100 protein-coding genes and 1 pseudogene (2 of these 101 running past the window's edge) are annotated in these 115048 nt (G+C 66.8%); 53 read left to right on the forward strand and 48 right to left on the reverse strand.

Features of this window, described 5'->3' with window-relative positions; translation table 11 throughout:
• Window positions 1-42, forward strand: partial view of a DUF4149 domain-containing protein gene (locus tag U4Y88_RS10475; protein WP_065063706.1) — the end only. The gene continues 417 nt to the left of window position 1, outside the view; the window shows 42 of its 459 coding nt (coding positions 418-459); its start codon lies beyond the left edge, outside the window; it ends in the stop codon at window positions 40-42.
• A 57-nt stretch (window positions 43-99) separates the two neighbouring features.
• Here the strand turns inward: U4Y88_RS10475 and U4Y88_RS10480 are convergent, their stop codons facing one another.
• Window positions 100-1050: a LysR family transcriptional regulator gene (locus U4Y88_RS10480; RefSeq protein WP_224011933.1), complete on the reverse strand. Its 951-nt coding sequence runs from the start codon at window positions 1048-1050 to the stop codon at window positions 100-102.
• 184 nt (window positions 1051-1234) lie between these two features.
• Between U4Y88_RS10480 and U4Y88_RS10485 the strand changes: the two genes are divergently transcribed.
• The 3 genes from U4Y88_RS10485 to U4Y88_RS10495 all read left to right on the forward strand — a co-directional run bounded on the left by U4Y88_RS10485 (window position 1235) and on the right by U4Y88_RS10495 (window position 4939).
• Window positions 1235-2554 (forward strand): MFS transporter, encoded by a 1320-nt coding sequence (locus U4Y88_RS10485; protein ID WP_321783769.1) that lies wholly within the window; start codon window positions 1235-1237, stop codon window positions 2552-2554.
• Window positions 2555-2622: 68 nt separating this feature from the next.
• Window positions 2623-3897, forward strand: a complete 1275-nt coding sequence (locus U4Y88_RS10490; RefSeq protein WP_321783771.1) for a Zn-dependent hydrolase — start codon at window positions 2623-2625, stop codon at window positions 3895-3897.
• Window positions 3898-3910: 13 nt separating this feature from the next.
• Entirely contained in the window at window positions 3911-4939 is a 1029-nt protein-coding gene (locus U4Y88_RS10495; protein ID WP_321783772.1) for a histone deacetylase family protein, read from the forward strand.
• Window positions 4940-5057: 118 nt separating this feature from the next.
• On the opposite strand, the gene U4Y88_RS10500 is transcribed toward U4Y88_RS10495, so the two are convergent.
• From U4Y88_RS10500 to U4Y88_RS10525, 6 genes are all read right to left on the reverse strand, one after another.
• Window positions 5058-7424 (reverse strand): EAL domain-containing protein, encoded by a 2367-nt coding sequence (locus tag U4Y88_RS10500; RefSeq protein ID WP_321783774.1) that lies wholly within the window; start codon window positions 7422-7424, stop codon window positions 5058-5060.
• A gap of 403 nt (window positions 7425-7827) precedes the next feature.
• Entirely contained in the window at window positions 7828-8751 is a 924-nt protein-coding gene (locus U4Y88_RS10505; RefSeq protein WP_321783776.1) for a PhzF family phenazine biosynthesis protein, read from the reverse strand.
• Window positions 8752-8872: 121 nt separating this feature from the next.
• Window positions 8873-9337: a RidA family protein gene (locus U4Y88_RS10510; protein ID WP_224011939.1), complete on the reverse strand. Its 465-nt coding sequence runs from the start codon at window positions 9335-9337 to the stop codon at window positions 8873-8875.
• A 44-nt stretch (window positions 9338-9381) separates the two neighbouring features.
• A complete protein-coding gene (locus U4Y88_RS10515) occupies window positions 9382-10581 on the reverse strand; it encodes a PLP-dependent aminotransferase family protein (protein WP_224011940.1) in 1200 nt (399 codons plus the stop codon).
• A gap of 155 nt (window positions 10582-10736) precedes the next feature.
• Window positions 10737-11642, reverse strand: a complete 906-nt coding sequence (locus U4Y88_RS10520; RefSeq protein WP_224011941.1) for a DMT family transporter — start codon at window positions 11640-11642, stop codon at window positions 10737-10739.
• Window positions 11642-12355, reverse strand: a complete 714-nt coding sequence (locus tag U4Y88_RS10525; protein ID WP_321783778.1) for a VOC family protein — start codon at window positions 12353-12355, stop codon at window positions 11642-11644. The genes U4Y88_RS10520 and U4Y88_RS10525 overlap by 1 nt, the downstream gene beginning before the upstream one ends.
• 200 nt (window positions 12356-12555) lie before the next feature.
• Between U4Y88_RS10525 and U4Y88_RS10530 the strand changes: the two genes are divergently transcribed.
• From U4Y88_RS10530 to U4Y88_RS10575, 10 genes and pseudogenes are all read left to right on the forward strand, one after another.
• Complete coding sequence (locus tag U4Y88_RS10530; protein ID WP_224011943.1) at window positions 12556-14040, forward strand: PLP-dependent aminotransferase family protein; 1485 nt, start codon at window positions 12556-12558, stop codon at window positions 14038-14040.
• A gap of 117 nt (window positions 14041-14157) precedes the next feature.
• Entirely contained in the window at window positions 14158-16065 is a 1908-nt protein-coding gene (gene htpG / locus U4Y88_RS10535) for a molecular chaperone HtpG (protein ID WP_321783780.1), read from the forward strand.
• A gap of 59 nt (window positions 16066-16124) precedes the next feature.
• Entirely contained in the window at window positions 16125-16685 is a 561-nt protein-coding gene (locus U4Y88_RS10540; RefSeq protein WP_321783782.1) for a hypothetical protein, read from the forward strand.
• 69 nt (window positions 16686-16754) lie between these two features.
• Window positions 16755-17450, forward strand: coding sequence for a chorismate--pyruvate lyase family protein (locus U4Y88_RS10545; protein ID WP_321783784.1), 696 nt, complete (start codon window positions 16755-16757; stop codon window positions 17448-17450).
• A gap of 18 nt (window positions 17451-17468) precedes the next feature.
• Window positions 17469-18020, forward strand: coding sequence for a DNA-deoxyinosine glycosylase (locus tag U4Y88_RS10550; RefSeq protein ID WP_224011946.1), 552 nt, complete (start codon window positions 17469-17471; stop codon window positions 18018-18020).
• A 132-nt stretch (window positions 18021-18152) separates the two neighbouring features.
• On the forward strand, window positions 18153-18734 hold the full coding sequence (locus U4Y88_RS10555) for an energy transducer TonB (protein ID WP_321783786.1): 582 nt from the start codon (window positions 18153-18155) through the stop codon (window positions 18732-18734).
• A 1096-nt stretch (window positions 18735-19830) separates the two neighbouring features.
• Window positions 19831-20631 (forward strand): annotated as a pseudogene (locus U4Y88_RS10560) (spermidine synthase); the annotation flags it as partial.
• Between the two features lie 324 nt (window positions 20632-20955).
• Window positions 20956-21195: a DUF3311 domain-containing protein gene (locus tag U4Y88_RS10565; RefSeq protein ID WP_224011948.1), complete on the forward strand. Its 240-nt coding sequence runs from the start codon at window positions 20956-20958 to the stop codon at window positions 21193-21195.
• A complete protein-coding gene (gene mctP / locus U4Y88_RS10570) occupies window positions 21192-22742 on the forward strand; it encodes a monocarboxylate uptake permease MctP (protein ID WP_224011949.1) in 1551 nt (516 codons plus the stop codon). The genes U4Y88_RS10565 and mctP overlap by 4 nt, the downstream gene beginning before the upstream one ends.
• Window positions 22743-22901: 159 nt before the next feature.
• Window positions 22902-24062, forward strand: a complete 1161-nt coding sequence (locus U4Y88_RS10575; RefSeq protein ID WP_321783788.1) for an FUSC family protein — start codon at window positions 22902-22904, stop codon at window positions 24060-24062.
• 66 nt (window positions 24063-24128) lie between these two features.
• On the opposite strand, the gene yjdN is transcribed toward U4Y88_RS10575, so the two are convergent.
• From yjdN to U4Y88_RS10600, 5 genes are all read right to left on the reverse strand, one after another.
• On the reverse strand, window positions 24129-24560 hold the full coding sequence (yjdN, locus tag U4Y88_RS10580) for a VOC family metalloprotein YjdN (protein ID WP_310629823.1): 432 nt from the start codon (window positions 24558-24560) through the stop codon (window positions 24129-24131).
• A gap of 358 nt (window positions 24561-24918) precedes the next feature.
• Entirely contained in the window at window positions 24919-25878 is a 960-nt protein-coding gene (tal, locus tag U4Y88_RS10585) for a transaldolase (RefSeq protein WP_224011952.1), read from the reverse strand.
• 164 nt (window positions 25879-26042) lie between these two features.
• Window positions 26043-27260 carry a benzoate/H(+) symporter BenE family transporter gene (locus U4Y88_RS10590; protein WP_065063665.1) on the reverse strand — a complete coding sequence of 406 codons (1218 nt, stop codon included), beginning with the start codon at window positions 27258-27260 and terminating at the stop codon, window positions 26043-26045.
• Between the two features lie 43 nt (window positions 27261-27303).
• The gene (locus U4Y88_RS10595) at window positions 27304-28476 is read right to left on the reverse strand and encodes a vWA domain-containing protein (protein WP_224011953.1); all 1173 of its coding nucleotides are present in this window, start codon (window positions 28474-28476) and stop codon (window positions 27304-27306) included.
• Window positions 28477-28525: 49 nt separating this feature from the next.
• The gene (locus U4Y88_RS10600; protein WP_224011954.1) at window positions 28526-29377 is read right to left on the reverse strand and encodes an AAA family ATPase; all 852 of its coding nucleotides are present in this window, start codon (window positions 29375-29377) and stop codon (window positions 28526-28528) included.
• Between the two features lie 370 nt (window positions 29378-29747).
• Here U4Y88_RS10600 and U4Y88_RS10605 point away from each other — a divergent pair, with 370 nt between their 5' ends.
• Entirely contained in the window at window positions 29748-30113 is a 366-nt protein-coding gene (locus U4Y88_RS10605) for a c-type cytochrome (RefSeq protein ID WP_224011955.1), read from the forward strand.
• Window positions 30114-30154: 41 nt separating this feature from the next.
• Window positions 30155-30550, forward strand: a complete 396-nt coding sequence (locus tag U4Y88_RS10610; protein WP_224011967.1) for a c-type cytochrome — start codon at window positions 30155-30157, stop codon at window positions 30548-30550.
• A gap of 110 nt (window positions 30551-30660) precedes the next feature.
• Here the strand turns inward: U4Y88_RS10610 and U4Y88_RS10615 are convergent, their stop codons facing one another.
• The 3 genes from U4Y88_RS10615 to rsxB all read right to left on the reverse strand — a co-directional run bounded on the left by U4Y88_RS10615 (window position 30661) and on the right by rsxB (window position 32843).
• A complete protein-coding gene (locus U4Y88_RS10615) occupies window positions 30661-31095 on the reverse strand; it encodes a DUF1841 family protein (protein WP_065063655.1) in 435 nt (144 codons plus the stop codon).
• Window positions 31096-31260: 165 nt separating this feature from the next.
• On the reverse strand, window positions 31261-31905 hold the full coding sequence (gene nth, locus U4Y88_RS10620) for an endonuclease III (protein WP_321783790.1): 645 nt from the start codon (window positions 31903-31905) through the stop codon (window positions 31261-31263).
• A 23-nt stretch (window positions 31906-31928) separates the two neighbouring features.
• A complete protein-coding gene (gene rsxB, locus U4Y88_RS10625; RefSeq protein WP_415774420.1) occupies window positions 31929-32843 on the reverse strand; it encodes an electron transport complex subunit RsxB in 915 nt (304 codons plus the stop codon).
• A 455-nt stretch (window positions 32844-33298) separates the two neighbouring features.
• On the opposite strand from rsxB, the gene U4Y88_RS10630 reads away from it, so the two are divergent.
• The gene (locus tag U4Y88_RS10630) at window positions 33299-33931 is read left to right on the forward strand and encodes a TetR family transcriptional regulator (RefSeq protein ID WP_224011957.1); all 633 of its coding nucleotides are present in this window, start codon (window positions 33299-33301) and stop codon (window positions 33929-33931) included.
• Between the two features lie 82 nt (window positions 33932-34013).
• On the opposite strand, the gene U4Y88_RS10635 is transcribed toward U4Y88_RS10630, so the two are convergent.
• From U4Y88_RS10635 to U4Y88_RS10645, 3 genes are all read right to left on the reverse strand, one after another.
• The gene (locus U4Y88_RS10635; protein ID WP_310630507.1) at window positions 34014-35291 is read right to left on the reverse strand and encodes a polyhydroxyalkanoate depolymerase; all 1278 of its coding nucleotides are present in this window, start codon (window positions 35289-35291) and stop codon (window positions 34014-34016) included.
• 343 nt (window positions 35292-35634) lie between these two features.
• Entirely contained in the window at window positions 35635-37512 is a 1878-nt protein-coding gene (locus tag U4Y88_RS10640; protein WP_321783792.1) for a glycoside hydrolase family 15 protein, read from the reverse strand.
• Between the two features lie 211 nt (window positions 37513-37723).
• Window positions 37724-37873, reverse strand: a complete 150-nt coding sequence (locus U4Y88_RS10645) for a DUF3096 domain-containing protein (RefSeq protein WP_224011960.1) — start codon at window positions 37871-37873, stop codon at window positions 37724-37726.
• A 190-nt stretch (window positions 37874-38063) separates the two neighbouring features.
• Here U4Y88_RS10645 and U4Y88_RS10650 point away from each other — a divergent pair, with 190 nt between their 5' ends.
• Window positions 38064-39341, forward strand: coding sequence for a lactonase family protein (locus tag U4Y88_RS10650; protein WP_321783794.1), 1278 nt, complete (start codon window positions 38064-38066; stop codon window positions 39339-39341).
• Window positions 39342-39470: 129 nt separating this feature from the next.
• Here the strand turns inward: U4Y88_RS10650 and U4Y88_RS10655 are convergent, their stop codons facing one another.
• Together U4Y88_RS10655 and U4Y88_RS10660 are read right to left on the reverse strand one after the other, a co-directional pair.
• Window positions 39471-44414: a DNA translocase FtsK gene (locus tag U4Y88_RS10655; protein WP_321783796.1), complete on the reverse strand. Its 4944-nt coding sequence runs from the start codon at window positions 44412-44414 to the stop codon at window positions 39471-39473.
• Window positions 44415-44685: 271 nt separating this feature from the next.
• Window positions 44686-45288 (reverse strand): META domain-containing protein, encoded by a 603-nt coding sequence (locus U4Y88_RS10660; protein WP_321783901.1) that lies wholly within the window; start codon window positions 45286-45288, stop codon window positions 44686-44688.
• Window positions 45289-45659: 371 nt separating this feature from the next.
• Here U4Y88_RS10660 and purT point away from each other — a divergent pair, with 371 nt between their 5' ends.
• From purT to U4Y88_RS10690, 6 genes are all read left to right on the forward strand, one after another.
• Window positions 45660-46871 carry a formate-dependent phosphoribosylglycinamide formyltransferase gene (purT, locus tag U4Y88_RS10665; RefSeq protein ID WP_321783798.1) on the forward strand — a complete coding sequence of 404 codons (1212 nt, stop codon included), beginning with the start codon at window positions 45660-45662 and terminating at the stop codon, window positions 46869-46871.
• A gap of 183 nt (window positions 46872-47054) precedes the next feature.
• On the forward strand, window positions 47055-47243 hold the full coding sequence (locus U4Y88_RS10670; protein WP_310634521.1) for a DUF6726 family protein: 189 nt from the start codon (window positions 47055-47057) through the stop codon (window positions 47241-47243).
• A 65-nt stretch (window positions 47244-47308) separates the two neighbouring features.
• Entirely contained in the window at window positions 47309-47731 is a 423-nt protein-coding gene (locus tag U4Y88_RS10675) for an MliC family protein (RefSeq protein WP_321783799.1), read from the forward strand.
• 217 nt (window positions 47732-47948) lie between these two features.
• Complete coding sequence (locus tag U4Y88_RS10680) at window positions 47949-49595, forward strand: acetolactate synthase large subunit (RefSeq protein WP_224016887.1); 1647 nt, start codon at window positions 47949-47951, stop codon at window positions 49593-49595.
• A gap of 163 nt (window positions 49596-49758) precedes the next feature.
• On the forward strand, window positions 49759-51201 hold the full coding sequence (locus tag U4Y88_RS10685; protein WP_224016889.1) for an aldehyde dehydrogenase family protein: 1443 nt from the start codon (window positions 49759-49761) through the stop codon (window positions 51199-51201).
• A gap of 585 nt (window positions 51202-51786) precedes the next feature.
• Window positions 51787-53304, forward strand: coding sequence for a DEAD/DEAH box helicase (locus U4Y88_RS10690; RefSeq protein ID WP_321783801.1), 1518 nt, complete (start codon window positions 51787-51789; stop codon window positions 53302-53304).
• Window positions 53305-53405: 101 nt separating this feature from the next.
• On the opposite strand, the gene gluQRS is transcribed toward U4Y88_RS10690, so the two are convergent.
• Entirely contained in the window at window positions 53406-54365 is a 960-nt protein-coding gene (gluQRS, locus tag U4Y88_RS10695) for a tRNA glutamyl-Q(34) synthetase GluQRS (protein ID WP_321783803.1), read from the reverse strand.
• A gap of 1 nt (window position 54366) precedes the next feature.
• Complete coding sequence (locus U4Y88_RS10700; protein ID WP_321783805.1) at window positions 54367-55233, reverse strand: sulfurtransferase; 867 nt, start codon at window positions 55231-55233, stop codon at window positions 54367-54369.
• A 363-nt stretch (window positions 55234-55596) separates the two neighbouring features.
• On the opposite strand from U4Y88_RS10700, the gene dnaE reads away from it, so the two are divergent.
• Entirely contained in the window at window positions 55597-59172 is a 3576-nt protein-coding gene (dnaE, locus tag U4Y88_RS10705; protein WP_321783903.1) for a DNA polymerase III subunit alpha, read from the forward strand.
• 91 nt (window positions 59173-59263) lie between these two features.
• On the opposite strand, the gene U4Y88_RS10710 is transcribed toward dnaE, so the two are convergent.
• Window positions 59264-60097 carry a glycosyltransferase family 2 protein gene (locus tag U4Y88_RS10710; RefSeq protein ID WP_321783807.1) on the reverse strand — a complete coding sequence of 278 codons (834 nt, stop codon included), beginning with the start codon at window positions 60095-60097 and terminating at the stop codon, window positions 59264-59266.
• A gap of 289 nt (window positions 60098-60386) precedes the next feature.
• Between U4Y88_RS10710 and msbA the strand changes: the two genes are divergently transcribed.
• The 3 genes from msbA (at window position 60387) to U4Y88_RS10725 (ending at window position 63958) form a co-directional block, all read left to right on the forward strand.
• Complete coding sequence (msbA, locus tag U4Y88_RS10715) at window positions 60387-62180, forward strand: lipid A export permease/ATP-binding protein MsbA (protein WP_224016899.1); 1794 nt, start codon at window positions 60387-60389, stop codon at window positions 62178-62180.
• 205 nt (window positions 62181-62385) lie between these two features.
• Window positions 62386-63447, forward strand: coding sequence for a glycosyltransferase family 4 protein (locus tag U4Y88_RS10720; protein WP_224016901.1), 1062 nt, complete (start codon window positions 62386-62388; stop codon window positions 63445-63447).
• Window positions 63448-63652: 205 nt separating this feature from the next.
• The gene (locus U4Y88_RS10725; protein WP_224016904.1) at window positions 63653-63958 is read left to right on the forward strand and encodes a DUF4148 domain-containing protein; all 306 of its coding nucleotides are present in this window, start codon (window positions 63653-63655) and stop codon (window positions 63956-63958) included.
• A gap of 275 nt (window positions 63959-64233) precedes the next feature.
• Here the strand turns inward: U4Y88_RS10725 and mnmH are convergent, their stop codons facing one another.
• From mnmH to upp, 10 genes are all read right to left on the reverse strand, one after another.
• On the reverse strand, window positions 64234-65310 hold the full coding sequence (gene mnmH, locus U4Y88_RS10730; protein WP_321783809.1) for a tRNA 2-selenouridine(34) synthase MnmH: 1077 nt from the start codon (window positions 65308-65310) through the stop codon (window positions 64234-64236).
• A gap of 43 nt (window positions 65311-65353) precedes the next feature.
• The gene (gene rng, locus U4Y88_RS10735; protein WP_065064480.1) at window positions 65354-66823 is read right to left on the reverse strand and encodes a ribonuclease G; all 1470 of its coding nucleotides are present in this window, start codon (window positions 66821-66823) and stop codon (window positions 65354-65356) included.
• A 9-nt stretch (window positions 66824-66832) separates the two neighbouring features.
• Window positions 66833-67456 (reverse strand): Maf family protein, encoded by a 624-nt coding sequence (locus U4Y88_RS10740; protein WP_224016909.1) that lies wholly within the window; start codon window positions 67454-67456, stop codon window positions 66833-66835.
• Between the two features lie 304 nt (window positions 67457-67760).
• Window positions 67761-68231: a 23S rRNA (pseudouridine(1915)-N(3))-methyltransferase RlmH gene (rlmH, locus tag U4Y88_RS10745; protein ID WP_103701478.1), complete on the reverse strand. Its 471-nt coding sequence runs from the start codon at window positions 68229-68231 to the stop codon at window positions 67761-67763.
• A gap of 24 nt (window positions 68232-68255) precedes the next feature.
• On the reverse strand, window positions 68256-68726 hold the full coding sequence (gene rsfS, locus U4Y88_RS10750; RefSeq protein ID WP_310631982.1) for a ribosome silencing factor: 471 nt from the start codon (window positions 68724-68726) through the stop codon (window positions 68256-68258).
• A gap of 2 nt (window positions 68727-68728) precedes the next feature.
• Entirely contained in the window at window positions 68729-69457 is a 729-nt protein-coding gene (locus U4Y88_RS10755; RefSeq protein ID WP_224016913.1) for a nicotinate-nucleotide adenylyltransferase, read from the reverse strand.
• 4 nt (window positions 69458-69461) lie between these two features.
• Window positions 69462-70409 (reverse strand): oxygen-dependent coproporphyrinogen oxidase, encoded by a 948-nt coding sequence (hemF, locus tag U4Y88_RS10760; RefSeq protein WP_310631983.1) that lies wholly within the window; start codon window positions 70407-70409, stop codon window positions 69462-69464.
• A 312-nt stretch (window positions 70410-70721) separates the two neighbouring features.
• Entirely contained in the window at window positions 70722-71996 is a 1275-nt protein-coding gene (purD, locus tag U4Y88_RS10765; RefSeq protein WP_224016917.1) for a phosphoribosylamine--glycine ligase, read from the reverse strand.
• A gap of 108 nt (window positions 71997-72104) precedes the next feature.
• On the reverse strand, window positions 72105-72833 hold the full coding sequence (locus U4Y88_RS10770) for a YebC/PmpR family DNA-binding transcriptional regulator (protein ID WP_224016919.1): 729 nt from the start codon (window positions 72831-72833) through the stop codon (window positions 72105-72107).
• Between the two features lie 599 nt (window positions 72834-73432).
• On the reverse strand, window positions 73433-74083 hold the full coding sequence (upp, locus tag U4Y88_RS10775) for a uracil phosphoribosyltransferase (RefSeq protein ID WP_224016921.1): 651 nt from the start codon (window positions 74081-74083) through the stop codon (window positions 73433-73435).
• Between the two features lie 354 nt (window positions 74084-74437).
• Here upp and U4Y88_RS10780 point away from each other — a divergent pair, with 354 nt between their 5' ends.
• From U4Y88_RS10780 to U4Y88_RS10845, 14 genes are all read left to right on the forward strand, one after another.
• Window positions 74438-75217 (forward strand): SDR family oxidoreductase, encoded by a 780-nt coding sequence (locus U4Y88_RS10780; RefSeq protein ID WP_224016924.1) that lies wholly within the window; start codon window positions 74438-74440, stop codon window positions 75215-75217.
• A gap of 102 nt (window positions 75218-75319) precedes the next feature.
• Complete coding sequence (locus U4Y88_RS10785) at window positions 75320-75709, forward strand: methylglyoxal synthase (RefSeq protein WP_224016926.1); 390 nt, start codon at window positions 75320-75322, stop codon at window positions 75707-75709.
• 67 nt (window positions 75710-75776) lie between these two features.
• Entirely contained in the window at window positions 75777-76751 is a 975-nt protein-coding gene (locus U4Y88_RS10790; protein WP_310634080.1) for a quinone oxidoreductase, read from the forward strand.
• A gap of 258 nt (window positions 76752-77009) precedes the next feature.
• Window positions 77010-77135, forward strand: coding sequence for a potassium ABC transporter ATPase (locus U4Y88_RS10795; RefSeq protein WP_224016931.1), 126 nt, complete (start codon window positions 77010-77012; stop codon window positions 77133-77135).
• Window positions 77132-77224 (forward strand): K(+)-transporting ATPase subunit F, encoded by a 93-nt coding sequence (gene kdpF / locus U4Y88_RS10800; protein WP_224016933.1) that lies wholly within the window; start codon window positions 77132-77134, stop codon window positions 77222-77224. Before U4Y88_RS10795 ends, kdpF begins: the two co-directional genes overlap by 4 nt.
• Complete coding sequence (gene kdpA, locus U4Y88_RS10805) at window positions 77221-79026, forward strand: potassium-transporting ATPase subunit KdpA (protein ID WP_224016936.1); 1806 nt, start codon at window positions 77221-77223, stop codon at window positions 79024-79026. The genes kdpF and kdpA overlap by 4 nt, the downstream gene beginning before the upstream one ends.
• Window positions 79027-79042: 16 nt before the next feature.
• The gene (gene kdpB / locus U4Y88_RS10810) at window positions 79043-81127 is read left to right on the forward strand and encodes a potassium-transporting ATPase subunit KdpB (RefSeq protein WP_224016938.1); all 2085 of its coding nucleotides are present in this window, start codon (window positions 79043-79045) and stop codon (window positions 81125-81127) included.
• A gap of 65 nt (window positions 81128-81192) precedes the next feature.
• Entirely contained in the window at window positions 81193-81771 is a 579-nt protein-coding gene (kdpC, locus tag U4Y88_RS10815; RefSeq protein ID WP_224016940.1) for a potassium-transporting ATPase subunit KdpC, read from the forward strand.
• A 166-nt stretch (window positions 81772-81937) separates the two neighbouring features.
• Window positions 81938-84880 carry a sensor histidine kinase KdpD gene (locus tag U4Y88_RS10820; protein WP_321783811.1) on the forward strand — a complete coding sequence of 981 codons (2943 nt, stop codon included), beginning with the start codon at window positions 81938-81940 and terminating at the stop codon, window positions 84878-84880.
• Window positions 84873-85571, forward strand: a complete 699-nt coding sequence (gene kdpE, locus U4Y88_RS10825) for a two-component system response regulator KdpE (RefSeq protein ID WP_224016950.1) — start codon at window positions 84873-84875, stop codon at window positions 85569-85571. Before U4Y88_RS10820 ends, kdpE begins: the two co-directional genes overlap by 8 nt.
• 130 nt (window positions 85572-85701) lie before the next feature.
• A complete protein-coding gene (gene sugE / locus U4Y88_RS10830) occupies window positions 85702-86022 on the forward strand; it encodes a quaternary ammonium compound efflux SMR transporter SugE (protein WP_224016952.1) in 321 nt (106 codons plus the stop codon).
• Between the two features lie 373 nt (window positions 86023-86395).
• Entirely contained in the window at window positions 86396-87010 is a 615-nt protein-coding gene (locus U4Y88_RS10835) for a DUF4126 domain-containing protein (RefSeq protein ID WP_110327613.1), read from the forward strand.
• 101 nt (window positions 87011-87111) lie between these two features.
• Window positions 87112-89655, forward strand: coding sequence for an ABC transporter permease (locus U4Y88_RS10840; RefSeq protein WP_321783905.1), 2544 nt, complete (start codon window positions 87112-87114; stop codon window positions 89653-89655).
• Window positions 89656-89750: 95 nt separating this feature from the next.
• The gene (locus U4Y88_RS10845) at window positions 89751-90221 is read left to right on the forward strand and encodes a MarR family winged helix-turn-helix transcriptional regulator (RefSeq protein ID WP_321783813.1); all 471 of its coding nucleotides are present in this window, start codon (window positions 89751-89753) and stop codon (window positions 90219-90221) included.
• A gap of 54 nt (window positions 90222-90275) precedes the next feature.
• On the opposite strand, the gene U4Y88_RS10850 is transcribed toward U4Y88_RS10845, so the two are convergent.
• The 5 genes from U4Y88_RS10850 to U4Y88_RS10870 all read right to left on the reverse strand — a co-directional run bounded on the left by U4Y88_RS10850 (window position 90276) and on the right by U4Y88_RS10870 (window position 95593).
• On the reverse strand, window positions 90276-91016 hold the full coding sequence (locus U4Y88_RS10850) for an SDR family NAD(P)-dependent oxidoreductase (RefSeq protein ID WP_321783815.1): 741 nt from the start codon (window positions 91014-91016) through the stop codon (window positions 90276-90278).
• A gap of 13 nt (window positions 91017-91029) precedes the next feature.
• Window positions 91030-92670 carry an AMP-binding protein gene (locus U4Y88_RS10855; protein WP_321783817.1) on the reverse strand — a complete coding sequence of 547 codons (1641 nt, stop codon included), beginning with the start codon at window positions 92668-92670 and terminating at the stop codon, window positions 91030-91032.
• Between the two features lie 8 nt (window positions 92671-92678).
• Window positions 92679-93167, reverse strand: coding sequence for an aromatic-ring-hydroxylating dioxygenase subunit beta (locus tag U4Y88_RS10860; RefSeq protein ID WP_321783819.1), 489 nt, complete (start codon window positions 93165-93167; stop codon window positions 92679-92681).
• Entirely contained in the window at window positions 93164-94516 is a 1353-nt protein-coding gene (locus U4Y88_RS10865) for an aromatic ring-hydroxylating dioxygenase subunit alpha (RefSeq protein ID WP_321783821.1), read from the reverse strand. Before U4Y88_RS10865 ends, U4Y88_RS10860 begins: the two co-directional genes overlap by 4 nt.
• Before the next feature lie 66 nt (window positions 94517-94582).
• Entirely contained in the window at window positions 94583-95593 is a 1011-nt protein-coding gene (locus U4Y88_RS10870; protein WP_321783822.1) for a PDR/VanB family oxidoreductase, read from the reverse strand.
• Between the two features lie 245 nt (window positions 95594-95838).
• Between U4Y88_RS10870 and U4Y88_RS10875 the strand changes: the two genes are divergently transcribed.
• From U4Y88_RS10875 to U4Y88_RS10895, 5 genes are all read left to right on the forward strand, one after another.
• Window positions 95839-97011 carry a thiolase family protein gene (locus U4Y88_RS10875; RefSeq protein WP_321783824.1) on the forward strand — a complete coding sequence of 391 codons (1173 nt, stop codon included), beginning with the start codon at window positions 95839-95841 and terminating at the stop codon, window positions 97009-97011.
• On the forward strand, window positions 97008-97328 hold the full coding sequence (locus tag U4Y88_RS10880) for a zinc ribbon domain-containing protein (RefSeq protein WP_321783826.1): 321 nt from the start codon (window positions 97008-97010) through the stop codon (window positions 97326-97328). Before U4Y88_RS10875 ends, U4Y88_RS10880 begins: the two co-directional genes overlap by 4 nt.
• Window positions 97329-97448: 120 nt before the next feature.
• On the forward strand, window positions 97449-97859 hold the full coding sequence (locus U4Y88_RS10885) for a group II truncated hemoglobin (protein ID WP_224016973.1): 411 nt from the start codon (window positions 97449-97451) through the stop codon (window positions 97857-97859).
• A gap of 176 nt (window positions 97860-98035) precedes the next feature.
• A complete protein-coding gene (locus U4Y88_RS10890) occupies window positions 98036-98782 on the forward strand; it encodes an alanyl-tRNA editing protein (protein ID WP_321783828.1) in 747 nt (248 codons plus the stop codon).
• Window positions 98779-99369, forward strand: coding sequence for a DUF924 family protein (locus U4Y88_RS10895; protein ID WP_321783830.1), 591 nt, complete (start codon window positions 98779-98781; stop codon window positions 99367-99369). The genes U4Y88_RS10890 and U4Y88_RS10895 overlap by 4 nt, the downstream gene beginning before the upstream one ends.
• A 19-nt stretch (window positions 99370-99388) precedes the next feature.
• Here the strand turns inward: U4Y88_RS10895 and U4Y88_RS10900 are convergent, their stop codons facing one another.
• The 10 genes from U4Y88_RS10900 to U4Y88_RS10945 all read right to left on the reverse strand — a co-directional run bounded on the left by U4Y88_RS10900 (window position 99389) and on the right by U4Y88_RS10945 (window position 107723).
• A complete protein-coding gene (locus U4Y88_RS10900) occupies window positions 99389-100135 on the reverse strand; it encodes an SDR family oxidoreductase (protein WP_321783832.1) in 747 nt (248 codons plus the stop codon).
• Between the two features lie 106 nt (window positions 100136-100241).
• On the reverse strand, window positions 100242-100826 hold the full coding sequence (locus U4Y88_RS10905; protein ID WP_310633846.1) for a TIGR00730 family Rossman fold protein: 585 nt from the start codon (window positions 100824-100826) through the stop codon (window positions 100242-100244).
• On the reverse strand, window positions 100823-101554 hold the full coding sequence (locus U4Y88_RS10910; protein WP_224016984.1) for a TetR/AcrR family transcriptional regulator: 732 nt from the start codon (window positions 101552-101554) through the stop codon (window positions 100823-100825). Before U4Y88_RS10910 ends, U4Y88_RS10905 begins: the two co-directional genes overlap by 4 nt.
• Window positions 101555-101838: 284 nt before the next feature.
• A complete protein-coding gene (locus U4Y88_RS10915; RefSeq protein WP_310634165.1) occupies window positions 101839-102426 on the reverse strand; it encodes a diacylglycerol kinase in 588 nt (195 codons plus the stop codon).
• A gap of 253 nt (window positions 102427-102679) precedes the next feature.
• Window positions 102680-103711 carry a glycosyltransferase family 4 protein gene (locus tag U4Y88_RS10920; RefSeq protein WP_224016999.1) on the reverse strand — a complete coding sequence of 344 codons (1032 nt, stop codon included), beginning with the start codon at window positions 103709-103711 and terminating at the stop codon, window positions 102680-102682.
• A 249-nt stretch (window positions 103712-103960) separates the two neighbouring features.
• Entirely contained in the window at window positions 103961-104911 is a 951-nt protein-coding gene (locus U4Y88_RS10925; RefSeq protein WP_310634163.1) for a UDP-2,3-diacylglucosamine diphosphatase, read from the reverse strand.
• A gap of 268 nt (window positions 104912-105179) precedes the next feature.
• Window positions 105180-105725, reverse strand: a complete 546-nt coding sequence (locus tag U4Y88_RS10930) for an RDD family protein (protein ID WP_321783834.1) — start codon at window positions 105723-105725, stop codon at window positions 105180-105182.
• Window positions 105726-105896: 171 nt separating this feature from the next.
• Complete coding sequence (locus U4Y88_RS10935) at window positions 105897-106706, reverse strand: DUF3106 domain-containing protein (RefSeq protein WP_321783836.1); 810 nt, start codon at window positions 106704-106706, stop codon at window positions 105897-105899.
• A 25-nt stretch (window positions 106707-106731) separates the two neighbouring features.
• Entirely contained in the window at window positions 106732-107163 is a 432-nt protein-coding gene (locus tag U4Y88_RS10940; protein WP_321783838.1) for a DUF3619 family protein, read from the reverse strand.
• Window positions 107160-107723 (reverse strand): RNA polymerase sigma factor, encoded by a 564-nt coding sequence (locus tag U4Y88_RS10945; protein ID WP_224017009.1) that lies wholly within the window; start codon window positions 107721-107723, stop codon window positions 107160-107162. The genes U4Y88_RS10940 and U4Y88_RS10945 overlap by 4 nt, the downstream gene beginning before the upstream one ends.
• 470 nt (window positions 107724-108193) lie before the next feature.
• Here U4Y88_RS10945 and U4Y88_RS10950 point away from each other — a divergent pair, with 470 nt between their 5' ends.
• The 6 genes from U4Y88_RS10950 to U4Y88_RS10975 form a co-directional block, all read left to right on the forward strand.
• On the forward strand, window positions 108194-109969 hold the full coding sequence (locus U4Y88_RS10950; protein WP_224017012.1) for an acetolactate synthase 3 catalytic subunit: 1776 nt from the start codon (window positions 108194-108196) through the stop codon (window positions 109967-109969).
• Between the two features lie 115 nt (window positions 109970-110084).
• Window positions 110085-110576 (forward strand): acetolactate synthase small subunit, encoded by a 492-nt coding sequence (gene ilvN / locus U4Y88_RS10955; RefSeq protein WP_091998307.1) that lies wholly within the window; start codon window positions 110085-110087, stop codon window positions 110574-110576.
• Between the two features lie 114 nt (window positions 110577-110690).
• Window positions 110691-111707 carry a ketol-acid reductoisomerase gene (gene ilvC, locus U4Y88_RS10960; protein ID WP_028218528.1) on the forward strand — a complete coding sequence of 339 codons (1017 nt, stop codon included), beginning with the start codon at window positions 110691-110693 and terminating at the stop codon, window positions 111705-111707.
• Between the two features lie 138 nt (window positions 111708-111845).
• Complete coding sequence (locus U4Y88_RS10965) at window positions 111846-112499, forward strand: phosphatidylserine decarboxylase (protein WP_035534386.1); 654 nt, start codon at window positions 111846-111848, stop codon at window positions 112497-112499.
• 11 nt (window positions 112500-112510) lie between these two features.
• Entirely contained in the window at window positions 112511-113386 is an 876-nt protein-coding gene (gene pssA / locus U4Y88_RS10970) for a CDP-diacylglycerol--serine O-phosphatidyltransferase (RefSeq protein WP_224017015.1), read from the forward strand.
• 347 nt (window positions 113387-113733) lie between these two features.
• Window positions 113734-115048, forward strand: the 5' portion of a protein-coding gene (locus U4Y88_RS10975) for a 2-isopropylmalate synthase (protein ID WP_310633579.1). It continues 236 nt past the right edge of the window; only the first 1315 of its 1551 coding nucleotides appear in the window; it begins with the start codon at window positions 113734-113736; the stop codon falls past the right edge of the window.

A 115048-nucleotide genomic window follows, 5' to 3' on the forward strand; every position in this document is an offset into this window, starting at 1 on the left:
GTCGTGACGATCGGCGTGGCTGCGCTGGCGCGCGGGTTCTGATTTGTCCTTGCCTTAACGCGTTCGCGGCGCGTCGCCGGGTCAAGTCTCCAGGACGGCTCAAAGACGCTCCGCGAGCGCGTAACGCTGCATGCAGCGCTCCATCGCGCCGAAGAACGCTTCTTCGGCCGCATTCATCTTGCGGTCCCGATGCCACAACAAGTGGATATCGACGTCCGCGAGACCTTCCTCCGGCGGCAGCCGCCATAAGCGCTGCTGCGCCAGATCGTCCTTCACCGCGTGCTCGGGCAGGCAGCCGATGCCGTAGCCTGCGAAGATCAGCCGCCGCACTTCGTCCAGACTCGGCGACGACGCCACGATCCGCCCCGTAAAGCCGCGCTGATCGCGAAACACCGTGAGCGGCGAGAGGCTGTCGCCGATCTGGTCGCTCGTGAACGACACGAAATTCTCCGCGAGCAGATCTTCCATCGTCAGTTGCGAGAGGCCGAACAGCCGGTGATGGCGGCCGCAGAAAATCGCGTAGCGCTGGCGCAGGAAGCAGCGCATCTCCAGCTTGTCGACCGGGGTGCGGCACAGGCTCAGGCCCGCGGTCGCGGTCTTCTGCAACACCGACGAAATGATGTCCGACGAGCGCATCACCTCGATCTGCAGATCGATACGCGGATACGCGACGTGGAATTCCGCGAGGAATTCGTCGTAGACGCGCGACTCGATGCGGCTCACCGTGAGCAGGCGGATCGAACCGGTGATGTCGGCGGTGCGCTCGTCGAGTTCGGTTTCGAGCCGCGAGATGTTGCCGTAGATGTCGCTCGCGATCCGATAGACCTCTTCGCCGGCCTGGGTCGGCACGAACTGCGCGCCGCGCCGCTCGATGAGCTTGCGGCCGAGCGCGTCTTCGAGGCGCTTGAGCGCCTGGCTCACGGCGGGCTGGGTGACGTAGAGGCGCGCGGCGGCGCGGCTCAGGCTGCGCTCCTGCATGATCGCGAGGTAGGTGCGTAGCAGGTTCCAGTCGAGTCGGTCGTTCAGAAAGCGGGTGGTGTCGGCGCGCATGGCGTCTCCGAAAGGCGGCGCGGCGGGGTTTTCCGCCGTAGGTATTAGCCAGATTTATGCGCTGAATAATAACGCGAAATTTGACTAATGATTTGTGGCCAGCGATAAAGCTTGCATGCGCGTTGCGTGCTGTCCGGACTGGGAGCGACGCGCAAGACGATTAGCGCCTGAGGAGACTGACCAGATGACCACCCCGCAAACCACCGCCCGGCAACCGGTGCGCGCCGCCGCCGCGGCGTTCATCGGCACCATGATCGAGTGGTACGACTTCTACATCTACGCCACGGCCGCCGCGCTGGTGTTCGGCGAACTGTATTTCCCGTCCGAAGACCGCTTCGTGAGCACGATGGCCTCGTTCGCCACGTTTGCCGTGGGCTTCTTCGCGCGTCCGCTCGGCGGCCTGATCTTCGGCCACCTCGGCGACCGCATCGGCCGCAAGAGAGCGCTCATGACCACGCTGATGATGATGGGCGTGGCGACCGTCTGCGTCGGCCTGCTGCCGTCGTATGCGAAGGTCGGCGCGCTCGCGCCCGTGCTGCTCGTGCTGCTGCGCGTGGTGCAGGGCATCGCCGTGGGCGGCGAGTGGGGCGGCGCGGTGCTGATGGCGGGCGAACACGCGCCCGAAGGCCGCCGCACGTTCTTCGCGTCGTTCGCGCAACTCGGCTCGCCTGCGGGCCTGATTCTCTCGCTGCTCGCGTTCCGCTCGGTCACGTCGCTCGACAAGGCCGACTTCCTCTCGTGGGGCTGGCGTCTGCCGTTCCTCGTCTCGGCCGTGCTGCTCGTGGTGGGCATCATGATCCGTCTGGGCGTGAACGAATCGCCCGAATTCGAGAAGCTCAAGAAGCAGCAACGCACCGTGAAGCTGCCGGTCGCCGAGGTGTTCAAGTCGGCGTGGGGCCTCGTGCTGCTGTGCATCGGCGCGAACACGATCGGCATCGCGGGCGTGTACTTCACGAACACCTTCATGATCGCGTACACGACGCAGTACGTCGGCATCACGCGTTCGCTGATTCTCGACTGTCTGTTCATCGTCGCCTTCATCCAGTTCCTTTCGCAGCCGCTCGCCGCATGGCTCGCCGAGCGCATGGGCGGCGCGCGCTTCCTCAAGTGCGCGGCGGTCGCGGCGATGGTTTCGCCGTATCCGATGTTCGTGCTCGTGCAGACGGGCCGGGTCGTGCCGATGGTGATCGGCATCGCCATCGCGGTGGTCTGCATGGCGAGCTTCTATTCGGTGATCGCGGGCTTCGTCTCGGGCGTGTTCCCGACGCGCGTGCGCTACTCGGCGATCTCGCTGTCGTATCAGGTCTGCGGCGCGATCGCGGGCGGCCTGACGCCGCTCGTCGGCACCTGGCTCGCGCATCGCTACACCGGGCAGTGGTGGCCGCTGGCGGTGTTCTACACCTGCCTCGCGGGCGTCTCGCTGCTGTGCATCGTCGGGCTCGACGCGCGCCGCAGCCAGCACGCGCACGACGAGTCCGCCGCGAAGGCCGTGGGCTCGCATTGATGCGTGCGCATCAATGTTTGCTGGACCGGAAATCGACGTACCAGGCAGTCAATCGAGGAAATGAAGCGATGAAAGACAACCTCCTGCATATCGACGGCCCGCGCCTGTGGGCGAGCCTCACGGAGATGGCGAAAATCGGCGCGACGGCGGGCGGCGGCGTGCGCCGTCTCGCGCTCACGGAAGAAGACCGGCGCGGCCGCGAGCGGTTCGCGACGTGGTGCCGCGAAGCCGGCATGAGCGTGTGGACCGACGAAGTCGGCAACCTTTTCGCGCGCCGCGCGGGCACCGACGCGAACGCCGCGCCCGTGATGATGGGCAGCCACCTCGACACGCAGCCCGAAGGCGGGCGCTTCGACGGCGTGTACGGCGTGCTGGCCGCGCTCGAAGTGGTGCGCGCGCTCAACGACGCCGATATCGTCACCGACAAGCCCATCGAGATCTGCTCGTGGACCAACGAGGAAGGCGCGCGCTTCACGCCCGCGATGCTCGGCTCGGCGGTGTTCGCGGGCGCGATGACGCTCGACGACGCGCTCGCGCGCACCGACGCCGACGGCGTGACGCTCGGCGCGGCGCTCGACGCGTGCGGCGCGCGCGGCACGCACCCCGTGCAGGGTGTGGCCGTCGACAGCTACTTCGAGGCGCATATCGAACAAGGTCCGATTCTGGAGGCGAACGGTACGACCATCGGCGTGGTGACGGGCGGCCAGGCGATCCGCTGGTTCGACGTGACGGTGACGGGCGTGGCCGCGCACGCGGGCACGACGCCGATGCGCTATCGCAAGGACGCCTTCTTCGGCGCGGCGCAGATGGCGCTGGAAATCGAGCGCGTGATGGCGCGCTACGCGCCGCTCGGCCTCGTGACGATCGGCCAGATCCAGGTCGCGAATTCGTCGCGCAACACCATCGCCGCGAATCTCACGTTCACCGTCGATCTGCGCCATCCCGACGATGCGCAGATCGATGCGATGGAGCGCGATCTGCGCGCCGTCTGCGCCTCGGTGGCGGCGGCGCGCGGGCTCGGCGCGCAGATCCAGCATTGCTGGACCAGCCCGGCGACGCCGTTCGACGCCGCGTGCGTGGGTCTCGTCGCCGAGGCCGTGGAGGCGCTTGGCTATCCTAACGAACGCATCGTGAGCGGCGCGGGCCACGACGCCATCCACCTCGCACGCTATTGCCCGACGGCGATGGTGTTCATTCCCTGCGTGGACGGCCTCTCGCACAACGAAGCCGAAGACGCGCTGCCCGAGGACGTGACCGCGGGCACCAACGTATTGCTCAACGCCGTGGCGGCGCGCGCCGGCGCGCGCGTACCGCAGGCCGCGAACGCCGAAGCCGACGCATGACGGAGAACGAACGATGAAGACCTGGTTTCACCCCGAACAGTTGCTGCACCATCCGCGTACCTATCTGTCGCGCGGCCAGATGCGCGAGCCGCAGGAAGTGCCCGAGCGCGCCGCGCGTCTCGTCGCCGCCGCGCATTCGCTCGGCTTCAGCGTGAGCGAGCCCGCCGACTTCGGCACCGCGCCGATCGCCGCCGTGCACGACATGAACTATCTGCGCTTCCTCGAAGAAGCGCACGCCGAATGGAAGCGCATGCCCGACGACTGGGGCGACGAAGTGATGTCGAACATCTACGTGCGCGATCCGAATCCGCTGCGCGGCGTGCTCGCGCAAGCGGCGCGTTATCTCGCCGACGGCAGTTGCCCGGTCGGCGCGAACACGTGGCGCGCGGCCTACTGGTCGGCGCAGAGCGCGCTCGCGGCGGCCGCGACGGTCAACGAAGGCGCGGGCGCGTCGTACGCGCTGTGCCGCCCGCCTGGCCATCACGCGCGCGCGGATGCGGCGGGCGGCTTCTGCTATCTGAACAACGCGGCGATCGCGGCGCAGTCGCTCAAGAGCCGCTTCAAGCGCGTGGCGATCCTCGACACCGACATGCACCACGGCCAGGGCGTGCAGGAAATTTTCTATGGCCGCGACGATGTGCTGTACATCTCGATTCATGGCGATCCGACCAACTTCTATCCGGTGGTCGCGGGCTATGAAGACGAGCGCGGTGCGGGCGAGGGCGAGGGCTACAACGTCAATCTGCCGATGCCGCATGGCGCGAGTGAAGAGGTGTTCTTCGAGCGCTTGGAGTCGGCGTTGCGTGTGCTGCGTCGTTTCCAGCCCGACGCGCTGGTGCTCGCGCTCGGCTTCGATATCTACAAGGACGATCCGCAGTCGAAGGTGGCGGTGAGCACCGCGGGCTTCGGCAAGCTCGGTGAAGCGATCGGCGCGCTCGGGTTGCCATCGGTGATCGTGCAGGAAGGTGGTTACCACCTTGAGAGTCTGGAGGACAACGCGCGGGCGTTCTTTGGCGGGTTTGGCGCGGCGCGTGCGCGCTGACGCAGACAGCACAGCTGAATGACTCGCGGCGCGCATGTTGAGCGTGCCGCGCGGAAAAACAAAAGGCGCACCCATCGAGGTGCGCCTTTTGCATTGATGGCGGTGCGCTACCGTTTGATCAACGCGACTCCGAAGCGTCGCTCAGCCGCTCGTTGCGCTGCTCGTGCGCGCCCGAACCCGGCTGCGGAGCACCGCACACGCCGAAGCGCTCGATCAGCGCCGGCACGCCTTCCACGGGCACCGGCCGCGAGAACAGGAAGCCTTGCGCCTCGATCGGACCGAGCGCCGCGAGCCACGCGATCTGCTCCTCGGTTTCGGTGCCTTCCACGACCACCGTGAGCCCCAGCGAGCGCGCGAGATTGACGATGGCCGACACCATCACGCAGACGCTGCGGTCGGCGGGAATCGCCTGCACGAACGAGCGGTCGACCTTGAGCGTGTCGACCGCGAAACGGTTCAGATACGACAGCGACGAATAACCCGTGCCGAAGTCGTCGAGCGCGACGCGCACGCCCAGACGCTTGAGCGCGAAGATCTTCTCGGAGACGAGTTCCGGGTACTCCATCATCGCCGTCTCGGTGATTTCGAGTTCGAGCTTGTGCGCGGCGATGCCGGTCTCTTCGATCGCGTGCGAGATGGTCTCGTAGAGGTCGCCGCGCCAGAACTGCACGGCCGAAATATTGACGGCGAGCGACAGCGTTTCGTAGCCCTGTTGCTGCCACAGCGCGAGTTGCGCGCACGCGGTGCGGATCACGAAGTCGCCGACCGGCACGATCAGGCCCGTCGATTCGGCCACCGGAATGAATTCGCTCGCGGGAATCAGCCCGTATTGCGGATGGTTCCAGCGCACCAGCGCCTCGAAGCCCGTGATGCAGCGGCGGCGCAAATCGATCTTCGGCTGATAGGCGAGGAACAACTGGCCTTCGGAGAGCGCCACGCGCAGTTGCTGCTCCCACTTCATCAGATGGTCGGCGCGATGCGCGAGTTGTGGCGAGTAGAAGCGGAAGCAGTTGCGGCCCGCTTCCTTGGCCGCGTACATCGCGAGGTCGGCCTTCTTGAGCAGGTCGATCTCGCTCTCGTGCGCGACCGCGTAGAGCGCGATGCCCGTGCTCGCGTGCAGCACGAACGCGCTGCCGCGCACGTCGAACGGATGCGTGAAGGCGGCGTTGGTGGTTTCGGCAAGCGTGCTCGCGCGCTTCTCGATGTCGTCGCCCTTGATGATGACGACGAACTCGTCGCCGCCGATGCGCGCGAGCGTGCCCGAGCCGCCCACGGCGTCGGCCAGACGCGCCGCGCTCATCTGCAGCACGATGTCGCCGGCGTTGTGGCCGAGCGTGTCGTTGACCGTCTTGAAGTTGTCGAGGTCGATGAACAGGATCGCGAGACGCCCGAGGTTGCCCGGCTGCGAGACTTCGTGGCGCAGCCGCTGCAGGGTGGCGTAGCGGTTGGGCAGGCCGGTCAGCAGGTCGTACTGCACGAGTTGCGACATCTCGCGCTCGCGGCCCAGCAGCTTGCCGATCAGCCCCGTGGCCACGGCGAAGAACGACAGCATGGCGAGCGAGATGAACGTCGCCATCATCAGATAGACGTCGCGCGTGTGGTTGTAGTCGGCGAACTCCTCGGCTTGCGAGAGGCCCACCAGCACGCCGAGCGGATAGCCGTCGATATGGCGGTACGACACGATGCGCGTCACGTGGTCGATCGGATCGACGTAGGTGCCCGAGACGTGTTCGGAAATCGGATAGACGCCGCTCGCCGAGAACGTGCCGTTCGCGCGTTCGGCGCTGCCGGTGCGGCGCGCGAGCACGGCGCCCGTGTCGGAGATCACGGCGATCACGCCTTCGCGGCCGATCGCGGCGTTGTTATAGAAGTCGCTCGTGAAATAGCTCGGGTCTTCGGAGACCACCACCACGCCCGCGAACGAGCCGTCGGGATGATTGAGACGGCGCGTCATCTGCAAGGTCCAGTGACCCGAGACGCGCCCGAGCACCGGCTTGCTGATGAAAAGCTGATCGTCGTTCTCGTGCTCATGCACCTTGAAGTGCTCGCGGTCCGAGAGATCGATGGGCTTGGGATTCGGATCGGCGGTGTTGGCGACCAGCTTGCCGTGCTCGTCGATGATCGACACCTGCACGAGCGAGTCGCTCTGCACGACGCCTTTCTCGACCGTCGTCGCGAGATTGAAGCGATCGGGCGTTTTCTCGAACTCGTACTTCACGAAGCGCGTGATCTGGTCGACCTGATGGATCGCCTTCACGGTGTGCTGTTCGAGCGCCGCTGAGAGAATCGCTGCGGAGGCGGCGGCCTCGCGCATAGTGGCGTCCTTCTCGACCGAAAGACGCGTGAAGATGACGGCCCACAACAGGATGAGCACCAGCACGCCGAGCAGGGGAATCGCGAGCAGCGTGCGCGGGCGTGTGTATGCCGGGCCGGTCGTGCCGCGCAGGCCCGGGTCGCGCGAGAACGGACGCCAGTTCGTGCTCATCGTGTGCGCCGCGGACGCGAGGGTGCCCGCCGCTGATGCGACGGCCGGGACGACGACAAGGCGCTCGGTTGAATCGGCGGCATCTATGCGGAACGGCGTGGAAGGAGCGCGGGACGCGCGGACATGGGCCAGCGGACGCAGCGATGCGTCCAATGTCTGGATCTTAATGGTTGGGGAATGATTAAGGAAGCGGTGCCCCCCCGGGTATACGCCAGTCGCTCGCACGAGACCGAAGCGCGTCATGTGCCGCGCATAGTTCACGCATGGCGCATAAGCTTGCGGGGCGCGGCTTGCCTATGCGCAGTGCGCGTGCCTGGTGCACGGGCCGAGTAAGTATTCGAAAGGCATGCCGGGGCGTTGCGCCCCGGCGGATTTGCGTCGAGTTTCGTGCGTGCGTGCGGCGTCAGGGCAGGGCGATCGTGCCGTCGATCACCGTGACCGACGCGCCGCCGATCCATATCTTGCCCGCCGCATCGTCGTAGTCGATCGACACGCGGCCGTCACGCCCCATCACGGTGCCTTGACGCACGGTGTAGCGGCTGCCCGGACGACGCTGCTGCTGCGCGAGCAACAACGCGATGGCGGCATTGGCACTGCCCGTGACAGGGTCTTCGCCCTTGCCGAGACCGGTCATCAGGCAGCGCACCTCGAAGGTCGCGGGGCCGTCCGGCGCATGCGGCCCATAGGCCGCGAGGCCCTGCGCGCCGACGCCGGCCGCGACCTCCGCGAGCGCGGCGTAGTCGACGTCGAGCGCGAGCACATCGTCCGCCGACGCGCAGCGCACCACGAGCCACGGCGCGCCGTTATTCACGCCACACGGTTGTGCGGAGAAGTCGATGGCGGTGCTGTCGCGCGCGATGCGCAGTGCGTCGCGCAACGCGTCGTACTGCGACTCGGGCAGCGGCGCGACGCTCGCGGGCGGCGCGGCGAAAGCCCAGGCGGGCGCGGCCTGCGTGTCCGGGGTGTTATTCGTGCGATCGGCGCGATCGGCCAGCTCGATCAGACCCGCCGTGCATTCCTGCACGAGCCGGCCCGGCGTCTTCGCTGCGCGGCCGCTGTCGAGAAACGCGTGCGCGCTGCCGAGCGTCGGATGGCCAGCGAAGGGCAGTTCGCCCTGCGTCGTGAAGATGCGCACGCGATAGTCGGCGCGTGCGTCGGTGGGCGCGAGCAGGAAGGCGGTTTCGGACAGATTGGTCCAGCGCGCGATGGCCTGCATCTGCGCGGTGTCGAGCGCATCGGCGTCGAACACGACGGCGAGCGGATTGCCCTTGAAGGGCTGCGACGTGAAGACGTCGACCTGTTTGAAGCGGACGCTGCGAAGAGTCATGGTCGGCAATATCGGGATGAAAACTCACGGCGAAAAAAAACCGCACCTTGCGGCGCGGCGGCTTATCGCGGCTGAATATCGCGGATGCGAACCGGCGCAACCGGCTCGCGAAACACAGCGCTTACGCGACTTCGGCGATCAGCTCGATCTCGACGCACGCGCCGAGCGGAATCTGCGCGACGCCGAACGCCGAGCGCGCATGCTTGCCCTTCTCGCCGAACACATCGGCGACCAGTTCCGAAGCACCGTTCGTCACGATGTGCTGTTCCGTGAAGTCGAGCGTGGAGTTCACGAGGCTCATCAGCTTGACGATGCGCGTGACCTTGTTGAGGTCGCCCACGTGCGCGTGCAGCGTCGCCAGCAGGTCGATCGCGATCGAACGCGCGGCGGCCTTGCCTTCTTCGGTCGAGAGCGTGTCGCCGAGCTTGCCGGCCCAGACCTTGCCGTCCTTCTTCGCGATGTGGCCCGAGAGGTACACCGTGTTGCCGCTTTGCGCGCTCATCACGTAGGCCGCGGCGGGGGCGCCGGCGGTCGGCAGTTCGATGCCGAGTTCTTTGAGACGGTCGTAGACGTTGATGTCAGCCATGATCAGGAGTCCTTTTACGTTGAACGGGTGATGTGCGGTTCGGTTCAGATGCGTGCGCGGATCAGCGCGGCCAGCTTCGCCACGCCTTCTTCGATCTTCGCGGGCGGCACGGTCACGAACGACAGACGCAGCTTGTTACGCTGCGGTTCGCTCGCGAAAAACGGCGCGCCGGGCACGAAGGCCACATTCTGCGCGACCGCTTCTTCCAGCAACTTCATACTGTCGATCTGTTGCGGCAGCGTGACCCAGATGAACATGCCGCCTTCGGGGCGGTTCCAGCTCACGCCTTCCGGCATGTTGCGCGTGAGCGAATCGAGCATCGCTTCGCACTGGTCGCGATAGAGCGCGCGCACCTTCGGGATGTGCGTATCGAGGAAGCCGTTCTTCACGACTTCGTGGACGATGCGCTGCGTGAAGCTCGGCGTGTGCAGGTCGGTGGCCTGCTTGGCCTGCACCAGTTTGAAGTGCAGATCCTCGGGCGCGATGATGTAGCCCACGCGCAGGCCCGGGGCCAGCACCTTCGAGAACGAACCGAGATGCACGATGTGCTCGGGCGCCATCGAGTGGACCGTCGGCAGCGGCTCGCCCGCGTAGAGCAGCGCGCCGTAGGGATCGTCCTCGATGACCGGGAACGGCGCGCGCTGCGCGAAGGCGGCCAGTGCCTGGCGGCGTTCGAGCGGCAGACGACGGCCGGTCGGATTCTGGAAGTTCGGGATCGCGTAGAGCAGACGCGCGCCGGCCGTCATCTCGGGCGTGAGACCGTCGATCACGAGACCCTTTTCGTCGGTCGGCACCTGCACGTAGTTGGGCTCGTAGAGCGAGAACGATTGCAGCGCGCCGAGGTAAGTCGGCGTTTCCACCAGCACCGGGCTGTCCGGCGAGATCAGCACCTTGCCGATCAGGTCGAGCGCCTGCTGCGAACCCGTGGTGATCAGCACCTGCGACGGACGCACTTTGACGCCGCCCACCGAGTGACGTTCGGCGACCCACTCGCGCAGCGGCATATAGCCTTCGGTCGCGCTGTACTGAAGCGCGCCCGACGGATCGTCGCGCAGGATGCGGTCGGCGGCGGCGCGCATCTCCTCGGCCGGGAAGCTGGCCGGCGCGGGCAGACCGCCGGCGAACGAAATGACTTCGGGCCGTTCGGTGACCTTGAGGATTTCGCGAATCGCCGAGCTGGTCAGCTTGATTGCACGCTCGGACAGTTGCCACGCGGGGGCGGCTTTGATATCGCTCTGGTCCATGGGGTCTCCTTATTGGGGTCGGGCGAGTGGATGCGGCTAGATGCCAGTCGATGCGGGGCGACGCAAGTTCACGACGCAACGTCACGACGCAACTTCAGGGCGGCGCGCCAGACCGCTGCGCCGCCGGAAACCTTCGATTATGACGCGAATCCCGCTCAAGCGCGCGCGGGCGCGGGTGCGGTGCGGATGGCGGCGCGCCGGCCCAGCACGACGGTGGCGATCACGGCCGCCGCGTAGAGCCACGCCGACGCCGCGACCTGCTCGCCGAACACGAGCGCCGAGAACGCCATCGTGAAGAAAATCTGCAGCAGCTGGACCTGGCCGACGCGCGCCGTGCCGCCCATCGCGAGCCCCGCGTACCACGCAAAAAAGCCGAGGAACTGCGAGAACAGCGTGACGTAGCCGAACGCGAGCCAGGTCTTGAGCGCGACCGGTTCCGGGTGCGCGACATGGTGCGCCCACGCGAGCCAGCCGACCGGAATCGCCAGAAACGGCGCGGACAGCACCAGCGCCCAGCAGATCACCTGCCAGCCGCCGAGCTGCCGCGCGAGGCGCGCGCCTTCGGCGTAACCGAGCGCGCCGATGCCGACCGCGACCAGCATCCACGCGTCGCCGGCATGCAGCGCGCCGCCGCCCGCCTGGAGCGCGAACGCCACGACCAGCGCGCTGCCGATCAGCGCGCTGAGCCAGAACGCCTTCGACGGGCGTTCGTGCGAGAGCCACGCGGCGTAGATCGCCACCGCGAGCGGTTGCAGGCCGTTGACGATCGCGCCGTGCGAGGCGGGCACGCTTTTCATGGCCCACGCGGAAAACACCGGATACGCGACGATTACGCCCAACGACACCACGGCGAGACTCTTGACCTGCGCCCAGTTCGGCCGCTTTTCGCGACGCGCCCAGAGCAGCAGGGCGGCGGGGACGGCGGCGGCGAGCGCGCGGCCGAGCCCGTTGAGCAGGGGATGGAATTCGGCGACGACGATGCGCGTCATCGGCAGCGTCAGACTGAAGATCATGACGCCGACGAGGCCGAGCAGCATGCCCTGGGTTTCACGTGCTTTCATTATGCGGATTCGCGCTCGACAGATCGACGTGCGGGCGCGCCGAGCGATCGCGGTCCCGACGGGGTTTCGAAGTGCGCGACGAGCGCGGGGGAATCGGCTTCTTCGACCGTCATCAGCGCCGAGGCGCCGAGCCAGTCGAGTTGCGCGCGGATCGTGTCCGCCTGCGGGTGATAGCCGGTGAGCGAGGTGAGCGCGAGGCCGGTTTCGTCGAGCGATTGCGACGGATGGCGCGGCGTGTCCCACTGAATCAGCGAGGGCAGCACGCCGTCGCCGACGCCTTGCCACGCGGGAAACGCGCCGTCGAGCGGCACGCTCAATTGCCAGCTGAGGTTGCCGCGCGTCATCGGCACGAGATCGGCGATGCGCTGCGGATACTGGGCGCGCCAGCGTTCGAGGCTGCGCGGCGGTTCCACGCGCGCGACCCAGTGCGAGAGGTACGGTCCCGCTTCGAGGCGTGCCTGCACGGCCGGATCGTCGAGCGCGAAGAGGCGCGCGCGGCCCTGGCCCGAAGCGCTGGCCGCCGGATCGACCGCGATCACTTCCAGATAGACGCCGCCCCACAGCCCGAGCAGGCGGTTGTGGGTGCGCATCAGCGGATGCGCGCCGCCGCCCGTGGGCGCGATGCCGAGCGTGTCCGCCACGTATTGCGTGCCTTCTTCCAGCGTGCGGGCGGAAACGACGAGATGATCGAGACGAAGCGGCGTGGCGGTCATGTGAATACAGTCGGATACAGCCTGACGGACAGAAAAGTACAGCGGCGAGAACGGCGGGCAGTACGGATGAGTACAGTGAAACGGCGTGGGTGCCGTTCTACCGGATCCTTACCGGTACGCATGTGAATAAATGTACCGGTATGGCTGCAGACAGTAACGGTACAATCGCTCCGATAGTGTTCGGTACAGTTGGAGATCCCATGTCGTCCGTCCCCCTCGATCAGATTCCGGCGCCGCACGACGCGGCCACCCTCACGCTCGTCGACCAGCTCGTGCAGTGGGGCCGCCGCCGCATCGAGGAGCGCGTGTTCCGCCCCGGCATGCGCATGCCGTCGATCCGCAAGCTCGCGCTCGACAAGGGCGTGTCGCGCTTCACCGTGGTCGAGGCCTACGAGCGTCTCGTCGCGCAGGGTTATCTGGATTCGCGGCGCGGTTCGGGCTTCTACGTGCGCGAGCGCGTCGCCAGCCTCGCCGCCGTCACGCCGCTCGAACGGCGCGCGGGCGCAGAGGCGTCGCCGATGCCCACTGAGCCGCCCGCGCCGCCGACGCTCGACGTGGTCTGGCTGCTGCGCAACATGCTCCAGCAATCGACGCATCCAGAAAAAGGGCCGGGTCTGGGCTATTTCCCCGCGCGCTGGCTCGACGGCGAACTGATCGCGGGCGCGATGCGCTCGCTTGGCCGCAGCAGCGGCACGCAACTGCTCGGATTCGGCTCGCCGCAAGGCTTCCTGCCGCTGCGCCAGCAGTTGCAGACGCGCATGGCCGAACTCGAAATCGGCGCCACGCCCGAGCAGATCGTGCTGGTCTCCGGCATCACCCAGGCGATCGACCTGCTCGCGCGCATCTACGTGCAGCCCGGCGACACCGTCGTGGTCGGCGACCCGGCCTGGTTCCAGATGTTCGGCCGCTTCGCCTCGCAGGGCGCGCGGCTCGTCGGCATGCCGTACACGCCCGAAGGCCCGGATCTCGACGCGCTCGAAGCGCTGGTCGAAACCTGGCGGCCCAGGATGCTCGTCATCAATTCGGTGCTGCAGAATCCCACCGGCACCTCGCTGACGGCGGCCCAGGCGTTCCGCATTCTGCGGCTCGCGGAGCAGTACGATTTCATCGTCGTCGAGGACGATGTCTACGGCGATCTGTGTCCCACCGGCTATCCGGCCACGCGGCTCGCGAGCCTTGACCAGCTACGCCGCGTGATCTATCTCGGCAGCTTTTCGAAGACGCTCGCGCCGAATCTGCGCGTGGGTTTCGTCGCGGCATCGCCCGAGGTGACACAGGCCGTCGCGGACCAGAAAATGCTGGTCGGCATGACGAGCCCCGAAATCAACGAGCGCGTGCTGTACCGCGTGCTCACTGAAGGCCACTACCGCCGCCACGTGGAGCGCCTGCGCGCGCGGCTCGACACCGTCCGCGACAAGGCCGCGCGCATGCTGGAGCGCACCGGTTGCAGGCTGTTCACCGCGCCCGGCGCGGGCATGTTCCTGTGGGCCGACACCGGCGTGGACGCCGACGCGCTCACGGCCGCGGGCCACGAGGCGGGCTTCCTGCTGACGCCGGGCAGCCTGTTCTCGCCCCATCAGTCGCCGACCACGTGGATGCGCTTCAACATCGCGAACTGCGGCGACCCCGACTTGCCCGTGTTCCTCTCCAGGTATCTGGACGGCGTGGCGCGGCGGGGGGCTTGAAACGCGGGCCGCGCGCCCCCACTTATGCGCGCATTACGCCGCGAGCCGCCCGTTTGCGCTCGCGGCTTTGAAATCAACGCATTGCAACGCAATTACAACGAACGAGGACTCTCGAACATGGCACAAGAAACCATGAGCTTCCAGGCGGAAGTGAAACAGCTTCTGCACCTGATGATCCATTCGCTGTACAGCAACAAGGAAATCTTCCTGCGCGAGCTGATCTCGAACGCCTCGGACGCCGCCGACAAGCTGCGCTTCGAAGCGATCGAAAACAGCGCGCTCTATGAAAGCGATCCGAACCTGCGCATCCGCGTGGGTTACGACAAGGCCGCGCGCACCGTCACGCTCGAAGACAACGGCATCGGCATGAGCCACGACGAAGCCGTCGCGAACCTCGGCACGATCGCGCGCTCGGGCACCAAGGAATTCTTCGGCAAGCTCTCGGGCGACCAGAAGAAGGACGCGGCGCTGATCGGCCAGTTCGGCGTGGGCTTCTACTCGGGCTTCATCGTCGCCGACAAGATCACCGTGGAAAGCCGCCGCGCGGGCCTGCCCGCGAGCGAAGGCGTGCGCTGGGAAAGCGCGGGCGAGGGCGAGTTCTCGGTCGACAAGATCGAGCGCGCGCAACGCGGCACCACGATCACGCTGCATCTGCGCGAAGGCGAGGACGAACTGCTCTCGTCGCACAAGCTCAAGAGCATCATCCAGAAGTACTCGGACCACGTCGGCCTGCCGATCGAAATGAAGGCCGAGGAATGGGACGCCGAAAAGAGCGAGATGGTCACGAAGGACGAGTTCGAGACCATCAACCAGGCGAGCGCGCTGTGGACGCGTTCCAAGAGCGAGATCAGCGACGAGCAGTATCAGCAGTTCTATCAGCATCTCGCGCACGATCACGAGAATCCGCTCGCGTGGACGCATAACCGTGTCGAAGGCCGCAGCGAATACACGCAGCTGCTCTACGTGCCCGCGCGCGCGCCGTTCGACATGTGGAACCGCGATCACAAGAGCGGCCTGAAGCTCTACGTGAAGCGCGTCTTCATCATGGACGACGCCGAGCAGCTGCTGCCGAACTATCTGCGCTTCGTGAAGGGCGTGGTCGATTCGGCGGATCTGCCGCTGAACGTCTCGCGCGAAATCCTCCAGGAAAGCCGCGACGTGAAGGCGATTCGCGACGGCGTGACCAAGCGCGTGCTGTCGATGCTCGAAGAACTCGCGAACGCGCAAACCGACGCCGAAGCGAAGGACGAGGACAAAGCGAAGTACGCCGGTTTCTGGAGCGAATTCGGCCAGGTGCTCAAGGAAGGCGTGGGCGAAGATCACGCGAACAAGGACCGCATCGCGAAGCTGCTGCGTTTTGCGTCGACGCACAACGACACGGCCGAGCAGAGCGTCTCGCTCGCCGACTACGTCGCGCGCATGAAGCCCGAGCAGTCGAAGATCTACTACGTGACCGCCGATACGTGGCAGGCCGCGAAGAACAGCCCGCACCTCGAAGTGTTCCGCAAGAAGGGCGTGGAAGTGCTGCTGCTGACGGAGCGCGTCGACGAATGGATGCTGTCGTTCCTGAACGACTTCGACGGCAAGCCGCTCGCGAGCGTGGCGCGCGGCGACCTCGACCTGGGCACGCTCAACGACGAGGAAAAGCAGCAGCAGGAGAAGGTGAGCGAGGAGCTCAAGCCGCTCGTCGAGCAGATGAAGGAAGCGCTCAAGGACAAGGCCAAGGACGTGCGTCTGACGTTCCGCCTGACCGATTCGCCGTCGTGCCTCGTGGCCGACGACAACGACATGAGCGGTTACCTCCAGCGCATGCTGAAGGCCGCGGGCCAGCAGGCGCCGCTGATGCAGCCGATTCTCGAAGTGAATCCCGAGCATCCGCTCGTCAAGGCGCTGCGTGCCGATAACGCGAATTTCGCGGACTGGTGCCATCTGCTTTTCGATCAGGCGATGCTGGCCGAAGGCGGCGCGCTGGAAGATCCGGCGAGTTTCGTGAAGCGCACGAATGCGCTATTGCTGGCGCGTTAAGATGCACAGCGGCCCGTGGTTTCCACGGGCCTTTTTTGTTTTGAGATGAGACGTTTGGAATGCTAACTAAAAATAGAGTGACTGGATCCACGCTGACTGCGCTGGCGCTGTCGTTGGTTGTGTCGCTGGCCATGCATCCGGCGCGGGCCGCCGGTCCCGCCGTGGCGAGCGTCAATGAAAGCTGCAAGAAAGAAGCGTTCAAGCAGCTCGAGGGCGCGCAAAGCTGGGTGGTGCGGGTCTGCGACGGGACGGCCGGTGAAACGGAGTCGAACGTGAGCGTATTCGTTGATTATGGAAACACGCGCACCCGGGTTGCCCAGCACGCCCACTTCACTGAAGCGAACGCGGATGGAATCGTGCAGACCAGTTATCGCGCGATCGCACCGGACACGCTGCTCATTGACATGCAGGCCGAGCGAGGCGGGGTGGCGTATCTGGTTCATCCCGTCAGTGATCAGTCGCGTGCGAGCTACGCACGTTTCGAATACGACGGAGGTGACGACGAGAGCCTTAAGGTCAAGCAGCGCGGCGAGCGGATTGTCGCCACGACGCGGGCCAGCCACGTCGAATATGTGATCGACGCGAAGGGCCGCTTGACCCGCGTGAAGCCGGTTCGCTAAGGAAGCCGGCGAGAAGTCGGAGATGCAGCGCCGATCACGCGTTGGCGCGCGTCCTCCTATAATCGCCCCATGCCCATCCGATTCGATGCCGCCGACGCGCACTGGCGCGTCGCGCCCCTCGCGGCCTTCAGCGCCGCCCAGAAAGACTGGCTCACGCGCGGCGGTTCGCTGACCGCGCATTTGCGCACGCTCGGTCAGGTTCAGGTGCGCGTGACGCGCGAAGCCGTCGATAGGCCCTGGTCCGACGAATGCGCCGCGCTCGGCCTCGCGCCGCGCGAGCGCGCGTGGGTGCGCGAGATCGTGCTCGAAGTCGATGGCGTGCCGTTCGTGGCCGCGCATAGCGCGACGCCGCTCGATGCGAGTCACGGCGTCTGGCAGGCGATGCGCCGCTTGCGCACGCGGCCGCTCGCCGAACTGCTTTACAGCGACAGCGGCGTGGCGCGCTCGGCGCTCGTGAGCCGCCGCGTGAGCGCGCGGCATCCGCTGCATGCGCTTGCCGCGCGAGAGATCCGTGCGATTGACGCGGCGCGCGCGCACGCGCCGCATGGGTTCGTCGCGCGGCGGTCGGTGTTCGAGCGTCACGGCAAGCCGCTGCTCGTCACCGAATGCATGCTGCCCGCGCTGTGGGCGTATCTTGCCGATTCGGCTGGCGAGGCGCAGCGGGCGCAACCCGCGCACTCGGCCCGCGAGCGCGGCCCGCTCGGGCATACGGCGTCGCGTGCGCATCAAGCCGCAAATCACGCGACAAACCCCGCGTCGCGCTAAACCGCGTCCGCATCGCCCATGTCCTTCAAACGCTGCTTTCCGCCCGTCGTCGATGCGCACACGCGCGTGCTGATTCTCGGCAGCCTGCCGGGCGAGGCGTCGCTCGCGCATCAGCAGTATTACGCGCACAAGCAGAACAAATTCTGGGCGCTGGTGGGCGAGGTGATCGGCGCGGACCTCGTCGCGATGGATTACGACGCGCGTTTGCAGGCGCTGCGCGCGCATCGTGTCGGACTGTGGGACGTGGTCGCCGAGGCGCGCCGCGAAGGCAGTCTCGACGCGGCGATCCGCGACCACGCCAGCAACGATCTCATCACGCTGATCGGGAGCCTGCCCGCGCTCGAAGCGATCGCGTTCAATGGCGGCACGGCGGCGCGTATCGGCGAGCGCATTCTGGGCGCGCACGCGCCGCGCCTCGCGATTCTGCATTTGCCGTCGAGCAGCCCTGCATATGCGTCGATGAACTTCGCCGCGAAACTCGTGGCGTGGCGCGCGATCGGCGCGTTCGCGGGCGAGCCGGACGACGCGCCGCGTCGCGGGGCGTCCGTGCGGGCGAAGGGGCTCGCGTAAGGGGCATGCGTAACGGGCAGGCGTAACGGGCACGCGTCCAGGCGCGCGTAAGCGCGCCGCAATCTCGCCGCGTTAGCATGCTCTCGCGCACGCCGAAGTGCGCCATCGTCATCGACGGGACACGAGACCACAATGAACAAGAAACGCCTGCTCCTGATCGCTTTTCCCTGCATGCTCGCGCTGGCCGCCTGCGCCTCCGACGACCCGGATGTTGCCGGTCCGCAGGTGCATCCGTCGCCCGAAGCCGTCATGAACCGCTGTCTCGCGTCGGTCGCCGAAACCGGCGCGCCCGTGCCCACCGAAGCCACGCTGGACGCGCGGCAATGGGAGCGCTACGTGAACTGCAAGCTCGGCGGCAATATGTTTGCGAATCCGAAGAAAGTGCCGGTGGAAACCGAAGCCGTGGTGTCGATCCGCGCCACGCCCGATGGCCGCATTCTCTCCGTGAAGCTGCTGCATTCGAGCGGCAATGCCGATTACGACGCGGTCGTCGAGCGCGCCATCGACGTGGCTTCGCCTTTGCCGCCGGTGCCGCCCGCGCTGCGCATCGCGCGCATCGACCTGCATTTTCATCCGGTGCGCGTGAATCCGCTCGCGTTGCAGACGGGCTCGCCCGCGATCGGCGGGATGAACGTGGGCGTCGGCATCAGCGATCAGAGTCATTGGCGCGCCGAGCACTGCAATATCGTGAACGGTGTGAGCGCGTGCGACTGAGTGTTGACTGAGCTTTTTGCGCCGCTTTTTCAGGTGTTTTTTGTGGCGTGAAGGCCGCGTCGTTGCCGTCTAATTGCAGTGCGATGCGCGGCGAATGCTATGCTCTCGATCGCCCGCGCAGTCGCGCTGCAAATGTGTTGTAGCCGCGACTGCTTTTGCTCCTTCCAAGCATCGCATTTTCCACATGACGACTCTGATCAAGCGCGCTTCGGCCGAGGCCCGCGCATTCAACAAGACCGACGCCGCCGAGACCGCGCCGACGACCGGCACGACCCCGGAAACCGAAGCGCCGAAGCAGATCGACGCAGCGCCGCAAGCCGAAGCGCCGGTGCAGGCAGCGGCACCGGCCGCAGCCGAAACCGCAGCGGAGGTCGTGGCGGAAGCGGCAGCGCCGGCAGCCCCGGCAGCTCCGGCAGCGGTTGAAGCCGCGCCGGCAGCCGTGGTGGCTGAGGCAGCGCCCGCGGAAGTCGAAGCGCCGAAGCAGGCCGCAGCGAAGCCGGCTGCCAAGCCTGCCGCGAAGCGCGCAGCAAAGCCGGCCGCGAAGCCGGTCGCCAAGTCGGAAGCGAAGCCCGCCGCAGAAGCTGCGGCGAAACCGGCTGTGAAGGCGGAAGCGAAGCCTGTCGCGAAGGCGGAAGCGAAGCCTGTCGCGAAGGCGGAAGCGAAGCCTGCCGCGAAGGCGGAAGCGAAGCCTGCCGCGAAGAAAGAAGCGAAGCCCGCAGTGAAGGCGGAAGCGAAGCCCGCAGCGAAGAAGGCCGAAGCCCAGCCGGCAGCAAAGGCAGCAGCCAAGCCCGCAGCGAAGAAGGCAGAAGCGAAGCCCGCAGCAAAGGCAGAAGCGAAGCCCGCAGCAAAGGCAGAAGTTAAGCCCGCAGCCAAGCCCGCCGCACGCGTGAAGCGCGCGCCGGCCGCTGCCGCAGCGGTGGTTGAAGCAACGGCAGCGACCACGACGACCGAAAAGCCGACGAAGGCCGCGAAGCCGACGAAGGCCGCCAAGCCCGCCCCGGCAGCCAAGCCGACGAAGCCCGCCAAGCCGCTCAAGGCAGCCAAAGCCGCCAAGTCCACCAAGCTCGCGCGCCGCGCCGCGCTGGCCGCGGAAGAACTCGAACACGCACCGGTCATCGAAAAGCCGCGCAAGCCGCGCTTCGCGCCGGTCACGTTCTCGGAAGAGAGCGGCGTGCGCTACCTGCATTTCGGCACCGAATGGGTGCAGGGCGCGATGCGTCTGTCGAAGCCGCAGCACATCGAACTCGAATACGCGCAGCAGATGATGTCCTGGCTGCTGTTCATCGCCACGCCCGCGCGCATCGTGCAACTCGGTCTGGGCGCCGCGGCGCTGACCAAGTTCGCGCATCGCTATCTGCGTCCCGCGAAGGTCGAGGCGATCGAGCTGAATCCGGCGGTCGTGGTCGCCGCGCGCACGATGTTCGATCTGCCGATGGACGACGCGCGTCTCGCCGTGCGCGAACTCGACGCCTGGGATTTCGTGCAGGACCGCGCGAACCACGGCACGATCGGCGCGCTGCAAATCGACATTTACGATGCGACCGCACGCGGTCCGGTGCTCGACAGCGTGGCGTTCTACCGCGCCGCGCGCGCCTGCCTCGCGGATGCGGGCGTTGCCACGATCAACCTGTTCGGCGATCACCCGAGCTACGTGCGCAACATGAAGCGCCTGAAGGAAGCCTTCGACGGCCGCGTGATCGCGCTGCCCGAAGTGCACGACGGCAACCGCGTCGCGCTGGCGTTCTCGGGTCCGGCGCTCGACGTGAGCTGGGCGGCGCTCGACAAGCGCGCGCGTCTGCTCGAAAGCAAGCTCGGCCTGCCCGCGCACCAGTGGGTCAAGTCGCTGCGTGCGGCCTGCAAGGAAATCGGCAAGGAAGGCGAAACGTTCGCCATCTGAGTCTGACTTCCCGTCGCGCCTGCGTGGCGCGCCGCGAAACGAACCGGCCTTCGGGCCGGTTTTTTTTCGTCCGTCGTTTTTACCGGCTTTCGGATAGCTGACGATTTCGAATCCGAAACGATTCGAAGCGCATGCGCAGCGCGCCGTGACAGCATGGCCGGGGTTGGGGTCCGCCCCGGCTTGACCCGCTATCGGGGCCTCGCTACTCTTTTCAGCGCTTTCGGGGACCTTGCGAGGCACGAGCTCGCGGGCCATCGGCCGTCTCGGCGGCCGTACAGGCGGCGCACCGACGCCGCATAACAACATAAGTGAGGAGGAGACGTCATGGCTCACGACGCCGACGCCGCAAAAGCCAGCAAGCACTGGCTCTGGCTGTTGCTCTTGCCCTGGATCGCGATGATCTGGGTGCCGTCGTACAACAAGGTCGAACCCACGTTGTGGGACTTCCCGTTCTTCTACTGGTATCAGCTCCTCTGGGTGCTGATCAGCGCGGTCATCACCGCGCTCGTCTATCACAAGACCAAGGACCGCTCGAAGCGCGGCAACGCGGGAGGCGCGCAATGAACGTCACCGCAACCTTCGTCTTCGTGCTGTTTTTCATCGGCGTGACGATCATCGGCTTCCTGGCCGCGCACTGGCGCAAGGGCGATCTCGCGCATCTCGACGAATGGGGTCTCGGCGGCCGCCGCTTCGGCACCATCGTCACGTGGTTCCTGCTCGGCGGCGACCTCTACACGGCGTACACCTTCGTGGCCGTGCCCGCACTCGTGTTCGGCGCGGGCGCAACGGGTTTCTTCGCGCTGCCGTACACGATCCTGATCTATCCGTTCGCGTTCGTGGTGTTCCCGAAGCTCTGGGCCATCGCCAAGCGCCATCACTACGTGACGTCCGCCGACTTCGTGAGCGCGCGCTACGGCAGCCGCATGCTCGCGCTCGCCATCGCGGTCACGGGCATCGTCGCGACCATGCCGTACATCGCGCTGCAACTGGTGGGCATCGAAGTGGTGATCGGCGCGCTCGGTTTCGACACGACGGGCTTCGTCGGCGACCTGCCGCTCATCATCGCGTTCGCGATTCTCGCGGCCTACACCTACACCTCGGGGCTGCGCGCGCCGGCGATGATCGCGGTCGTGAAGGACATCCTGATCTACGTGACCATCGCGGTGGCGATCATCGTGATTCCGGCGCAGATGGGCGGCTTCGGCCATATCTTCGCCTCGGTGCCGCCGGCCAAGCTGCTGCTCAAGGCGCCGGACGCGTCGAGCCTGAACGGCTATAGCGCCTACGCGACGCTCGCGGTGGGATCGGCGCTCGCGCTGTTCCTCTATCCGCACTCGATCACGGCGGTGCTGTCGTCGTCGTCGGGCAACACCATCCGCCGCAACATGGCGATGCTGCCCGCGTACTCGCTTGTGCTCGGCCTGCTCGCGCTGCTCGGCTACATGGCGCTCGCCTCGGGCGTGAAGGACATGCCGGAATTCGCGCCGTACTTCAAGGCCTTCGGTCCGAACTTCGCGGTGCCGGCGCTGTTCCTGCACTTCTTCCCCTCGTGGTTCGTGGGCGTGGCGTTCGCGGCGATCGGCATCGGCGCGCTGGTGCCCGCGGCGATCATGTCGATCGCGGCCGCCAACCTCTACACGCGCAACATCCACAAGGAGTTCATCAACCGCAACATGAGCAACGAGCAGGAAACCAACATCGCCAAGCTGGTTTCGCTGATCGTGAAAGTGGGCGCGGTGGCGTTCATTCTCGGGCTGCCGCTCACGTACGCGATCCAGCTGCAACTGCTCGGCGGCATCTGGATCATCCAGACGCTGCCCGCGATCGTGCTCGGTCTCTACACGCGCATGCTCGACTGGCGCGGCCTGCTGATCGGCTGGGCGGTCGGCATCGGCACCGGCACGTGGATGGCGATTTCGCTGCACCTCAAGGGCTCGATCTTCGTCGTGCATCTGTTCGGCATGGACGTGCCGGGCTACGCGGCGGTGTGGTCGCTGATCGTGAACCTCGTGGTGGCGGTGGTGGTGTCGGTGCTCGTGCATCTGTTCGGGATGCAGAAGGGCGAGGACCGTACGCGCCCCGAAGACTATCTCGACGTGGTCGAAAGCTGATTCGAACGCTGACCCGCGCGGCGCGTTCAGGCGCGCCCGCCAGTCGAATAACACGCATGCCCGCGCCGGCGACGGTTGCGGGCATGTGTTTTTCTGGTGCACGATGTTCGCTGCGAGATGTCATACCGACGGCTCTCATCCGAATATCCTGTGCGCACCATGAACTCGTCCGAACACCGATCCGCTCATTCTGCTCACCCCGCCGCCGTGCCGCGCCGACGCGCCCGCTCGCGCGTCGCGCGCGTCTGGCGTGCGCTCACGTCACCGTTCTATCGCTATCGCAATGCGGCGCTCATTCACGCCGTGCGTGTGGGGCTTGCGATGCTCACGTCGATTCTCGCCACCACGGGCATCAACATTCCGCACGGCATCTGGGCCTCGGTCACGCTGCTGGTGGTGATCGGCGGGCTCCAGCATCACGGCAACATCCGCAAGAAGGCTGCGGAACGCGCGCTGGGCACGCTGCTCGGCGCGCTTATCGGGCTCACGCTGATCGTCGTGCAGGCGGTTACGGGCTCGTCGTGGCTCACGTATTCGCTGATGTCGATCGTCGCGGCCGTGTGCAGCTATTACGCGATCGGCAAGCCCGGCTATGTGGCGCTGCTCACGGCGATCACGATGTGCATCGTCGCGGGCCACGGCGACAATCTGATCGACACCGGCCTCTGGCGCACGCTCAACGTGATGATCGGCATCGTGATCGCGCTGGCGTTTTCGTTCGCGCTGCCGCTGCACGCGACCTATTCGTGGCGCTACCGGCTCGCCGATAGCCTGCGCGAATGCGCGCGCGTCTACACGCAGATCGTGAGCGGCGTGCACGTGGACAGCGACGAGCAGATCGAAATCTTCCGCCGCCTCAACCAGCGTCTCGTGCAGCTGCGGTCGCTGATGCCTTCGGTGGCGAAGGAGATCGATGTGCCGGCGGCGCGGCTCGAACAGATCCAGCGTCAGCATCGCGCGATCCTCAGTTCGCTGGAGATGATGGCGACGGGGCTCGGGCGCTACGAACAGCAGCTCGTGCGCGTGGCGTTCGCGCAGCGCAGCGCGCAAGTGCGCGAGGCCTTGCTGGCGACGGCGCGGGCGCTGCGTTTCGGCGGCGCGCGGCATCCCGAGGCGGCTGCGCGGGCCTTGCGCGTGCCGTCGCTCGAAAGCGCGCAGGCGCTGGCGGCGGAGCCGGCCGCGCCGCTCGCGCCGGACATGCAGGGGCCGTACTGGCTGGGTTTGCGTTTCGAGGAACAGGTCGCGCAGCTACGGTCCCTGTTGCTGGAGACCGAGCCGCGCTGGAACATCGAGCGCGCGCACCTGCACCGGATGGTGTGAGGCGCGCGGCGGGGTGGGAAGCCGCTTTGCGGCGATTCAAGCGGGCTTGAGCGGGCTTAAGCGGGCCTAAGCGGCGGGACTTTCGAGCGGCGGCGCGGTGACCATCCACGGCACGCCGAACTTGTCGGTCAGCATGCCGAAGCCTGGCGACCAGAACGTTTTCTGGAACGGCATCGTCACCTGTGCGCCCTTGGCGAGCGCGTCGAAATACCGTTGCGCGGTGGCGGCGTCGGCGGCCGTGAGCGACACGCTGAAGCCGGTGAACTTGTCGTTGCCGGTCATGCAGCCGCCATCGGACATCATGATCTGCGCGTCGCCGACCTGAAGCGTGGCGTGCATGATCTTGTCGGCGAATTCGGCGGGCATGGGACGCGCCGGATCGGGCGGCGCTTCCTTGAAGCGCATCTTGAACAGTTCCTGCGCGCCGAGCGCTTCGCGATAGAACGCGATCGCCTCTTCGCAGTTGCCGGGGTAGAACAGGTAGGGCTGGATCTGCATCGTCGTTTTCCTTGCGGACCAAACCGGGACCAGGCAGGGCGGTCCGCGCGCGCGAATGCGCAACGGTTGTGGGGAGCTTGCGGGGATGAAACGCGCGGCTGAGTGCGCCGCTGTCCTGATTCTAGGCGCAGGCCCGCGCGCCGCCGCACGGTGCGTCGCCAGGGTTTGCGAGAGCGCAGAGATGGAATGGAGGTTGCAGGGCGGCGCGCGCTGAGCCGTGCATCGCGCGCGCATCGGTGCAAGCCACGGTACAAATGAAAAGGGCCGCACGTTTTGCACGTGCGGCCCTGCATATTGTCGAGCGATCAGTAAGCGTTTAACACGCGCTCACCGATGGTTCGGCGTTTCACTTCGCGCCTTACTTCGCGCGCAGTTCCTCGACCATCTTGTCGAGCTTGACCGCGTCGGCGGCGAAGGCGCGGATGCCTTCCGCGAGCTTCTCGGTGGCCATCGCGTCTTCGTTGAGCAGGAAGCGGAACGACGCTTCGTCCACGGCCACGCGTTCGATCTGCGTGTCCTTGAACGCTTCCGGCGAGAGCTTGCGCTCGACCTTGTCGTTGCTGTCGTGCAGCTTCTGCAGCAGGTCCGGGCTGATCGTCAGCAGGTCGCAGCCCGCCAGTTCGACGATCTGGCTCGTGTTGCGGAAGCTCGCGCCCATCACCTCGGTCTTGTAGCCGAACTTCTTGTAGTACGCATAGATCTTGCGCACCGACTGCACGCCCGGATCGTTCGCGCCGCCGTCCTTCGCGTCGTCCCAGTCCGCGCCCTTGGCCTTCTTGTACCAGTCGTAGATGCGGCCGACGAACGGCGAGATCAGCTGCGCGCCCGCTTCGGCGCACGCCGCGGCCTGCGCGAGCGAGAACAGCAGCGTCATGTTGCAGCGGATGCCTTCCTTCTGCAGCACTTCGGCCGCGCGGATGCCTTCCCACGTCGACGCGAGCTTGATCAGCACGCGCTCTTTCTCGATGCCTGCCTTCTTGTACAGGTCGATGATGTGGTGAGCCTTGTCGATCGACTTCTTCGTGTCGAACGAGAGACGCGCGTCGACTTCGGTCGAGACGCGGCCCGGAATGATCTTGAGGATTTCAGTGCCGAAGGCGATCAGCAGATGGTCGATGATCGCCTCGACCGATTCGCCCGCGTGATCGCGCACGGTTTTTTCGAGCAGCGGCCGGTACTCGGCTTTCTGCACGGCCTTGAGGATCAGCGACGGATTGGTGGTCGCGTCCTGCGGCTTGTACTGCACGAATTGCTGGAAGTCGCCCGTGTCGGCGACGACGGTGGTGTACTGCTTGAGCTGATCGAGTGCGGTAGTCATGTCAGGCCTTGTGGGCGCATGCGCGCCAGCGACGGTGAAAGTGGACGGCTGCCGCGCGGCCCGTTGGGACCGGCGCGGCGCACACCGTCATTTTATGGCGGATCGGGAGGCGGTGCGATGTCGCGTACGCGCTCGCCGTGCCGTCATGTTTGCGATGCGGTTTTTCAGGCGCGGCGCGCGTTCAGGATCACCTGCGTGAGCACGCCCGCGACCAGGCCCCAGAACGCCGCGCCGATCGACAGCAGCGTGAGCCCGGAGGCCGTCACCATGAAGGTGACGAGGGCCGCTTCGCGCTCGCTCGGGTTTTGCATCGCGTTGGTCAGGCCGCTCATGATCGAGCCGAACAGCGCGAGCGCCGCGATCGAGACCACGAGCGCCTGCGGAAACGCCGCGAACAGCGCCGCGATGGTCGCGCCGAAGGTGCCCGCGATCAGATAGAAGATGCCGCACCAGACCGCCGCCATATAGCGCTTGTTGCGGTCCTCGTGCGCGTGCGGGCCGGTGCAGATCGCCGCCGTGATCGCCGCAAGATTGATGCCGTGCGAGCCGAACGGCGCGAGCACGAGCGAGGCGAGGCCCGTGGTGGCGATCAGCGGCGAGGAGGGCGTGTTGTAGCCGTCGGCGCGCAGCACGGCGATGCCGGGCACGTTCTGCGAGGCCATCGCCACCACGAACAGCGGAATGCCGATGCTCACGATCGCCTGCACCGAGAACGCGGGCATCGTGAACACGGGCTTGGCGACCGCCACGCGGAAGTGGCTGAAGTCGAGCAGGCCGAGCGTCGCTGCGGCCGCCACGCCCACCACCAGCGTGCCGACGATCGCATAGCGCGGCACTGCGCGCTTGAGCAGCAGATACGCGAAGAACATCGTCAGCACGAGCGGCGTCTGCACCTGCGCCGCGTGGAAGATTTCGATGCCGATCTCGAACAGGATGCCCGCGAGCAGCGCCGCGGCGATGCCGCCGGGAATGCGCTTCATCAGCGTGTCGAACCAGCCGGTGAGGCCCACGGCGGTCAGCAGCAGCGCACAGACGATGTACGCGCCGATCGCTTCCGCGTAGGGCACGTGCGGCAGCGAGCTGATCAGCAGCGCTGCGCCGGGCGTCGACCACGCGATCACGGTGGGCGCGCGGAACCACAGTGAAAGGCCGATGGTGGTCACGCCCATGCCGATCGAGAGCGACCAGATCCACGAGGAAATCTGCTCGGGCGTCAGGTGCGCGGCCTGGCCCGCCTGGAACATCAGCACGAGCGAACTCGTGTAGCCCGTCATCATCGCGACGAAACCGGCCACGATCGTGGCGACCGACGTGTCGGCGAGCGGCCGCAGCGGTCCCGGCCGGACGCTCGCCGGCAGGTCGGGGGATGAAGGCGCGGTCATGCTGGAACTCTCCTCGTTTTACCTGTAAATGTCGGATGTGGCGTTATTTGCTCAGCACGCGCATGGCGGTTTCGAGCCCCGCGACGGTGAGCGGATACATGCGATGCCCAAGAATTTCGCGGATCACCGACACCGATTGCCGGTATTCCCAAAGCCGCTCGGGTTCGGGATTGAGCCACGCGAAATGCGGGAACTGGTCGGCGAGACGGCGCAGCCAGACGGCGCCCGCTTCCGGGTTGTTGTACTCGACCGAGCCGCCCGGTTGCAGCACTTCGTAGGGGCTCATGGTCGCGTCGCCGACGAAGATCAGCTTGTAGTCGGGCGTGAACTTGTGCAGCAGGTCCCACGTGGACGTGCGCTCCGCGTGGCGGCGGCGGTTGTTCTTCCACAGGTAGTCGTAGACGCAGTTGTGGAAGTAGTAGAACTCCAGATGCTTGAACTCGGCTTTCGCGGCAGAGAAGAGTTCTTCGGTGCGCTTGATGTGATCGTCCATCGAGCCGCCTACGTCGAGCAGCATCAGCACCTTCACCTTGTTGTGGCGCTCCGGCACCATCTTGAGGTCGAGCCAGCCCGCGTTGGCGGCGGTGCTGCGGATCGTGTCGCCGAGATCGAGTTCCTCGGCCGCGCCTTCGCGCGCGAAGCGGCGCAGACGGCGCAGCGCGACCTTGATGTTGCGCGTGCCGATTTCCACCTGATCGTCGTAGTCGCGATACGCGCGCGCGTCCCACACCTTCACGGCGCTGCGCTGGCCGCCTTCGCCGCCGATGCGAATGCCCTCGGGGTTATAGCCGCCGTTGCCGAACGGCGAGGTGCCGCCCGTGCCGATCCACTTGCTGCCGCCTTCGTGGCGCTCCTTCTGTTCGTCGAACAGTTGCTTGAGGCGCTCCAGGAGCTTGTCGAGTCCGCCCATCGCCTCGATCTGCGCGCGCTGCTCGGGCGTGAAGTCGCGTTCGAGCCGCTTCTTGAGCCAGTCCTCGGGAATCTCGAACGCCTGCGCCGACTTCTTCTCGATGCCGCGGAAATACGCGCCGAAGGCCTGATCGAAGCGGTCGAAATACTGTTCGTCCTTCACGAGCGTCATGCGCGCGAGAAAGTAGAAGTCGTCGAGCGACGGCGCGATCACGCGCTCCTTGAGCGCTTCCACGAGCGTGAGGTACTCCTTGACGGAGACCGGCAGCTTCGCGTCGCGCAGCGTGTAGAAGAAGTCGATCAGCATGCGGATTCTCCGTGCTTCGTGCGTGCTTTTTTTGCGTGCTCGCCGCGCCTTAGCGGTTGTGGCGGTTCATGTAGATGAGCCGCTCGAACAGCGTCATGTCCTGTTCGTTCTTGAGCAGCGCGCCCGCGAGCGGCGGCATCGTCTTCGAGCCGTCGGCGGCGCGCAGCGCGGCGGGCGGGACTTCTTCGGCGAGCAGCAGCTTGAGCCAGTCGAGCAGTTCCGACGTGGACGGCTTCTTCTTCAGGCCCGCGACGTTGCGCAGTTCGAAGAAGCTTTCCATCGCCGCGTTCAGCAGTTCCTTGCGGATGCCCGGATAGTGCACTTCGACGATGCGCTGCATCGTGGCCGGATCGGGAAAGCTGATGTAGTGGAAGAAGCAGCGGCGCAGGAAAGCGTCGGGCAGTTCCTTCTCGTTGTTCGACGTGATGATGACGAGCGGGCGCTGCTTCGCCTTGATCAGTTCGCGCGTCTCGTAGACATAGAACTCCATGCGGTCGAGTTCGCGCAGCAGGTCGTTCGGGAATTCGATGTCGGCCTTGTCGATCTCGTCGATCAGCAGCACGCTCGGCTGCTCCGACTCGAACGCCTGCCAGAGCACGCCCTTGACGATGTAGTTGCGGATGTCCTTCACGCGCTCGTCGCCGAGCTGCGAATCGCGCAGGCGCGAGACCGCGTCGTATTCGTAGAGGCCTTGCTGCGCTTTCGTGGTGGACTTGATGTGCCACTGCATGAGCGGCATGTCGAGCGCGGCCGCGACTTCTTCGGCCAGCATCGTCTTGCCGGTGCCCGGCTCGCCCTTGATGAGCAGCGGACGCTTCAGGGTGATCGCGGCATTGACCGCGAGCTTGAGGTCGTCGGTGGCGACGTACTGCGAAGAGCCTTCGAAACGCGTGGCGCGCATGATGAACCGCTCGCTAAAAAAATCCCAGTATAAGTCAGAAGGGGTGTTGGCCCTTAAGGGGCTCGCGTATCGTTGGCACCGCCCGATGCGGCACCTGTTTGTGGCCGGAACTGTCGTTCCCGGCGCATCAGGGTTCCCCCGCACGACCCGCCCGAAGGCCCCTCGTACAACGCCCGAGCCCCGTCTGGCGGGCCTGAGCGGGCGCCGGGCGGGTGGACTCCCGGTGGACGTGCGGCGCGGCGTCGCGGTATACTCGGACCGATTTTTTTCGGCCTGCACGGCGACCCCCAAAAGTAAAACAGCAGTAATGCGGCGCAGGCCGTGGCCTGCGGTTCGGGCGTTCGAATCCCCTCAAGCCAGGTTGGATGCTATGAAAAAAATTGTCGGCAAGCACGTCATGTTCGGAGCATTGACCGTGCTGGCGGGCTTCGCGGCCACGGCACACGCGGATGTCGTGGGCAACGCGAAGGCAGGGCAGGACAAGGTGGCGATGTGTATCGGCTGTCATGGTATTCCCGACTATCGCACGGCCTATCCCGAGGTCTACCACGTGCCCATCCTGGGCGGCCAGAACGCCCAGTACATCGCCAACGCCCTGCACGGCTACAAGAAAGGCGACCGTCACTTCGAGACCATGCACGCCATTGCGGTGTCGCTCAGCGATCAGGATATTGCGGATATCGCGGCGTATTACTCGTCGCAGACGCCCGCCTCGAAGAACAATCCCGAGAAGTAACCGGCACGCGACTGAGAGGAAAAACCATGAACATGTCCCGCATGGCCGCGCCCGCGCATGCCCGCCGCCGCGCGTATGCGCCGGCCGCCGCGATCGTTGCAGCCGCATCGGCACTGGCCTTCACGCTCGTCGCGCTGCCCGCGCAGGCCGCCGACGCCGCCAAAGGCAAGGTGCTCTCCGAGAGCCACAACTGCGCCGCCTGCCACGGCGAAAACCTCAACAAGCCGGTGAGCCCGGAGTATCCGAAGCTCGCGGGCCAGCATGCCGATTACATCTACTGGGCGCTGCGCCAGTACCAGATGGGCGGCAACAACCCGCATCTGGGCCGCAACAATCCGATCATGCAGGCGCAGGTGCAGAGCCTGTCGCAGAGCGACATGAAGGATCTGGCCGCGTATATCGAATCGCTGAAGGGCGATCTGGTCGAGAAGAAGTAAGCGCCGGCGAACGCGCGATCAAAGCAAAAACACCCCGTTCGGGCCGCGTTGGCGGTTCGAACGGGGTGTTTTTGTTCGTGGATGCTTCGCGTATCGACGTCTGGTGGCGCTCAGTCGCGCGTGGCGCGGCGTTCGATGCGTTGCAGATAGGCGTCGGTGTCGGGCGGCGTGTTGGTGCGCTGCGCTTCCCAGATGGTCTCGCCGAGACATTCCATGATCGCGTGCTGCGCGTCGTGCGTGGAGCCCATGCGCGCCGCGAGCCGGTCGTGCGCCGCGCGGATGCCGGGCGGCTGGTCGATCGACAACTGCTCGCTGATCGCCAGATGCATCGACAGATGCAGGAAGGGATTGCTCTGCCCGCGTTCGGGCGAATAGTCCTGGGCGGCGGCCTGATCGGCGTCGGCGAGTTCCGCGTGATACTCGGGATGCTCGACGATCCAGTCGGCGGCGATCGCTTCGAGCGGCGTGAGGATTTCGCCCGCGCGCTGCTTGCGCCAGGTCTCGGTGAAAAAGCGGCGGACTTCGTCGCGGCTGGGATTGAACATCGTGAGTGGTGCCGGGTGGGGAGGCCGGTTCAGTGCGAACCGGCTTCGTCGTTGGAGTCTATCGAGCGATTTTACGCCGCCAGGCGTGGGCCTGCCGGAGGCGCCACGGGCGCTCGGGCGCGAATCAAGGGCCGGAACTGGGGCGAAAAACGCAGGCGCTAAAGCTCAAAGATCGGGCGGCGGCGTCTTCTGCCTGAACTCGCAGACCGGCTCGATCACGCAATGCCAGCATTCCGGCCGGCGCGCCTTGCAGACGTAGCGGCCATGCAGGATCAGCCAGTGATGCGCGTTCACGAGGAATTCCTTCGGCGTGAACTTCTCCAGCGCAAGCTCGACGGCCTTCACGTCCTTGCCGGGCGCGAGGCCGGTACGGTTCGCAACCCGAAAGATATGCGTATCGACGGCGATGGTCGGCTGGCCGAACGCCACGTTGAGCACCACGTTCGCGGTCTTGCGGCCCACGCCGGGCAGACCTTCGAGCGCCTCGCGCGTCTGCGGCACCTCGCCGCCAAACTGCTCGATCAGCTTCTCGCAGGTGGCGATCACGTTCTTCGCCTTGGTGCGGTAGAGGCCGATCGTCTTGATGTAATCGGCCACGCCTTCCTCGCCGAGCGCGAGCATGGTCTGCGGCGTGTTCGCGACGGGAAACATCCGCCGCATGGCCTTGTTCACCGACACGTCGGTGGCCTGCGCGGACAGCAGCACGGCGATCAGGAGTTCGAACGGCGTCGAGTACTCCAGCTCGGTTTCGGGATGCGGATTGATGCTCTGCAGCGTTTCGAAGATGGCGCGGCGCTTGGTGGCGTTCATGCGGATAGGCGTGGGCGCGAGGATCAGGCGGGCTTGTCGCCGCCGGACGGTTGATCGGACGTGTTGCCGTTCGTGCCATCGCTCGCGTCACCGGTCTTGCCGTCCGGCGACGCGGCGATGCCCAGACGCTTGCGGCGCGCCTCGGCGGCGTCGATCTGCGCCTGCACGTCGGCGCTGACCTGCTCGGTGTTGCGCGGGCCTTCGCCGCGCGCCGACAGTTCCGCTTTCTTCTGACGAGCGCGTTCAAGCGCAGCCTGGATGATGGCTTTCTTCTTCGCTTCGGCGTCGTCGGCGGGCGCGGATTGCGGCGCGGCAGCGGCGGGCGTGGCGGCGGCGTCGGGCTGCGCGCCTTGTGCCTCCTGCGCGCGTGGCGCGGGTGCGGCGGCGGCAGCCGCGCGGCGGGCCGCGGCGCGCGCTTCGGCGGCGTCGCGCTCGGCGGCGAGGCGCGCCTGGCGGCGGTCGTGGCGCAGACGCGCGTCATCGGCCTGCTGTTGCGTCCAGGCGTCCCAGCCGGTGGCGTCGCCCGTCACCGGAATCATCGCGATGCAATCGACCGGGCAGGGCGGCACGCACAGGTCGCAACCCGTGCAGAGATCCTTGACGATGGTGTGCATCTGCTTGGGCCCGCCGACGATCGCATCGACCGGACACGCCTGCATGCACAGCGTGCAACCGATGCAGACCTGTTCGTCGATGAACGCGACAGGCCGTGCGCGCTCGACGCCATTGACCGGATTGATCGGAATAACGGGCTTGCCTAGCAGCGTCGCGAGGCGTTCGACGCCCTCGGCGCCGCCGGGGGGGCACTGGTTGTAATTGGCGGTGCCGGCCGCGACGGCTTCGGCGTAGGGCCGGCAGCCGTCGTAGCCGCACTTCGTGCATTGCGTCTGGGGCAGCAGATCTTCGATGCGATCTGCGAGTGTTTTCGGTTCGTTCACGGTCGCGACTTCTGGGCGGGCCCGGGGGGGATCGGGGGGGCCGGGCGGCGGCGCGATGTTGGCCAGCGAGACGGCAAGGCCGTCTGGCGAGGCACGCGCGCGCGGCGCCAAAGCCCGCATTATCGCCGATTTCCCGCATTGCCATCGGCAGGGCATGTGCCATAATCAAAGTGCTTAATTCGAATCGTCAGCGGCCGCGCGGGTGTTGCGCCGGTATCCGGCAAGGTCCGGCCAGGCGGGCGCGCGCGATTCGAGGCAGGCATAGAGGAGTGCTTCACGACGCATCGTCAGGCGAGGGTCCGGGCGATGTCGCATAACGAGAGCAAGACCGAAAAACGAAGGGTGTCAGTCCATTAACCTGGCGCGCCCCGCAGTCACGTTGCTGCTACATGGGTTTGGAGAGGCCCGGCAGCGTGAAGTGGGAACCCGCGCGCCTATCGAGCGATCCTGCCACCATGAATCAGCCGAAAATCAAAAGAGATCCCGAAGGCACGCGCCGCCGCATCCTGCTCGCCGCAGCAGAAGAATTCGCGAACGGCGGCCTGTTCGGCGCACGCGTTGACCAGATCGCGAGGCGCGCGGAAACCAATGAGCGCATGCTCTATTACTACTTCGGAAGCAAGGAGCAATTGTTCACCGCCGTGCTCGAACACGCGTTCGGCGCACTGAACGAAGCCGAGCGCGCGCTCGATCTCGCCGGACTCGCGCCGGTCGAGGCCATCACGCGGCTCGCGCATTTCGTCTGGGATTACTACCGCGATCATCCCGAACTCCTGCGGCTCGTGAACAACGAGAACCTGCACGAGGCGCGCTACATGCAGAAGTCCACGCGCATCCACGAGATGGTGTCGCCGATCGTCGCCACGCTCGGCGCGATCCTCGCGCGCGGCGAGGCCGCAGGCCTGTTCCGCTCCGACATCGATCCGCTGCGTCTGTACGTGACGCTCTCGGGCATGGGCTACTACATCGTCTCGAACCGCTACACCATCAGCGCGACGATGGGCCGCGACTTCAGCACGCCCAGCGAGCGCGCCGAGGTCATCAAGCTCAACACCGAGATGCTGCTCGCGTTCCTGATGCGCAAATGACGCCGACGTAAAAAAACGCCGCGCCGGTTGAAGAACCGGCGCGGCGTTTTCGCATGCGCGTGAGGCGGGCTTAGACGCGGACTCAGACGACCGCGCTTTCCTTGCTGCGCTGTTTCGTCTGCTGATACTGGCGGAAGAATTCGCGCAACTGCGGATAGATGATGGTGCGCCAGCGGCGGCCCGAGAAAATGCCGTAGTGGCCGCACTTTTCCGCCGTCAGGCGATGCCGGTTCGGCTCGGGGATGTTCGTGCAGAGATCGTGCGCGGCATGCGTCTGGCCGGAACCCGAAATGTCGTCGAGTTCGCCTTCGATCGTGAAAAGCGCCGTGTCGCGGATATCCTGCGGCCGCACGCGCTCGCCCGCGACGTCCCACGTGCCTTCAGCGAGGCGGAAGTCCTGGAACACCGTCTGGATGGTCTCGAGGTAATACTCGGCGGCCATGTCGAGCACCGCGTTGTATTCGTCGTAGAAACGGCGATGTGCTTCGGCATCCTCTTCGTCGCCGCGCAGCAGGCTCTTGTAGAAGTCCCAGTGCGCGGTGGTGTGGCGGCCCGGATTCATCGCCACGAAGCCCGCGTGCTGCAGGAAGCCCGGATAGACCTCGCGCCCTTCGCCTGGATAGTTGGCCGGCACCGTATGGATGACGTTGTTCGCAAACCAGTCCAGCGAGTGTTCGGTTGCGAGCGAATTGACCGCCGTGGGGCTGCGGCGCGCGTCGATCGGGCCGCCCATCATCGTCATGGTGAGCGGCGTGTCCTCGCCGCGCGACGCCATCAGCGAGATGGCCGCGAGCACCGGCACGGTAGGCTGGCACACCGACATCACGTGCAGGTTCTTCGCGCCGATATGGCGGATGAATTCCTGGATGTACGCGACGTAGTCGTCGAGATGGAACGGACCGGCTTCGAGCGGCACCATGCGCGCGTCGACCCAGTCGGTGATGTAGACCTTGTGGTCCTGCAGCAGCGTGCGCACCGTGTCGCGCAGCAGCGTGGCGTGGTGGCCCGAGAGCGGCGCGCACACCAGCACCGAAGGCTCGTCCTTGAGCGCGGACACGGCGCCGGGGTCGTCGGCGTAGCGCTTGAAGCGCAGCAGACGGCAGAACGGCTTTTCGACGATGGTCTGCTCGACGATCGGAATGTGAAAACCGTCTTTCTCGATCTGGCGGATGTCGAATTCGGGCTTCTCGTAATCCTTGCCGAGGCGGTACAGCAGCTCGTAGCCGGCCGCGAGGCGCGTGGCGCCCGGGATCAGCGAGAACGGGCTCGACGGGTTCGAAAACGACTTGGACGCCGCCTGGGCCCACGCGGTAAGCGGGCTCAGCAGGGCACGCTGGTATTCACGAATTTGGTAGAGCATGGATGCTCCAGCATCAGGGGTGGTTCGCCTCCGCGCCGCGCCGCTGCGCGGGTGGGCGGCGGCGGGCTGGGAGAGTGGGTCGGTCAGGCTGTTTATCGGCCTGGGATGGCGCCGCTTGAGGCGCATGCGTGGCTTCGGCGCCGCTTGCGCACGCACGCCGCCTCCATGGCCCGCGCGGCGCAGGCGCGCCTGGCCGGCCTTTCAGGACCGCAAAGCACGCGCCCGATGGAGCAGAAAACCGGGCTAAAAAACCGTGGTCGATCATATCGGACCCCAGAACGTTGTGCAATGCAGCATCCCAGTGTAACTTACCTCGCGCAAACTCATAGGCGCTTTCGAACAATTACGAAGCGGTTGTCGCCGATTTGTCAGCGAGGTCCGATTCCATGGCCGTTTCCGGTGTGGCTGGATGGCCCGTTTCGCTGGCCATTTGCTGCTCGTGCCGCATCAGGTTCAGGCCCGTGTGCACGAGCGCCACATGCGAGAAGGCTTGTGGGAAATTTCCCACAAGTCGGCCGGCAATCGGATCGTATTCCTCGGCGAGCAGGCCGACGTCGTTGGCGAGCGCGAGCAGTCTTTCGTACATCTTGCGGGCGTCGTCCATGCGGCCCTGGAGCGCGAGGTTGTCGACCATCCAGAAGCTGCACGCGAGGAAGGTGCCTTCGCCGGGCGGCAGGCCGTCGTTGAACTCGGTGGTGCGGTAGCGCATCACGAAGCCTTCGCACATCAGATCGCGCTCGATCGCCTTGACGGTGCCCGCGATGCGCGGATCTTTCGCGGGCAGGAAGCCGACCAGCGGCATCAGCAGAAGGCTCGCGTCGAGGTCGGTGCCGCCGTAGATCTGGGTGAAGGAGTTCAGCTCCGTGTTGAAGCTGCGCTCGCAGATGGTCGCGTGGATCGTGTCGCGCAACTCGCGCCAGTGATCGACCGGGCCGGGCAGATCGAATTGCTCCGCCGAGCGCACGCAGCGATCGAACGCCACCCACGCCATGACCTTCGAGAACGTGAAATGCTGGCGGCCGCCGCGCGTTTCCCAGATGCCTTCGTCGGGCTCGGTCCAGATCGTTTCCAGATGTTCGAGCATCGCGCACTGGATCGACCACGCGGTTTCGTCGGCTTGCAGGCCGCCCACGCGCGCGAGATGCAGCGCATTCATCACTTCGCCGTAGACGTCGAGCTGCAATTGCCCGACCGCGTTGTTGCCCACGCGCACGGGCTTCGCGCCTTCATAGCCGGGCAGCCAGTCGAGTTCGAACTCGGGCAGGCGGCGCTCGCCCGCGAGGCCGTACATGATCTGCAATTGCGAAGGCGAGCCGGCCATCACGCGGCCGAGCCAGGCGCGCCAGGCGCGCGCTTCGTCGTAGTAGCCGCCGCGCATCATGGCGAGCAGCGTGATGGTGGCGTCGCGCAGCCAGCAGTAGCGATAGTCCCAGTTGCGCGTGCCGCCGAGCTGCTCGGGCAGCGAGGTCGTGGGCGCGGCGACGATGCCGCCCGTGGGCTCGTAAGCGAGCGCCTTGAGCGTGATGAGCGAGCGGCGGATCGGCGCGGCCCAGCGGCCTTCGACGGTGCTGCGCGCGGCCCATTCGGCCCAGAAGTTTTCGGTGCGCGCGAGCGCCGTGAACGGATCGCGCGGCGGCGGCAGACGCAGATGCGAGGCCGCGTAGGCCATCGAGAACGGCACGCGCTCGCCTTCCTTGACCTCGAAGTCCGCGACCGTGTGCATGTTTTCGCCCTGCAGATCGACGGGCGTGCGCAGCACGATGGTGTCCGGGCCGACCGTGGCCTTGATGCCGCTCTCGTAGGTGAGCCGGCTCACCCACGGCACCGAAAAGCCGTAGTCGAAGCGCATCACCAGTTCGCAGCGCATGCGCACGGTGCCGCGCCGGCCCACGACGATGCGCACGAGCTCGCTCCAGCCGTTGCCGGGCGGCATGAAGTCGATCAGCGTAACGGCGCCTTCGGGCGTTTCGAAATCGGTTTCGAGGATCAGCGTGTCGCCGCGATAACGGCGCGTGATCTTGATGTCGGCGCGCGAGCCGTCGGCGGCGGGCGCGGGCGAGAGCAGCCAGCGGCCGTTGGCTTCGGTGCCCAGCAGCGCGGCGAAGCACGCGCCGGAGTCGAAGCGCGGCCAGCACAGCCAGTCGATGGAACCCTCGCGGGACACGAGCGCGGCCGTGTGGCCGTCGCCGATCAATGCATAGTCTTCGATGAGTGCGGGCATGGTAAGCAGATTGACAGCGTTACGCGAATCAACACGTGAAAAACACGCGAACAAACGAGCGAAACAAACGGGCGAAACAATCGATACGGCGCATGCACGCACAAGATTAGTGGGTGCAGGGCCGCTCGCGCAACGCGTTTCGACGCGCATGGGGCGCAACAAGCTGATGCGGGAAGTGCCCGGGAGCGTCGGGTGGACGCCGGGCCGGGCGTCAGAAATGCCCGTTCGTGCCGAACAGCCCGATGATCCCGATGATGATGAGGTAGAGCGCAACGATGTAGTTGAGCAGGCGCGGCACGGCGAGAATCAGGATGCCGGCGATGAGCGCGACGAGCGGGCCGATGGCGACATGGATGTTCATATTCACTCCTGGGTGGGCGCGAACGGGCGTCTGGGTGGGCTTCTGGCCATCAGGCGCGCGCATCCTCACTTATACTGGTCTAACCCTCATAACATTCGTGCTCGCGCGCCGCTTCACGGGTCATGGCCGTTACGCGCCGCGCGCTGCCGATTTGCATCATCCAGGTTCGACAAGAAGAAAGGAGGTCGACATGTTTCAGGACCACGCAGCCGCAATCGGCGTGCCCGCGCGTGCGCAATCCCGTGCGCAATCGCGTAACCCGTCGCGCGGCGTCATTCGTCAGATCATCAAGGGCATCGCCATCATGGCCGGTGTCGCTGCCGCCACGACCGCGTTCGCGCAGGGCAGCGCGGGCGCCCAGGCCGCCGGCAACGGCGTCTACGATCTGATCGTCGGCACCTATACGGGCGGCAAGAGCGAAGGTCTCTACGTCTATCGCTTCGATTCGAAGACCGGCGACGCGCAGCAGGTCAGCGTCGCGAAGACGGTGAACCCGTCGTATCTCGTGGTCAGCAAGGACAAGCGCTACGTCTACGCCGTCAACGAACTGCCCGGCGACAACGGCCCGGCCACCACGCGCGGCGACGTCAGCGCGTTCGGCTTCGACGCCGCGAGCGGCCAGCTCACGTTCCTCGACAAGGTCTCGGCGCAGGGCAACGACCCGTGCTATCTGAGCCTCTCGCCGGACGGCAAGTATCTGTTCGTCGCCAACTATTCGGTGGCCGCCGATCCGGGCGGCAGCTTCGCCGTGCTGCCGGTCGAGCAGGACGGCAAGCTCGGCCAGTCGGTGCTGACCGTGCATCACGAAGGCGGCGGTCCGGTGAAGGGCCGCCAGGACAACGCGCACGTCCACTCGACCGTGTTCTCGCCGGACGGCCACTATCTGTTCACGCAGGATCTCGGCACCGACAAGCTCTGGACCTACCGCTACACGCCGGACGGCTCGCGCGGTCTCGTGAGCCCGGCCGAATGGCGCTACACCGGCGTGAAGGCCGGCACCGGCCCGCGTCACCTCGTGTTCGGCAACGACGGCCGCCACGCGTACCTGACGAGCGAACTCGCGGGCACCGTCAGCGTGTTCAACTACGAAGACGGCCGCCTGAAGCTCGAACAGGTCGAGAAGCTCGCCGAACCGGGCTTCAAGGGCGCGGTGGGCGCGGCGGCGCTGCATCTGTCGCCGGACGGCAAGTTCCTCTACGTGTCGAATCGCGGCGACGCCAACGACATCTCGATCTTCGCCGTCGATCAGACGAGCGGCAAGCTCAAGCGCGTCGGCCGTCAGGCGAGCCTCGGCAAGTCGCCGCGCGAGTTCGCGATCGATCCGAGCGGCCAGTGGCTGATCGTCGGCAACCAGAACAGCGACACGGCCTACGTGTTCCGCCGCGATCAGGAAACGGGTCTGCTCGAAGCGAACCCGAAGAAGATCGAGATCGGTTCGCCGGTCGACTTCAAGTTCGTGACGCCTTGACGCTTTGACGTCATGAGCCGGCTTCGGCCGGCTCGCGAAATAAAAACGCCGCGTGGAGCTGATCCACGCGGCGTTTTTGTTTGGCGTCGACGATGACGGCTTCGCGCTTACCTCGCGCTTACCTCGCGCTCATTCGGCCTGTCCCGGCACGAGCACTTCGCGGCTGCCGTTGATGCCCATCGGCGAGACGAGACCGGCGGCTTCCATCTGCTCGACGAGGCGCGCGGCGCGGTTGTAGCCGATGCGCAATTGACGCTGCACCGACGAGATCGACGCGCGCCGCGTGCGCACGACGAACGAGACGGCTTCGTCGTAGAGCGGATCGGCTTCCGCCTCGGGCGACTCGCCGAACAGGTCCTGCGGCGCGCCTTCGCTGGTCGGGCCGTCGAGAATGCCCTCGACGTACTCGGGTTCGCCGAACTGCTTCAGATACTCGACCACCGCATGCACTTCCTCGTCGGCGACGAACGCGCCGTGCACGCGCTGCGGATAGCCGGTGCCGGGCGGCAGGAACAGCATGTCGCCCTGGCCGAGCAGCGATTCCGCGCCCATCTGGTCGAGAATCGTGCGCGAGTCGATCTTCGACGACACCTGGAACGCCACGCGCGTCGGAATGTTCGCCTTGATGAGACCCGTGATGACGTCCACCGAAGGACGCTGCGTCGCGAGAATCAAATGGATGCCCGCCGCGCGCGCCTTTTGCGCGAGACGCGCGATCAGTTCTTCGATCTTCTTGCCCGCGACCATCATGAGGTCGGCAAGCTCGTCGATCACCACGACGATCATCGGCAGCGGCGAAAGCGGCTCGGGCGCTTCGGGCGTGAGCGAGAACGGATTGCCGATCTTCTTCTCGTGCGCCGCGGCGTCGCGGATCTTCTGGTTGAAGCCCGCGAGATTGCGCACGCCCACGGCCGACATCAGGCGATAGCGCTTCTCCATCTCGCCGACACACCAGTTCAGCGCGTTGGCCGCGAGCTTCATGTCGGTCACGACCGGCGCGAGCAGGTGCGGAATGCCTTCGTAGACCGACAGCTCCAGCATCTTCGGGTCGATCATGATGAGCCGCACGTCCTCGGGCGTCGCCTTGTAGAGCAGCGAGAGGATCATCGCGTTGATCGCGACCGACTTGCCCGAACCGGTCGTGCCCGCGACGAGCATGTGCGGCGCCTTGGCGAGATCGGTGACGACCGGCAGGCCGATGATGTCCTTGCCCAGCGCGATCGTGAGCTTCGACTGCGAGCGCTGATAAGGCGTCGATTCGAGGATCTCCGAGAGGCGGATCATCTGGCGCTTCGCGTTCGGCAGTTCGAGGCCCATGCAGGTCTTGCCGGGAATCGTCTCGACCACGCGGATCGACGTGAGGCCGAGGCCGCGCGACAGATCCTTCATCAGCCCGACGATCTGGCTGCCGCGCACGCCGAGCGCGGGCTCGACTTCGAAGCGCGTGATGACCGGGCCCGCCGATGCGCCGACCACGGTCACCGGCACCTTGAATTCCTGCAGGCGCTGCTCGATGAGCTGGCTGGTTTCGGCGAGCTTTTCTTCTGAGACGTATTCGATTTCGGTCGACGAGCGTTCGAGCAGGTCGAAGCCGGGCAAGTCGACCGACGACGCGGACAGCGGCTGGAATTCGAACGCCGTCGCCGCGTGGCCGCGCACGGGCTGGCGCGCGGCCGGTTCCTGGGCCACAGGCGTTGCGGCTGCGGCGGCGGCGGGCGGGGCGGCAGCTGGCACTGGCGCTGGTGCGGGCGCAGGCGTCGATGCGGCGGGCGACCACGGCGCAGGCGGCGCGACGTCGAGCGTCGGCATGAACGGCGCAGGCGGCTCCGGCGCGAACATCAGCGGCGCGGCTTCCCACGGCGGGATTTCGGCGAACGGGGCGGGTGCTGCCGCGAACTCCGGGATCGGCGCGGGCGCGGGTGCAGGTGCCGGTTCGGGCAGATGGATCGGCTCGACCAGCGGCGCGAATGCAGCCGGTTCGGCCACGGCTTCGCTTGCGGCGACGATCGGCGTCAGTGCCTCAACCTCGGGTGCGGCTTCGGATGTGGCTTCAGACGCGACTTCAGACGCGACTTCGGCTACGACTTCAGAAGCGGGCTCGTCGCTCACGTGCGAGACGGGCTCGGCGTCCGGGATTGCCGCGGCTGGCGTCTCGGGAACCGGTTCAGCGACTTGATCGATGGGTTGATCGACGGCGTTCGCTTCTTCGTCCGCCGGTTCCACGAAACGCGCCAATGCTGCCGCGAACGATTGCGCGAACGCGTCGGCGGGCGCAAGCGTGTTGGTTGCGTGCGCAACGTCATGAGCCGCTTGCAGCGCGATGGGTTCTTCCGTCGCGATGTCATGCGTTGCCGCGTAAACGTCGTCGTCGGCGGGCTGTGCTTCGACCGTTTGCGCGACCACCGGCGTTTGCGTGGCTACTTGCACGGCTTCCGGCGCGAGGCGCGGGAAGTGCATGACGCTGTCGGTTTCGCTGTCGAACGGCCCGCTTGCCGATTCGGATGCGGCGGGCGTCTCGGTCGGCGTCGCGGTTTCGTGAGACCCAGCTTCGTGAGACACGGTTTCGTGAATCACGGCTTCGGGCTGCGCTTCGGCTTCCGGTTCGTCGTCGAGCATGACCCAGGGCATGCCGTTGTCGAACGTCGGCCAGACCGTCGATGCGGATGCGTGCGTCGCGCTTTCGGCGACCGTTTCGGCGGCGACGGCAGGAACCGTTGCGTCCGCCTGCGGTTCCGCTACGGCGGTGTCCGCGTGCCCGGCTTCGACGTACTGAGTATGGAAGGCGTCGCTGCTGACTTCGGTGTGCGACGCGGGCGCGACGAAGGTCGGCAACGCGATCGCTTCGTCGTCGTGGGCGTAGTCGTCATCGACGAGGAACGACGGCAGGGTGTCGTCGCCTGCGGACCCGGCGTGGTGCGCCTCGTCAGCGGCTTCGTCCACCGGCGTTGCCCCGGCGACTGCGATTTGCGGCGCGGCGAGCGGGAACTGCGCGCGCGCTTCGTCTTCGGCGGCGTGGTGCGATTCGGCTTCGACGGTTTCGACGGCTTCGAGCGGATCTTCGATCGAATCGATCGCAACCGGCGCGGTGGCAGGTTCGACCTCCCGCTCGACCGTCTCGACCGTCTCGACCGTCTCGATCATCTCAGCCGGCTCGGGGGTTCGATCGACCATCAGCGCCTGAGGCGCGGGCTCAACCGCTTCAACGGCGGGGTAGGGCGCGACCTGCATCGCGTCAGCAACGCCCGCCGTTTCATCGTCGGACTGATTGCGTCGCGCGAGGCTTGCGCCCGCGAGCGAGGTCCAGCGCGCGGCGTTTTCCTCGATCGAGCGCAGCGTCTCCAGCACGCTCGTCGAGAGCGGCGCTTGCGGCGCGGGCTGCGTCGGCGTGACGGGGCGCGAGTAGGCGGGCGTGACGGCGTTGCCATCGGCGATCGGCGTGCTCACGGGCGCGCCGATGCGCGCGCCGCCTTGCGTCACGCTCGTGACGCTCTGGCTCGTCGCGAGCGGGCGCGCGGCGGCGGGCGTGGTGCGCGTCGGCCAGACGAACGGGCGCGCGGGCTTGGCCGGACGCGGCTGCGTGGCCGCGGCGGCCGCCGAGGCGCGCGCGGCCGTGCTGCCCGCGACGGGCGGCGGCGCGCTGCGGCGCACGGGGGCGGGCTGGGCGAACGGCGAGGTGAGCGGATCGGCCACGGCGGCGCGCGCGGCAGCTGCGGCGGCGGCCGTCGCCGCGAGCGGAACGGTGTGCGTGGCGGCCACCGCTGCGCGAGCGGCTTGCGCGGCCTGCGCGCTGGCAGCGGCCGCCGACGCGGACGACGCAACGCCGAACGCGGTGCCCGCTTGCGCGGCGGTCTGTGCCTGCGAGGCGGGACGCGGCGCGGGTGCGCGCCACGGTGTCGGATTCGCGGCGGCGCTGGGAGTCGGCGCGCTGGCGGGCGCGCGCGGCGCGGCCATCGCGGGCGACGCGCCGTTCATCGGCGCTGCGGCCAGCGTGTTCGCGTATTGCGGCTGACGGCGCGGATCGTTGGCGAAACCTGCCGCGCCTGCGGGCTGCGGTGCGCCATTCGGCGCCCCGGCCGCTGCGGCGCTCGCGCCGAGTGCCGCGCCAGCCGCTGCGGCGCGGCGTGCGTCGGCCGGCATCGGCGGGGTGTTTTGTGCTTGCGGCGCGCGGGCCGCGTTTTGGCCGTCACGCAGCCAGCCGGTCGGCACGGTCGGTTCCGTGCGCGCCCATGCGGCGGCGGGCGACGGTTCCGGCGAGGCGAAGTCCGGCTCGACGCGCCACGGATTCGCGGCGCTCGCGCGCGCGACTTCGGCAGCCGCAGCCGCCGCCGAAGCGTGCGCGGCGCGCTTGCCCGGCATCGGCGGACGCCAGATCGTCGGACGCTTGCGGCGCGTGCCGTCGAGCGGCGCGGCGTCGCCGGTGCCCGAGCCGATGTTCGGTCCCGTGCCTGCGGCGAGGCCGCCGCCCAGTCCCTGGCCGATTCCCGGGCCGATTCCCGAGCCGACACCAGCGCCGACGCTTGAGCCGACGCCTGAGCCCATTCCTGCGCCGAGTCCTTGACCCAGTCCCTGGCTCAAGCCCGCGCCGAGTCCGCCGCCGCCGAGGCTTGCGGGCATGCCGGTCGTTGGCGCGATGTCCGGGCTCGATTCGCGGCGGCTGCGGCGCGAGCGGCGTTCGCCGTTGTCATCGTCGTCGCGCGAGGGGCGGATGTTCAGGCCGAGGCCGAGCGAGATGTCGGCCCAGACGAGGAAATCGCGCCAGCGGAAATCGATGAGCCAGGGCAGGCTCACGATAAACAGCGCCGTCATGGCGAGCGGTGCGGCGACGTGGCCGATCAGCTTGCCGAGTCCGTCGGCGAGCGCGTGGCCGAGCGCATCGAAACCCACGATGTGCAGCAGCGACGCTTCGAGCGCGCAACTCGAGAGAAGCACGCAGAAAAAGCCGAGCCAGAGCCGGATCGTGCCGGGACCGCGCAGTCCCGCGCCGCCGGGCAGCACCGACTTCACGAGACGCCAGATCAGGGGGATGAACCAGACGGCCGACAAGCCGAACCAGCCAGGAACTACCGTGTGCATGCCAGAGATCAGTGATTAAAAGAGGTGCAACGTGTCGAGTGTTCGAGTGTAACCGCAAGGACCCCGCGCGCCGCAACGCGCGTTGTCGCCGCGCCGCAGTGGGCTTCGCGGCGGGCGTCTCGGCGAGCTTCACAGCGAGCTTCGCGGTGCGCTTCGTCGTGCGCTTCGTACTGCGCTTCCCGGTGCGCTTCGCAGCGTGCCTGACGGCCAGCCGCGCCGCAAAAAAAGAGCCGCGCCGGGCGAGGGCGCGGCTGCCAGTCGATGCGGTCCGTCACTCGCCCTGCTTGGCGGGCTGCGCGCCCGAGGCCGGCGCGGCTGCCGCGCTGGCCGTGCTCGCGAAGGTCAGGCGGTCGCCGTTTTCCAGTACGAGCAGCAGCGCCTGCGGATCGCGCATCTGCACGCCGCTGCGCGCGACGTGCGAGAGCGCGTCGAGATAGGCGCCTTCGATTTCGCCGCCCGCGCCGACGCACGCCATGCGCGTGCCCGCGAGCTGGCCGAACGAGAGCAGGCCGTTCTTGAGGACGTAGCTGCCGGTGTAGCGGTTGCAGCCCGAGTAGCCGCTCGCGCGGCGCTGGCCGGTGGCGGTCGAGAGATCGAGCGTGACCGGACGCGCGCCGGGCGCGTTCGCGGCGGAGTTCGCCATTGCACCCGTGCCCGCACCCGGCAGCGAGCGCAGCGAACCGTCGGCGTTCTTCCACTCGACGAGCTGCCAGTGCGAGTTGTCGAGCAGCTGCGTGGCGGCCGGATTGAACGGATCGGGCGGCGGCGCGGATGCGTCCTGGTGCACCGGCAGCTTGCACGCGGCCAGCAGCAGCGCGGCGGCCGTGGCGGCCGCGAGCGGCGCCGTGCGCGAAACGAGCGACGTGAGCGACATGAGCGAAGCGCGCGAGGCGCGAGCCTGGCGCGCCGTGGAGCGTCCGGCAAGGCGGTGGCTCGATCGTTTGAGCATCGCGAAATTCCTGGTAAGCAGCGAGAAGGCGTAAGCGTAACGCACCCGCCCCGCACAAGCGAGCGCAAACCTCCAACTGGCGCGCCACGGATCTGTGTCCAGATGTATCTGCGCCGTGCCCGCGATGTGTTCGCGATGTGTTCGCGATCCACGCGGCGATCTGTCCGCGTTCTATCCAGACGGCATCAGACGGCATGCGCGCGCGTGTTAACATCGGCGCTCTCTCGCATTCGTGCATCACCCGTGGCGCGCGCCGGGTCCGTCCGGCCGCCTCACCGTCATTCTCTGGAGACATCATGCAGACCGGCCCCCGCATCGGCACGCCGCTTTCCGCTTCCGCCACCCGCGTCATGCTGCTCGGCGCTGGCGAGCTCGGCAAAGAAGTGATCATCGCGCTGCAACGCCTGGGCGTGGAAGTGATCGCCGTCGACCGTTACGAGAACGCGCCCGGCCATCAGGTCGCGCACCGCGCGCACGTGATCGACATGGCCGATCCCAAGGCGCTGCGCGCGCTGATCGACGCCGAGCGTCCGCACCTGATCGTGCCGGAAATCGAGGCCATCGCCACCGATGCGCTCGCCGCCGTCGAAGCCGAGCGTGTCGCCGAGGTGATCCCGACCGCGCGCGCCGCGCAGCTCACCATGAACCGCGAGGGCATCCGCCGTCTCGCCGCCGAGGAACTGGGTCTCGCGACCTCGCCGTATGCGTTCGCCGACTCGCTCGACGAACTGAAGGCGGGCATCGCCAAGGTCGGCTATCCGTGCGTGGTGAAGCCGGTGATGTCGTCGTCGGGCAAGGGCCAGTCGGTGCTGCGCAGCGACGCCGATGTCGAGGCCGCCTGGCAATACGCACTCGCGGGCGGCCGCGTGAACCATGGCCGTGTGATCGTCGAGGGCTTCATCGACTTCGAATACGAGATCACGCAACTGACCGTGCGCGCCACCGATCCGGCCAGCGGCGAGGTGCAGACGTACTTCTGCGATCCGATCGGCCACAGGCAGGTCGACGGCGACTACGTGGAATCGTGGCAGCCGCAGCCGATGAGCCCGAAGGCGCTCGAACGCTCGCGCGAGATTTCGCACAAGGTGACCGAGGCGCTGGGCGGGCGCGGCCTGTTCGGCGTCGAGCTGTTCGTGCGCGGCGACGAGGTGTGGTTCTCGGAAGTGAGCCCGCGTCCGCATGACACGGGCCTCGTGACGCTCGCGTCGCAGCGCTTCTCCGAATTCGAACTCCACGCGCGCGCGATTCTCGGCCTGCCCGTCGATACGACGGCGCGCGGTCCGTCGGCGTCGGCGGTGATCTATGGCGGCATGGACGAGCGCGGCATCGCGTTCGAGGGCGTCGCGGACGCGCTGGCCGTGCCGGGCGCGGACCTGCGCCTGTTCGGCAAGCCGGAAAGCTTCACGAAGCGCCGCATGGGCGTGGCGCTCGCGACCGGCGTGGATCTCGAAGAAGCGCGTGCCCGCGCGCGTGCCGCCGCAGCGGCGGTGCGTCCGGTCAAGGGCTGAGCGGCGACTTCGGCTTGGGCCAGCGCTTCGGCGTGTCAGCATTGATCGAGGGTAAGCCCGCCACGCGCGGGACGTCCCATAATCGCCGGTCCTGCGCTGGGTAAGGCGGGCATCCGGCGGGCGGCGCAACGCGGCCCGGGTTATCGTGTCGGGCAACCGCGTAGAGGTCGGAACATGAAGTCGATGCTGGGCAAACGGGCGCGCCGTGCGGCCGTGCTGGTGAGTTTCGCGGTCTGCGGTCTGGCGCTTTCGGGTTGCGGCGCGGTCGCCGCGCCGTGCCGCGTGGCGTCGGCGGGACTCAAGATCGTGCCGGTCGTCGGCCATCTGGCGGCGGCGCCCACCGACGCCTGCGCGGCCGTGATCGATCCGTGACGCCGCCTCGCGCCCGATTTCCGGCGCGCGCGGCGCGCTTCGCGGCAACTGCCGGAGAACCCGCAATGACAGCCGTTGGCGCAGCGCTTCGTTCGACGTTGTTCCCGAAGTTTTCTTGTTTCGCTCCCGCTCTTTTTCGCGTGCCGCTCGCGCTCGGTCTGGCCTGCGCCGCGCTGCACGCGAGCGCCGCGCCGCTCGAAGTGCGCGAAATCCAGACTCAGGCGCGCCACACGTTCAGCTACACCTGCGCGGACGGCACGACCTTCAAAGTGACCTACATCAACGGCACAAACGGCCAGAGCTTCGCGCTCGTGCCCGTCGAGGGCCGCCGGCTGCTGTTCGTCGGCGTGATCGCGGCCTCGGGGGTGAAGTACGTCGCCGACCGCTATACCTGGTGGACCAAAGGTCCGGGCGCCGATCTCTACGACGCCATGTCCGAGGCGAGTCCCAAGCCGCTGCTGAGCGGCTGCGCGACCATCATGCGCTGAGGCGGGCGCGCCGCATCCATCACGCCTTTGTCCGGGCTTCTGCCCGCGCCTTTGCCCGTCTAGCCGACGCATTCTCGCCCCCGGTAGTACCCTGTCGGGCGTAAAACCGGGCGAGCGCCTGCGCGCGCGCCGCACGCGAAATTCGAGCCGATATCGAGCCGATATCGCGCTGATATCGAGCCAGTTTCAGGCAAACCGCAAGCGTAGCGAGGTGGCGATGAAAGCATCCGATCTGTTCGTGAAAGCGTTGGAGGCGGAGGGCGTCGAATACGTGTTCGGCATCCCGGGCGAGGAAAATCTCGATCTGCTCGAATCGCTGCGGCGCTCGAAAATCCGCCTGATCGTCACGCGCCACGAACAGGCCGCCGGTTTCATGGCCGCGACCTACGGACGGCTGACGGGGCGCACGGGCGTCTGTCTCGCGACGCTCGGCCCCGGCGCGACCAACTTCGTGACCGCCGCCGCCTACGCGCAGCTCGGCGGCATGCCGATGCTGATGGTCACCGGCCAGAAGCCGATCAAGTCGAGCAAGCAGGGCCACTTCCAGATCGTCGACGTGGTTCGCATGATGGAACCGCTCACCAAGTACGCGCGCCAGATCGTTTCCATCGGCAATATTCCTGCGCTCGTGCGCGAGGCGTTCCGCCAGGCCGAGCAGGAGCGTCCGGGCGCGGTGCATCTCGAACTGCCCGAGGACGTCGCCGACGAGGAAGGCGACGGCAAGCCGATTCCCAAGAGCTTCAGCCGCCGCCCGGTCGCCGAGGAAAAAGCGGTCGCGCACGCGGTGGCGGCGATCTGCTCGGCGCGCCATCCGCTGCTGATGATCGGCGCGGGCGGCAACCGCAAGACCACGCGCAACGTGCTGCGCGAATTCGTCGACCAGACCGGCATCCCGTTCTTCACCACGCAGATGGGCAAGGGCGTGATCGACGAATCGCATCCGCTCTGGCTCGGCAACGCCACGCTGTCGGACGGCGACTTCGTGCATCGCGCGATCGAGCATGCCGACTGCATCATCAACGTCGGCCACGACGTGATCGAAAAGCCGCCGTTCTTCATGCGCAGCGCCGAGGAAAAGACCGTGATCCACGTGAACTTCCTGGGCGCGGAAGTCGATCCGGTCTATTTCCCGCAGATCGAGGTGGTCGGCGACATCGCCAATGCGGTCTGGCAGCTCAAGGAAAGTCTCAAGCCGCGCGAGCACGCGTGGGATTTCGCGCGCTTCGCGGAGATCAAGCGCCACTTCGACGCGCATCTCGCCAAGGGCCAGCACGACGCGCGCTTTCCGATGTATCCGGTGCGGCTCGTGCACGACGTCTACGGCGCGATGCCCGAGGACGGCATCCTGTGTCTCGACAACGGCATGTACAAGATCTGGTTCGCGCGCTACTACCGCGCCCGCGAGCCGAATTCGGTGCTGCTCGACAACGCGCTCGCGTCGATGGGCGCGGGGCTGCCCTCGGCGATCGCGACGCGCATCGTCCATCCCGAGCGCAAGGTCGTGGCCGTCTGCGGCGACGGCGGCTTCATGATGAATTCGCAGGAGCTGGAAACGGCGGTGCGCATGAAGCTCGATCTCGTCGTGCTGCTCTTGCGCGACGACGCCTTCGGCATGATCCGCTGGAAGCAGGAAAACATGAATTTCCCCGACTACGGCATGACGCTGCAGAACCCCGATTTCGTCGATTACGCGCGCAGCTACGGTGCGCACGGTCATCGCGTGACGGAAGCCGACCAGCTCAAGCCGCTGATGGAGCAATGTTTCGCGCAGCCGGGCGTGCACGTGATCGACGTGCCGATCGACTACTCGGATAACGAGCGCGTGCTCAACCGCGAGATCAAGCGTCTGAGCGCGCAGCTCTGAGCAATTCGCTAAGCCATTCGCTAAGCAATTCGCTGAGCCATTCGCGCGGGCGTGCGCATTGCGCGCCGTCCCGCATTGCCTGACTTCAGGCGCAGTGCAGGCGCGGCTGATCCGATGCGACCAGTCGTGACCCAATGGACCGCGCTTCCCCGGAGAACACGCCATGCTCAAGCCGACCTATCCGTACTATCTGGCGAACCAGGCCGTCGCCGCCAACACCGATCTCGACGTCACCGACAAATACAGCGGCGAAGTCGCCACGCGCGTCGCGCTCGCCGATGCGAAGGCGATCGATCAGGCGATCGCCGCCGCCGAAGCCGCCATGCCCGCCATGCGCGCGTTCCCGCCGTTCAAGCGCCAGGCCGTGATCGATCATTGCGTGGCGCGTTTTCGCGAGCGCTTCGACGAGCTGGCGATGGCGCTCTGCATCGAGGCCGGCAAGCCGATCAACGATGCGCGCGGCGAGGTCACGCGCCTGATCGACACCTTCCGCGTGGCCGCCGAGGAGAGCGTGCGCATCGACGGCGAGATCGTGAATCTGGAGATTGCGCCGCGCGCGAAGGGCTATCACGGCTACGTCAAACGCGTGCCGATCGGGCCGTGCTCGTTCATCTCGCCGTTCAACTTTCCGCTCAATCTGGCCGCGCACAAGGTCGCGCCCGCGCTGGCGGCGGGCGTGCCGTTCGTGCTCAAGCCCGCGAGCCGCACGCCGGTGGGCGCGCTGATCATCGGCGAGGTGCTCGCGGAAACCGATCTGCCGAAGGGCGCGTTTTCGATCCTGCCCGCGCATCGCGACGGCGCCGATCTGTTCACGACCGACGAGCGCTTCAAGCTGCTCTCGTTCACGGGCTCGCCGGGCGTGGGCTGGGATCTGAAGAAGAAGGCGGGCAAGAAAAAGGTGGTGCTGGAACTGGGCGGCAACGCGGCGGCCGTGGTCGACGCCGATCAGGGCGCGAAGCTCGATTACGTGGTGGACCGGCTGGCGTTCGGCGCGTATTACCAGTCGGGGCAGAGCTGTATCGGCGTGCAGCGCATTCTCGTGCACGCCTCGCTCTACGACGCGCTGCGCGAGAAGCTGATCGCCAAGGTCAAGACGCTCAAAATGGGCGATCCGAAGGACGAAAAGACCTTCGTCGGGCCGATGATCTCGGAGTCGGAGGCGAAGCGCCTCGCAGGCTGGATGGAGCAGGCGGTGCTGGCGGGCGCGAAGATTCTCGCGGGCGGCCAGGTCGACGGCGCGATGTTCGAGGCCACGCTGCTCGAAGACGTGGGCCGTGGCACCGATCTGTATCGCAAGGAGGCCTTCGGGCCGGTGGCGATCCTCGAACGCTTCAAGGATTTCGGCCAGGCGCTCGACATCGTCAACGACAGCGACTTTGGGTTGCAGGCGGGCGTGTTCACCGACTCGCTGGCGAACGCACATCGCGCGTGGGACGAACTCGACGTGGGCGGCGTGGTGATCAACGATATTCCGTCATTTCGCGTCGATAACATGCCGTATGGCGGCGTGAAGGATTCGGGGCTCGGGCGCGAGGGCGTACGCTACGCGATCGAGGATATGACCGAATTGCGGCTGATGGTGATGCGCGAGACGTGGAAGGCCTGAGGTCTGCGTAAAGGATGGATGCAAAGGATTGATGTAAAGGGCCGGATGCGGCGCGCCTGGCGCGCCGCGGACAATGCAGTGGTCAAAGCCGTGGCGCCCGTAGGCCAAGGTAAGCGCCGTTGGCAGAAGGCCGCCCCTGCGGCCATAGGGATTTATGCCAAGGTGCTACAATACCGGCCTTTCGCCGGATTGCGCCTGCAGGATTCGCAGGGGCAGCGCGGCGGGAACCCGAGGCGGCGCAGGTCTGCGCGCCCGGCACGCCGGCATGAACCGCCGGCATCGACTGAAACGGCCGCGCCCGAGCGCGCAGCCGGAAAGAGGGTACGAGCAAGCGTTCGAGCGGGATCGAGCGAATGGAACGGGTCGAGCGCGGCAGAGCGCCAGCGCACCCCGCCATCGCCCCGCACGCCGCCGCCCCAGCGCTGCGAGCCGTCCGCCGGACGGCCCACGCGCTAGCATGCTCCGCAGCCAGACCCGGCGCCAGGCGCCGTCAGGCGTACCCAGCAAGACCCACGCAACATCAGCAGTGATTATTTGAGGCGCGCCGCGCCTCGCGCGCATAGCGCCTTTATAGCGAAAGCCACCATGTCCGACACAGCCGTCACGCCCAGCACTGAGACCTTCGATCAGTTCGGCCTCGCGCCCGAGATCCTCAAGGCGATCCAGGAGCAGGGCTACACGACGCCCACGCCGATCCAGGCGCAGGCCATCCCCGTGGTCCTCACGGGCCGCGACGTGATGGGCGCCGCGCAAACCGGTACCGGCAAGACCGCGAGCTTCTCGCTGCCGATCCTCCAGCGTCTGCTGCCGCTCGCGAGCACGAGCGCATCGCCCGCGCGCCATCCGGTGCGCGCGCTGATCCTCACGCCCACGCGCGAGCTGGCCGACCAGGTCGCCAACAACGTGCGCACCTACGCGCAGCACACGCCGCTGCGCAGCGCGGTGGTGTTCGGCGGCGTCGACATGAATCCGCAATCGGACGAACTGCGCCGCGGCGTGGAAATCCTGATCGCGACGCCGGGCCGTCTGCTCGACCACGTCCAGCAGAAGACCACGAACCTCGGCCAGGTGCAGATGCTCGTGCTCGACGAAGCCGACCGCATGCTCGACATGGGCTTCCTGCCCGACCTCCAGCGCATCCTGAACCTGCTGCCGAAGGAGCGTCAGACGCTGCTGTTCTCGGCCACGTTCTCGCCGGAAATCAAGAAGCTCGCCGCGACCTATCTGCGCACGCCGCAGACCATCGAAGTCGCGCGCAGCAACTCGACGAACGCCAACGTCACGCAGATCGTCTATGAAGTCGCCGAAGGCGACAAGACCGGCGCGGTCGTGCAGCTGATCCGCAGTCGCGGCCTCAAGCAGGTGATCGTGTTCTGCAACAGCAAGATCGGCGCGAGCCGTCTTGCGCGCCAGATCGAGAAGCAGGGCATCGTGGCCGCCGCGATTCACGGCGACCGCACGCAGAGCGAACGCATGCAGGCGCTCGACGCCTTCAAGCGCGGCGAAATCGAGGCGCTGGTCGCCACCGACGTGGCCGCGCGCGGTCTCGACATCGCCGAACTGCCCGCCGTCATCAACTTCGACCTGCCGTTCAGCGCCGAAGACTACGTGCACCGCATCGGCCGTACGGGCCGCGCGGGCGCGACCGGCGACGCGCTGTCGCTGTGCTCGCCGAACGAAAAGAAGCAGCTCGCCGATATCGAAAAGCTGATCAAGCGTCCGCTGACCGTCGAGCATCTGACGGTCGATACGCCGGTTGCGCACCACGAAGGCGGCAGCCGCCGCCGCGAGCGCGACGGCCATGAAGGTCGCGAGGGCCGTGAAAGCCGCGAAGCGCGTGAAGGCCGCGAAAGCCGTGGCGAGCGCGTCGGTCACCGCCGTCCGGGCGCGCACGAGCGTCCGCATCATCACCGTTCGTCGCAGCCCGTCGATGACTTCTTCCTGAAGCCCTACGAGCCGTCGGCGGCCGCACGCAGCAAGGCCGACGACAAGCCCGCGCCGTCCAACGCGTCGCAGAAGCAGTCGAAGCAGCCGCTCGCCGCGCTGCTCGGCGGCCTGGGCGCGGGCTGGCGCAACAAGCCGACTTCGTCGTCGTCTTCGTAAGCTTTCCTGGCGCTTGATCGACGTTTAATCGACGTTTGATCGGCGCATGAAAAACGGCATGTCGTGTTGAGCGACATGCCGTTTTTGTTTGTGCGGGCGTTTTATTTCGCCAGCGAATGTTCCGGTAGTCGCGCGAGCCGCCGCTTCCAGGCGTCGATGGCATCGGCCTGAAACGCTTCGAGCGTCGTCGGCGCGGCGTCGTGCAGATCGAGCCCGAGATGGCGCGCGGCGCCCACCAGCGCCTCGATCGGACGCGCGGCGTCGAGCGCCAGCGCGCCGGTCTGCTTCGAGAGCTTGTCGCCGTCCGCGTTGGTGACGACCGGCACGTGCAGATACGCGGGCGTCGGCACGCCGAGGCAGCGCTGGAGCCAGATCTGGCGCGCCGTGGAGTCGAGCAGATCCGCGCCGCGCACGATGTGCGTGATGTGCTGATCGGCATCGTCGACGACGACCGCAAGCTGATACGCCCACTGGCCGTCGGCGCGCAGCAGCACGAAGTCGCCGACTTCGGTCGCGAGATCCTGGTGCTGCGGGCCTTGCCAGCGGTCGTCGAAGCGGATCAGCGAGGGATTCGCGCCCGCGTTATCGCCTTCGTCGGCGGGAAGATCGGGCACGCGCAGCCGCCACGCGCGCGCGGGCTTGCCGTGCAGGCCGTCGCGGCAGGTGCCGGGATAGATCAGCGTGGTATTGCGCCGATGCGCGTGCAGTTGCGAATCGGCGATTTCCTTGCGCGTGCAGCCGCACGGATAGACGTGGCCGGCGTCGATCAGCGCATCGAGCGCCGTGCGATAGAGCGCAATGCGGCGGCTTTGCCACTCGGGCGGCTCGTCGGCGTGAAAACCGAAGCGTTCGAGCGTCGCCAGGATGTCTTCGGCTGCGCCCGGCACCGTGCGCGGCCCGTCGATGTCTTCGACACGCACGAGCCACGCGCCGCCGTGTGCGCGCGCGTCGAGCCAGCTCGCGAGCGCCGAGACGAGCGAGCCCAGATGCAGCGGACCGGTGGGCGAGGGCGCGAAGCGCCCGCGATAGCCTTGCGGCGCCGCGCTCACGCGCTCGCGCACGTTACGCAGCTTGCACGCTGGCCGCGCGCTGCGGATGGCAGGCCGGGCAGCTCTTGCCCGCTTCGTAGAGCGGCGAGGCCTGTTCGTCGGGCGTGACCACGGCGCGGCAGGCGAAGCACTGCACGGTGTCGGTGGGTTCGAGCTGCGGGTTGAGCGCGGTGCGCTGGTCGAACACGAAGCAGTCGCCGGTGTAGTGCGCGCCGCCCACTTCCTCGAAGTACTTCAGGATGCCGCCTTCGAGCTGATAAACGTGGTCGATACCCACTTCCTTCATGTGGATCGCGGCCTTTTCGCAGCGGATGCCGCCCGTGCAGAACGATACGACGGTCTTGCCTTCGAGGTCGGCGCGGTTCGCCGCGATGACTTCGGGGAATTCGCTGAACTTGTCGATGCGGTAATCGAGCGCGTTGTCGAAGGTGCCGACGTCGATTTCAAACGCATTGCGCGTGTCGAGCATGATGACCGGACGGCCTTCGTCGTCAAAGCCGCGGTCGAGCCATTGCTTGAGCACGACCGGCGCGACCGATGGCGCGCGGCCTTCCTCGGGACGGATGGCCGGCTTCTTCATCGTGATGATCTCGCGCTTCAGACGCACGAGCATGCGGTTGAAGGGGCGCGTTTCCGAGAAACTCTCCTTGAACGGCAGCGTCGCGAACTTGCCTTCGAACAGCGGATCGTTGTTGATGTAATTCATGAAGGCGCGCACGTTCGGCTCGTCGCCGGCGACGAACAGATTGATGCCTTCGGGCGCGAGCAGGATCGTGCCGCGCAGGTCGAGCGCCTTGCAGCGTTCAAGGATGAACGGGCGCCATTGCTCGGTCTTGTCGAGGGTCGCGAACTGATACGTAGAGAGATTGAGAATGCGCATGGCCAAACTGTAAAAGCAGGATCGGACGGGCCCGGCGGGTTGGCTCGACGCGGATTGGGGCGATTCCTGCGATTCGGGCGATGTCGTCCTTGAAAGACGAGGGCGCAGAACGGGGGAATCGGGGCGAGATCGGGTGAAAAAGCCGGGTCTCGCGAGGCGTCGGGCGCGGCGGGCGCAATCCGCTATTATCCCTCAATCGCGCGATGCGCCGCCCGTCCGATGCACGCACGCACCGGGGCCGTTGCCGCTTCGGCGTGATCTTGCGCAAAGCCGGCGCAATGCCCGCGCACAGCCTTATCCGAATGGCCAACGTGGTCCCGAAGCCGCCCGGCGCGGCAAAAATCGCGTGACCGTAGAGGTACAATCACGTCCATGTCAGATCCCCGCTTCGTCCATCTTCGCGTCCACTCCGAATTCTCGATTGCCGACGGCATCGTGCGCCTCGACGACCTCGTCAAGGCGGCGGCCAAGGACGGCCAGGGCGCGCTCGCGCTCACCGACCTCAGCAACGCGTTCGGCCTCGTCCGTTTCTATCAGGAAGCCCGCGGCAAAGGGGTCAAACCCATTGCGGGCTGCGACGTCTGGATCATGAATCCCGACGACCGCGACAAACCATCGCGCCTGCTGCTGCTCGTGAAGGACAAGCGCGGTTACCTGAATCTTTGCGAGCTGCTGTCCAAGGCGTGGCTCACGAATCAGTATCGCGGCCGCGCGGAAGTCGACGTCGCGTGGCTCGAAGCGGGCCTGGGCGAAGGGCTGCTGGCCATTTCGGGTGCGCAGCAGGGCGACGTGGGCCTCGCGCTCGCGGCGGGCAACGCCGAAAGCGCGAAGCGCCATGCGCAGCGCTGGGCGAAGCTGTTCCCGAACGCGTATTACATCGAACTGCAGCGCTGCGGCCAGCCGGGCGGCGAGCAATACGTCGAGCAGGCGGTGGGCATCGCCGCCGAACTGCAACTGCCGGTGGTCGCCACGCACCCCATGCAGTTCATGACCGACGAGGAATACACCGCGCACGAAGCGCGCGTGTGCATCTCGGAAGGCGACATCCTCGCGAATCCGCGCCGCCAGAAACGCTTCACGACCGATCAGCGTTTTCGCACCCAGGACGAAATGGCCGCGCTGTTCGCGGACATTCCCTCGGCTGTTGCGAACACCATCGAGATCGCGAAACGCTGCAATCTGACGCTCGAACTCGGCAAGCCCAAGCTGCCGCTGTTCCCCACGCCCGACGGCCTGTCGCTCGACGACTACCTCGTGCAGCTTTCGAAGGAAGGTCTGGAAACGCGCCTCGTGCAGCTGTATCCCGACGAAGCCGAACGCGAGAAAGAGCGCGCGCACTACTACGAGCGGCTCGATTTCGAGTGCGGGACCATCATCAAGATGGGCTTTCCGGGCTACTTCCTGATCGTCGCGGACTTCATCAACTGGGCGAAGAACAACGGCGTGCCGGTGGGCCCTGGCCGGGGTTCGGGCGCGGGCTCGCTGGTCGCTTACGCGCTCGGCATTACCGATCTGGACCCGCTGCGCTACAACCTGCTGTTCGAGCGTTTCCTGAACCCCGAACGCGTCTCGATGCCCGACTTCGACATCGACTTCTGCCAGCACGGGCGCGACCGCGTCATTCAGTACGTGAAGGACAAGTACGGCGCGGACGCGGTGTCGCAGATCGCCACGTTCGGCACGATGGCGGCGAAGGCGGCGGTGCGCGACATCGGCCGCGTGCTCGATCTCGGCTATATGTTCACCGACGGCGTGGCCAAGCTCATTCCGTTCAAGCCGGGCAAGCACGTCACCATCGCCGACGCGATGAAGGAAGAACCGCAGCTTCAGGAACGCTACGACAACGAAGACGAAGTCCATCAGCTGCTCGACCTCGCGCAGCTCGTGGAAGGCCTCACGCGTAACGTCGGCATGCACGCGGGCGGCGTGCTGATCGCGCCGGGCAAGCTCACCGACTTCTGCCCGCTCTACACGCAGGGCGACGAAAGCGGCGTCGTGAGCCAGTACGACAAGGACGACGTGGAAGCCGTCGGCCTCGTGAAGTTCGACTTTCTGGGCCTGACCACGCTCACGATTCTCGACTGGGCCGAGCGCTACATCCGCATGCTCGATCCGTCGAAGAAAGACTGGTCGCTCGCCCAGGTGCCACTCGACGACGCGCCGTCGTTCCAGATCCTCAAGAAAGCGAATACGGTCGCCGTGTTCCAGCTGGAAAGCCGCGGCATGCAGGGCATGCTGAAGGACGCGCAGCCCGACCGCTTCGAGGACATCATCGCGCTCGTAGCCTTGTACCGTCCGGGCCCGATGGACCTGATTCCGAGCTTCTGCGCGCGTAAGCACGGCCGCGAAGTGGTGGAGTATCCCGATCCGCGCGTCGAACCGGTTCTGAAAGAGACCTACGGCATCATGGTCTATCAGGAACAGGTGATGCAGATGGCGCAGATCATCGGCGGCTACTCGCTCGGCGGCGCCGACTTGCTGCGCCGCGCGATGGGTAAGAAGAAGCCCGAGGAAATGGCCAAGCACCGCGAGATCTTCGCGGAAGGTGCGGCGAAGAACGGCCTCACGCGCGAGAAAGCCGACGAAACCTTCGACTTGATGGAAAAGTTCGCGGGCTACGGCTTCAACAAGTCGCACGCGGCCGCCTACGCGCTGCTCGCGTATCACACGGCATGGCTGAAGGCGCACCATCCGGCGGAATTCATGGCGGCCAATATGTCGCTCGCCATGGACGACACCGACAAGGTGAAGATCCTCTTCGAGGACTGCCTCACGAACAAGATGGTCGTGCTGCCGCCCGACGTGAACGCCTCGGCGTATCGCTTCGAGCCGGTCGCGGACGCCCATGTGGCCGAAGGCAAGCGCTCGCGCACGATCCGTTACGGTCTGGGCGCGATCAAGGGCAGCGGCCAGAACGCCATCGAAGAAATCCTGCGCGCGCGTAAAGAGGGCGGTCTCTTCAAGGACCTGTTCGACTTCTGCGAGCGTATCGACCGCCGTCTGGTGAATCGCCGCACGATCGAAGCCATGATCCGCGCGGGCGCGTTCGACACCATTCACGCGAACCGCGCGCAGCTGCTCGCGTCGGTGCCGATGGCGATGGAAGCCGCCGAGCAGGCGAGCGCCAACGCCATGCAGGCGGGCCTGTTCGACATGGGCGACGCGCCGCTGGCCGCGCACGAACTCGTCGACGAACCGGCGTGGGGCGAGAAGCGCAAGCTCCAGGAAGAGAAGGGCGCGCTCGGCTTCTATCTGTCGGGCCACCTGTTCGACGCCTACAAGGACGAAGTGCGCCGCTTCGTGCGCCAGAAGATCGGCGAACTGAAGGAAGGCCGCGACAAGCTGGTGGCGGGCGTGATCGCCTCGCTGCGCACGCAGATGACCCAGCGCGGCAAGATGCTGATCGCGCTGCTCGACGACGGCACCGGCCAGTGCGAAGTGACGGTGTTCAACGAGCAGTTCGAGGCCCACAAGGCGCTGTTCAAGGAAGACGAACTGCTGGTCGTGCAGGGCGGCGCGCGCAACGACGCGTTCACGGGCGGCATCCGCTTCACCGTCGATACCGTGATGGATCTGGAGCGCGCGCGCAGCCGCTACGCCCAGGCCGTGAAGGTGCAGATGAACGGCAACGCCAATGCGGGCGCGCTGCGTGCGGTGCTCGAAGCGCATCGCGCGAAGCCCGACGACTCGCTGCCCGCGCCGGTCGAGCAGGCGCGCGGCCGTGGCGGGCGCGATGGCGGTGGATATGGCGGCGGTCGCGATCGCGACCGTGCGCAGGCTGTGATCCCGAACGGGCTCGCGGTGCAGATCGTCTATCGCAACGAGCGTGCGGAAGGGGAAGTGCGTCTGGGCGACGCCTGGCGCGTGAAGCCCACCGACGACCTGCTCGTCGCCTTGCGCGGCGAGTTCGCGGACAGCTCGGTCGAAATCGTCTACTGAAGACTCAGCCGGATGAGGTGCGCGGTGTTTCGTCACCGCCGCGCCGCGCGCGCGATTGGCGTGTCGTGCGATTGGCGTGTTGTAGCGCGTTTCAGCGCTTCTTCGCGACCTTGCCGTCGCGCGTGAGCAGCGCGAGTTTCGCGTAACGGTAGTACGTCGTTTCCGCGTTGTTGATGGCGAGCATCAGCCCTTCGGCGCCATCCAGAAAGCCCGCGCGGATCACCCACGTGCGGAAGAACGCCCAGAAGCCCTTGCCCAGCGCCTTCGCGAGCGACGAGCGCTTGCCGTTTTCGGCCATCGTCAGCGCGCCCGCCGTCGAATAGACGTTGGTCTTGTCGAGCGCTTCGTGCAGGTCGGGCATCGAAATATGGATGAACGGGCCGTTGAAACGCCCGGTCGTGCCGTCGATTTCCAGATGCGTGTGCGTGCGCACGTCGGTGAAGCGCGCGCTGCCGCGGCGGAACAGGCGCACGATGCGATCGGGCCACCAGCCAGAGTGCTTCATGAAACGGCCGCAGAAGCTCGAACGGCGCGGCGTGCTGAAGGCCGTGTGCGGGCTCCCTTGAGCGAGCAGCGTCTCGATTTCGGCGCGCAGCTCGGGGCTCAGGCGTTCGTCGGCGTCGAGGCAGATCACCCAGTCGCCACGGGCTTCGGCGAGCGCGCGGTTTTTCTGCGGGCCGTCGCCGGGCCAGTCGGTTTCGAACACGCGTGCGCCCAGCGCGCGGCAAATGTCGGGCGTGCCGTCCGTGCTGCCGGAATCGAACACGATGGTTTCCAGGGCGAGTCCGCGCACGGATTCGAGGCAGTCGCGAATGTCGTGCGCCTCGTTCATCGCGACCACGATCACGGAGAGCGTGGCGCGCGGCGTGCTGCTGCCGGCCTGGCTCGGGTGACTCGCGCGATTCGGGGAAAGTCCTTCGGACATGAAGATGACGCCTGTTCTGGAGAGATATCGAATGCGGCGCACCGTCCGGTGGCGGCCCGGCGCGCAGAGGTGCGTATTCTAGTCCATGTCCTGCGGGCGGCCAGGGGGCACGCGGCCGGCATGGCCCGTGCGCGGCCTGCGGTCGCCACGCCACACCGGTCCGCCGCGCGCGTCGAGCCGCGGCGCCTAGCGTATACAATGCGATACCTTGTTGCCGCACCCGGGCCGAAGCCCACGCGCGGCGCGAGACGAGACCATATTTTCAGCATCCGCCTTTCCAGAGGATTCCTTGAGCGAGAAGCCAAAACAATCCACCCTCAGCAAGCCGATCGGTAACGGTGCGGCTTCGAATCCGGCATCGGTTGGCCGCCGGTTGTGGCCCTATCTTAAGCCGCTCTTCTGGGTCTCGATCGCCGCCATCCTCACGCTGGCGCTGGTGGCCGCGACCGAGGCCGGCATTCCCGCGCTGCTCAAGCCGCTGCTCGACCACGGCTTCGGCACCAAGGGCAGCCCGAGCGCGATGTGGATCGTGCCGGTCGCCATCATCGGGCTTGCGCTGGTGCGCGGCCTCGCGCAATACGCGTCGGGCTATCTGCTCCAGTACGTGTCGAACCGCATCCTGCTGGAACTGCGCCTCAAGATGTTCGAGCGCATGATCCACGCGAGCGTCGGCTTCTTCCAGCGCGAGACGGCCAGCACGGTCATCAACGCGATCGTGTTCGAGGTCAACCAGATCCTGAGCGTGCTGATGGGCGTGCTCGTGACGTCCGTGCGCGATTCGCTCACGGTGTTCTTCCTGCTCGGCTATCTGTTCATCCTCAACTGGCGTCTGACGCTGATCGTGGCCGTGCTGCTGCCCGCCATCGGCTGGCTGGTCAGCAAGATCAACCGCCGCCTGCGCCGCCTGAACCGCGAGCACCAGCTGCTGACCAACGAACTGTCCTACATCGTCGAAGAGACCGTGGGCGGCTACAAGGTCGTCAAGGTGCACAACGGCGAGCAGTACGAAATGAACCGTTTCGGCGAGATGAGCCGCCGCCTGCGCGGCTATCAGATGCGCATGACGGTGTCGGGCGGACTCGCGCAGCCGCTTACGCAGTTCCTCGCGTCGATCGCGCTGGCCGTCGTGGTGACCATCGCCGTGGTGCAGGCCTCGCACGACCAGACCACGGTCGGCGGCTTCGTCGCGTTCGTCACGTCGATGCTGCTCGTGATTTCGCCGCTCAAGCATCTGATCGACGTGAACCAGCCGCTGCAGCGCGGCATGACGGCCGCCGAACTGATCTTCGGCCTGATCGACGAACCGGCCGAGCCGGAAGGCGGCGGCAAGCCGCTCGAACGCGCGCGCGGTGAGATCGAGTTCCGCGACGTGTCGTTCGCCTATGGGCCGGAAGGGCGTGCGATTCTCGAACACGTGCACTTCAGCGCGGCGCCGGGCGAGATGATCGCGCTGGCGGGTCCGTCGGGCAGCGGCAAGACCACGCTCGTGAATCTGCTGCCGCGCTTTTTCGATCCGAGCGGCGGTCAGATTCTGGTCGACGGCGTGCCGCTGCCGGAGTACGACATCCACGCGCTGCGCAGCCAGATCGCGATGGTGAGCCAGGACGTCACGCTGTTCAACGACACGGTCGCCAACAACGTCGCGTATGGCCAGAAGGCCGATCCCGCGCGCGTCGAGCACGCGCTGCGCGCCGCCAATCTGTGGGACACGATCGCCGCGCTGCCCGAAGGCATCGCCACGCTCGTGGGCGACAACGGCATGAAGCTCTCGGGCGGTCAGCGCCAGCGCCTCGCCATCGCACGCGCGATCTACAAGGACGCACCGATCTTGATTCTCGACGAAGCCACCTCGGCGCTCGATTCGGAGTCGGAACGCCACGTGCAGGCAGCGCTCGAAACGCTGATGAAGGGCCGCACGACGCTCGTGATCGCGCACCGTCTGTCGACCATCGAGCGCGCGGACCGCATCCTCGTGATGGAAGCGGGCCGCATCGTCGAGCGCGGCTCGCATCAGCAACTGCTGGAGCAGCGCGGCCTGTACGCGCATCTGCACAAGATCCAGTTCCAGCAGCACGCCGCGTAACAACACCTCAAGCTGCATCGAGGAAGGTTGAAGCACCCGAAGGCACGCGAAGTTTGCGTGCCTTCGTCGTATTCGGATGGCTCTGCGTCATCGCGCGTCGCGTAGGGCGCGCAACGGGGCGAACCTCCGCGCACCGGTAGGGCGCGAAGCTGGCGCTATATAATCGCCGGCACCAGATTGCATTGAAAATCACGTCGGACGGGTCATGAAGGTCGGAATTTCCAGCAACGCGCTCAAGCACAGTGGCGGTCTCGAACGCTATGCGATGGATCTCGTGCGCGGTCTCGCCGCGCGCGACATGCGGCCCGCGTTCTTCGCGCGCAAGTTCGATCTGTCGGTGCCCGAATGCGCGCTCGTCGAGCGCTATCGCATCAACGTCGCCTTCCTGCCGGGCAAGCTGCGCGACGTGTGGTTTTCGTGGCGGCTCGCCGCGCTGCGCCGCCGCGCGGCCGTGGACGTGCTGATCGGCTGCAATCGGGTCGATTCGTCGGAGATCGCCATTTGCGGCGGCACGCATCGCGGCTTCCTGCGCGCGACCGGCCGGCCGATGCGCCGCTCCGATCGACGTCAGATCGAGCTGGAGAGCCGCCAATACGCGCAATCGCGCGTGATCGTGGCGCACTCCGAGCTGATGCGCGACGAACTGCGCGAGCTCTACGGCATCGATGACAGCAAGATCCGCGTGCTCTGTCCGCCCGTCGACGGCACGCGTTTTTCGCCCGTGGACGCCGCCGCGCGCGCCGCGCTGCGCAAGCAGTACGGTTTCGCCGAGCACGAAACGGTGCTGCTGTTCCCGTCGAGCAGCCACGAGCGCAAGGGCCTGCCGCTGATCCAGTCGGTGGTCGAGGCGCTCGATCTGCCGGTCGTGGTGGCGGTGGCGGGGCGGCCGCCCGAGCGCGCCAGCGAGCGTGTGCGCTATATCGGTTACGTGAAGGATCTCGAAAACGCCTATCGCGCCGCCGACTATTCGATCCTCGCTTCGACCTACGAGCCGTTCGGCCTCGTCGGCATCGAATCGGTGATGTGCGGCACGCCGGTGATCTTTTCGACCAACATCGGCTGCGCCGACGCCATCGCCGATTCCGCCAAACAGCTTTTCGCGCCCGGCGACGCCGCCGGTCTTCGCCGCATCATCGAGTCGGCCGTCGCCGCGCGCGCGCCGCGCCTCGATGCGGCCCCGAGCGACGCCATCCTCTACGACGCCAGCGTGCCCGCGCACGTGGACGCGCTTCTCGCCCTCGCGGCGGACATCGTTTCCGCCCGATAGTTGCGCCCGTTTGGGTGTCGCGACCGCGTGTCGCGTCGTCCAAACGCCCGCCAGGCGGGGCTTCTCGCGACTTTTCCTGATTCTGGAAGGGTCTTCTGAAAGTACCGGGGTTAACCCTGGTCTTCTAGAGGACTAGGATGTGCACATCGGTCGCATGCACATACCGTCGCACGTCGGCCGTCTAGTCCAAACTGGAGGTCGTATCATGAAGTCCCTGATTCAAGCCGTTGCTGTTGCCGCCGCTCTCGTCGTTCCCGTCGCTTCGTTCGCGCAGCAAGCGCCCGTCACCCGCGCCCAGGTGCGCGCCGAACTCGTCCAGCTTCAGCAGGTCGGCTACCACGTCGGCGATGGCGATCAGGCTCACTATCCGCAAGCCATCCAGGCCGCCGAAGCCAAGGTTGCCGCGCTGAACGGCCAGAGCGCCTACGGCGGTGTGGCGAACGCGTCGCAATCGGGTGTGCGTGCCGCGACCGTGTCGCAGCAAGACTGGAACGCGATGTACTCGCGCTAAGCGCCAGCCCCGCAAGACAGAGAAGCAAGGAATACGCGTGATGCCGCTGGAGGGCGGCACAGCATGAGCTGACGCGGCGATGCGGGCCCGGCGTCCACGCCCTGTGACGGCGCCGGACGCATCGCAAGAAACCTCCACTATCGGCCCTGCCGATGGTTTAGCCCGGGCACGGATGGGTGCCCGGGCGCTTTTTCCCCGGGAGCGGCCGGCCGGTTTGCGAGCGTTTCGTGAGCTTCGTGAATCTGCGGCGGCCCGCGAGGCTGGCGCCGCCGGCGCTAGCGCCCCGGCATCTCGCCGATGAGATCTGCGCCGCGCAGTTGCGCGAGCAACGAATGCGCCTCGTCGAGCGGATTCCCCGACATCGGATGAAAGGCAAAGCGCGGCGACTTCGCCAGCGTCGGAAAATGCTTGCGCGTGCTGCGCGCGTAGGCCGGATCGTAATGTTCGGTCACGAGCGCCTCGGACAACGCCAGGCGGCTATCGTCGTCGAGCAGCTTGCACCACGATTCGATGCGCTCGCGCCCATGCAGCGGCGTGAGCCTGACCAACTGTTCCCGGAAGTACTCGCGCTCGTCGAGCAGATGCCCGTATTCCTCGAGCAGCAGCGCCACGCGTTCCTCGTGCGCCACGTCCACCACGACGCACGGCGCGCCATGCATGGTGTCGACGAGCGAAATGGGCAGCGTGATCGCGCCGATGCGCCGGCTCTCTGCTTCCACGAACACGGGCTGCGTGACGTCGAAGCCGCGCAGCGTCTGCGCGAGCGTGGTGTCGAACCACTTCTGCGAAGGCTGTGCGCGCGAGGGCAACGCGCCGAGCAGCGAACCGCGATGCGCCGCGAGCGCTTCCAGATCGAGAATCTGCGCGCCGGCCCGGCCGAGCGCCTGGAGCAGACGCGTCTTGCCGCTGCCGGTCGGCCCCGTGAGCACGAGATAGCGGAACTGGGCGGGCAGGGCGTCGAGCGCTTCGAGCACGCTGTGGCGGTAGGACTTGTAGCCGCCTTCGAGTTGCCGCGCGCGCCAGCCGATCATGTTGAACATGGCCGTCATCGAGCCGGAGCGCTTGCCGCCGCGCCAGCAGTAGATGAGCGGGCGCCAGTTGCGCGGACGGTCGGCGAAGGTCGTGTCGAGATGATGCGCGATGTTGCGCGCGGCGAGCGCGGCACCCAGACGCGTGGCGTCGAACGGCGACTGCTTGTACAGCGTGCCGACGATCACGCGCTCCTCGTTGCTGAGCACGGGCGCGTTGATCGCGCCCGGCATGTGGTCCTCGGCAAATTCGAGCGGCGTGCGGACGTCGACGACCTCTTCGAATTCGCCGAGCTGGGAAAGGGTGACGCGCTGGTGATTCAACTGCGGTGCTCCGGTGATGCGATGACTGCGTGCTGCGCTGCGGCTACATCAGCACGATATCGTACTGTTCCTGACTCAAATTCGATTCCACCTGCAACGACACCGGCTTGCCGATGAAATCGATCAGCATCGCGAGATGCTGCGACTCTTCTTCGAGGAACAGGTCGATCACCTGCTGCGACGCCACCACGCGGAACTCGCGCGGATTGAACTGACGCGACTCGCGCAGGATTTCACGCAGCACGTCGTAGCACACCGTGCGCGACGTCTTCACCTGACCCTTGCCCAGACACGTGGGGCACGGCTCGCACAGCACATGCGCGAGCGATTCGCGCGTGCGCTTGCGCGTCATTTCCACGAGACCGAGTTGCGAGAACCCATTCACGGTCACGCGCGTGCGGTCGCGCGCGAGCGCCTTCTTGAGTTCGCCGAGCACCTGGTCGCGATGCTCCAGGTTCTCCATGTCGATGAAGTCGATGATGATCACGCCGCCCAGATTGCGCAGGCGCAGTTGCCGCGCGATCGTGTGCGCTGCTTCGAGATTGGTCTTGAAGATCGTGTCGTCGAAGTTGCGCGCGCCCACGTAACCGCCCGTGTTCACGTCGATCGTCGTCATCGCCTCGGTCTGGTCGATCACGAGGTAGCCGCCCGACTTCAGGTCCACGCGGCGCGACAGCGCACGCTGGATTTCGGCCTCGATGTTGTAGAGGTCGAACAGCGGACGCTCGCCCGTGTAGTGATGCAGCTTCGGCAGCACGGCCGGCGTGAACTCGCCCGCGAATTCGCTGAGCTTCTGGAAGGTCTCGCGCGAATCGACCTGGATGCGCGTGGTCTCGTCGTTGACGAAGTCGCGCAGCACGCGCTGGCCGAGGTTCAGGTCCTGATAGAGCAGGCTCGTGGCGGGCAGGCGCTGCCCTTGCGCGAGAATGGTCGCCCACGTCTTGCGCAGATAGGCGACGTCGGCGGCCAGTTCTTCACTCGTGGCGTCTTCGGCGATCGTGCGCACGATGTAGCCGCCTTTCTCGTCGGCGGGCAGCACGGCCGTGAGGCGCGCGCGCACGGCTTCGCGTTCGGCTTCGCTCTCGATCTTCTGCGAGATGCCGATATGCGGCTCCTGCGGCAGATAGACGAGCGTGCGGCCCGCGATGCTCACTTGCGTCGAGAGGCGCGCGCCCTTGGTGCCGATCGGATCCTTCACGACCTGCACCATCAGCGTCTGACCTTCGAACACGGTCTTTTCGATTGGCTGATGATGCGCGCTCGAATGCGTTTCACCGGCGATGCGCGGATGCCAGATATCGGCCACGTGCAGAAACGCGGCGCGCTCCAGACCGATGTCGATAAAGGCCGACTGCATGCCGGGCAGCACGCGCACGACCTTGCCGAGATAGACATTGCCGACGCGCCCGCGCGACAGCGTGCGCTCGACGTGAAGCTCCTGTACTGCGCCCTGCTGGACCAGCGCGACGCGCGTCTCCTGTGGCGTAATGTTGATCAGGATTTCTTCGTTCATGATTGTTGTTTAAAAGTCGATGCTCGCGGCGCGCAGGAGGGCGGCCGTTTCGAACAGAGGCAAACCCATGATACCCGAATAGGAACCGTCGATTCGCTCGACAAATTCGGCCGCGCGGCCCTGAATGCCGTAGGCGCCGGCCTTGCCGAACGGCTCGCCGCTCGCCACATAGTGGGCGATCGCGGCGGGCAGGGCGGCTGCGAAACGCACATGCGAACGCGAGACCGCGACGGGCAGGCACACGCCTTCCGCGTTGACCACGGCCACGGCGGTGAGCACTTCGTGCTCGCGGCCTGCGAGGCGTTCGAGCATCGCGTAGGCGTCGGCGGCGTCGTGCGGCTTGCCGAGGATATGGCCGTCGATGCTGACGGTCGTGTCGGCGGTCAGGATCGGCGCGTGCGCATGCGCGCCCGCCACGAGCCGGGCGCGCGCGGCGTCGGCTTTCGCGGCGCACACGCGCTCGACGTAGACGGCGGCGCTTTCGCCGGGCAGCACGGCTTCGAGCGCTTCGGCGTCTTCGTCGGGACGCGGCAGCAGCAATTCGAAACGCACGCCGAGCTGTTGCAGCAGCTCCTGGCGGCGCGGGCTCTGCGAGGCGAGATAGACGAACGGATAAGTCGCGGTGGTGGTCATCGGGGCGTCTTCACGGGGCGGAGTTCGGGTGGGAGCAGGCGTTGCGGCGTCGATGCGTGCGGCATCGCGCGGGGGCACGACGGGCGCGCTTCGGCATCCGCATGGGCTCCCGCGTTCGCTTACGCGTTGGTTCCCGCATGAGTTCCCGCATGAGTTCCCGATTGTGCCTGCTTCGAGCCTGCATTGCGCCAGCCATGATGACCGGCTGGCGGCCATCGAAGCAGCGGTCAATCGGCCATCAAGCCAGCATCAATCGGATATCAGGCGGGTTTCAGGCGGGTTTCAAGCGCGTATTAAACGGGTTTCAAACGCGATGATAGGGGTGATTCTGCGTGATGGTCCACGCGCGGTAAAGCTGCTCGGCGAGCAGCACGCGCACCATCGCGTGCGGCAGGGTGAGGGAGGACAGGCGCAGCAGCGTGTCGGCGCGCGCCTTGAGCTGCGGATCGAGCCCGTCCGCGCCGCCGATCAGGAAGGCCACGTCGCGGCCGTCCTGCTGCCAGCCGGGCAGCGCCTGCGCAAGCTGCATCGTGGTCCAGTCCTTGCCGCGTTCGTCGAGCGCGACGATGCGCGCGTTCTTCGGCAGCGCCGCCTCGATGCGCGTGCGCTCGGCGGCCATCACGCTTTCGGCGGAGCGGCCCGACGAGCGCTGCTCGGGCTTCACCTCGCGCAACTCGATGCGCAGCTCGGGCGGCATGCGCTTCGTGTATTCCTCGAAGCCCTCGGCAATCCAGTCCGGCATCTTGTGGCCGACGGCGACGATATGCAGTTTCATCGTGCGGTGTTCGGCGCGCCGCGCTTACTTCGCGCTCTTGCGGGCGACCGTCTTGCGCGCGGTCTTCTTCGCGGCGACCGGCGCTTCGATTTCGTCTTCGTCCTCGTCGTCCATCGGCTCGCTCGGACGCGCGCCCACGAAGCCCGTGTTGGTCCCGAGCTTCACGCGCACCGGCTTGTCGCCCCAGATTTCCTCGAGGTTGTAGTACTGGCGCAGCGCCGGTTGCAGGATGTGGACGATCGCGTCGCCGCAATCCACGAGCACCCATTCGCCGGTTTCTTCGCCTTCCGTGCTGACGATGTCGCCGCCGGCTTCCTTGACCTTCTCGCGCACGCTCGAAGCGAGTGCCTTGGTCTGTCGGTTCGACGTGCCGCTCGCCACGACCACGCGATCGAACAGCTCGGTCAGATGGCTCGTGTTGAAGACGCGAATGTCTTGTGCCTTGACGTCTTCGAGAGCGTCGATGATGGTGCGCTGAAGTTTGCGGATGTCCATATTTACCCGTGGTGCCTGTACAAATGATGTTGAAGAATATAGTCCCACACTGGCGCGGGAATCTTTTCGGCGATGTCGCCGGCGCGTTGCCGCGCCGCCACGCAGGCGGCGATATCGCGCCGGATTTCGGTCGCCGAGACGTCGAGTGCGAGCGTGTCGTCGATCAGCAGATGGCCGTTCGGCGTGCTCGCGAGCGTGGCTGCGCCGGCGCGGCGCGCGGCCACTTCGGCGGCCACGTCGGCGGGCAGCGCCGCAAAATCGAAGCCGGGACGGCTCGCCACGCCCAGATGCGCGAGCGCGAACAGCTCGCGCCATTCGTGCCACGAATCCAGATGCAGCAGTTGATCCGCGCCCATCAGCAGCGTGAGCGCGGCCTGTGTATTGCTGACGCCGTTCGCGTCGGACTTCGCACGCCAGCGGCGCAGCGTTTCGACCGTGTAGGTCGGGCCGTCGTGCTCGATCTCGTCGGTGTCGACCGTGACCGTCACGCCCGGCAGCGCGAGCGTGGCGGCGGCGGCGCGCGTCATCGCGAGCCGGTGCTCGGCGGGCGTCACGCCGGGCTTTTGCCACGGCTGGCCCGCTGGCAGCAGGATCAGCTCGGTCAGGCCGAGCACGCGCGCGAAATGGCGCGCGAGCGCCAGATGGCCCGCGTGGATCGGGTCGAAGGTGCCGCCGAGCAGGCCGACGCGCCGTGCGAGCGCGTGGGCCGGGGCGATGAACGCTTGCGTCACGGTGTCAGATCCAGTCGCGCACGGGCAGGAAGTCGGTGTAGAGGCGCGCTTCGGGCGTGCCCGCTTCCGGCTCCCAGTCGTAGCGCCAGCTTGCGCTGGGCGGCATCGACATCAGGATCGATTCGGTGCGGCCGCCGCTTTGCAGGCCGAAATGCGTGCCGCGGTCCCAGACGAGGTTGAATTCGACATAGCGGCCGCGCCGGTACGCCTGGAATTCGCGCTCGGCCTCGCCGTAGGGCAGGGCGCGGCGTTTTTCGATGATCGGCAGATACGCCTTCAGAAAGCCTTCGCCGACGCTCTTGAGCATCGCGAACGCCTGCTCGAAGCCGCCTTCGGCGTAGTCGTCGAAGAAAATGCCGCCCACGCCGCGCGCTTCGTTGCGGTGCTTCAGGAAGAAGTACTCGTCGCACCACTGCTTGAAGCGCGGATACAGATCCGCGCCGTAGGGCGCGAGCGCGTCGCGGCAGACGCGGTGGAAATGCTGCGCGTCTTCCTCGAAGCCGTAATACGGTGTCAGATCCATGCCGCCGCCGAACCAGAACACAGGCGCTTCGCCGGGCTTGGTGGCCATCAGCAGGCGCACGTTCATGTGCACGGTCGGGCAGTACGGATTGCGCGGATGCAGCACGAGCGAGACGCCCATCGCCTCGAAACCGCGTCCGGCGAGCTGCGAGCGCGCCGCCGTGGCCGAGGGCGGCAGGGCGTCGCCTTGCACGTCCGAGAAGCCGATGCCGCCGCGCTCGAAGAACTGGCCGTTCTCGATGATGCGCGTGCAGCCGCCGCCGCGCAGCTTTTCGCCGGGCGCGCGCTGCCAGGCGTCGGTCGCGAAGGGCGTGCCGTCGAAGGCGCCGAGCGTGTCGGCGATCTGCGTCTGCAGGCCCGCGAGCCAGGCGCGTACTGCCGCGCTATCGGGCGTGGCGCCGGTCTGGCCAGTCTGAATCGGTTCGTTCATCGGTGCTGAAGGGTGGTGCCGGCCTGAGGCCGGACGGTGCCGCGCCATGCCGCGCGGGTGTCTGGGCGCTGCGTTGGCCAAGCCGCCAGGGCGGGGCCGCCGATAAGCGGCAGTGTAGCGCCGCCGCCGCCTGGCTTCGAGGCCCGTCCGCGCCGACGCCACAGGCGAAGAGGCAACGGACGTCGAAACGGCGGGGCCGACGGGGCGACAGGCGCGGCGGCACGAAAGGGCCAGATAGCGCACGGGCGCCGCAAGGCGCCCGCCGTCGAGACGCGGTGCGCGAGCCGTGGCCCGCGCGCCGCGCATGCTGCCTTACTGCTTGCGCCCTGCGGCGCGGTAGCCGATGTCGTGGCGATACTGCATGCCGTCGAACGAGATGCGGTTCACCGTCTCGTAGGCCACGTTCTGCGCGCTGCGCACCGAGTCGGCGAGGCCGACCACGCACAGCACCCGGCCGCCCGCCGTCACCAGCTTGCCGTCGACGAGCTGCGTGCCCGCGTGGAAGGTGACCGAGTCGTCGGTTTCCGCCGGGATTTCGCTGATGCGATCGCCCTTGCGCGGCGTTTCCGGGTAGTTGTACGCGGCCAGCACCACGCCGAGCGCGGTGCGGCGGTCCCATTCCAGCTCGACCTGATTGAGCGTGCCGGCGATGGCGTGCTCGACGACCTTCGAGAAGTCGCCCTTCAGGCGCGCCATGATCGGCTGCGTTTCCGGGTCGCCCATGCGGCAGTTGAATTCGAGCGTCTTCGGGTTGCCTTGCGCGTCGATCATCAGACCGGCGTACAGGAAGCCCGTGTAACGGATGCCTTCCTTCTCCATGCCCGCCACGGTCGGCAGGATGATTTCGCGCATCACGCGTGCGTGCAGCTGCGGCGTGACGATCGGCGCGGGCGAGTAGGCGCCCATGCCGCCCGTGTTCGGGCCCTGATCGCCGTCCTGCAGACGTTTGTGGTCCTGGCTCGACGCCAGCGCCAGCACGTGCTTGCCGTCGACCATGACGATGAAGCTCGCTTCCTCGCCCGCGAGGAATTCCTCGATCACGACGCGCGCGCCGGCGTCGCCGAGCTTGTTGTCGGCGAGCATCGAATCGATCGCCTGATGCGCTTCTTCCAGCGACATCGCCACGACCACGCCCTTGCCCGCGGCGAGGCCGTCGGCCTTGATGACGATGGGCGCGCCGTGCTGGTCGACGTAGGCGTGCGCGGCCGTCGCGTCGGCGAAGGTCTCGTACGCGGCGGTCGGAATGTTGTGGCGCTTCATGAACGCCTTCGCGAAGTCCTTCGAGCTTTCGAGCTGAGCGGCTTCCTTGCTCGGGCCGAACACCTTCAGACCGCGCGAGCGGAACACGTTGACGATGCCCGCGGCGAGCGGTGCTTCCGGGCCGACCACGGTGAGCGCCACCTGTTCGCGCTCGGCGAAATCGGCAAGCTCGTTGATGTCCGTGATGTCGACATTGGCGAGCCGCTCGTCCTGCGCGGTGCCGCCGTTGCCCGGTGCGACGTAGACGAGCTGCACGCGCGGCGACTGGGCGAGTTTCCACGCCAGCGCATGTTCGCGGCCGCCAGAACCGACGACGAGTAACTTCATGTAAATCCCCGAAAGACCAGAACCAGAAACAGTTGCGGCTGGCGCGACCTGCGCCAGCCGTGGAATTCGCGTGAGGGCGCGGGGCTGCCCGCGCCCGCGCCGATGCCGTTATTCGTCGGCGATCGACGCGTTGGTGTACACCTCCTGGACGTCGTCCAGGTTTTCGAGCGCGTCGAGCAGCTTCTGCATCTTCACGGCGTCGTCGCCGGTGAACTCGACTTCGGTCTGCGGCTTCATCGTGACTTCGGCCACTTCGGCCTTGAAGCCCGCGGCTTCCAGCGCGTCCTTGACCTTCTGGAAGTCGTTCGGCGGGCAGACCACTTCGATACTGCCGTCGTCGTTCGTCACGACGTCGTCGGCGCCCGCTTCGAGCGCGGCGTCCATCAGCTTGTCTTCGGGCGTGCCCGGCGCGAACACGAACTGGCCGATGTGATCGAACATGAACGACACCGAGCCGTCCGTGCCCATGTTGCCGCCGAACTTCGAGAACGCGTGGCGCACTTCCGCGACCGTGCGGGTGCGGTTGTCGGTCATGGTGTCGACGATGACCGCCGCGCCGCCGATGCCGTAGCCTTCGTAGCGGATTTCTTCGTAGTTCGCGCCGTCGACGCCACCCACGCCGCGCTGGATCGCGCGGTTGATGTTGTCCTTGGGCATGTTCGCGTCATAGGCCTTGTCGACGGCCAGACGCAGACGCGGGTTCGAGTCGATTTCGCCCCCGCCCATGCGCGCCGCCACCTGGATTTCCTTGATGAGCCGCGTCCAGACCTTGCCGCGCTTGGCGTCAGCCGCGGCTTTCTTGTGTTTGATGTTGGCCCATTTCGAATGACCCGCCATACCTTTCTCCGTCGCACGCTCCGCGCGTGCATGGTGCTAGTGCAGTTGTCGTTGCTGCGTGTCGATGCCGCAGTGCTCAATGCTCAATACGATTGCCGGGCGCGGGCTCGCGCTGTCGAGCGGCGTGGCCGGTGTGCCCTTGAGTGTCTTGTCCGCCCTGGGTGGCTGGCGCCGAGGCGCCGATCGTTTCCGATCGTCCGGTTCAACGCGTTCGAGGCGTCCGGCGTGCACGGCTCACGCGTGCGGGACCGGCTTCCGGTGCGCGCGCTGGGGCGCATCGGGCTGGCATCGGTTCCGTCGCAGGTGGCGCCGCGTGCGGGACCGGCCGTGCTTCGGACCGTCGCGACCGTCAGGTGGATCTGAATTTTATCACGGCGGGACCCGTCGGCTTCGCCCGTCGCTGCGATTGCGCGCGTCGCGCGGGTCGTGATCGGCTGGCTGGGTGGAGCGGGTGAGGAATCGGCCGGGCCGGGCAGGGCGGATGGAAACGGGGTCAGGCGGGAAGTGCAGCGGGGAGTGCGGCGGGAAGCGAGGCAGGACGGTCGGGCCCGGACGCGCGGCAACCGCCCGCGCGCCCGGCCCGGCCGCCCGGGTGCGTCTTAGTTCTTGGTGCCGAACAGGCGGTCGCCGGCGTCGCCGAGACCCGGGATGATGTACGCGTGGCTGTCGAGGTGCGAATCGAGCGAGGCCACGTAGAGCTTCACGTCCGGGTGCGCCTTCTGGAACACGTCGACGCCCTCGGGCGCGGCCACCAGCGCGAGGAACAGGATGCGCTCGCCGGGCACGCCGCGGCGCTTGAGCACGTCGATGGCGTGCGCCGCCGAGTAGCCCGTGGCGACCATCGGATCGCAGAGGATGAAGGTGCGGTCTTCCAGATCCGGCAGGCGCACGAGGTATTCGACCGGACGGTGGTCGTCGGCGCGATAGACGCCGATATGGCCCACGCGCGCCGACGGCACCAGTTCGAGCAGGCCGTCGGACATGCCCACGCCCGCGCGCAGCACCGGCACGATCGCCAGCTTCTTGCCGGCGATCACCGGCGCGTCGACTTCGACGAGCGGCGTCTGCACGCGGCGCGACGCAACCGGCAGGTCGCGCGTGATTTCATAGCCCATCAGCAGCGTGATTTCGCGCAGCAGCTCGCGGAACGTGCGCGTGGACGTGTCCTTGTCGCGCATGTGGGTGAGCTTGTGCTGGATCAGCGGGTGATCGAGGATGAAGAGATTCGGAAAACGGCTGTCCTGTTTCATGGCGGGGCGCACAAGGCTGCAAGGGATATCGGGGGCGGCGGACGGCGGCATCCGGGGATCGGGGCCCATCCGCGCTACAGCCGCAAGTATACGGGAACGGCGCGGGGAATCACGCGCGAATGCCTGGTCGCCGTCACTCCGATGCGTGCTCGCCGCCTGGCCGCCGCACGGCCCCCGACGGTTCCCGACGGCGCGCGCCAGCCGCCCGCCGACGCCCCGGATCGAAGCCGCGTCCCACGCGCGCGGCGCGATTCTTCTAGAATCGCAAAAATCGGACGCGGACATCGGCGCAGGTTTGCCGTCATGCCGCCGTCACGGATCGTTCATGCAGGCACGCAAAGAGGACACAAGAAGATGGACATGGGCATCGCAGGACGCAGCGCGCTGGTGTGCGCGGCGAGCAAGGGACTGGGGCGCGGCTGCGCCGAGGCGCTCGCCGCCGAAGGCGTGAACGTGACGATCGTCGCGCGCACGGCACAGACGCTCGAGGAAACCGCCGCGCAGATCCGCGCCGCGACGGGCGTGGAGGTCAAGGCCGTGGCCTGCGACATCACCACCGAAGCGGGCCGCGCCGCCGCGCTGGCGGCGTGTCCGTCGCCGGATATTCTCGTGAACAATGCGGGCGGTCCGCCGGCGGGCGACTTCCGCAGCTACACGCACGAGCAGTGGATCGCCGCGCTCGAGGCGAACATGCTCACGCCGATCGCGCTGATCCAGGCCACCATCGACGGCATGAGCGCGCGCGGTTTCGGGCGCATCGTCAACATCACGAGTTCGTCGGTGAAGGCGCCGATCGACGTGCTCGGCCTGTCGAACGGCGCGCGCTCGGGGCTCACGGGCTTCGTCGCGGGCGTGGCGCGCCAGGTCGCGAGCACCGGCGTGACGATCAACAACCTGCTGCCGGGCGCGTTCGACACCGACCGCATCCGCGCGACCATCGTCGCCCAGTCGCAGAAGCAGAATCTCTCGCTCGACGAAGTGCGCGCGCGCCGCGTGAAGTCGATTCCGGTCGGCCGCTTCGGCACGCCCGACGAATTCGGCCGCGCCTGCGCGTTCCTGTGCAGCGTGCACGCGGGCTACATCACCGGACAGAACTGGCTGATCGACGGCGGCGCTTACCCTGGCACGTACTGAGCGGGCACGTACTGAACGCGCTTCGTGCGCGTTCGACCCGCCGATCGACCCCGTAGCGACTTTTTCACCACCCCCAAGACGAACACCAAGGAGCAGAAGGCCATGCCCACCCGCGTCGCGCTGATCGCGCACGACCACAAGAAGGACGACATCGTCCGGCTGACCGGCGAATACGTCGACACGCTGCGCCGTTGCGCGCTGCTCGCCACCGGCACGACCGGCGGCCGCATCGAGGCGGCGCACGGCCTGAACGTCGAGCGCATGCTGTCCGGCCCGCACGGCGGCGACCTGCAGATCGGCTCGCAACTGGCCGAGGGCAAGGTCGACGTGGTGATCTTCCTGCGCGACCCGATGACCCCGCAGCCGCACGAACCCGACATCAACGCACTGGTGCGCGCCTGCGACGTGCACGACGTGCCGTGCGCGACCAACATCTCGACCGCGCGCATGATTCTCGACGTGCTCACGCTGCGCATGAAGGACGTGGTCTGAGCGGTGCGCCGCGCGCGCAGACTGAACAGATCGAATCCGACTTTTGCACGACTCAAGGAGACATGAGATGAGCAAGGCAATCCGATACGACAAGGCCGGCGGCCCCGACGTCATGAAGTGGGTGGACGTCGAAGTGGGCGAGCCGGGCGAGGGCGAGATCCGCGTGAAGCAGACCGCCTGCGGACTCAACTATATCGACGTGTATTTCCGCACCGGTCTCTATCCGCAGCCGCTGCCCGCCGGTCTGGGCATGGAAGCGGCGGGCGAGGTGACGGCGGTGGGCGCGGGCGTGACGAGCGTGAAGGTGGGCGAGCGCATCGCCTATGTCGCGCGTCCGCCGGGCGCGTATGCGCAGGAGCGCGTGCTGCGCGCCGACCAGGTGATCCGCGTGCCCGATTCGATCAGCGACGAGCAGGCCGCCTCGCTCATGCTGCAAGGCCTGACCGCGCAATACCTGCTGCGCCGCACGTATCGCGTGAAGGCCGGCGACACGATCCTGATCTCGGCGGCGGCGGGCGGCGTGGGCCTCATCGTCTGCCAGTGGGCGAAGGCGCTGGGCGCGACCGTGATCGGCACCGTGGGCTCGGACGAAAAGGCCGAGATCGCGAAGGCGCACGGCTGCGATCACCCGATCGTCTACACGCGCGAGGACTTCACGGCGCGCGTGCGCGAGATCACGAACGGCGCGGGCGTGCCTGTGGTCTACGACTCGATCGGCAAGGACACGTATACGAAGTCGCTCGACTGCCTCGCGCCGCTGGGCATGTTCGTGAGCTTCGGCAATGCGTCGGGGCCGCTGCCGCCGATCGATTCGTCGGAGTTCGCGGGACGCGGCTCGCTGTTCTTCACGCGTCCGACCTTGTTCACCTATATCGCCAAACGCGCCGACTATGAAGCGATGGCGGCCGAGCTGTTCGAGGTGGTCGCGTCGGGCAAGGTGAAGACGTCGATCAACCAGCGTTACGCGCTCCAGGACGTGGGCCAGGCGCATACCGATCTCGAAGCGCGCCGCACCACGGGATCGACGATTCTGCTGCCGTAAAGACGCCGTTTAGTTCCGGCGTATTCAGCCTGAAACAAGGCGCGCATGCCCGCCATGCGCGCCTTTTTGTTTGCCTTTTACTTCCCGCCCGATTCGCCGCACCGGCCGCTGCGCCTTTGTCTGCAAGCCGGTGCGCGCGCATGCGCATACCGATGCGCCCCGCGTTTACGCGTTTTTTATACGCACGCCCCAAGCTTTGATCCGGATTTAACGCGATAAACCGTACCTTACCGCCATCCATCAATGGAGAACACGACAATGGATGTGCTGTATATCGGGGGGCTGGCGGCCTTCGCCGCGCTCATTTATGCATTGATCGCCGGCTGCGAGAAGCTCATGCAGTATCGCCGCGCCGATCAGGGTGTGAAGGGAGTGCGCTCATGAACTGGATTTTCTGGTTGTCGGGGGCGGCGACGCTGTTGCTGTTCGTCTATCTCGTCCATGCGCTGCTGCGCGCGGAGGATATCGAATGAACGCCAACAATCTGCTGCAAATGGGGCTGTTCATCGTCGTGCTGCTGGCGCTCGCAGTGCCGGTCGCGGGCTATATCACGCGCGTGCTCGACGGGCGCTCGCGCGTCGTGCGCCTGTTCGCGCCGGTGGAAAATCTGCTCTACCGTATCGCGGGCGTGGACGCCAGCGCGGAGATGAACTGGAAGCGCTACGCGTTCGCCACGATCTCGTTCAACGTGCTGGGCGTGGGCTTCCTCTACGTGCTGCTGCGCGTCCAGGGCTGGCTGCCGGGCAATCCGCAGGCGTTCAGCGCGATGACCGTGGATGGCGCGTTCAACACCGCCATCAGCTTCGTCACCAACACGAACTGGCAGGACTACTCGCCCGAGCAGACCGTGAGCTATCTCACGCAGATGCTCGGCCTCACGGTGCAGAACTTCCTTTCGGCGGCCACCGGCATCGTCGTGGTGGTCGCGCTGATACGCGGGTTCGCGCGTCATTCGGTGCAGACCATCGGCAACTTCTGGGTCGATCTCACGCGCACGACGCTCTACATCCTCGTGCCGATGGCGGCGCTCATCGCGGCGCTGCTGATGAGCCAGGGCATGATCCAGAACTTCAAGTCGTATCAGGACGTGCCGACGCTGCAAACCACGACCTACGCCGCGCCGAAGCTCGACGCGCAGGGCAATCCGGTCAAGGACGCGAAGGGCAACGCCGTCACCGTCGATACGAAGGTGACGACGCAGACGCTCGCGATGGGCCCGGTCGCCTCGCAGGAAGCGATCAAGATGCTCGGCACCAACGGCGGCGGTTTCTTCAACGCCAACTCCGCGCATCCGTACGAGAACCCGACGCCGTTCTCGAACTTCGTCGAAATGTTGGCGATCCTGATCATTCCGGCCGCGCTGTGTCTCGTGTTCGGCAACATGGTGGCCGACCGCAGGCAGGGCGTGGCGGTGCTCGCGGTGATGACGATCGCGTTCGCCGTGGCGGTGGGCGTCGAACTGTCCGCGGAACAAAGCGGCAATCCGATGTTCGCGTCGCTCAACGTCGATCAGCAGGCGAGCGCGTTGCAGGCCGGCGGCAACATGGAAGGCAAGGAAACGCGCTTCGGCATCGCGCAGACGGGCCTCTTCGTCGTGACCACCACGGCGGCTTCGTGCGGCGCGGTGAATGCGATGCACGACTCGCTCACGCCGATCGGCGGCCTCGTGCCGATGCTCTTTATCCAGCTTGGCGAAGTGATCTTCGGCGGCGTGGGTTCGGGTCTGTACGGCATGCTCGTGTTCGCCTTGCTCGCGGTGTTCGTGGCGGGCCTGATGATCGGCCGCACGCCCGAATACGTGGGCAAGAAGATCGAATCGTTCGAGATGAAGATGGTGTCGATCGTGATTCTGCTCACGCCGCTGCTGGTGCTGCTCGGCACTTCGATTGCCGTGCTCGCCGACGCGGGCAAGGCCGGCATCGCCAATCCGGGCGCGCACGGTTTCTCCGAAATCCTCTACGCGTTCAGCTCCGCCGCGAACAACAACGGCAGCGCGTTCGCGGGCCTGTCGGTCAACACGCCGTTCTACAACTGGCTGCTCGGCATCGCGATGTGGTTCGGCCGCTTCGGCACCATCGTGCCGGTGCTGGCGATCGCGGGTTCGCTCGCGAGCAAGAAGCGCATCGCCGTGACGGGCGGCACGCTGCCCACGCATGGCCCGCTGTTCGTCGTGCTGCTGCTCGGCTGCGTGCTGCTGGTGGGCGCGCTCACCTACGTGCCGGCGCTCGCGCTCGGTCCGGGTGTCGAGCATCTGATCATGCTCGGCGTGCATTGAACGGGGATCTTTCGAAATGACACAACATAGTGCAACACGGTCCATGTTCGATCCGGCGCTCGTGCGCCCGGCCATCGTGGACTCGTTCAGGAAACTCACGCCGCGCACCCAGTTGCGCAATCCGGTGATGTTCTGCGTCTACGTGGGCAGCGTGCTCACGACGATCCTCTGGATCGCGGCGCTGATGGGCCAGGCCGAGGCGCCCGCGGGCTTCATTCTCGCGGTCGCGTTGTGGCTCTGGTTCACGGTGCTGTTCGCGAACTTCGCCGAAGCGCTCGCCGAAGGCCGCTCGAAAGCGCAGGCCGCGTCGCTGCGCCAGGCCAAGCGCGACGTGATGGCGAAGAAGCTCAACGAACCGCATCCGAAGGCGCCGATCCGCATCACGACCGCCACCGATCTGCGCAAGGGCGACGTGGTGCTGGTCGAAACCGGCGACACGATTCCCGCCGACGGCGAGGTGATCGAAGGCGTGGCCTCGGTCGACGAATCGGCGATCACGGGCGAATCCGCGCCGGTGATCCGCGAGTCGGGCGGCGACTTTTCGTCGGTCACGGGCGGCACGCGCGTGCTCTCCGACTGGATCGTCGTGCGCGTCACGGCTAATCCGGGCGAGGCGTTTCTCGACCGCATGATCGCGATGGTCGAAGGCGCGAAGCGCCAGAAAACGCCGAACGAAATCGCGCTGACGATTCTGCTGGTCGCGCTGACCATCGTGCTGCTGCTCGCCACCGCGACGCTGCTGCCGTTCTCGATGTTCTCCGTCGAGGCCGCGAAGATGGGTCACGTGGTGACGATCACGGCGCTGACCGCGCTGCTCGTCTGCCTGATTCCGACGACCATCGGCGGGCTGCTTTCGGCGATCGGCGTGGCGGGCATGAGCCGCATGATGCAGGCCAACGTGATCGCCACGTCGGGCCGCGCCGTGGAAGCGGCCGGCGACGTCGACGTGCTGCTGCTCGACAAGACCGGCACGATCACGCTCGGCAACCGTCAGGCGTCGGCGTTCGTGGCCGCGCCCGGCGTGAACGAGGAAGCGCTCGCGGACGCCGCGCAACTGGCCTCGCTCGCCGACGAAACGCCCGAGGGCCGCAGCATCGTCGTGCTCGCGAAGCAGCGCTTCAACATTCGCCAGCGCGACATGCACGCGCTCCAGGCCGCGTTCATCGCCTTCAGCGCGCAGACGCGCATGAGCGGCGTGGACCTGCCGGGCCGCGAGATCCGCAAGGGCGCCGCCGACGCGGTCAAGCACTACGTCGAGCAGCACGGCGGCCGCTTCCCGTCGGAAGTGAACACGGCCGTGGATGAAGTCGCGCGTCGCGGCAGCACGCCGCTCGTCGTCGCCGAGCATCAGGGCGACGAGGCGCGCGTGCTGGGCGTGATCGAGTTGAAGGACGTGGTGAAGGGCGGCATCAAGGAGCGCTTCGCCGAACTGCGCAAGATGGGCATCAAGACCGTGATGGTGACGGGCGACAACCGCCTGACCGCCGCCGCGATCGCCGCCGAAGCCGGTGTCGACGACTTCCTCGCGCAAGCCACGCCCGAGACCAAGCTCGCGACGATCCGCGAACATCAGGCCCAAGGCAAGCTCGTGGCGATGACCGGCGACGGCACCAACGACGCGCCCGCGCTCGCGCAGGCCGACGTGGCCGTGGCGATGAACACCGGCACGCAGGCCGCGAAGGAAGCGGGCAACATGGTCGACCTCGATTCGAATCCGACCAAGCTCATCGAGATCGTCGAGATCGGCAAGCAGATGCTGATGACGCGCGGTTCGCTCACGACCTTCTCGATCGCCAACGACGTCGCCAAGTACTTCGCGATCATTCCGGCGGCGTTCGCCACCACGTATCCGCAACTGAACGCGCTCAACGTGATGCATCTCGCGACGCCCGCATCCGCGATTCTCTCGGCGGTGATCTTCAACGCGCTGATCATCGTGCTGCTGATTCCGCTCGCGCTCAAGGGCGTGAAGTACCGGCCGCTCGGCGCGGCGATCCTGCTGCGCCGCAATCTGCTGATCTACGGGCTCGGCGGGATTCTGGTGCCGTTCGTCGGCATCAAGCTGATCGACATGGTGCTCGCGGCGTTCGGCTGGGTTTGATCCGCGCCGGACACCCATGACGCTTCGCCAATGTCGCCAATGTCGCCAATGAACAGGAAGCCAAAATGAAATCGCAGTTTCGTCCTCTGATCGTGATCTTCGCCGTGCTCACGGCGATCACCGGGCTTGTCTATCCGGCCGTGATGACGGCGTTCGGGCAGGCCGTGTTCCACCGCCAGGTCAACGGCAGCCTCGTCGAAGCCGACGGCAAGGTGGTGGGCAGCGCGCTGATCGGCCAGCAGTTCGACGCGCCCCAGTACTTCTGGGGCCGTCTCTCGGCCACCGCGCCGATGCCGTACAACGCGCAGGGCTCGGGCGGCTCGAACCTCGGCCCGACCAACCCGGCGCTCGCCGATGAGGTCAAAGGCCGCATCGACGCGCTCAAGGCCGCGGGCAGCGACGTGTCGCAGCCGATTCCCGCCGACCTCGTGACTTCGTCGGGCAGCGGGCTCGATCCCGAGATTTCGCCCGCCGCCGCCGCGTACCAGGTCGCGCGCGTGGCGCAGGCGCGTCATCTCAGCGCGGGCGACGTGCAGGCGCTCGTGGACCGCTACACGAAGGGCCGCCAGTTCGGCCTGCTCGGCGAGCCGCGCGTGAACGTGCTGGAGCTTAACCTCGCGCTCGACGGTAAAGACGTAAGCTGAGCGCGCGAGCTGTCCGCGCGCCGCACGCCGCACCGCGCGGCGTGCGGTTTGCCATTTCGGCGCCACGGTGAGACGATCGGCGATGGCGTTCCGGCGCGCTCGCCGACGCGCATCGACGTGAGCCGAGCGCTAAAACACACCACGCGACACACGACGCGAAATCCGCATGAACCGTCCCGATCCCGACGAACTCCTCGACCGGCTGCAACGCGATGAAGAAAAACGCCGCCGCGGCAAGCTGAAGATTTTCTTCGGCGCGTCGGCGGGCGTCGGCAAGACCTACGCGATGCTGCAAGCCGCGCGCCGCCGCGCCGACGAAGGCGTGGACGTGGTGGTCGGCATCGTCGAAACGCATGGGCGCAGCGAAACCGCCGCGCTGACCCTCGGCCTCGACGTGATGCCGCGCCAGCACCTCGCGTATCGCGGCCGCATGCTCGACGAATTCGATCTCGACGCCGCGCTCGCGCGCAAGCCGCAACTCGTGCTGGTCGACGAACTCGCGCATTCGAACGTGCCCGGCGCGCGCCATCTGAAGCGCTGGCAGGACGTCTACGAACTGCTCGACGCGGGCATCGACGTCTATACGACCGTCAACGTGCAGCATCTCGAAAGCCTCAACGACGTGGTGGGGCAGATCACCGGCATCCGCGTCTGGGAGACGGTGCCCGACCGCGTGTTCGACGGCGCCGACGAAGTCACGCTCGTCGACCTGCCCGCCGAGGAACTGCTCGACCGCATGCGCGACGGCAAGGTTTATCTGCCCGCGCAGGCCGAACGCGCGGTGCGCAACTTCTTCCGCAAGGGCAATCTGATCGCGCTGCGCGAACTGGCGCTGCGCCGCACGGCCGACCGCGTCGATGCGCAGATGCACGAGTACCGCGCCGACCGCTCGATCCAGCACGTCTGGCAGGCGCGCGAGCGGCTGCTCGTCTGCATCGGGCCGGGACCGGAAGCGCCCGCGCTGGTGCGCGCGGCGGCGCGGCTGGCGGCGAGTCTCAAGGCCGACTGGATCGCCGTCTATGTGGAAACGCCGGCGCTTCAGCGCCTGTCCGACGCGATCCGCGAACGTACGCTCGGCGCGCTCAAGCTCGCCTCGGAACTGGGCGCGGAAACCGCGTCGCTCGCGGGCGAGGACGCCGCCGTCACGCTCGCGGGCTATGCGCGTCTGCGCAACGTCTCGAAGCTGGTGGCGGGCGCGTCGCTGCGCAGCGGTTTCTCGCGCTGGTGGCGCAGGCCGTTCGGCGAGCGGCTCGCCGAAAAAGCCGGCGATGTCGATCTCACCCTGGTGCGCGCGAGCGGCAACGACGTCGACCGCCTGATCGGCCGTGGTGGTGGCGAAGGACGCGACGGCCGTGATTCGGGCTCGCCCGCCGCGCGCGCGGCCAACGCGTGGCGCGCCGCCATCGCCGAGGGCGCCGCGCACCGCTCGCCGCCGCGCGCGTATGCGGCGGCGCTGGCGATCTGCGCGGGCATCACGCTGCTCGCGAACCAGTTGAACGACCGCATCGCGCTCGCGAATCTCGTGATGCTGTATCTGCTCGGCGTGATCTTCGCGGCCACGAAGCTCGGGCGCGGGCCGGGCGTCATGCTCTCGTTCGCGAGCGTGGCCGCCTACGACTTCTTCTTCGTGCCGCCGCGCCTGTCGTTCTCGGTCAGCGACACGCAATATCTGCTGACCTTCGTCGGCATGCTGCTGACCTCGCTCGTCATCAGCCATCTGACGTCGAGCCTGCGCCGCGAGGCGAGCGTCGCTCAGCGGCGCGAACAGCGCACCGGCGCGATGTACGCGATGGCGCGCGAACTGGCCGCCGCGCTCGCGACCGAGCAGATCGTCGCGATCGGCAGCCGCCACGTGAGCGAGGTCTTCAACGCGCGCGTGGCGATCCTCCTGCCCGATAGCGCCGACAAGGTGCAGCAGAAGATCGAGGACCCTGATCCGCAGATCATGCTCGACGCCGCGAGTCTCGATCTCGACGTGGGCCAGTGGGTCTACGACCAGCAAAAGCCCGCGGGCCACGGCACCGACACCTTGCCCGCGGCTGCCGCGCGCTATCTGCCGCTGAGGGCGCCGATGCGCACGCGCGGCGTGCTGGCCGTGGTCACGCGCGACGCGCGCGAACTGCAGGTGCCCGAGCAGCAGCGCATGCTCGACGCCTTTGCCGCGCAGATCGCGCTGGCGCTCGAACGCGTGCACTACGTGGAGATCGCGCGCGACGCGCTCGTCAACATGGAGTCCGAACGGTTGCGCAACTCGCTGCTCTCGGCGATTTCGCACGATCTGCGCACGCCGCTGACGACCATCGTCGGCTTTTCGTCGATGCTCGCGCAGACGCACGAGCCCGGCGCGCCCGGCGACACTCACAGCGCGCGCACCGGCGAGCTGATCGAGGCAATCCACGACGAGGCGCTGCGCATGACCGGCATCGTCACGAATCTGCTCGACATGGCGCGTTTGCAGGCGGGCAGTCTCAAGCTCAATCGGCAATGGACGCTGCTGGAGGAAACCGTGGGCGCGGCGCTGGCCGCGTGCCGCCGCGTGCTGGCGCGCCATCCGGTGCAGGTGAAGCTGGAGGCGGGCTTGCCGCTGCTCCAGCTCGACGCCGTGCTGATGGAGCGGCTCTTTGCGAACCTGCTGGAAAACGCCGCGAAGTACACGCCGCCCGACACGCCGCTGACGATCGCCGCGCGCCGCATCGAGGAGCACGGCCGGCCCTTCGTGCGCGTGAGCATCGACGACCGCGGGCCGGGCTTGCCGCCCGGCATGAACGAGCGCGTGTTCGAGAAGTTCACGCGCGGCGAGAAGGAGTCGGCGAAACCGGGCATCGGGCTCGGGCTTGCGATCTGCCGCGCGATCGTCGAAGCGCACGGCGGTACAATCGGCGCGGCCAATCGCGTCAATGCCGACGGTCATGTGGAAGGCGCGTCGTTCTGGTTCGCGCTGCCCGTGGAAGCGCCGCCGCCGCTGCCGAGCGACATCGTCGAGCCGGAAGAAGCCGAGGCGGAACACGACGCTCACGACGCTCACCACGCTCACGACGACGCTTCGGCACCGTCAACCTTCGATCCGAAACCTGCATCGCATTCGAACCCGCATTCAAACCATGAGTGATCCGAGTCTTGCCGTTGTCCTGATCGAAGACGAAAAACAGATCCGCCGCTTCGTGCGTGCTTCGCTGGAAGGCGAGGGCATCACGGTCTACGACGCCGAAACGGGCAAGCAGGGGCTCGTCGAGGCGGCCACGCGCAAGCCCGATCTCGTGATCGTCGATCTCGGCCTGCCCGATACCGACGGTCTCGACGTGATCCGCGAGCTGCGCGGCTGGAGCGATCTGCCGGTGATCGTGCTGTCCGCGCGCACCCAGGAAAGCGAAAAGGTCGCCGCGCTCGACGCGGGCGCCGACGATTACCTGACCAAGCCCTTCGGCGTTTCCGAACTGCTCGCGCGCATCCGTGCGCATCTGCGGCGGCGCAATCGCGGCGGCGCGAACGAGGAGCCGCAGGTGAGCTTCGGCGCGGTGACCGTCGATCTCGGGCTGCGCCAGGTCACGCGCGAGGGCGCGCCCGTGCATCTCACGCCGATCGAATACCGCCTGCTCGCCACGCTCGTGCGCGACTCGGGCCGCGTGCTCACGCACCGCCAGTTGCTCCGCGAGGTGTGGGGGCCGTCGCATGTCGAGAGCAGCCACTATCTGCGCATCTACATGGCGCATCTGCGGCAGAAGCTGGAGCGCGATCCGGCGCAGCCCGAGCACATCGTCACCGAAACGGGCGTGGGGTATCGGCTGGTCGGCGTGCAGTGACGCGGGCGGTTCGATAGACGGGCGGCCAGCGGCGCGCACCAGTCTGGTGCTATAATTACAGATGTGTAAGGACGACCTTGCACGTCATTTTTTCGGGGACGGCCCCATTTTTTCAAGTGGAGCGTCCCAGATGCCCTGGTTCATTCTTCTCATCGCTGGCCTGCTCGAAGTCGCCTGGGCGGCCGGTCTCAAGTCCTCCGAAGGTTTCACGCGCCTGTGGCCGTCCGTGTTCACGATCGTGACCGCGCTCGGCAGTTTCGCGCTGCTCTCGTACGCCATGCGCCAGTTGCCGCTCGGTACGGCCTACGCCGTCTGGACGGGCATCGGCGCGGTGGGCGCGTTCGTGTTCGGCATCGTCATGATGGGCGAGGCCGTGAGCGTCGCGCGCGTGGCGAGCGCCGCGCTGATCGTGCTCGGCATCATCGGGCTCAAGCTCAGTTCGGCGGCCTGAGGGGACGCCTGAGCGGCGGCGCGTTTGCGCGCGCGGGCTTTTGCCGCCCGATTGGCCACACGAGCGGCCGTCCGACTGGCCGTCCGCTGCCGCGCCGCCTTGCGCGCAATGGCATCCTGGCCGCGATCCAGCGCGCATTTTCCCCACATTTTCGGCAAAAATCGCGGGTTTTGGCGTGGCGCGCACGCGCAACACCGCTGCGGCGGCGCAGCGAGCGTGGCTATAATGGGACAGTCATCAACCGATAACACTCCGCGCCGCGGATAACGCGAGCGCCGCAGCCCGATGGCGCCGCGTCTGGCGAACCGGGCGCTGCGTTTGCGCCAGATTCGTGGGGGACGGCGCCGCGCGAGCCTCGCGCGAGGAGGCAGTCATGCTCGAACCGATTTCGCTTGCCGCGGGCCTGTCCTGGGGCAGCGGCCTGCGCCTCTATCTCACGGTCCTCATGGCCGGCGTGCTTCAGCGCCTCGGCCTCATCCATCTGCCCGACACGCTCGCGGTGCTCGCTTCGCCCTGGGTGATCGGCATCGCCGCCGCGCTCACGGTGCTCGAATTCCTCGCCGACAAAGTCCCCGCGTTCGATTCGCTCTGGGACGCGTTGCACACCTTCATCCGCATTCCGGCTGGCGCCGTGCTGGCGGCGGGCGCGCTCGGCCACGCCGATCCGGCCGTGCTGACCATCGCCGCGCTCGCGGGCGGCACACTCGCGGGCACCGCGCATCTGGCCAAGGCCGGCACGCGCGCGCTCATCAATCTTTCGCCGGAGCCGGTCTCGAACGTGGTCACGTCGAGCGCCGAGGACGGCATGACCTTCGTCGGCGTGCTGCTCGCGCTGTTCGTGCCGCTGCTGTTCCTCGTCATGCTCGCCGCGTTCCTGCTGGTGGCGACGTGGGCGCTGCCGCGTCTGTGGCGCGGCGTGCAGGGCGGTTTTCGCGGCATGGCGACGCATATGGTCTCGCGTTTCTCGCTGCGGAGCCGTCACGATTGAACCTGCCGAATTCGTCCTCGCCGTCTTCTAGCCCCGTTTCCTCCCGATCCACCACGCGCGCCGCCCCAGGCTGGGGCGACCTCGTGCGCCTCGCCGCCCGCATGACCGCGCGCGACTGGCGCGCGGGCGAACTGACGATGCTGCTGCTCGCGCTCGTGCTCGCGGTGGCCGCGCTCGCGAGCGTGGGCTTTCTCGCCGACCGCCTGCAACGCGGACTGGAGCGCGACGCGCGCCGCATGATCGCCGCCGATTTCATCGTGCGCGCCGATCATCCCGTCGATCCGGCGTTCGCGCGCGAGGCGCAATCGCTCAAGCTGCAAACCGCCAATACGGCGATTTTCCCGAGCATGGTGAGCGCGGTCGGCGATGGGGCCAGCGCCCCGAATGTGCCGAATGCCGCCTCCGGCGCGCAGACGCCCACGCGGCTCGCGGCGGTCAAGTCGGTGTCGGCGGGCTATCCGTTGCGCGGCGCGCTGCGCCTGTCGAGCGGCCCCGGCGCGCCCGATCACGCGGCGCAGGGCATTCCGCCGTCCGGCACCGTCTGGGTCGACGATCAACTGCTCGACGCGCTCAAGGTCCACGTCGGCAGCCAGGTGCGCGTGGGCACACGCACGTTCACGATCGGCGCGCTCATCACGCGCGAACTTGACCGTGGCTTCTCGTTCGTCAACTTCTCGCCGCGCCTGATGCTCAACGAGGCCGATCTCGCCTCGACCGGCCTGACGGGCTACGGCAGCCGCGTGACGTATCGCCTTTTGGTGGCGGGCGCCGATCCGGCGGTCGCGCAGTTCGCGCAATTCGCGCACGCACGCGTCGATGGCGGCAAGATGCGCGGCGTCGGCCTCGAATCGCTGCAGGACGGCCAGCCGCAGGTGCGCCAGACGCTCGACCGCGCGCGCCACTTCCTCACGCTCGTCTCGCTCTTGACCGCCTTGCTCGCGGCCGTGGCGATTGCGATGGCCGCGCACCGTTACACGCGCCGTCACCTCGACGGCTGCGCCGCGATGCGCTGCCTCGGCGCGAGCCAGCGCACGCTGCGCACGCTGTTCGTGCTCGAATTCGCGGGCCTCGGGCTGGTGGGCGGCGCGATCGGCGTGGCGCTCGGTTACGCGGGCCATCTCGCGCTGCTCGCGTGGCTCGGCACCTTGATCGACGTCGCGCTGCCGTATCCCGGGCCGATGCCCGCGCTCGAAGGCGTCGCGGCGGGGCTGGTCCTGCTGCTCGGCTTCGCGCTGCCGCCGCTGTTGCCGCTCACGCGCGTGCCGCCGGTGCGCGTGCTGCGCCGCGAGTGGGGCGACGAAAGCCGCACGGCGTGGGCCGCGTACGCGGTCGGCATCGCGCTGTTCGCGGGGCTGCTCGTGATCGCGGCGGGCGAGGTGAAGCTCGGCGGCATCGTCGCAGGCGGTTTCGCGCTCGGCCTGCTGGTGTTCGCGGCGCTCGCGCGTCTCGCGCTGTGGGGCGCGGCGCGCATCGCGCGCAGCCAGCGCAACGGTCTGGAGGCACGCGCGGGCGTGGGCTGGCGTTATGCGCTGGCGTCGCTCGAACGTCGGCCCGGCGCGAGCGCGTTGCAGATCACCTCGCTCGCGATCGGGCTGATGTGTCTGCTGCTGATCGCGATGACGCGCAACGACTTGATCGAAGGCTGGCGCAAATCGACGCCGCCCGACGCGCCCAACGAATTCCTCATCGACATCCAGCCCGACCAGCGCGACGCGGTGGCCGAGTGGCTCTCGCAGCACGGCGTCGCGAGCCCCGATCTGGAGCCGATGGTGCGCGGCCGCCTCATCAGCATCAACGGCAAGCCGGTCGATCCGGCGCAGTACAAGAGCGAGGACGCGCGTCGTCTCGTCGACCGCGAGTTCAATCTCTCGTACACGACGCAACTGCCCGACGACAACCGCATCGAGGCGGGCCAGTGGTACGGCGAGACGAGCGCGCCGCAACTGTCGATTGAGCAGGGCCTCGCGAAGATCCTCAACGTGAAGCCCGGCGACGTGCTGACCTTCGACGTGACGGGCCTCGAAGTGACCGCGCCCGTGACGAGTCTGCGCAAGCTCGACTGGGGCTCGTTCAAGGTCAACTTCTTCGTGCTGATGCCGCCCGCGCTGCTGCACGATTTTCCGGCTACGTTCATCACGAGTTTCCATCTGCCCGATGCGCAACGTAACGTGGTGGACGGGCTGGTCGCGAAGTACCCGAATGTGACGGCCATCGACGTCGGGCCGATTCTCGCGCAGATCCAGCGCGTGCTCGAACAGGTGATCGGCGCGGTGCAGTTCCTGTTTATCTTCACGCTCGCGGCGGGCGTGCTGGTGCTCTACGCGGCGCTCGCGGGCACGCGCGACGAGCGCATGCGCGAGTCGGCGCTGTTGCGTGCGCTGGGCGCGTCGCATCGGCAGGTGAGGTCGGTGCAGATCGCGGAGTTCGTCGCGGTGGGCGCGCTCGCCGGACTGATGGCGGCGGTCGGCGCGCAGGCCGTGGGGTACGTGCTCGCCACGCGCGTGTTCGATTTTTATCTCGCCTTCGATCCGTGGCTCATTCCCGCGGGCATCGCGGCGGGCGTCGCGTGCGCGGGCGTGGGCGGCTGGGTCAGTCTGCGTCACGTGCTGGCGCGGCCCGCGCTGCAATCGCTGCGGGACGCGTGAAGCGTGAAGTGGTCGTGCGCGGCGGTGTTTGTTTCGAGCCGGTGCCGTTCGCGCACGTTCCGTTATAGGATGCCGGTGCTTCTCACGCCGACACCATGACCACCGACTCGACTGAATCGACCCGCGCCGCGAGCGCGCCGCCGCTGCGCTTTCTCGACACCTATCTCGCCGCGCTGCTCGCGCGCGCGAGTGCGCTCATCTCCGACGAATTCCACGCCACGCTTGCGCGCAAGAAGATTCCGGCGCTGCAATGGCGCGTGCTCGCGTGTCTGTCCGATGGCCCGTTGCCGATGGGCGATCTCGGCCGCCTGATCCTCGCCAAGCAGCCGACCGTGAGCAAGCTGATCGACCGCATGGAAGCGGCGGGGCTGGTCGCGCGTCAGGACGATCCCGCGAGCCGCCGACGCACGCTCGTCGCGCTCACGCCGCAGGGCCGCGCGCTCGCGGCGGAGCTGATCGCGCTGGCGCTGGAGCACGAGGCGTCGGTGCTGCTGCCGTTTCCGCCCGAGTCGGCGAAGCTGTTCGTCGAGATGCTGCGTCAGTTGATCGAGCAGCATTCGAAGTAACGCGTTTCTCCGCGTGCCATCGCGTGCGTTCGCGCGCGCCTTCGGCACGCCGCGTTACAGCGCGAGACTGCCCGTGCTCGTGCCGCCGCACACATAGAGCGTTTGTCCCGTGACGAAGCCGTTTCCCGGCGCCGCGAAGAACATCGCGGCGCGCGCGATGTCGTCGGGCTGGCCGAGGCGGCCGACCGGAATGCCCGCCGCGATCTGCGCGACCTTGGGGCTGTCGGCGGGCACCACCGCATGGAACATGTCGGTCTGCACCGGGCCGGGCGCGATGGCGTTCGCGGTCACGCCGAGCGGCCCGAGTTCGAGCGCCCACGTGCGCACGAGGCCAAGCATGCCCGCCTTGGTCGCCGAATACGCGGTGCGCGTGGCGAGCCCGAGCGCCGCGCGCGACGAGATCAGCACGAGCCGTCCGAAATGCTGCGCGCGCATCGCGGGCAGCATGGCCTGGGCGAGCGCGATGGGCGCATCGAGATGCAGATGCGCGAGCGCGAGCAGGTCGTCGTGCGTGACCTCGGGCAGCAACGCCGCGCGGATCACGCCCGCGTTGTGCACGAGTGTTGTGGGCGCGTGGCGCGCGGCGACCTCGGCAGCGGCCGCGCGTGTGGCGGCGGCGTCGCAGAGATCGACTTCGACGGTGTGCAGGCGCGCGTGTCCCGGCGCGTCGGCGCGTAAATCGAGCGAGATCACTTCGTAGCCCGCTTCGAGCAGATGCTCGACGATCGCGCGGCCGATGCCCGCGTTGCCGCCCGTCACGATGGCGGCGCGGTGCGACGTGGCGTGTTGGCTCATGGCAGCAGTCATATCAGTCCTGGCGTTTTTTCAGGGCGCGCGTATCGATGCAGCGCGAGCTGCCGGGCAAGGTGCGCGCGAGTTCCTTGAGCGCGGCGCGCTGCACTTTCTGCGTGCCGGTGAGCGGCAGCGCATCGACGAACGCGACGTAACCGGGTGCCTTGAAGTACGCGAGCTGCGCGAGACACAACTGCGCGAGTTCGGCGGCGAGCGGCGCGGCGGCTGCGTCGGCGACGGTTTCGCGCGCGATCACGCAGGCGAGCACTTCGTCGCCGCGCACGGCGTCGGGCGTCGCGGCCACGGCGACGTCGGCCACGCGCGGATGCTTGCGCAGCACGCTTTCGACTTCGACCGCCGAGATGTTTTCGCCGCTGCGCCGGATCACGTTCTTCTTGCGATCGACGAAATAAAGCTGGCCGTCGGCGTCCTGCCGGACGATGTCGCCGGTATGGAACCAGCCGCCTTCCCATGCGGCGGCCGTTGCTTCGGCATCCTTGAGATATTCGCGGAAGAAGCCGCGGCGCGGATGTTCGCCGCTCGCGCGCACGAGCAGTTCGCCGGGCGTGTTCACACTGACGTCGCGCCCATCGTCGCCGACGATGCGCACGTCGAGCGCCGCCTCTGGCTTTCCGAAGCACGACTGGCCGATATGACGCGGCTCGCGGTTGGCGATCACCACGGCGCCCGCGCCGGTTTCGGTCATCGCCCAGGCTTCGAGCAGGGGCAGGCCGAAGCGCGTTTCGAACGGCGCGTGCAGCGTTTTATCGACGCCCGCGCCGAAGCCGAAACGCACCGCATGATCGCGGTCCTGTGCGCTTTCGGGCGCGCCGAGCAGCATCGCGGGCATCACGCCGAGATAGTGGACGACGCTCGCGCGCGCGGCCCGCACGCTGGCCCACCACGTTCGCGGATGAAAGCGGTCTAGCGCGACGATCGCGCCGCCCGCGAGGATCATCGCCATGGTCGAATAGGCCATCGCGTTCATGTGCGTCATCGGCAGCGGCGTGACGAGGCGCTCGACGCCGGGCCGCAGCGCGCACAAGCCGCCGATGCGGTTGTACCACTCGCCCGCGAGCAGGAAATATTCGTTGGGCAGCACGCACGCTTTCGGGCGGCCCGTCGTGCCCGAGGTGTAGAGCAGGGCGCATTCGGTATCGGCGTCGGGCGTGTCCGTTTTGTCGGGCGTGGCCGCGCGCGCGATCGTTGCGGAATCGGCTTCGCAGATCGAGACGCTGCGTTGCGCCGCGAATGCCGCTGCGTGCAGATCGGCGTGACGCGCGGCGGGCGCGACGGCGAGATCGAGTTCGCTGTGGCCCGCGATGTACTCGAGTTCGGCGGCGCGCAATTCGGTCGAGAGCGGCACGACCGAGACGCCGAGCGCGTTGAGCGCGAGCCAGTGCAGGAAAAACGCGGGCCGGTTTTCGAGCATCAGTCCTGCGCGATGACCGGCGCCGAAGCCCGCTTCGCGATAGCGCGCGGCGAGCGCGTCGACGCGTGCGAGCGCTTCGCCGTAGCGCAGCGTTTGCGCGTCGATGCCGTAGATCGCGGCGGTTTCGGGCAGCACGACGAGGAAGTCGTGATCGGGCCAACGTGCGGCGCTGGAGGCGAAGGCCGCATAAACGCTGGCGTGGCGAGACGTATCGGATGAAATCAAGGCGCGCCTCACAGGAACAGTTGCACGGACGGCAGCGCCGCGTCGCAGTTGAGCAGATCGACGCGCTTTTCGCGGATGCGCAGCGCGCCGTCGCGCTCGACGACGTGATGGCGCACGATGCCCGTGAACACCAGTTGCTCGTCGCCGCGCGCTTCGGCGTAGAAGAACGGCGTGCGCAGGCGATAGCCGTCGGCGTCGGCGGATTCGATTTCGGGGCGCTGCATGACGTGCTGGCAACGGCTCTCGGGTTGCTGCGAAAACGCGCGCGGCTGCTTGAGACGTTCGATGCGCAGCTTGAGCAGCAAGCGGTCCTCGTACATCAGCGAGGCGTGATTCAGGCCGTCCTGCTGGCCGTGCGCGAGCGGTATCCAGTAGAGGCCGTCTTCGGCGAATAGCGTGTACCAGGCGTCGAACTGCTTGTCGTCGATGAGGCGCGCCTCGCGATAGACGAAGTCGGCGAGCGTCTCGCGCAGCGCGGGATCGTGGGCGTGGGTCATCGCGGGGTTCCTGTTTTTTGCGGTTGCGCTTGTGCCGTCGCTTGCGGCTCCATATGCCGCGCCCAGGCGCGGAACTGGTTGCGCATCGAGATTTCGCTCGTGCCGTTCACGGTGAGATCGGCGGCTTGCGCTTCGTCCGCGCGATAGTCGCGATGCAGGCTCACCCAGTCGTTGCCGTTGGCCGCGAGCCCTTCCTGGATCGCGCGATACGCGTGCAGATCGTCGTGGCCCACGACCGACATCGGCGAATTGATCAGCCGCGAGTAGGTGAGCGTGCGTTGCAGCAGCGCGTCGGGCGCGCCCTTGAGGCGGAAAGTCCACGACTCGATCAGCGTCTTGTCGGGCGCAATCGGGCGCACGACGCGGATCGCCTGAATCGCGCCCTTGATCGTGAGGCTCGGGTAATAGACCGTGTTGTGGCGCGCGGTGCCGAGCACCTGTTTCGCTTTGTCCTCGCCCCACGCGGCGATCAGTTGCTGCTCGTATTCGGGCACGGACGCGTAGCTCGAATGAATCGAAAAATTCACGCCCGTATAGCTGTGGCCGTGCTCGAACACGCGCACGCCCATGCCGTCGAAGAAGCCGTAATCGGAGACGAAGGGCACGAACTGCTCGATCGCCATCGGCTTCGGTTCGTCGGCGGATTTGCCTTCCCAGAGTTGCTTCGCCGTGCCCGCCGACGACTCGTGCGCCACCATCGGATGCATCGTGTCGTTGAGATTCTCGACGAACATCTTCCAGTTGCAGTTGTGCACGTAGCGCAGACAGCCGCCCGCGATTTCGAGTTCGCCTTCGGGCGAGCGGTCGGCCATGTTGTCGATCGACGACAGCGATGCGCCGAAATACTCGCGGAACGTGGGGCCTTCATCGGCGAGCCGCACGAACACGAAGCCGCGATAAATCTCGACGTTCGCGACCGCCTTGAGACCTTGCCCCGAGGGACAGTCGGAAAGACGTGTGCCTTCGTAGCCGTTCTTCAGCGGAATTGCGAGCGGCTTGCCGTCGGTTTTATAGGTCCACGCATGATAAGGACAGCGGAAGAATTTCCCCGTGTTGCCGCTCGGCGCGCTGACGAGTTTCGCGCCCTTGTGCGCGCAGCGGTTCATCAGCACGCGCACGCCGCCGTTCGCCTCGCGCACCATCACGAGCGGCTGGCGCGCGATGTCGACGGTGAGGTAATCGCCCGCATCGGGCACCTGGCTCGTGTGGCCGAGATACACCCATGTGCGGCTGAACAGCCGCTCCATTTCGAGGTCGAAAATTTCCTGATCCAGATAGACGTCGCGATGAACCTGATCGGGTTCGACGAGCGCGGCGAGCGCTGCGGCGTCTTCGCGATAGCGGGGCATGCGGGGCTCCTTGGCGTGGGCGTTTGTGTTTGTGTCTGCGTTGGCGTGACGCGTGAATGACGCGTTTCAGGCGTCGATGACGAGGCGCGCCGCGCGGGCGCGCGAGACGCAGATATGCATGACCTTGCCCGCGCGCTTTTCGGCTTCGCTCAGGCAGTAATCGCGATGATCGACGTCGCCTTCGATCACGCCGACCTGGCAGACGCCGCATTCGCCGCGCTTGCAGTCGTAGAGCGGATCGAGTCCGGCGTCGAGCATCGCATCGAGAATCGATTGCGCGGGCGCGACGCTCAGCGTCATGCCGGACTGGCGCAGTTCGACTTCGAAATGTGCGTCGCCGGATTTCGGCGCGGCGGCGGCGAACAACTCGGAGCGGATGCGCTCGCGCGGCCAGCCTTGCGCCGTCGCCTGCGCGATCGTCGCGTCGATCAGGCCTTGCGGGCCGCAGACGTAGAGCGGCTGGCCCGGCGTGAGCGAGGCGAGCAGGCGGGTGAGGTCGAAGCGATGCGCGGCGTCGGTTTCGTCGTCGCCGTAGAGGTGGAGCGCGTCGCCCGCGAGCGTGCGCAGGGCGTCGACGAAAGCAAGCTGCGCGATCGAGCGGCCCGTGTAGTGCAGTGCGTAGCGATGTCCGCGCGACGTGAGTTCGGCGGCCATCGACGCGATCGGCGTAATGCCGATGCCGCCCGCGATCAGCACGGCGTCGTCGCGTCCTGCTGGCGCATCGTCGAGCGCGAAGGCGTTGACGGGTGACGCGATGCGCAGCGTGTCGCCCGCGCGGACCTGCGTGTGCATCCAGCGCGAACCGCCCGCGCCGGAATCCTCGCGGCGAACCGCGATCAGGTAACTTTCAGGCGCGGTGACCGAGGGTGCGAAGTCGATCAGCGAATAGGCGTTCCACGCCGCGCCGCCGGGCGTTTGCACCTGCACGCGCAGATGCGCGCCCGCGCGGTAAGCGGGCAGCGTGCGGCCGTCGACGGCACGCAGGCGAAAGGCGGTGATGTGTTCGGTGAGCGGCTCGACGGTCTCGACGAGCACATCGAGCATTTCGGCATCCTGAAGGATGGGCGCGGCACTCATATCGAGGCTCCTTGCGCGGCGGCGCTGCGGTGGAACGGGCTGCATGTCATGGGGCGTCTCCTGCCCATCGCTCGTTCGGCGAGGGGGCGGTCGTCGGCGAAATTCCGGTTCTTCGAATCCCGGGTTTGGCCCGCTTAGGTATAAACCCTTTAGATTCGAAAATATGAAAATTCATGTGTTTTATTGGATAATGAAAAAAACCGGCTGTCAAGGCGGATGCGCCCGAGGCCAGAACAGGAGGTTTCATGGAGGCGGATTTCGAAGGCGCCGCGCTGGTCTGCGGCGTGGAAGTGCCGTATCGGCGGCAGGCGCCGGAGCACAGCACGGGCGATCTGCTCGCGCAGGCGTTCGACGCCGCGCTGGCGGAGTCGGGTTTCGCGGCGCGCGAGGTGGACGGGCTGGGCGTGGCGTCGTTCACGCTGGCGCCCGATCATGCGATCGATATGGCGTGGCGGCTCGGCATGAGCCCGCGCTGGTGCATGGACGACTGTCACGGCGGCGCGAGCGCGATCAACCTGCTGCAGCACGCGATCCGCGCGATCCAGCATGGCGACGCGAACGTGATCGTGCTGCTTTCGGGCGATCGTTTCGAGGCCGCCGATTTTCGGCAACTGGTCGAGCACTACAACCTCACGACGCGCACGTATCTGCGGCCGCTGGAGAACGGCGGGCCGAACAGCCTGTTCGCGATGCTCACGCAGCGTCACGCACTCGCGCATGGGCTCGACGCGCGCGATTACGGCGCGCTGTGCGTGGCGCAGCGCGAGTGGGCGGCGCTCAATCCGGGCGCGGTGTATCGCGCGCCGCTGACGCTCGACGAGTATCTGAACGCGCCGCGCGTCGCGGACCCGCTCGGGCGTTTCGACTGCGTGCCGGTTGTGTGCGGCGCGAACGCCGTGGTGGTGGCGCGCGCGGATCTCGCGGCGCGGCGCGCGCAAGCGGGACACCCCGCGCCGCTGCGCGTGCGCGCGCTGCAATGCCGCTACAACCTTGATCATCAATCGGGCGACGGCTTGCAGACGGGCCTTGCCGCGCTCGCCGACACGCTCTGGCAGCAGGCCAACGCCACGCCCGGCGACATCGACGTGATCTCGGTCTACGACGACTATCCGGTGATGACGCTGATCCAGCTCGCCGATCTCGGCTTCGCGCCCGATGGCGATCTGCGCGCGCTGATCGCGCGTATCGCGTCGCGCGAACTGGCGGTCAATACCTCGGGCGGTCAGCTTTCGGCGGGGCAGGCGGGCGCGGCGGGCGGGATGCACGGGCTCGTCGAAACGATCCGCCAGTTGCAGGGGCTCGCGGGCGCGCGTCAGGTGGCCGGGGCTCGTCTCGCGCTCGCGAGCGGCTATGGCATGGTGCAGTACCGATACGGCATGTGCGCGAATGCGGTCGTGCTCGACAAGGAGACGTCATGACGCAGACCGTGCTGAATATCGAACGCTGCCGCGCCTGCGCTCAGGCGCTGTTTCCGGCGCGCTATCGCTGCCCGAATTGCGGCGCCGCCGATTGGGCGAGCGAAGCCGCGCCGCGGGGCGTCGTGGAGGAGAGCACGGTAGTGCGCCATCGCGTGGGCGCGCAGGGCGAGCGAGGCGCGGAGGGCGTGCATCTCGCGACCGTGCGCACGGAAGCGGGCGCGGTGGTGATCGCGCGCGCCGAGGCGCCGCTTGAGCGCGGCGCGTCCGTTGCGCTGAGCATCGACGAAGACAATCGCGTCTGGGCGCGCGTGTCCTGAGCAGTGCCGAACCTCGTGCGCCTCGCTATGCGAAAATCGGCGTTATCCGGCGGGCGCGCGTGCGCCTTGCCGTCCCCGTTTTTCGTATCGAAACGCATCGAAATCACCCGAATCAACCGTATGACCGATCCAGCCGACGAAGCGCCGCAGCAACCCACGGCCTTCGAACTCGTCGGCGGCGAGGCGCGCGTGCGCGAACTCGTCGACCGTTTCTATGACCTGATGGACCTGGAGCCCGAATTCGCGGGTATCCGCGCGCTGCATCCGCAGTCGCTCGACGGTTCGCGCGACAAAACCTTCTGGTTCCTGTGCGGCTGGATGGGCGGCCCGGACCATTACATCTCGCGCTTCGGCCATCCGCGTCTGCGCGCGCGCCATCTGCCGTTCGCGATCGCATCGTCGGAGCGCGACCAGTGGCTGCGCTGCATGGCATGGGCGATGCAGGATATCGGCCTCGACGAACCGCTGCGCGAGCGCCTGCTGCATTCGTTCTTCGACACCGCCGACTGGATGCGCAACCGTCCGGGTTGAGTTTCGCAGCGGCGCGTTGGGCGTCGTCGTCGTGATCGGCGGATCGGCGGATTGGCGGATTGGCCCGGTGCCTGCGCCGATACAGTCCGGTGCAGGCTCGCGCGAGGCGTATTTTGCGACCGCGCGCGCCTCGCCATAATGGAGGCTCCCGCAGAACGACGAGGAGACGCTTCCCCATGACGACGACATCCGCCACGCGCGCGCTCTTTCGCGACGACGCCTATCTCACGCATTGCGACGCCATCGTGCTGGCCGTCGGCGAGGACGGCGTGCGGCTCGACCAGACCGTGTTCTATCCGCTCGGCGGCGGCCAGGCCGGCGACACCGGCGCGCTGGTGCTCGAAGACGGCACGCGCATCGCGATCGCCGACACCCGTAAAGCCAAATTCGAAGGCGCCACGCCCGACGACGCGCTCCATCTTCCCGCGCCCGGCCAGGACGCGCTGCTCGCGCGCCTTGCGGCGGGCCAGCGCGTGCGCGCCGAGATCGACTGGGCGCGCCGTCATCGGCATATGCGGCTGCATACGGCCAGTCATCTGATGTGCGCGGTGCTGCCGTATGCGGTCGACGGCTGCAGCATCACGAGCGACTACGCGCGGCTCGATTTCGCGACCGTGGAGCCGATCGAGCGCGAGCATGTGGAGGCGCGGCTCGCGGAACTCGTCGCGGGCGCGCACGCGGTGGCGACCGAATGGATCACCGACGAAGCGATGGCCGAGCGCCCCGAACTCGTGCGCACGATGAGCGTGAAGCCGCCGATGGGCCTCGGGCGCGTGCGGCTGCTGCGCATCGAGAGCGTCGATCTTCAGCCGTGCGGCGGCACGCATGTGCGCAACACGCAGGAAATCGGCGCGCTGCGCGTGGCGAAGCTCGAAAAGAAGAGTGCGCGCACGCGTCGACTCGTGCTGGAACTCGTCGAATGACTGCGCTCGATCCGCGCGCGAGAGAGGTGCTCGACTTCTGGTTCGGCGCGCCGGATTCGGAGGACTTCGGCCGCGCGCGCAAGATCTGGTTTCGCAAACGCGAGGCGTTCGACGCGCAATTGCGCGAGCGCTTCGGCGCGCTGCTCGACGCGGCCTGCGCGGGCGAACTCGACGCCTGGTGCGCGACGCCCGAAGGCGCGCTCGCGCTGATCGTCGTGCTCGACCAGTTTTCGCGCAATTGTCATCGCGGCACGGCGCGCGCCTTTGCCGCCGATGAACACGCGCTGCGCATCGCACGCGAGATGGTCGCGCGTGGAGACGACCTCAAGCTGCCGACGGCGCAGCATCGCGCGTTTGCGTATCTGCCGTTCGAACATGCGGAAAGCGCCGAGGCGCAGCGCGAGTCGGTGCGGCTGTTCGGCGAGCTGGCGAAGGGCGGGGAAGGGGAGGATTACTACGATTACGCGCTCAGGCACGCGAAGGTGATCGAGCGCTTCGGGCGTTTTCCGCATCGCAACGCAACGCTGGGCCGCGCGTCGAGCGAGGACGAAGCCGCGTTCCTCAGCGAACCCGGCTCGTCGTTTTAGGCAAAATCAGCGCTGAAAATCAGCGCCCGCCGCTCACGTCGATCAGCGCGCCGGTCACATACAATGCCGCGTCGCTGATCAGCCAGACGATCGTTTCGGCCACTTCCTCGGCGCTGCCGGGACGGCCGAGCGGCGTTTGCGCGCCGAGCACGGCGGCTCGGTCGGGGCGTCCGCCGCTCGCGTGGATCTCCGTGTCGATGAGGCCGGGGCGCACGGCGTTCACGCGCACGCCCTGCGGCCCGAGTTCTTTCGCGAGGCCGAGCGTCATCGTATCGACGGCGCCTTTCGAGGCCGCGTAATCGACGTACTCGTTCGGCGACCCGAGCCGCGCCGCCGCGGACGACACGTTGACGATCGCGCCGCCGTCGCCGCCACGATCCTTCGACATGCGCCGCGCCGCTTCGCGCGCGCACAGAAACGCGCCGTAGACGTTCACGTCGAACAGGCGCTTCAGACGCTCGGCGCTCATGTCGGCCACCTGGCTCGACGGCGCGACGATGCCCGCGTTGTTCACGAGCGCGTCGATGCGCCCGTAAGCCTGTTCGAGCGTGTCGAACATCGACAGCACGTCCGCTTCGTTCGCCACGTCGCCGCGCACGAGGCGCGCGTGGCCGCCCGCGCGGCCCACTTCGGCGGCGGTTTCCTCGGCGGCGGGTTCGTTATGCAGATAGTTGACGCCCACGGTCCAGCCGCGCGCGCCCAGCAGCCGCGCGCACGCGCGGCCGATGCCGCGGCTCGCACCCGTGATCAGGACGACCTTGCCCATCGGTATGTCTCCTTCGGGAAGGCGCGCGGCGCGCGCCGGGGTGTACGTCAGTCGAGTGCGCCGGAAAGGCGCCTTAAACGCGAATTAAGCGCGAATTAAACGCGCGTTAGACGTTCTCGCGCAGCTCGGCCCACTTGTCCTTCGCGGGCGCGTGATAGCGCTGGAGCTTCCCGATCAGCGCCGTGGGATCGCTGTCGAATTGCAGCAGATCGAGGTAGGTCTCGCGCATGAAGCCTTCGCGCACGGTGTGCTGGAGCAGCGCGACGAGCGGATCGTAGAAGCCGTCGATGTTGAGCACGCCGACCGGCTTGTGGTGATAGCCGAGCTGCGCCCACGTGTAGACCTCGAACAGCTCCTCCAGCGTGCCGACGCCGCCGGGCATCGCGACGAAGCCGTCGGAGAGATCGGCCATCATTTTCTTGCGGTGGTGCATGTCGGGCACGACGTGCAGTTCGGTCAGGCCGTTATGGCCCACTTCCTTGTCCACGAGCAGTTCGGGGATCACGCCGATCGCGCGGCCGCCTTCGGCCATCACCGTGTCGGCGATGATGCCCATCAGGCCGACCTTGCCGCCGCCGTAGACGAGGCCCAGGTCCGCCGCGACCAGCGCGCGGCCGAACGCGCGCGCCGCGTCGCCATACTTCGGATCGACTCCATTCGAGGAGCCGCAATACACACAGACTGCTTTCATTCGCGGGTTTCCTTGCTGTCCTTGCTGGCCGGTGCGCCGTCGCGCGGCGGCAGATAGTCGTAGAACTCGCGCTTGGGCAGCTTGCCCGAGACGAGATCGTCGAACAGCTGCTTCGCGCGGCCGCGCAGATACGGCGCCATCAGCGACACGATCTGCACGCTCACCTGGTGGAGTTCGTCGCGGATCGCTTCCTGGTCGTTGTACTTGCGCGGGTTCATCACGAACTGGTACGACAGCCAGTAGGTCGCGATCACGCCGATATTGGTCGAGATCACGCCGATCTCGGCGGGCGTGGCCACCATTTCGCCGTCTTCCACGAGCTGATCGCAGAACTCCTTCCCGAAGTGCACCTTGTGGCTGATGATCTGCTTGAAGTGCATCTCCAGCGTGCGGTTGCGCGCGAGCAGATCGTTCAGGTCGCGGTACAGGAAGCGGTAGCGCCACGTGAAATCGACCATGTATTGCAGATACGCCCACATCTCGTCGATGGTGGCGCGATGGTCGTCGGGGAAACGCAGACGCTTTTCGATCTCCTGCTCGAACTGGCTGAAGATGCTGTTGATGATGTCGTCTTTGTTGCGGAAGTGGTAGTACAGGTTGCCTGGACTGATCTCCATTTCCTCGGCGATGGTCGTCGTGGTGACGTTCGGCTCGCCGATCTCGTTGAACAGTTTCAACGACAACTCAAGAATCCGTTCGCGTGTACGGCGGGGAGGTTTGGCTTCCATGTCCGGCCCTGAATGTGCGGCGCCGGGCGTGGCGCGCTGCCGCTGATGCGTTGCGAAGTGTGCCCGGTCGCGGTTGGTCTTTTTTAAGACTGTCGTTCGATTATAAACCGACGCTGGGGGCGCAAAACGCACCCGCAAGGAATGGAGAGTAGAGGCCGCGCACGCGTCGCGCAAGGGCGGGCGGGGCGTGCGCCTGGATTCGGGCCGGATTCCGTCTGGATTGCGGCTGGATCTGGCCTGGAGTCGGGGCGGATCCGGCGCGGATTCCGTGCAGCTTCAGCGCATCAGCGCGATTGCAGCCAGTGCAGCAGCGACGGGCCGAAGCGCGGCACGAGGATCAAGCCCCACGTCATCACGCAGGTGAGGAGCGCGACCGTGACGGCCGCGCTGCCGAGATCCTTGGCGCGGCCCGAGAGTTCGTTGCGTTCGAGCCCGATACGGTCGACGGCGTTTTCGATGCTCGAATTGAGCAGTTCGACGATCAGCACCAGCATCACCGAGCCGAGCAGCAGCACGCGCTCGACCGGATCGACGGGCACGAAGATGCCGATCGGCACGAGGATCGCGGCGAGCGTCAGTTCCTGGCGAAACGCGCTTTCTTCGCGGATGGCCGCGCGAAATCCCTTGATCGAATACTTGAGCGCCTTCCAGGCGCGCGTGACGCCGCGATTGCCCTTGTACGGATTGAAGGGCGCGGGCGCGAGCGGATCGTCGGGGCTCAGCGGCTCGTGCAGATGTGCGGGCTCGGGCGGCTCGGGCAGGATCGCGTGGACCTGTGGCTGCGGTGCGCCGGAGGGTTGGGCGGCGGGCGTCGCCTGCGGATCGCGAGGCGCGGAAGACGGCTGCGGCGGGGTCGAGGGACGAGGGGCCATATCAGTGCGAGTGGATGCCGCAGTATCGCACGCATGATTGGCCGTTGCGTCGGAAACGTCTGAGGAAGCGCGCGCCGCGCGCGCGTCGCCGTCGTCGTCGTGGGACAGACCGGGTAAGTCGGGCAGCGTTTGCACGCCGCCTTCGGCTTCGTCGGCACGGGGTGTGTCGGGGCCGTCCATGGCGTGGGGTCGCTTCATCGCTCGCTTCGCTCCATGCGCTTCGTGCCGGGTGCCTGGTTGCCGCGCGGCGCGCTCAGGCCGCCGCGCTGCTTTCCTGCATCGACGCGCGCGGGCGCGGCTTCAGATGCGAGGCGAACTGCTCGGACGCGGCCTGCCAAGAGAAGCGCTCGGCCCAGGCGCGCGCCGTCGCGCGGTCGATCTTGAGCGCTTCGAGGCAGGCTTCGCGCAGGTCCTCGTTCATCGAACCGGCGTCGCCGCCGCTGAGCACGTCGATCGGACCCGTCACCGGATAGGCCGCCACCGGCGTGCCGCAGGCGAGCGCTTCGAGCAGCACGAGGCCGAAGGTATCGGTGCGGCTCGGGAACACGAACACGTCGGCGGCCGCGTAGACCTTCGCCAGCTCGGGCTGGCTCAGCACGCCCAGATAGTTGGCCTGCGGATAGCGCGACTTCAGTTCGGCGAGCGCCGGACCTTCGCCGCAGACCCACTTCGAGCCCGGCAGATCGAGCTTGAGGAAGGCTTCGACGTTCTTCTCCACGGCCACGCGCCCCACGTAGAGGAAGATCGGGCGCGCGGTGTTGAGCACCTTCGAGTCCATCGGATGGAAGATTTCGAGGTCGACGCCGCGCGTCCACAGCACGACGTTGGTGAAGCCGAATTTTTCGAGGTCGGACTTCACGACGGGCGTGGGCGCCATCACCGCGAGCGAGGGCTTGTGGAACCAGCGCAGGAAGCGATAGGTGGCCGACAGCGGAATGCCGAAGCGCGCCTGCACGTACTCGGGAAAGCGCGTGTGATAGGCGGTCGTGAACGGCAGATCGTGGTCGATCGCGTAGCGGCGCGCGGCGAGGCCGAGCGGGCCTTCGGTCGCGATGTGGATCGCGTCGGGGCCGAAGGCGTCGATGCGCTCGCGCAGATGACGGCGCGGAAACAGCGAGAGGCGGATTTCCGGGTAGGTCGGGCACGGAATCGTGCGGAATTCGAGCGGCGTGAGCAGTTCGACCTGATGGCCGAGCGCGATCAGCTCGCGCGTGGTGTTCTTGAGCGTGCGGACTACGCCGTTGACCTGCGGCTCCCATGCATCGGTCACGATCATGATTTTCATTGGTCGGAGGCCCTCTGTTGGTGCGGTTGGTGTGGCGTCGGCGCGCCATGGCGGACGAGCGCGGCCGATGCCGTGCCCGAGCCGTTCACGGCGCGCGTGCGCGATGCTGGCGGAAATCGAAGCGAGGCACGCAGCCCGATGACACGCAGCCCGGCGCGCGTGTTCGTGCGCGCGGGCGGTCGTGCGGATGGAAGGCGGCGGGCGTTCAAGCGGGGCTCGGGTGAAGCGGGCGAGCGGCGGCCGCGCCGGTCAGGCCGCGCTCACGCGCGCCTTGCGGCTGGTGGCTTGCGCCTGCGGCGACTGCATCACCGTCCAGTAGACGATGCGCAATTCGCCATCGAAGGTCTCGACGAGCGCCGACAGACTCTCGACCCAGTCGCCGTCGTTGCAGTACAGCACGCCGTCGATTTCGCGGATCTCGGCCTTGTGGATGTGGCCGCAGACCACGCCGTCACAGCCGCGTCGGCGCGCTTCGTCGGTCATCACGCGCTCGAACGACGAGATGAAGTTCACGGCGTTCTTCACCTGGTGCTTGAGATATTGCGAGAGCGACCAGTACTGGAAGCCGAGCTTCGCGCGGATGCGGTTGAACCAGCGGTTCAGCACGAGGATCACGGTATAGGCCGAGTCGCCGAGGTAGGCGAGCCACTTCGCGTGCTGGATCACGCCGTCGAACAGATCGCCGTGCACGACCCACAGGCGCTTGCCGGCGAGCGTGGTGTGGAACGCTTCCTCGCGCACGTGGATGTCGCCGAACGCGAGATTGCAGAACTGGCGCGCGCTCTCGTCGTGATTGCCGGGGATGTAGACGACCTGGGTGCCCTTGCGCGCCTTGCGCAGCACTTTCTGCACGACGTCGTTGTGCGCCTGCGGCCAGAACCAGCCCTTGCGCAGCTGCCAGCCGTCGATGATGTCGCCCACCAGGTACAGGTACTCCGAGTCGTTGTGGCGCAGGAAGTCGAGCAGATAGTTCGCCTGACAGCCGTTGCTGCCGAGGTGGATGTCGGAGAGCCAGATCGTGCGGTAGCGATGCGGGGAGGGGTGATCGTCGTCGTGAGAGTCGGACGACGTGTCGGCCTGAAGGGGCAACGGTGGGGTGGCGAGCGTCGCGGCGCTCGGACCGGAGTGGAAGGCGGCGGAATCGGCGCCCGGGCCGGACGTCTGCCGGAAAAGAGGGGTCGCGGTCGTCTTCTGGGCCATGGCTCACGCGGCAGGTTGCAATGTGCGCATTGCGCCATGTGGCCGTGACCGCGCCGTGACAGTCACAAGAAGGTCTTGTTACGTGCCCCGGGACAGGCGAGCGGGCGGTGGCAAAGGCCGCACGGGGCCTGGCGTTGCGTCGCCGCGCAGGCTGGCGGCGGCGCGCGCGCCGTGCCGCATGACGTTTCGATGACGTGGTTTGGCGGCAACGCGGCGTCGCGTGCTTGCGGCAGTTTTCCGTTTTTTCGCCGCCGCGGGCCTTCCGGTTTCAGCGCGGCACGGCGACGATGCGCGTGCCTGCGAGGCGGTCGTGCGGGAACCGGCGTTCGCGGTCCAGCCGCGTCGCCGTCGCCCAGAGCGCGAACCAGACGGCTTCGAGCACGAGCGTGTGGGGAATCGTGAGATCGAGCAGCGGATGCAGCACGAGCGGCGGCAGGAACCAGAGCCAGGCGGCCAGATAGCGCAGCGTGGCGCGGCCAATCGTCGGCGGCGCGCCGTCGGGGCCGACGACGCGCATGCGCCAGGTTTTCATCGGCAGCGTCTGCCCGCCGCGATGCCAGCAGCCGACGAAGTAGATGCCGGCCACGAGCACGATCCACGCGGACATCGCCCGATGGTAGGTGTAGCCGTTGCGCTGCTGCATGACGAGGCTGAAGGCGAGCCCGGCGATGAAGATCACGCCGAACAGCAACACGCTTTCGTAGACGAGCGAAGCGAGGCGGCGGCGCAGGGTGACGGGCGAGGCGAGTGGGCTGGAGCCGCCGGAATCCGCGGAGACGGATACGGGGAGAGCGGGGGAAGCGCGGTCGGTCACGTTGGCGTCGCGGTGTCGGAATGAGGGCGGGACACCGCAAGAATAACCGCGAACGCGGGCAGGACGAAACGCGTGCTAATGCCAGGCGAACGCATGGCGATCGGGTTTGGCGGCGGTGGAGCGTAGTGGCCTAACCGCGCCGAAACGTGCCGAACCGCACCAATACGCGGCTCAGGAGCCTTTGAACGCGGCGGGCGCTTCGGCGGGCGACACCGGCACCGGCACGGCGGGTTCGAAGCTGCCGGCGGCGGGAATGCTGGAGCCGGCGGCCGTAGTCGGGACGCCGTTCTGACCGGACGAGCCCGGTTGCACGGGCAGCGCGGGAGACGGCGCGCCATTGACGCCCGAAGCGCCGGCCGCGGTGCGCGAATGGGCGCGGTGCTCGCGTTCGTTCACGAGGCGCTCGATGTCGCGGATTTCGCTCTTGTTGCCGCTCGGCGGCGCGCTGACGACCGTGCGGCGCTTGCGCTCGCTGGCCGCGAGCTTCGCCTTCTGTTCGTCGGAGAGTTCCTGATACGCCTTCCACGCGCGCTGACGCGCCTGTGCGGGCAGTTCCTTCGAGACCTGATAGTTTTCACGCGCGACGCGGCGCTGCTCGGGCGTCATGCGGACCCATTCGGCCATGCGCTCCTGCAAGCGCTTTTGCGCTTCGGGCGTCATTTTCGGGTAACGTGCGGCGATCCGCAGCCATTTGCGCTTGCGTTCGTCGCTGAAACGGTCCCATTCGCCGGCGAACGGCGCGAGTGCGACGCGCTGCGCGTCGCTCAGGCGCGACCAGGCGAGCGGACTGCCGTTGCCGGGCTGCGGCGCGGCGGCGGGCTCGACGGCGCTGGAGGCGGAACCGGGCGCGGGCGCGTTCGCCGCGTTGGCGGCTTCCGGCGCGGCGAGCTCGGGATGAAAGCGCGGGTAGGTTGCCGCGTACGACACCAGCGCCGCGACCACAGATCCAATGACAACGGCCAGGCCGCGCTTGTAACTCACCCCGACAATCCCCCGGTTTTTCGTGTTAGTGCGAGCGCGACAGGTACGCGTTGAAGCCGTGATCGAGATAGGCCGTGAGCGGCAGATCGTCGCTCAGCATGGCCGCGTCGATATCGGCGAGTTCCGCAGTACGTTGCTGGTCTTCGAAGTAGGCGATCGCGAAGAGGCCGGCCACCAGCGCGGCGAGCGGCCAGGCGAGCGCGAAGCGCGCGAGCGCCGAACGGCGGCGCGGCGCCGGCAGGCCGCCCGGCACGCCACCGATGGCGTCGACACCTGCGGCGGCCAGCGCCGGCGCGCGCACGAGCACCGGCTCGGCCTTCTTGCGGGCGAGCGCGGCCTTGCGGGCGGCGGACAATCGGACAGTGGTGGCAGAGGGCAGGCTGGCGGCGCTCTCGTCGAGCGCGCGGCGCAGCTCCTGCACGAACTCTAGTTCTTGTTTATCGATAGCGGAGCTCATAGCGTGATTCCTTTGGCCTTGAGCGCCTGAGCCAGCGTGTGCGTGGCCCGCGAGCAGTGCGTTTTCACACTGCCCTCGGAACAGCCCATGGCAGCGGCGGTTTCGGCGACATCCATATCTTCCCAGTAACGCATCAGAAACGCCTCCCGTTGACGTGCTGGCAATTTCTGGATTTCGTCGTCGATGAGCTGGAGGACCTGGGCGCGCTCCATTTGCTGCTCGCTGCTCTCCGCGCCGGGGGAGCCCGACTCGGCCTCGAAGGTTTCGAGCGGGTCGAAATCCTCGTCGTCGGCGCCGCTCAGCGAGGAGAACAGGCTCACCCACGTATTGCGTACTTTCTGCCGACGAAAATAGTCGTGCATCGTATTCTGCAGAATACGCTGGAAGAGCAGCGGGAGTTCGGCGGGGGTGCGGTCTCCGTATTTCTCGGCGAGCTTGATCATCGCGTCCTGCACGATGTCGAGCGAGGCGTCGTCGTCGCGCACGGCGTAGACCGTCTGCTTGAACGCGCGTCTTTCGACGCCCGCCAGGAAATCGGCGAGTTCCTTGTCTGATGCCATCCGTTGCAGGGCGCCGCCACCAGCGTACGCGTAATCGTTCGAAAAATGTCGTAAAACTCGCGGATGCTAGCAAATTTTCGCGCCGGCAGGTGAGCCGGCTGTCCGCGCAGCTGTTTCGCGTCAGGCCGGGCGCGGCTTGCGCGGGTGCGGCGGGGATCGTGTCCGGCGCCGCTGCCGCGCACTTTACCCGATCTGGAGCGTGTCGCGGCGTGCAAGTGCCACACTGGCGAATTCGGCACCCGCGCAACGTTTATGCCCGTCTTTCAAAAATGCGCGGCGAATCGGCAATAAGCGCTTGACCGAATGCTGTCGAGCCGCTATCTTCGACGGTTCGCAACATAAGTGACTGTCTCAATTGAGATGAGCCCAAGAAGCCCATCTGTCAACTGGACGCGCCGCTTGAACCCGAGCCACAAGCCCGGCAGAGAGCACCCGATCAATTTTTTGCCGAAAATTCGAAAGGTGAATGAATGAACATGCCTAGCGCGGAATTCTCCACGTCGGTCCCCCCCTCGCAAGAATCTGACCCTCAAGCTCACAACTCCATCGGCGGAACCGTGCTGATGAAGGCGCTCGCCGACGAGCAGGTCGAATTCATCTGGGGTTATCCCGGCGGCTCGGTGCTCTACATTTACGACGAGCTGTACAAGCAGGACAAAATCCAGCACGTTCTCGTGCGCCACGAACAGGCAGCCGTGCACGCGGCCGACGCCTATGCGCGTTCGACCGGCAACGTCGGCGTGTGTCTCGTGACCTCGGGTCCTGGCGTCACCAACGCGGTGACCGGCATCGCAACGGCCTACATGGATTCGATCCCGATGGTGATCATCAGCGGCCAGGTGCCGACTGCTGCCATCGGTCAAGATGCGTTCCAGGAGTGCGATACGGTCGGCATCACGCGTCCCTGCGTGAAGCACAACTTCCTCGTGAAGGACGTGCGCGACCTCGCCGCCACCGTCAAGAAAGCTTTCTACATTGCGCGCACCGGCCGTCCCGGCCCTGTGCTGATCGACATTCCGAAGGACGTGTCGAAGACGCCGTGCGCGTATGAACCGGTCAAGAGCGTGTCGCTGCGCTCGTACAACCCGGTCACCAAGGGCCACTCGGGGCAGATCCGCAAGGCGGTTTCGCTGCTCCTCTCGGCCAAGCGTCCGTACATCTACACCGGCGGCGGCATCATCCTCGCGGATGCGTCGCGCGAACTGAACCAGTTCGCCGACCTGCTCGGCTATCCGGTCACGAACACGCTGATGGGTCTGGGCGGCTATCGCGCAAGCGACCGCAAGTTCCTCGGCATGCTCGGCATGCACGGCACCTACGAAGCCAACATGGCGATGCAGCACTGCGACGTGCTGATCGCGATCGGCGCGCGCTTCGACGACCGCGTGATCGGCGACCCGGCGCACTTCGCGTCGCGTCCGCGCAAGATCATTCACATCGACATCGACCCCTCGTCGATCTCGAAGCGCGTGAAGGTCGATATCCCCATCGTCGGCGACGTCAAGGAAGTGCTCAAGGAGCTCATCGAGCAGCTTCAGCACGCCGAGCACGGCCCCGATACGGCGGCTCTGGCCGACTGGTGGAAGGACATCGAAGGCTGGCGTGAAAAGAACTGCCTGAAGTTCGACCGTTCGAGCGAGATCATCAAGCCGCAGTACGTGGTCGAAAAGGCGTGGGAACTCACGGGCGGCAACGCCTTCGTGTGTTCGGACGTCGGCCAGCACCAGATGTGGGCCGCGCAGTTCTACCGCTTCAACCAGCCGCGCCGCTGGATCAACTCCGGTGGTCTCGGCACGATGGGCTTCGGCCTGCCGGCGGCGATGGGCGTGAAGATGGCCCACCCCGACGACGACGTGCTGTGCATCACGGGCGAAGGCTCGATCCAGATGTGCATTCAGGAGCTGTCGACCTGCAAGCAGTACGACACGCCCGTGAAGATCATTTCGCTGAACAACCGCTACCTCGGCATGGTCCGCCAGTGGCAGCAGATCGAATACAGCAAGCGCTATTCGCATTCGTACATGGATGCGCTGCCTGACTTCGTGAAGCTCGCCGAAGCGTTCGGCCACGTCGGCATGCGGATCGAAAAGACGGCCGATGTGGAGCCGGCGCTCAAAGAAGCGCTGCGCCTGAAGGACCGCACGGTGTTCCTCGATTTCCAGACCGACCCTTCCGAAAACGTCTGGCCGATGGTTCAGGCCGGCAAGGGCATCACCGAGATGCTGCTCGGCTCGGAAGACCTGTAACGGTATTTGCACGGCGCCGTTCCAACCCCGCGCGGCGCGCGTCCACACAACGGGCGCGCGGGTTCGCGGGGAAGGGCGGCAGTCACGCTCAACTGGATAAATCGCGGATCACATCATGAGACACATCATTTCCGTTCTGCTGGAAAACGAGCCGGGCGCGCTGTCGCGCGTCGTCGGACTCTTCTCCGCACGCGGCTACAACATTGAAACCTTGACGGTGGCGCCGACCGAAGACCGTTCGCTGTCGCGCATGACCATCGTTTCCATTGGCTCGGACGACGTGATCGAACAGATCACGAAGCATCTGAACCGCCTGATCGAGGTGGTGAAAGTGGTCGACCTTACCGAGGGCGCCCACATCGAGCGCGAGCTAATGCTGATCAAGGTAAGGGCGGTCGGCAAGGAACGTGAGGAGATGAAGCGGATGGCGGATATTTTCCGTGGCCGCATCATCGACGTCACCGAAAAGACCTACACGATCGAACTGACGGGTGCGAGCGACAAGCTCGACGCGTTCATCGAGGCGCTCGACGCCACCGCGATTCTCGAAACCGTCCGCACGGGCGGCTCGGGCATCGGGCGCGGAGAGCGCATTCTGAAGGTGTGACCCGACTCAGTCGATCTTGCACCGAAACTTGACCGGATGCGTTTTTGATCGCATCCGGTGCAGCAAAGCTAATAGCAGTACCGAAATTCACCAGACTCTCGCCAAGGAACCAACATGAAAGTTTTCTACGACAAGGACGCCGATCTCTCCCTCATCAAGGGCAAGCAGGTCACGATCATCGGTTACGGCTCGCAAGGCCACGCACACGCGCTGAACCTGAAAGACAGCGGCGTGAACGTCACCGTCGGTCTGCGCAAGAACGGCGCATCGTGGAGCAAGGCTGAGAACGCCGGCCTCCAGGTCAAGGAAGTGGCCGAAGCGGTGAAGAGCGCCGACGTCGTCATGATGCTGCTGCCGGACGAGCAGATCGCCGACGTCTACGCGAAGGAAGTCCACGCGAACATCAAGAACGGCGCAGCCCTCGCATTCGCGCACGGCTTCAACGTTCACTACGGCGCTGTGATCCCGCGTGCGGATCTGGACGTCATCATGATCGCGCCGAAGGCTCCGGGCCACACGGTTCGCGGTACGTACTCGCAAGGCGGCGGCGTGCCCCACCTGATCGCTGTCCACCAGGACAAGTCGGGCGCAGCACGTGACATCGCCCTGTCGTACGCAGCAGCGAACGGCGGCGGCCGTGCCGGCATCATCGAAACGAACTTCCGCGAAGAAACCGAAACCGACCTGTTCGGCGAACAAGCCGTGCTGTGCGGCGGTACGGTCGAGCTGATCAAGGCTGGCTTCGAAACGCTGGTGGAAGCGGGCTACGCGCCGGAAATGGCGTACTTCGAGTGCCTGCACGAACTGAAGCTGATCGTCGACCTGATCTATGAAGGCGGCATCGCCAACATGAACTACTCGATCTCGAACAACGCCGAATACGGCGAATACGTGACGGGCCCGCGCGTCGTCACGGCAGAGACGAAGAAGGTCATGAAGGACGTCCTCAAGGACATCCAGACCGGCGAATACGCCAAGAGCTTCATCCTGGAAAACAAGGCCGGCGCACCGACGCTGCAATCGCGCCGCCGCCTGGGCGCCGAGCACCAGATCGAAACGGTCGGTGCAAAGCTGCGCGCGATGATGCCGTGGATCGCCGCAAACAAGCTCGTCGACCAGTCGAAGAACTAATCTGACGGACTGAGTACGACCTCGCGTGCGGTTTTGCGCCGCTTCGCGACAACGAGTACCAACAAAAGCCGCCCAGGTGGGACGAACCCTGGGCGGCTTTTGCTATCCTACGGTTTTTAAAATAACAGCGAAGCCACCATGAATTACCCTCATCCGATCATCGCGCGCGAAGGCTGGCCGTTCATCGCCATTGCGGCCGTCGTGGCGCTCTTGATCCATGCGGTCGCAGGCTTCGGACTCGCATGGCCGTTCTGGCTGATCCTGATCTTCGTCGTCCAGTTCTTCCGCGATCCGCCCCGCCCGATTCCCACCCAGGCCAACGCCGTCCTGTGCCCCGCCGACGGCCGCATCGTCGCCGTGGAAACCGCGCACGACCCGTATGCCAACCGTGAAGCGCTGAAGATCAGCGTGTTCATGAACGTCTTCAATGTCCACTCGCAACGCTCGCCCGTCGACGGCGCCGTCGCGAAGGTCGAATATTTCCCGGGCGCGTACCTGAACGCCGCCATCGACAAGGCGTCGACCGAGAACGAACGCAACGCCGTCGTGCTGACGATGGCCGACGGTACGACCGTCACCTCGGTGCAGATCGCCGGCCTGATCGCCCGCCGCATTCTTTGCTACGTGCGCGCAGGCGAGCCGCTCTCGCGCGGCCAGCGCTACGGCTTCATCCGCTTCGGCTCGCGCGTCGACGTGTATCTGCCGGTGGGTAGCCGTCCGCGCGTGTCGATCGGCGAGAAGGTGTCCGCCTCGTCGACGATCCTCGCCGAATTGCCGACCCAATCGGCATAAGGAGGGCAGGTATGGCCGGATTCAAACCGCGTCGTCCCCGCAATCCCGCTGGCGGCCCGCTGCCGCGCCCGTTTCGCCGCAACAAGGCGGTTCAGGAGCAGGTCGGCGTGGCGGCGAGCCGTCGTGCCGCGCGCCAGGATTTCCTGAAGAAGCGCGGCATTTATCTGCTGCCCAATGCGTTCACGACGGCCGCGCTGTTCTGCGGCTTCTTCGCGGTCGTGCAGGCGATGAACGTGCGCTTCGAAGTGGCGGCCATCGCCATTTTCGTCGCGATGGTGCTCGACGGCATGGACGGGCGCGTCGCGCGCATGACGCACTCGCAGAGCGCGTTCGGCGAGCAGTTCGACAGCCTGTCGGACATGGTGTCGTTCGGCGTCGCGCCGGCGCTCGTGATGTACGAGTGGGTGCTGAAGGATCTCGGGCGCTGGGGCTGGCTCGCGGCCTTCGTCTACTGCTCGGGCGCGGCGCTGCGGCTCGCGCGCTTCAACACCAACATCGGTTCGGTGGACAAGCGCTTCTTCCAGGGCCTGCCGAGCCCGGCCGCCGCGGCGCTGATCGCCGGTTTCGTCTGGCTCGCGACCGATAACCGCGTGCCGGTGAAACTGTCGTGGCTGCCGTGGGTCGCCTTCGTGCTGACGATTTACGCGGGCGTGACGATGGTGTCGAACGCGCCGTTCTACAGCGGCAAGGCGCTCGACGTGCGGCATCGCGTGCCGTTCGCGGCCACGCTGCTCGTGGTGGTGGCGTTCGTGCTGGTGTCGTCGGATCCGCCGCTGATGCTGTTCGGCCTGTTCGTGCTCTACGGTCTCTCGGGCTATGTGTTCTGGGCATACCAGGGCCTGCGCGGGCGCGCCAATCCGGCGCGGTCGTCGCCGCGCGAGCGCTAGGGAGCGCCAGGGCGGGCGGTTTTTTCCGCCGGATACACGATGAAAGGGCCACGCGCGAGCGCGGCCCTTTTTCTTTTTCCGACGCCACGGCGCCGCCACGCGTGCGCTGGTCGTATCGGATTGCGCTATCGCCGGTTTCCGGCTATAGTCGGCTGATGGACACCATCCAGTTCCCCCTCTTTTCCCTTCAAGCCGGCGCGCTGCTAAGCACGCTAGCGCTAGCGCGCCTGCCGCGCTGATCTCGCTCGCCCTCCGTAAGCCTCGTTCATTGTCAGCGTCGCCATCGGTGGCGCGAACACCCAAAATCCGTTTTTAGACACTGAACAAGTCCCCCCCGGAGACCCAAAATGGCAGCAGACAAGCTCATCATTTTCGATACGACGTTGCGTGACGGCGAGCAGTCGCCCGGTGCGTCGATGACGAAGGAAGAGAAAATCCGCATCGCGAAGCAGCTCGAGCGGATGAAAGTCGACATCATCGAAGCGGGCTTCGCGGCCAGCTCGAACGGCGATTTCGACGCGATCCACACGATCGCCGGCATGATCAAGGACAGCACGATCTGCTCGCTCGCACGTGCGAACGACAAGGACATCCAGCGCGCCGCCGACGCGCTCAAGCCCGCCGACCATTTCCGCATTCACACCTTCATCGCCACGTCGCCGCTGCACATGGAGAAGAAGCTGCGCATGTCGCCGGAACAGGTGCTCGAACAGGCGAAGCTGTCGGTGCGTTTCGCGCGCAAGTTCACCAACGACGTGGAGTTCTCGCCGGAAGACGGCAGCCGTTCGGACATGGACTTCCTGTGCCGCGTGCTCGAAGCCGTCATCAACGAAGGTGCGACCACGATCAACATCGCCGATACGGTCGGCTACGGCGTGCCGGAACTCTACGGCAACCTCGTGAAGACGCTGCGCGAGCGCATTCCGAACTCGGACAAGGCCGTGTTCTCGGTGCACTGCCATAACGACCTCGGCATGGCCGTGGCGAACTCGCTGGCCGGCGTGCAGATCGGCGGCGCGCGTCAGGTCGAGTGCACGATCAACGGTCTCGGCGAGCGCGCGGGCAATACCTCGCTCGAAGAAATCGTCATGGCCGTGAAGACCCGCAAGGACTACTTCGGCCTCGACCTCGGTATCGACACGACGCAGATCGTGCCGGCCTCGAAGCTCGTCTCGCAGATCACCGGTTTCGTGGTGCAGCCGAACAAGGCGGTGGTGGGCGCGAACGCGTTCGCGCACGCGTCGGGCATTCACCAGGACGGCGTGCTCAAGGCGCGCGACACCTACGAAATCATGCGCGCGGAAGATGTGGGCTGGACCGCGAACAAGATCGTGCTCGGCAAGCTCTCGGGCCGCAACGCGTTCAAGCAGCGTCTCCAGGAACTCGGCGTGCAGCTCGAAAGCGAAGCCGAACTCAACAGCGCGTTCGCCCGCTTCAAGGAACTCGCCGACCGCAAGTCGGAGATTTTCGACGAAGACATCATGGCGATCGTCACCGAGGAATCGGCCGAGCAGCAAGAGAAGGAACATTACAAGTTCATCGCGCTCTCGCAGCGTTCGGAAACCGGTGAGCGCCCGCACGCGCGCATCGTGTTCTCGGCGGACGGTTCGGAAGTCACGGGCGAAGCCGCGGGCAACGGCCCGGTCGACGCGACCTTTAACG

It is taken from the genome of Paraburkholderia sp. J94 (genome assembly GCF_905220285.1).
Classification (GTDB): Bacteria; Pseudomonadota; Gammaproteobacteria; order Burkholderiales; family Burkholderiaceae; genus Paraburkholderia; species Paraburkholderia tropica_A.

Excerpts from the sequence above, each read along its gene's own strand:
- U4Y88_RS10480 (WP_224011933.1), bottom strand. The coding sequence starts at position 1,050 with ATGCGCGCCGACACCACCCGCTTTCTGAACGACCGACTCGACTGGAAC.
- U4Y88_RS10485 (WP_321783769.1), top strand. The coding sequence starts at position 1,235 with ATGACCACCCCGCAAACCACCGCCCGGCAACCGGTGCGCGCCGCCGCC.
- U4Y88_RS10490 (WP_321783771.1), top strand. The coding sequence starts at position 2,623 with ATGAAAGACAACCTCCTGCATATCGACGGCCCGCGCCTGTGGGCGAGC.
- U4Y88_RS10495 (WP_321783772.1), top strand. The coding sequence starts at position 3,911 with ATGAAGACCTGGTTTCACCCCGAACAGTTGCTGCACCATCCGCGTACC.
- U4Y88_RS10500 (WP_321783774.1), bottom strand. The coding sequence starts at position 7,424 with ATGAGCACGAACTGGCGTCCGTTCTCGCGCGACCCGGGCCTGCGCGGC.
- U4Y88_RS10505 (WP_321783776.1), bottom strand. The coding sequence starts at position 8,751 with ATGACTCTTCGCAGCGTCCGCTTCAAACAGGTCGACGTCTTCACGTCG.
- U4Y88_RS10510 (WP_224011939.1), bottom strand. The coding sequence starts at position 9,337 with ATGGCTGACATCAACGTCTACGACCGTCTCAAAGAACTCGGCATCGAA.
- U4Y88_RS10515 (WP_224011940.1), bottom strand. The coding sequence starts at position 10,581 with ATGGACCAGAGCGATATCAAAGCCGCCCCCGCGTGGCAACTGTCCGAG.
- U4Y88_RS10520 (WP_224011941.1), bottom strand. The coding sequence starts at position 11,642 with ATGAAAGCACGTGAAACCCAGGGCATGCTGCTCGGCCTCGTCGGCGTC.
- U4Y88_RS10525 (WP_321783778.1), bottom strand. The coding sequence starts at position 12,355 with ATGACCGCCACGCCGCTTCGTCTCGATCATCTCGTCGTTTCCGCCCGC.
- U4Y88_RS10530 (WP_224011943.1), top strand. The coding sequence starts at position 12,556 with ATGTCGTCCGTCCCCCTCGATCAGATTCCGGCGCCGCACGACGCGGCC.
- htpG (WP_321783780.1), top strand. The coding sequence starts at position 14,158 with ATGGCACAAGAAACCATGAGCTTCCAGGCGGAAGTGAAACAGCTTCTG.
- U4Y88_RS10540 (WP_321783782.1), top strand. The coding sequence starts at position 16,125 with ATGCTAACTAAAAATAGAGTGACTGGATCCACGCTGACTGCGCTGGCG.
- U4Y88_RS10545 (WP_321783784.1), top strand. The coding sequence starts at position 16,755 with ATGCCCATCCGATTCGATGCCGCCGACGCGCACTGGCGCGTCGCGCCC.
- U4Y88_RS10550 (WP_224011946.1), top strand. The coding sequence starts at position 17,469 with ATGTCCTTCAAACGCTGCTTTCCGCCCGTCGTCGATGCGCACACGCGC.
- U4Y88_RS10555 (WP_321783786.1), top strand. The coding sequence starts at position 18,153 with ATGAACAAGAAACGCCTGCTCCTGATCGCTTTTCCCTGCATGCTCGCG.
- U4Y88_RS10565 (WP_224011948.1), top strand. The coding sequence starts at position 20,956 with ATGGCTCACGACGCCGACGCCGCAAAAGCCAGCAAGCACTGGCTCTGG.
- mctP (WP_224011949.1), top strand. The coding sequence starts at position 21,192 with ATGAACGTCACCGCAACCTTCGTCTTCGTGCTGTTTTTCATCGGCGTG.
- U4Y88_RS10575 (WP_321783788.1), top strand. The coding sequence starts at position 22,902 with ATGAACTCGTCCGAACACCGATCCGCTCATTCTGCTCACCCCGCCGCC.
- yjdN (WP_310629823.1), bottom strand. The coding sequence starts at position 24,560 with ATGCAGATCCAGCCCTACCTGTTCTACCCCGGCAACTGCGAAGAGGCG.
- tal (WP_224011952.1), bottom strand. The coding sequence starts at position 25,878 with ATGACTACCGCACTCGATCAGCTCAAGCAGTACACCACCGTCGTCGCC.
- U4Y88_RS10590 (WP_065063665.1), bottom strand. The coding sequence starts at position 27,260 with ATGACCGCGCCTTCATCCCCCGACCTGCCGGCGAGCGTCCGGCCGGGA.
- U4Y88_RS10595 (WP_224011953.1), bottom strand. The coding sequence starts at position 28,476 with ATGCTGATCGACTTCTTCTACACGCTGCGCGACGCGAAGCTGCCGGTC.
- U4Y88_RS10600 (WP_224011954.1), bottom strand. The coding sequence starts at position 29,377 with ATGCGCGCCACGCGTTTCGAAGGCTCTTCGCAGTACGTCGCCACCGAC.
- U4Y88_RS10605 (WP_224011955.1), top strand. The coding sequence starts at position 29,748 with ATGAAAAAAATTGTCGGCAAGCACGTCATGTTCGGAGCATTGACCGTG.
- U4Y88_RS10610 (WP_224011967.1), top strand. The coding sequence starts at position 30,155 with ATGGCCGCGCCCGCGCATGCCCGCCGCCGCGCGTATGCGCCGGCCGCC.
- U4Y88_RS10615 (WP_065063655.1), bottom strand. The coding sequence starts at position 31,095 with ATGTTCAATCCCAGCCGCGACGAAGTCCGCCGCTTTTTCACCGAGACC.
- nth (WP_321783790.1), bottom strand. The coding sequence starts at position 31,905 with ATGAACGCCACCAAGCGCCGCGCCATCTTCGAAACGCTGCAGAGCATC.
- U4Y88_RS10630 (WP_224011957.1), top strand. The coding sequence starts at position 33,299 with ATGAATCAGCCGAAAATCAAAAGAGATCCCGAAGGCACGCGCCGCCGC.
- U4Y88_RS10635 (WP_310630507.1), bottom strand. The coding sequence starts at position 35,291 with ATGCTCTACCAAATTCGTGAATACCAGCGTGCCCTGCTGAGCCCGCTT.
- U4Y88_RS10640 (WP_321783792.1), bottom strand. The coding sequence starts at position 37,512 with ATGCCCGCACTCATCGAAGACTATGCATTGATCGGCGACGGCCACACG.
- U4Y88_RS10645 (WP_224011960.1), bottom strand. The coding sequence starts at position 37,873 with ATGAACATCCATGTCGCCATCGGCCCGCTCGTCGCGCTCATCGCCGGC.
- U4Y88_RS10650 (WP_321783794.1), top strand. The coding sequence starts at position 38,064 with ATGTTTCAGGACCACGCAGCCGCAATCGGCGTGCCCGCGCGTGCGCAA.
- U4Y88_RS10655 (WP_321783796.1), bottom strand. The coding sequence starts at position 44,414 with ATGCACACGGTAGTTCCTGGCTGGTTCGGCTTGTCGGCCGTCTGGTTC.
- U4Y88_RS10660 (WP_321783901.1), bottom strand. The coding sequence starts at position 45,288 with ATGTCGCTCACGTCGCTCGTTTCGCGCACGGCGCCGCTCGCGGCCGCC.
- purT (WP_321783798.1), top strand. The coding sequence starts at position 45,660 with ATGCAGACCGGCCCCCGCATCGGCACGCCGCTTTCCGCTTCCGCCACC.
- U4Y88_RS10670 (WP_310634521.1), top strand. The coding sequence starts at position 47,055 with ATGCTGGGCAAACGGGCGCGCCGTGCGGCCGTGCTGGTGAGTTTCGCG.
- U4Y88_RS10675 (WP_321783799.1), top strand. The coding sequence starts at position 47,309 with ATGACAGCCGTTGGCGCAGCGCTTCGTTCGACGTTGTTCCCGAAGTTT.
- U4Y88_RS10680 (WP_224016887.1), top strand. The coding sequence starts at position 47,949 with ATGAAAGCATCCGATCTGTTCGTGAAAGCGTTGGAGGCGGAGGGCGTC.
- U4Y88_RS10685 (WP_224016889.1), top strand. The coding sequence starts at position 49,759 with ATGCTCAAGCCGACCTATCCGTACTATCTGGCGAACCAGGCCGTCGCC.
- U4Y88_RS10690 (WP_321783801.1), top strand. The coding sequence starts at position 51,787 with ATGTCCGACACAGCCGTCACGCCCAGCACTGAGACCTTCGATCAGTTC.
- U4Y88_RS10700 (WP_321783805.1), bottom strand. The coding sequence starts at position 55,233 with ATGCGCATTCTCAATCTCTCTACGTATCAGTTCGCGACCCTCGACAAG.
- U4Y88_RS10710 (WP_321783807.1), bottom strand. The coding sequence starts at position 60,097 with ATGTCCGAAGGACTTTCCCCGAATCGCGCGAGTCACCCGAGCCAGGCC.
- U4Y88_RS10720 (WP_224016901.1), top strand. The coding sequence starts at position 62,386 with ATGAAGGTCGGAATTTCCAGCAACGCGCTCAAGCACAGTGGCGGTCTC.
- U4Y88_RS10725 (WP_224016904.1), top strand. The coding sequence starts at position 63,653 with ATGAAGTCCCTGATTCAAGCCGTTGCTGTTGCCGCCGCTCTCGTCGTT.
- rng (WP_065064480.1), bottom strand. The coding sequence starts at position 66,823 with ATGAACGAAGAAATCCTGATCAACATTACGCCACAGGAGACGCGCGTC.
- U4Y88_RS10740 (WP_224016909.1), bottom strand. The coding sequence starts at position 67,456 with ATGACCACCACCGCGACTTATCCGTTCGTCTATCTCGCCTCGCAGAGC.
- rlmH (WP_103701478.1), bottom strand. The coding sequence starts at position 68,231 with ATGAAACTGCATATCGTCGCCGTCGGCCACAAGATGCCGGACTGGATT.
- rsfS (WP_310631982.1), bottom strand. The coding sequence starts at position 68,726 with ATGGACATCCGCAAACTTCAGCGCACCATCATCGACGCTCTCGAAGAC.
- hemF (WP_310631983.1), bottom strand. The coding sequence starts at position 70,409 with ATGAACGAACCGATTCAGACTGGCCAGACCGGCGCCACGCCCGATAGC.
- purD (WP_224016917.1), bottom strand. The coding sequence starts at position 71,996 with ATGAAGTTACTCGTCGTCGGTTCTGGCGGCCGCGAACATGCGCTGGCG.
- U4Y88_RS10770 (WP_224016919.1), bottom strand. The coding sequence starts at position 72,833 with ATGGCGGGTCATTCGAAATGGGCCAACATCAAACACAAGAAAGCCGCG.
- upp (WP_224016921.1), bottom strand. The coding sequence starts at position 74,083 with ATGAAACAGGACAGCCGTTTTCCGAATCTCTTCATCCTCGATCACCCG.
- U4Y88_RS10780 (WP_224016924.1), top strand. The coding sequence starts at position 74,438 with ATGGACATGGGCATCGCAGGACGCAGCGCGCTGGTGTGCGCGGCGAGC.
- U4Y88_RS10785 (WP_224016926.1), top strand. The coding sequence starts at position 75,320 with ATGCCCACCCGCGTCGCGCTGATCGCGCACGACCACAAGAAGGACGAC.
- U4Y88_RS10790 (WP_310634080.1), top strand. The coding sequence starts at position 75,777 with ATGAGCAAGGCAATCCGATACGACAAGGCCGGCGGCCCCGACGTCATG.
- U4Y88_RS10795 (WP_224016931.1), top strand. The coding sequence starts at position 77,010 with ATGGATGTGCTGTATATCGGGGGGCTGGCGGCCTTCGCCGCGCTCATT.
- kdpF (WP_224016933.1), top strand. The coding sequence starts at position 77,132 with ATGAACTGGATTTTCTGGTTGTCGGGGGCGGCGACGCTGTTGCTGTTC.
- kdpA (WP_224016936.1), top strand. The coding sequence starts at position 77,221 with ATGAACGCCAACAATCTGCTGCAAATGGGGCTGTTCATCGTCGTGCTG.
- kdpB (WP_224016938.1), top strand. The coding sequence starts at position 79,043 with ATGACACAACATAGTGCAACACGGTCCATGTTCGATCCGGCGCTCGTG.
- kdpC (WP_224016940.1), top strand. The coding sequence starts at position 81,193 with ATGAAATCGCAGTTTCGTCCTCTGATCGTGATCTTCGCCGTGCTCACG.
- U4Y88_RS10820 (WP_321783811.1), top strand. The coding sequence starts at position 81,938 with ATGAACCGTCCCGATCCCGACGAACTCCTCGACCGGCTGCAACGCGAT.
- kdpE (WP_224016950.1), top strand. The coding sequence starts at position 84,873 with ATGAGTGATCCGAGTCTTGCCGTTGTCCTGATCGAAGACGAAAAACAG.
- sugE (WP_224016952.1), top strand. The coding sequence starts at position 85,702 with ATGCCCTGGTTCATTCTTCTCATCGCTGGCCTGCTCGAAGTCGCCTGG.
- U4Y88_RS10835 (WP_110327613.1), top strand. The coding sequence starts at position 86,396 with ATGCTCGAACCGATTTCGCTTGCCGCGGGCCTGTCCTGGGGCAGCGGC.
- U4Y88_RS10840 (WP_321783905.1), top strand. The coding sequence starts at position 87,112 with ATGACCGCGCGCGACTGGCGCGCGGGCGAACTGACGATGCTGCTGCTC.
- U4Y88_RS10845 (WP_321783813.1), top strand. The coding sequence starts at position 89,751 with ATGACCACCGACTCGACTGAATCGACCCGCGCCGCGAGCGCGCCGCCG.
- U4Y88_RS10850 (WP_321783815.1), bottom strand. The coding sequence starts at position 91,016 with ATGAGCCAACACGCCACGTCGCACCGCGCCGCCATCGTGACGGGCGGC.
- U4Y88_RS10860 (WP_321783819.1), bottom strand. The coding sequence starts at position 93,167 with ATGACCCACGCCCACGATCCCGCGCTGCGCGAGACGCTCGCCGACTTC.
- U4Y88_RS10865 (WP_321783821.1), bottom strand. The coding sequence starts at position 94,516 with ATGCCCCGCTATCGCGAAGACGCCGCAGCGCTCGCCGCGCTCGTCGAA.
- U4Y88_RS10870 (WP_321783822.1), bottom strand. The coding sequence starts at position 95,593 with ATGAGTGCCGCGCCCATCCTTCAGGATGCCGAAATGCTCGATGTGCTC.
- U4Y88_RS10875 (WP_321783824.1), top strand. The coding sequence starts at position 95,839 with ATGGAGGCGGATTTCGAAGGCGCCGCGCTGGTCTGCGGCGTGGAAGTG.
- U4Y88_RS10880 (WP_321783826.1), top strand. The coding sequence starts at position 97,008 with ATGACGCAGACCGTGCTGAATATCGAACGCTGCCGCGCCTGCGCTCAG.
- U4Y88_RS10885 (WP_224016973.1), top strand. The coding sequence starts at position 97,449 with ATGACCGATCCAGCCGACGAAGCGCCGCAGCAACCCACGGCCTTCGAA.
- U4Y88_RS10890 (WP_321783828.1), top strand. The coding sequence starts at position 98,036 with ATGACGACGACATCCGCCACGCGCGCGCTCTTTCGCGACGACGCCTAT.
- U4Y88_RS10895 (WP_321783830.1), top strand. The coding sequence starts at position 98,779 with ATGACTGCGCTCGATCCGCGCGCGAGAGAGGTGCTCGACTTCTGGTTC.
- U4Y88_RS10900 (WP_321783832.1), bottom strand. The coding sequence starts at position 100,135 with ATGGGCAAGGTCGTCCTGATCACGGGTGCGAGCCGCGGCATCGGCCGC.
- U4Y88_RS10905 (WP_310633846.1), bottom strand. The coding sequence starts at position 100,826 with ATGAAAGCAGTCTGTGTGTATTGCGGCTCCTCGAATGGAGTCGATCCG.
- U4Y88_RS10910 (WP_224016984.1), bottom strand. The coding sequence starts at position 101,554 with ATGGAAGCCAAACCTCCCCGCCGTACACGCGAACGGATTCTTGAGTTG.
- U4Y88_RS10915 (WP_310634165.1), bottom strand. The coding sequence starts at position 102,426 with ATGGCCCCTCGTCCCTCGACCCCGCCGCAGCCGTCTTCCGCGCCTCGC.
- U4Y88_RS10920 (WP_224016999.1), bottom strand. The coding sequence starts at position 103,711 with ATGAAAATCATGATCGTGACCGATGCATGGGAGCCGCAGGTCAACGGC.
- U4Y88_RS10925 (WP_310634163.1), bottom strand. The coding sequence starts at position 104,911 with ATGGCCCAGAAGACGACCGCGACCCCTCTTTTCCGGCAGACGTCCGGC.
- U4Y88_RS10940 (WP_321783838.1), bottom strand. The coding sequence starts at position 107,163 with ATGAGCTCCGCTATCGATAAACAAGAACTAGAGTTCGTGCAGGAGCTG.
- U4Y88_RS10945 (WP_224017009.1), bottom strand. The coding sequence starts at position 107,723 with ATGGCATCAGACAAGGAACTCGCCGATTTCCTGGCGGGCGTCGAAAGA.
- U4Y88_RS10950 (WP_224017012.1), top strand. The coding sequence starts at position 108,194 with ATGAACATGCCTAGCGCGGAATTCTCCACGTCGGTCCCCCCCTCGCAA.
- ilvN (WP_091998307.1), top strand. The coding sequence starts at position 110,085 with ATGAGACACATCATTTCCGTTCTGCTGGAAAACGAGCCGGGCGCGCTG.
- ilvC (WP_028218528.1), top strand. The coding sequence starts at position 110,691 with ATGAAAGTTTTCTACGACAAGGACGCCGATCTCTCCCTCATCAAGGGC.
- U4Y88_RS10965 (WP_035534386.1), top strand. The coding sequence starts at position 111,846 with ATGAATTACCCTCATCCGATCATCGCGCGCGAAGGCTGGCCGTTCATC.
- pssA (WP_224017015.1), top strand. The coding sequence starts at position 112,511 with ATGGCCGGATTCAAACCGCGTCGTCCCCGCAATCCCGCTGGCGGCCCG.